Source organism: Stenotrophomonas sp. AG209 (genome assembly GCF_003550055.1).
Classification (GTDB): Bacteria; Pseudomonadota; Gammaproteobacteria; order Xanthomonadales; family Xanthomonadaceae; genus Stenotrophomonas.
The window spans coordinates 228751-340290 of sequence record NZ_QXDB01000002.1 but is presented as its reverse complement, the minus strand read 5'-3'; the positions used below and the strand labels follow the sequence as shown (position 1 = coordinate 340290).

The 111540-nt window shown below is 67.1% G+C and carries 104 protein-coding genes and 1 tRNA gene (2 of these 105 cut by a window edge); 54 read left to right on the top strand and 51 right to left on the bottom strand.

What is annotated here, in order from left to right; all coding sequences use genetic code 11:
* Together DFO63_RS13155 and DFO63_RS13150 are read right to left on the bottom strand one after the other, a co-directional pair.
* On the bottom strand, window positions 1-340 hold the 5' portion of the coding sequence (locus tag DFO63_RS13155) for an EF-hand domain-containing protein (protein WP_049443792.1). 137 nt of this gene lie to the left of the window's left edge; the window shows 340 of its 477 coding nt (coding positions 1-340); the start codon lies at window positions 338-340; its stop codon lies beyond the left edge, outside the window.
* A gap of 100 nt (window positions 341-440) precedes the next feature.
* Window positions 441-1085, bottom strand: coding sequence for a DoxX family protein (locus DFO63_RS13150; RefSeq protein WP_049443790.1), 645 nt, complete (start codon window positions 1083-1085; stop codon window positions 441-443).
* Between the two features lie 341 nt (window positions 1086-1426).
* Here DFO63_RS13150 and DFO63_RS13145 point away from each other — a divergent pair, with 341 nt between their 5' ends.
* The 6 genes from DFO63_RS13145 (at window position 1427) to DFO63_RS13120 (ending at window position 7359) form a co-directional block, all read left to right on the top strand.
* Complete coding sequence (locus DFO63_RS13145; protein WP_049443788.1) at window positions 1427-2221, top strand: alpha/beta hydrolase; 795 nt, start codon at window positions 1427-1429, stop codon at window positions 2219-2221.
* Between the two features lie 3 nt (window positions 2222-2224).
* Window positions 2225-2770, top strand: a complete 546-nt coding sequence (locus DFO63_RS13140; RefSeq protein WP_049443787.1) for a redoxin family protein — start codon at window positions 2225-2227, stop codon at window positions 2768-2770.
* Window positions 2771-2828: 58 nt separating this feature from the next.
* A complete protein-coding gene (locus DFO63_RS13135; RefSeq protein WP_049443785.1) occupies window positions 2829-3569 on the top strand; it encodes a response regulator transcription factor in 741 nt (246 codons plus the stop codon).
* Complete coding sequence (locus DFO63_RS13130; RefSeq protein ID WP_101765097.1) at window positions 3566-4879, top strand: HAMP domain-containing sensor histidine kinase; 1314 nt, start codon at window positions 3566-3568, stop codon at window positions 4877-4879. The genes DFO63_RS13135 and DFO63_RS13130 overlap by 4 nt, the downstream gene beginning before the upstream one ends.
* A gap of 128 nt (window positions 4880-5007) precedes the next feature.
* Window positions 5008-6018, top strand: a complete 1011-nt coding sequence (locus DFO63_RS13125; protein ID WP_049443781.1) for a hypothetical protein — start codon at window positions 5008-5010, stop codon at window positions 6016-6018.
* Between the two features lie 81 nt (window positions 6019-6099).
* Window positions 6100-7359, top strand: a complete 1260-nt coding sequence (locus tag DFO63_RS13120; RefSeq protein ID WP_049443779.1) for an MFS transporter — start codon at window positions 6100-6102, stop codon at window positions 7357-7359.
* Window positions 7360-7363: 4 nt separating this feature from the next.
* On the opposite strand, the gene DFO63_RS13115 is transcribed toward DFO63_RS13120, so the two are convergent.
* Entirely contained in the window at window positions 7364-8311 is a 948-nt protein-coding gene (locus DFO63_RS13115) for a nucleoside hydrolase (protein ID WP_119007264.1), read from the bottom strand.
* 150 nt (window positions 8312-8461) lie between these two features.
* On the opposite strand from DFO63_RS13115, the gene DFO63_RS13110 reads away from it, so the two are divergent.
* A complete protein-coding gene (locus DFO63_RS13110; RefSeq protein WP_049443777.1) occupies window positions 8462-8782 on the top strand; it encodes a hypothetical protein in 321 nt (106 codons plus the stop codon).
* Between the two features lie 92 nt (window positions 8783-8874).
* On the opposite strand, the gene DFO63_RS13105 is transcribed toward DFO63_RS13110, so the two are convergent.
* From DFO63_RS13105 to DFO63_RS13045, 13 genes are all read right to left on the bottom strand, one after another.
* Window positions 8875-9594, bottom strand: coding sequence for a GntR family transcriptional regulator (locus tag DFO63_RS13105; protein WP_012510388.1), 720 nt, complete (start codon window positions 9592-9594; stop codon window positions 8875-8877).
* Between the two features lie 56 nt (window positions 9595-9650).
* Complete coding sequence (locus DFO63_RS13100; RefSeq protein WP_005408510.1) at window positions 9651-11018, bottom strand: SLC13 family permease; 1368 nt, start codon at window positions 11016-11018, stop codon at window positions 9651-9653.
* Window positions 11019-11122: 104 nt separating this feature from the next.
* Window positions 11123-12043: a malonate decarboxylase subunit epsilon gene (mdcH, locus tag DFO63_RS13095; protein ID WP_119007160.1), complete on the bottom strand. Its 921-nt coding sequence runs from the start codon at window positions 12041-12043 to the stop codon at window positions 11123-11125.
* Window positions 12040-12897, bottom strand: a complete 858-nt coding sequence (gene mdcB, locus DFO63_RS13090) for a triphosphoribosyl-dephospho-CoA synthase MdcB (RefSeq protein ID WP_119007159.1) — start codon at window positions 12895-12897, stop codon at window positions 12040-12042. Before mdcB ends, mdcH begins: the two co-directional genes overlap by 4 nt.
* On the bottom strand, window positions 12894-13535 hold the full coding sequence (gene mdcG / locus DFO63_RS13085; RefSeq protein ID WP_119007158.1) for a malonate decarboxylase holo-[acyl-carrier-protein] synthase: 642 nt from the start codon (window positions 13533-13535) through the stop codon (window positions 12894-12896). Before mdcG ends, mdcB begins: the two co-directional genes overlap by 4 nt.
* Window positions 13528-14238, bottom strand: a complete 711-nt coding sequence (gene mdcE, locus DFO63_RS13080; RefSeq protein ID WP_119007157.1) for a biotin-independent malonate decarboxylase subunit gamma — start codon at window positions 14236-14238, stop codon at window positions 13528-13530. The genes mdcG and mdcE overlap by 8 nt, the downstream gene beginning before the upstream one ends.
* Window positions 14235-15143, bottom strand: coding sequence for a biotin-independent malonate decarboxylase subunit beta (locus tag DFO63_RS13075; protein WP_119007156.1), 909 nt, complete (start codon window positions 15141-15143; stop codon window positions 14235-14237). The genes mdcE and DFO63_RS13075 overlap by 4 nt, the downstream gene beginning before the upstream one ends.
* Window positions 15140-15460: a malonate decarboxylase acyl carrier protein gene (gene mdcC, locus DFO63_RS13070; RefSeq protein ID WP_100471609.1), complete on the bottom strand. Its 321-nt coding sequence runs from the start codon at window positions 15458-15460 to the stop codon at window positions 15140-15142. Before mdcC ends, DFO63_RS13075 begins: the two co-directional genes overlap by 4 nt.
* Before the next feature lie 10 nt (window positions 15461-15470).
* Entirely contained in the window at window positions 15471-17114 is a 1644-nt protein-coding gene (gene mdcA / locus DFO63_RS13065) for a malonate decarboxylase subunit alpha (protein ID WP_119007155.1), read from the bottom strand.
* Between the two features lie 216 nt (window positions 17115-17330).
* A complete protein-coding gene (locus DFO63_RS13060; protein WP_119007154.1) occupies window positions 17331-19523 on the bottom strand; it encodes a TonB-dependent siderophore receptor in 2193 nt (730 codons plus the stop codon).
* Between the two features lie 354 nt (window positions 19524-19877).
* Window positions 19878-21578: a malate dehydrogenase (quinone) gene (gene mqo, locus DFO63_RS13055; RefSeq protein WP_119007153.1), complete on the bottom strand. Its 1701-nt coding sequence runs from the start codon at window positions 21576-21578 to the stop codon at window positions 19878-19880.
* 183 nt (window positions 21579-21761) lie between these two features.
* Window positions 21762-22208: a GNAT family N-acetyltransferase gene (locus DFO63_RS13050; RefSeq protein ID WP_049443884.1), complete on the bottom strand. Its 447-nt coding sequence runs from the start codon at window positions 22206-22208 to the stop codon at window positions 21762-21764.
* A gap of 185 nt (window positions 22209-22393) precedes the next feature.
* Window positions 22394-23299 (bottom strand): LysR family transcriptional regulator ArgP, encoded by a 906-nt coding sequence (locus DFO63_RS13045; protein ID WP_014036348.1) that lies wholly within the window; start codon window positions 23297-23299, stop codon window positions 22394-22396.
* Window positions 23300-23436: 137 nt separating this feature from the next.
* Here DFO63_RS13045 and DFO63_RS13040 point away from each other — a divergent pair, with 137 nt between their 5' ends.
* Together DFO63_RS13040 and DFO63_RS13035 are read left to right on the top strand one after the other, a co-directional pair.
* On the top strand, window positions 23437-24072 hold the full coding sequence (locus tag DFO63_RS13040) for a LysE family transporter (RefSeq protein ID WP_005415673.1): 636 nt from the start codon (window positions 23437-23439) through the stop codon (window positions 24070-24072).
* 163 nt (window positions 24073-24235) lie between these two features.
* Window positions 24236-26224 carry a prolyl oligopeptidase family serine peptidase gene (locus DFO63_RS13035; RefSeq protein ID WP_119007152.1) on the top strand — a complete coding sequence of 663 codons (1989 nt, stop codon included), beginning with the start codon at window positions 24236-24238 and terminating at the stop codon, window positions 26222-26224.
* A 55-nt stretch (window positions 26225-26279) separates the two neighbouring features.
* Here the strand turns inward: DFO63_RS13035 and DFO63_RS13030 are convergent, their stop codons facing one another.
* The gene (locus tag DFO63_RS13030) at window positions 26280-28034 is read right to left on the bottom strand and encodes an oligopeptide:H+ symporter (RefSeq protein ID WP_119007151.1); all 1755 of its coding nucleotides are present in this window, start codon (window positions 28032-28034) and stop codon (window positions 26280-26282) included.
* Window positions 28035-28214: 180 nt separating this feature from the next.
* Window positions 28215-29363, bottom strand: a complete 1149-nt coding sequence (locus DFO63_RS13025; protein ID WP_119007263.1) for a heparan-alpha-glucosaminide N-acetyltransferase domain-containing protein — start codon at window positions 29361-29363, stop codon at window positions 28215-28217.
* Between the two features lie 200 nt (window positions 29364-29563).
* On the opposite strand from DFO63_RS13025, the gene DFO63_RS13020 reads away from it, so the two are divergent.
* The 3 genes from DFO63_RS13020 to DFO63_RS13010 all read left to right on the top strand — a co-directional run bounded on the left by DFO63_RS13020 (window position 29564) and on the right by DFO63_RS13010 (window position 35217).
* Window positions 29564-31528 carry an oligopeptide transporter, OPT family gene (locus DFO63_RS13020; RefSeq protein ID WP_049443750.1) on the top strand — a complete coding sequence of 655 codons (1965 nt, stop codon included), beginning with the start codon at window positions 29564-29566 and terminating at the stop codon, window positions 31526-31528.
* 234 nt (window positions 31529-31762) lie between these two features.
* On the top strand, window positions 31763-33841 hold the full coding sequence (locus tag DFO63_RS13015; protein WP_049443748.1) for a S9 family peptidase: 2079 nt from the start codon (window positions 31763-31765) through the stop codon (window positions 33839-33841).
* Window positions 33842-33972: 131 nt separating this feature from the next.
* Complete coding sequence (locus DFO63_RS13010; protein ID WP_049443746.1) at window positions 33973-35217, top strand: DUF819 family protein; 1245 nt, start codon at window positions 33973-33975, stop codon at window positions 35215-35217.
* A gap of 61 nt (window positions 35218-35278) precedes the next feature.
* Here DFO63_RS13010 and DFO63_RS13005 read toward each other — a convergent pair whose 3' ends face one another.
* From DFO63_RS13005 to DFO63_RS12985, 5 genes are read right to left on the bottom strand one after another with little or no spacing between them, the layout of a single operon-like run.
* On the bottom strand, window positions 35279-35758 hold the full coding sequence (locus DFO63_RS13005) for a hypothetical protein (protein ID WP_014646351.1): 480 nt from the start codon (window positions 35756-35758) through the stop codon (window positions 35279-35281).
* A 46-nt stretch (window positions 35759-35804) separates the two neighbouring features.
* Entirely contained in the window at window positions 35805-36065 is a 261-nt protein-coding gene (minE, locus tag DFO63_RS13000) for a cell division topological specificity factor MinE (protein ID WP_005408532.1), read from the bottom strand.
* 2 nt (window positions 36066-36067) lie between these two features.
* Window positions 36068-36877 carry a septum site-determining protein MinD gene (gene minD / locus DFO63_RS12995; protein WP_005415682.1) on the bottom strand — a complete coding sequence of 270 codons (810 nt, stop codon included), beginning with the start codon at window positions 36875-36877 and terminating at the stop codon, window positions 36068-36070.
* A gap of 37 nt (window positions 36878-36914) precedes the next feature.
* On the bottom strand, window positions 36915-37760 hold the full coding sequence (gene minC, locus DFO63_RS12990; protein ID WP_014036356.1) for a septum site-determining protein MinC: 846 nt from the start codon (window positions 37758-37760) through the stop codon (window positions 36915-36917).
* A complete protein-coding gene (locus DFO63_RS12985; protein ID WP_014036357.1) occupies window positions 37706-38302 on the bottom strand; it encodes a GNAT family N-acetyltransferase in 597 nt (198 codons plus the stop codon). Before DFO63_RS12985 ends, minC begins: the two co-directional genes overlap by 55 nt.
* Window positions 38303-38452: 150 nt before the next feature.
* On the opposite strand from DFO63_RS12985, the gene DFO63_RS12980 reads away from it, so the two are divergent.
* From DFO63_RS12980 to DFO63_RS12965, 4 genes are all read left to right on the top strand, one after another.
* The gene (locus DFO63_RS12980) at window positions 38453-39649 is read left to right on the top strand and encodes a sensor histidine kinase (protein WP_014036358.1); all 1197 of its coding nucleotides are present in this window, start codon (window positions 38453-38455) and stop codon (window positions 39647-39649) included.
* Window positions 39649-40290: a response regulator transcription factor gene (locus DFO63_RS12975; RefSeq protein WP_006424175.1), complete on the top strand. Its 642-nt coding sequence runs from the start codon at window positions 39649-39651 to the stop codon at window positions 40288-40290. Before DFO63_RS12980 ends, DFO63_RS12975 begins: the two co-directional genes overlap by 1 nt.
* Window positions 40291-40524: 234 nt before the next feature.
* Entirely contained in the window at window positions 40525-41598 is a 1074-nt protein-coding gene (locus DFO63_RS12970) for an SRPBCC family protein (RefSeq protein WP_014036359.1), read from the top strand.
* Between the two features lie 104 nt (window positions 41599-41702).
* Window positions 41703-42074, top strand: a complete 372-nt coding sequence (locus DFO63_RS12965; protein ID WP_019659313.1) for a DUF423 domain-containing protein — start codon at window positions 41703-41705, stop codon at window positions 42072-42074.
* A gap of 511 nt (window positions 42075-42585) precedes the next feature.
* On the opposite strand, the gene DFO63_RS12960 is transcribed toward DFO63_RS12965, so the two are convergent.
* The 5 genes from DFO63_RS12960 to DFO63_RS12940 are packed head-to-tail and all read right to left on the bottom strand — an operon-like array spanning window position 42586 to window position 45284.
* Complete coding sequence (locus DFO63_RS12960; protein WP_049443741.1) at window positions 42586-43395, bottom strand: M15 family metallopeptidase; 810 nt, start codon at window positions 43393-43395, stop codon at window positions 42586-42588.
* Between the two features lie 9 nt (window positions 43396-43404).
* Window positions 43405-43998: a PH domain-containing protein gene (locus DFO63_RS12955; RefSeq protein WP_049443740.1), complete on the bottom strand. Its 594-nt coding sequence runs from the start codon at window positions 43996-43998 to the stop codon at window positions 43405-43407.
* Window positions 43999-44001: 3 nt separating this feature from the next.
* A complete protein-coding gene (locus tag DFO63_RS12950; RefSeq protein ID WP_005415690.1) occupies window positions 44002-44181 on the bottom strand; it encodes a DUF4177 domain-containing protein in 180 nt (59 codons plus the stop codon).
* Window positions 44178-44357 carry a hypothetical protein gene (locus DFO63_RS12945; RefSeq protein WP_005415691.1) on the bottom strand — a complete coding sequence of 60 codons (180 nt, stop codon included), beginning with the start codon at window positions 44355-44357 and terminating at the stop codon, window positions 44178-44180. Before DFO63_RS12945 ends, DFO63_RS12950 begins: the two co-directional genes overlap by 4 nt.
* Before the next feature lie 45 nt (window positions 44358-44402).
* Window positions 44403-45284: an SPFH domain-containing protein gene (locus DFO63_RS12940; protein ID WP_049443739.1), complete on the bottom strand. Its 882-nt coding sequence runs from the start codon at window positions 45282-45284 to the stop codon at window positions 44403-44405.
* 137 nt (window positions 45285-45421) lie between these two features.
* Here DFO63_RS12940 and purT point away from each other — a divergent pair, with 137 nt between their 5' ends.
* Window positions 45422-46609 carry a formate-dependent phosphoribosylglycinamide formyltransferase gene (gene purT / locus DFO63_RS12935; RefSeq protein ID WP_119007150.1) on the top strand — a complete coding sequence of 396 codons (1188 nt, stop codon included), beginning with the start codon at window positions 45422-45424 and terminating at the stop codon, window positions 46607-46609.
* A gap of 77 nt (window positions 46610-46686) precedes the next feature.
* On the opposite strand, the gene DFO63_RS12930 is transcribed toward purT, so the two are convergent.
* Both DFO63_RS12930 and DFO63_RS12925 read right to left on the bottom strand, forming a co-directional pair.
* On the bottom strand, window positions 46687-47895 hold the full coding sequence (locus tag DFO63_RS12930; RefSeq protein WP_014036367.1) for an endonuclease/exonuclease/phosphatase family protein: 1209 nt from the start codon (window positions 47893-47895) through the stop codon (window positions 46687-46689).
* Between the two features lie 38 nt (window positions 47896-47933).
* Window positions 47934-48689, bottom strand: a complete 756-nt coding sequence (locus DFO63_RS12925; protein WP_014036368.1) for an arginyltransferase — start codon at window positions 48687-48689, stop codon at window positions 47934-47936.
* Window positions 48690-48845: 156 nt separating this feature from the next.
* On the opposite strand from DFO63_RS12925, the gene DFO63_RS12920 reads away from it, so the two are divergent.
* Window positions 48846-49406 carry an EF-hand domain-containing protein gene (locus DFO63_RS12920; RefSeq protein WP_119007149.1) on the top strand — a complete coding sequence of 187 codons (561 nt, stop codon included), beginning with the start codon at window positions 48846-48848 and terminating at the stop codon, window positions 49404-49406.
* A gap of 51 nt (window positions 49407-49457) precedes the next feature.
* On the opposite strand, the gene DFO63_RS12915 is transcribed toward DFO63_RS12920, so the two are convergent.
* The 4 genes from DFO63_RS12915 to DFO63_RS12900 all read right to left on the bottom strand — a co-directional run bounded on the left by DFO63_RS12915 (window position 49458) and on the right by DFO63_RS12900 (window position 53153).
* Window positions 49458-50675 carry a sigma-70 family RNA polymerase sigma factor gene (locus DFO63_RS12915; RefSeq protein ID WP_119007148.1) on the bottom strand — a complete coding sequence of 406 codons (1218 nt, stop codon included), beginning with the start codon at window positions 50673-50675 and terminating at the stop codon, window positions 49458-49460.
* A gap of 138 nt (window positions 50676-50813) precedes the next feature.
* Complete coding sequence (locus DFO63_RS12910) at window positions 50814-51323, bottom strand: pathogenicity-like protein (protein ID WP_119007147.1); 510 nt, start codon at window positions 51321-51323, stop codon at window positions 50814-50816.
* A gap of 4 nt (window positions 51324-51327) precedes the next feature.
* On the bottom strand, window positions 51328-52236 hold the full coding sequence (gene tesB, locus DFO63_RS12905; protein WP_008265305.1) for an acyl-CoA thioesterase II: 909 nt from the start codon (window positions 52234-52236) through the stop codon (window positions 51328-51330).
* A 140-nt stretch (window positions 52237-52376) separates the two neighbouring features.
* Complete coding sequence (locus DFO63_RS12900; protein WP_119007146.1) at window positions 52377-53153, bottom strand: enoyl-CoA hydratase/isomerase family protein; 777 nt, start codon at window positions 53151-53153, stop codon at window positions 52377-52379.
* A 34-nt stretch (window positions 53154-53187) separates the two neighbouring features.
* On the opposite strand from DFO63_RS12900, the gene DFO63_RS12895 reads away from it, so the two are divergent.
* Window positions 53188-53634 (top strand): copper chaperone PCu(A)C, encoded by a 447-nt coding sequence (locus tag DFO63_RS12895; protein WP_088025122.1) that lies wholly within the window; start codon window positions 53188-53190, stop codon window positions 53632-53634.
* A 72-nt stretch (window positions 53635-53706) separates the two neighbouring features.
* Here DFO63_RS12895 and DFO63_RS12890 read toward each other — a convergent pair whose 3' ends face one another.
* From DFO63_RS12890 to uvrA, 3 genes are all read right to left on the bottom strand, one after another.
* The gene (locus DFO63_RS12890) at window positions 53707-54432 is read right to left on the bottom strand and encodes an enolase (protein WP_119007145.1); all 726 of its coding nucleotides are present in this window, start codon (window positions 54430-54432) and stop codon (window positions 53707-53709) included.
* A gap of 97 nt (window positions 54433-54529) precedes the next feature.
* On the bottom strand, window positions 54530-54937 hold the full coding sequence (locus DFO63_RS12885) for a thioesterase family protein (RefSeq protein WP_049443720.1): 408 nt from the start codon (window positions 54935-54937) through the stop codon (window positions 54530-54532).
* On the bottom strand, window positions 54937-57930 hold the full coding sequence (gene uvrA, locus DFO63_RS12880) for an excinuclease ABC subunit UvrA (RefSeq protein WP_119007144.1): 2994 nt from the start codon (window positions 57928-57930) through the stop codon (window positions 54937-54939). The genes DFO63_RS12885 and uvrA overlap by 1 nt, the downstream gene beginning before the upstream one ends.
* Before the next feature lie 328 nt (window positions 57931-58258).
* On the opposite strand from uvrA, the gene rplU reads away from it, so the two are divergent.
* The 3 genes from rplU to cgtA all read left to right on the top strand — a co-directional run bounded on the left by rplU (window position 58259) and on the right by cgtA (window position 60079).
* Window positions 58259-58567 carry a 50S ribosomal protein L21 gene (gene rplU / locus DFO63_RS12875; protein WP_005408557.1) on the top strand — a complete coding sequence of 103 codons (309 nt, stop codon included), beginning with the start codon at window positions 58259-58261 and terminating at the stop codon, window positions 58565-58567.
* 18 nt (window positions 58568-58585) lie between these two features.
* Window positions 58586-58849: a 50S ribosomal protein L27 gene (gene rpmA / locus DFO63_RS12870; RefSeq protein ID WP_005415704.1), complete on the top strand. Its 264-nt coding sequence runs from the start codon at window positions 58586-58588 to the stop codon at window positions 58847-58849.
* A 177-nt stretch (window positions 58850-59026) separates the two neighbouring features.
* On the top strand, window positions 59027-60079 hold the full coding sequence (cgtA, locus tag DFO63_RS12865; RefSeq protein ID WP_014036376.1) for an Obg family GTPase CgtA: 1053 nt from the start codon (window positions 59027-59029) through the stop codon (window positions 60077-60079).
* A 195-nt stretch (window positions 60080-60274) separates the two neighbouring features.
* Here cgtA and rpsT read toward each other — a convergent pair whose 3' ends face one another.
* Window positions 60275-60544 carry a 30S ribosomal protein S20 gene (gene rpsT / locus DFO63_RS12860; protein WP_005408560.1) on the bottom strand — a complete coding sequence of 90 codons (270 nt, stop codon included), beginning with the start codon at window positions 60542-60544 and terminating at the stop codon, window positions 60275-60277.
* Between the two features lie 117 nt (window positions 60545-60661).
* On the opposite strand from rpsT, the gene murJ reads away from it, so the two are divergent.
* The 7 genes from murJ to DFO63_RS12825 all read left to right on the top strand — a co-directional run bounded on the left by murJ (window position 60662) and on the right by DFO63_RS12825 (window position 70409).
* The gene (murJ, locus tag DFO63_RS12855) at window positions 60662-62266 is read left to right on the top strand and encodes a murein biosynthesis integral membrane protein MurJ (protein ID WP_101765116.1); all 1605 of its coding nucleotides are present in this window, start codon (window positions 60662-60664) and stop codon (window positions 62264-62266) included.
* Window positions 62267-62341: 75 nt separating this feature from the next.
* Entirely contained in the window at window positions 62342-63289 is a 948-nt protein-coding gene (locus DFO63_RS12850) for a bifunctional riboflavin kinase/FAD synthetase (protein ID WP_119007143.1), read from the top strand.
* On the top strand, window positions 63286-66117 hold the full coding sequence (ileS, locus tag DFO63_RS12845; RefSeq protein WP_101765118.1) for an isoleucine--tRNA ligase: 2832 nt from the start codon (window positions 63286-63288) through the stop codon (window positions 66115-66117). The genes DFO63_RS12850 and ileS overlap by 4 nt, the downstream gene beginning before the upstream one ends.
* Complete coding sequence (gene lspA, locus DFO63_RS12840) at window positions 66117-66641, top strand: signal peptidase II (RefSeq protein ID WP_101765119.1); 525 nt, start codon at window positions 66117-66119, stop codon at window positions 66639-66641. Before ileS ends, lspA begins: the two co-directional genes overlap by 1 nt.
* Before the next feature lie 27 nt (window positions 66642-66668).
* Window positions 66669-67619: a 4-hydroxy-3-methylbut-2-enyl diphosphate reductase gene (gene ispH, locus DFO63_RS12835; protein WP_101765120.1), complete on the top strand. Its 951-nt coding sequence runs from the start codon at window positions 66669-66671 to the stop codon at window positions 67617-67619.
* A 244-nt stretch (window positions 67620-67863) separates the two neighbouring features.
* Window positions 67864-69747, top strand: a complete 1884-nt coding sequence (locus DFO63_RS12830) for a M61 family metallopeptidase (RefSeq protein WP_119007142.1) — start codon at window positions 67864-67866, stop codon at window positions 69745-69747.
* On the top strand, window positions 69744-70409 hold the full coding sequence (locus tag DFO63_RS12825) for a lysoplasmalogenase (protein ID WP_101765122.1): 666 nt from the start codon (window positions 69744-69746) through the stop codon (window positions 70407-70409). The genes DFO63_RS12830 and DFO63_RS12825 overlap by 4 nt, the downstream gene beginning before the upstream one ends.
* Before the next feature lie 84 nt (window positions 70410-70493).
* Here the strand turns inward: DFO63_RS12825 and DFO63_RS12820 are convergent, their stop codons facing one another.
* From DFO63_RS12820 to DFO63_RS12800, 5 genes are read right to left on the bottom strand one after another with little or no spacing between them, the layout of a single operon-like run.
* Complete coding sequence (locus DFO63_RS12820) at window positions 70494-71213, bottom strand: hypothetical protein (protein WP_119007141.1); 720 nt, start codon at window positions 71211-71213, stop codon at window positions 70494-70496.
* Window positions 71210-72166, bottom strand: a complete 957-nt coding sequence (locus DFO63_RS12815) for a hypothetical protein (protein WP_119007140.1) — start codon at window positions 72164-72166, stop codon at window positions 71210-71212. The genes DFO63_RS12820 and DFO63_RS12815 overlap by 4 nt, the downstream gene beginning before the upstream one ends.
* Window positions 72167-72211: 45 nt before the next feature.
* Window positions 72212-75007: a TonB-dependent receptor gene (locus DFO63_RS12810; RefSeq protein ID WP_119007139.1), complete on the bottom strand. Its 2796-nt coding sequence runs from the start codon at window positions 75005-75007 to the stop codon at window positions 72212-72214.
* A gap of 14 nt (window positions 75008-75021) precedes the next feature.
* Entirely contained in the window at window positions 75022-75990 is a 969-nt protein-coding gene (locus tag DFO63_RS12805) for a FecR domain-containing protein (protein ID WP_119007138.1), read from the bottom strand.
* On the bottom strand, window positions 75987-76514 hold the full coding sequence (locus tag DFO63_RS12800) for a sigma-70 family RNA polymerase sigma factor (RefSeq protein ID WP_119007137.1): 528 nt from the start codon (window positions 76512-76514) through the stop codon (window positions 75987-75989). The genes DFO63_RS12805 and DFO63_RS12800 overlap by 4 nt, the downstream gene beginning before the upstream one ends.
* Window positions 76515-76752: 238 nt before the next feature.
* Between DFO63_RS12800 and DFO63_RS12795 the strand changes: the two genes are divergently transcribed.
* The 4 genes from DFO63_RS12795 (at window position 76753) to DFO63_RS12780 (ending at window position 81483) form a co-directional block, all read left to right on the top strand.
* Window positions 76753-79626 carry an autotransporter domain-containing protein gene (locus tag DFO63_RS12795; protein WP_119007136.1) on the top strand — a complete coding sequence of 958 codons (2874 nt, stop codon included), beginning with the start codon at window positions 76753-76755 and terminating at the stop codon, window positions 79624-79626.
* A gap of 97 nt (window positions 79627-79723) precedes the next feature.
* Entirely contained in the window at window positions 79724-80728 is a 1005-nt protein-coding gene (locus DFO63_RS12790; RefSeq protein WP_119007135.1) for a 2-hydroxyacid dehydrogenase, read from the top strand.
* 50 nt (window positions 80729-80778) lie between these two features.
* A tRNA-Thr gene (locus DFO63_RS12785) sits at window positions 80779-80854 on the top strand.
* 194 nt (window positions 80855-81048) lie between these two features.
* Window positions 81049-81483 carry a hypothetical protein gene (locus tag DFO63_RS12780; protein ID WP_032127569.1) on the top strand — a complete coding sequence of 145 codons (435 nt, stop codon included), beginning with the start codon at window positions 81049-81051 and terminating at the stop codon, window positions 81481-81483.
* Between the two features lie 118 nt (window positions 81484-81601).
* Here the strand turns inward: DFO63_RS12780 and DFO63_RS12775 are convergent, their stop codons facing one another.
* Both DFO63_RS12775 and DFO63_RS12770 read right to left on the bottom strand, forming a co-directional pair.
* On the bottom strand, window positions 81602-81937 hold the full coding sequence (locus DFO63_RS12775) for a hypothetical protein (protein ID WP_049446437.1): 336 nt from the start codon (window positions 81935-81937) through the stop codon (window positions 81602-81604).
* 13 nt (window positions 81938-81950) lie between these two features.
* Complete coding sequence (locus tag DFO63_RS12770) at window positions 81951-82586, bottom strand: GyrI-like domain-containing protein (protein WP_101765132.1); 636 nt, start codon at window positions 82584-82586, stop codon at window positions 81951-81953.
* Window positions 82587-82938: 352 nt separating this feature from the next.
* Here DFO63_RS12770 and cyoA point away from each other — a divergent pair, with 352 nt between their 5' ends.
* Genes cyoA through cyoD form a run of 4 tightly spaced genes read left to right on the top strand, consistent with a single transcriptional unit; the run spans window position 82939 to window position 86955 of the window.
* Window positions 82939-83979, top strand: a complete 1041-nt coding sequence (cyoA, locus tag DFO63_RS12765; protein WP_049446433.1) for a ubiquinol oxidase subunit II — start codon at window positions 82939-82941, stop codon at window positions 83977-83979.
* A 2-nt stretch (window positions 83980-83981) separates the two neighbouring features.
* The gene (cyoB, locus tag DFO63_RS12760; protein ID WP_014036395.1) at window positions 83982-85979 is read left to right on the top strand and encodes a cytochrome o ubiquinol oxidase subunit I; all 1998 of its coding nucleotides are present in this window, start codon (window positions 83982-83984) and stop codon (window positions 85977-85979) included.
* Window positions 85976-86614 (top strand): cytochrome o ubiquinol oxidase subunit III, encoded by a 639-nt coding sequence (cyoC, locus tag DFO63_RS12755; protein ID WP_049446432.1) that lies wholly within the window; start codon window positions 85976-85978, stop codon window positions 86612-86614. The genes cyoB and cyoC overlap by 4 nt, the downstream gene beginning before the upstream one ends.
* A complete protein-coding gene (gene cyoD, locus DFO63_RS12750; protein ID WP_014036396.1) occupies window positions 86614-86955 on the top strand; it encodes a cytochrome o ubiquinol oxidase subunit IV in 342 nt (113 codons plus the stop codon). Before cyoC ends, cyoD begins: the two co-directional genes overlap by 1 nt.
* Before the next feature lie 200 nt (window positions 86956-87155).
* Here cyoD and DFO63_RS12745 read toward each other — a convergent pair whose 3' ends face one another.
* Window positions 87156-89213: a bifunctional diguanylate cyclase/phosphodiesterase gene (locus DFO63_RS12745; protein WP_119007134.1), complete on the bottom strand. Its 2058-nt coding sequence runs from the start codon at window positions 89211-89213 to the stop codon at window positions 87156-87158.
* 149 nt (window positions 89214-89362) lie between these two features.
* Here DFO63_RS12745 and radA point away from each other — a divergent pair, with 149 nt between their 5' ends.
* From radA to DFO63_RS12725, 4 genes are all read left to right on the top strand, one after another.
* Window positions 89363-90739, top strand: a complete 1377-nt coding sequence (gene radA / locus DFO63_RS12740) for a DNA repair protein RadA (protein WP_014646395.1) — start codon at window positions 89363-89365, stop codon at window positions 90737-90739.
* 156 nt (window positions 90740-90895) lie between these two features.
* Window positions 90896-92755: an ATP-binding protein gene (locus DFO63_RS12735; RefSeq protein ID WP_119007133.1), complete on the top strand. Its 1860-nt coding sequence runs from the start codon at window positions 90896-90898 to the stop codon at window positions 92753-92755.
* A 48-nt stretch (window positions 92756-92803) separates the two neighbouring features.
* Window positions 92804-95110, top strand: a complete 2307-nt coding sequence (locus DFO63_RS12730) for a tetratricopeptide repeat protein (protein ID WP_101765136.1) — start codon at window positions 92804-92806, stop codon at window positions 95108-95110.
* A gap of 91 nt (window positions 95111-95201) precedes the next feature.
* On the top strand, window positions 95202-95666 hold the full coding sequence (locus tag DFO63_RS12725; protein ID WP_119007132.1) for a hypothetical protein: 465 nt from the start codon (window positions 95202-95204) through the stop codon (window positions 95664-95666).
* Between the two features lie 91 nt (window positions 95667-95757).
* Here the strand turns inward: DFO63_RS12725 and ccsA are convergent, their stop codons facing one another.
* Window positions 95758-96552: a cytochrome c biogenesis protein CcsA gene (gene ccsA / locus DFO63_RS12720; protein ID WP_010483269.1), complete on the bottom strand. Its 795-nt coding sequence runs from the start codon at window positions 96550-96552 to the stop codon at window positions 95758-95760.
* 122 nt (window positions 96553-96674) lie between these two features.
* Here ccsA and ffh point away from each other — a divergent pair, with 122 nt between their 5' ends.
* From ffh to DFO63_RS12670, 10 genes are all read left to right on the top strand, one after another.
* Entirely contained in the window at window positions 96675-98051 is a 1377-nt protein-coding gene (ffh, locus tag DFO63_RS12715; protein WP_014036403.1) for a signal recognition particle protein, read from the top strand.
* Window positions 98052-98197: 146 nt separating this feature from the next.
* On the top strand, window positions 98198-99274 hold the full coding sequence (locus tag DFO63_RS12710; protein WP_101765138.1) for a nitronate monooxygenase: 1077 nt from the start codon (window positions 98198-98200) through the stop codon (window positions 99272-99274).
* Window positions 99271-100083: an aminotransferase class IV family protein gene (locus tag DFO63_RS12705; protein ID WP_049446420.1), complete on the top strand. Its 813-nt coding sequence runs from the start codon at window positions 99271-99273 to the stop codon at window positions 100081-100083. The genes DFO63_RS12710 and DFO63_RS12705 overlap by 4 nt, the downstream gene beginning before the upstream one ends.
* 97 nt (window positions 100084-100180) lie before the next feature.
* Window positions 100181-100441 carry a 30S ribosomal protein S16 gene (gene rpsP / locus DFO63_RS12700; protein ID WP_119007131.1) on the top strand — a complete coding sequence of 87 codons (261 nt, stop codon included), beginning with the start codon at window positions 100181-100183 and terminating at the stop codon, window positions 100439-100441.
* A gap of 44 nt (window positions 100442-100485) precedes the next feature.
* Entirely contained in the window at window positions 100486-100998 is a 513-nt protein-coding gene (gene rimM, locus DFO63_RS12695) for a ribosome maturation factor RimM (RefSeq protein WP_010483256.1), read from the top strand.
* Window positions 100999-101006: 8 nt separating this feature from the next.
* Window positions 101007-101765: a tRNA (guanosine(37)-N1)-methyltransferase TrmD gene (trmD, locus tag DFO63_RS12690; RefSeq protein ID WP_119007130.1), complete on the top strand. Its 759-nt coding sequence runs from the start codon at window positions 101007-101009 to the stop codon at window positions 101763-101765.
* A 154-nt stretch (window positions 101766-101919) separates the two neighbouring features.
* The gene (rplS, locus tag DFO63_RS12685; RefSeq protein WP_005408597.1) at window positions 101920-102321 is read left to right on the top strand and encodes a 50S ribosomal protein L19; all 402 of its coding nucleotides are present in this window, start codon (window positions 101920-101922) and stop codon (window positions 102319-102321) included.
* 82 nt (window positions 102322-102403) lie between these two features.
* Window positions 102404-102784: a DUF6404 family protein gene (locus DFO63_RS12680; protein WP_119007129.1), complete on the top strand. Its 381-nt coding sequence runs from the start codon at window positions 102404-102406 to the stop codon at window positions 102782-102784.
* Window positions 102785-102863: 79 nt separating this feature from the next.
* Window positions 102864-103298 carry a DUF1801 domain-containing protein gene (locus DFO63_RS12675; protein WP_119007128.1) on the top strand — a complete coding sequence of 145 codons (435 nt, stop codon included), beginning with the start codon at window positions 102864-102866 and terminating at the stop codon, window positions 103296-103298.
* Window positions 103299-103336: 38 nt separating this feature from the next.
* The gene (locus DFO63_RS12670; protein ID WP_119007127.1) at window positions 103337-103744 is read left to right on the top strand and encodes a DUF1801 domain-containing protein; all 408 of its coding nucleotides are present in this window, start codon (window positions 103337-103339) and stop codon (window positions 103742-103744) included.
* Window positions 103745-103891: 147 nt separating this feature from the next.
* Here DFO63_RS12670 and DFO63_RS12665 read toward each other — a convergent pair whose 3' ends face one another.
* Window positions 103892-105364 carry an MATE family efflux transporter gene (locus tag DFO63_RS12665; protein WP_119007126.1) on the bottom strand — a complete coding sequence of 491 codons (1473 nt, stop codon included), beginning with the start codon at window positions 105362-105364 and terminating at the stop codon, window positions 103892-103894.
* 62 nt (window positions 105365-105426) lie between these two features.
* On the opposite strand from DFO63_RS12665, the gene DFO63_RS12660 reads away from it, so the two are divergent.
* A complete protein-coding gene (locus DFO63_RS12660) occupies window positions 105427-105666 on the top strand; it encodes a hypothetical protein (protein WP_049446409.1) in 240 nt (79 codons plus the stop codon).
* A gap of 9 nt (window positions 105667-105675) precedes the next feature.
* A complete protein-coding gene (locus DFO63_RS12655; protein WP_110711637.1) occupies window positions 105676-106083 on the top strand; it encodes an RNA-binding S4 domain-containing protein in 408 nt (135 codons plus the stop codon).
* Between the two features lie 38 nt (window positions 106084-106121).
* Here the strand turns inward: DFO63_RS12655 and DFO63_RS12650 are convergent, their stop codons facing one another.
* The 3 genes from DFO63_RS12650 to mutS form a co-directional block, all read right to left on the bottom strand.
* Complete coding sequence (locus DFO63_RS12650; protein ID WP_014036413.1) at window positions 106122-106721, bottom strand: DUF937 domain-containing protein; 600 nt, start codon at window positions 106719-106721, stop codon at window positions 106122-106124.
* A gap of 108 nt (window positions 106722-106829) precedes the next feature.
* Window positions 106830-108341 carry a catalase gene (locus DFO63_RS12645; protein ID WP_182474429.1) on the bottom strand — a complete coding sequence of 504 codons (1512 nt, stop codon included), beginning with the start codon at window positions 108339-108341 and terminating at the stop codon, window positions 106830-106832.
* Window positions 108342-108667: 326 nt separating this feature from the next.
* A complete protein-coding gene (gene mutS / locus DFO63_RS12640; RefSeq protein WP_259337430.1) occupies window positions 108668-111223 on the bottom strand; it encodes a DNA mismatch repair protein MutS in 2556 nt (851 codons plus the stop codon).
* Between the two features lie 202 nt (window positions 111224-111425).
* On the opposite strand from mutS, the gene DFO63_RS12635 reads away from it, so the two are divergent.
* Window positions 111426-111540 carry the 5' end (the start) of an integrase gene (locus DFO63_RS12635; RefSeq protein ID WP_049434008.1) on the top strand. The gene runs 1781 nt beyond the window's last position, so 115 of the gene's 1896 nt are visible here — the first part of the coding sequence; its start codon is at window positions 111426-111428; the stop codon falls past the right edge of the window.

Sequence of the window (111540 nt, the reverse complement as noted above, 5' to 3'; positions counted from 1 at the left end):
CACGCTTGGCGGCCACGGCGTTGAACTCGGCACGCGAGACCCGGCCATCGTGGTCGCGGTCGGTGCGGGCAAACGAGGCGTCGCCGCACTTGCCTTCGCCACACTGGCCCTCGGCCACCTTGGCCTTGCCGGCGGGCTTGCCGGTGGCGGTCTTGTTGGCCCCGCACTTGCCTTCACCGCACTTGCCTTCGGCGGCAGCGCTCATGGCCACGGCACTGATCGCCAGTGGCTGGATCGCTGCGGCCTGGCCGGCCAGCAGCAGGCCACCGGCCAGGGCGATGCCGATGGCACCGATGCGCGGCAGGCGGGAGGAAGGGGTGTTCTTGGTCGAGACGGACATGGTGGTGACTCCTTGGGAAAGCACGCGGGGCGTGCGGGATGGACGCCGCTTGAAGGCGACGGAAACGAAGGGTAGAAGCGCGGTGAAGGGGCGAAGCGGATCAGGCGTTGCGGCGACGGCGCAGTACGTAACCCACCAGCAGCACACCGCCGAGCAGGGCGCCGCCGAAGCCGATGCCGGGCAGCAGCGAGGCAACCGGCAGCAGCAGGGCGATCAGGCTGACGCCCCAACCCAAGCCGTCATTGCCAACGGGGGCGTGCTGCGAGCCGGCCAGCAGACGGTCGACGCTGAGTGCGCCACCGCCGTTGAGGATCAGTGGCAGCAGCATGGCCAGGAACAGCAGCGGCAGCTTGAAGTTGCCGTAGCCCTGGTCGGTGATCGCATAGCCCTGCCAGAGTTCGCCCAGGCCGTTCCATTGGTCGGGCCAGTGCACGGCGGCGATGGCGACCACGGTCAGCACCCAGAAGACGTAGGCCACTGAGCGCGTGGCCAGGCCGAGCAGCAGCATCACCGCACCCACCAGTTCCAGCCAGGTGGCAAGCTGCCAGTTCAACGACGCGGGCAGGGTGGAGAACGGGAACGGGAAGCGGCCTTCCAGGTCGGCGAACCAGTTCTGGCCGCCCAGCTTCTCGCGGCCGGATTCAAAGAACTCCCAGGCCAGCAGGGTGCGCAGCGCCAATGGCGAGAGCCAGCGGCCGACGGCGTCCAGGCGGGGGGTATACACGGAAGAGGCGGTGCTGATCATGGTGGTGTCCTGCGGGCCAGTGGTCGATGGAGGCCATTTCAGGCGGCGCAGGTATCGGCAACGTGTGCCGTTGCCCGGGGTTTTGTCAGCGACTGTGGCCGCGGCGAGGTTTCGTACAGTCAGATACAAAGACGATGCGTTGACGCACATCGGGGCGTTGCGCGCCCGCGTGCGGGGAGCGATATCCACCCGGTAGCGCCCGGCCGGGCCCGGCGGCCGCATGTATCCCACTGTAGAAACCCGCCTTCGCCCTACACTCCGGTACAACTCCGTGCCGCCGAGAAACAGCGCCGATACACCGGCAGGCGGAAATGGCCACTCCCAACACCGGAGTGCCACCCATGATCCGTACCTCGTTGCTTGCTGCCGCTCTTGCCCTTGCCGGCACCGCGGCTCCCGCCTTCGCTACCCAGGCCGATACCGCTGCACCGCCCACCGTCATCCTGGTGCACGGCGCGTTCGCCGATGGCTCCAGCTGGAGCAAGGTCATCAGCACGCTGCATGACTGGAAGCTGCCTGCGGTGGCCGTGCAGAATCCGCTCACCTCGCTGGCCGACGATGTTGCCGCCACCCGTCGTGCGATTGCCGCTGCACCCGGCAAGGTGGTGCTGGTCGGCCACAGCTGGGGCGGTACGGTCATCACCGAGGCGGGCAATGACCCGAAGGTGCAGGCGCTGGTGTACGTGGCGGCCTTCGCACCGGATGCAGGGCAGTCTTCGGCGCAGCAAGGCGAAGGTTTCCCGGTCGGTCCGGGCCTGGCCCGCCTGCAGGAGAGGGATGGCTACCTGACTTTGCCGGCCGATGCGATCGCCCAGGACTTCGCGCAGGACGTGATGAAGAAGTCGGCTGCGCTGCTGTACAGCACCCAGGTCCCGCTGAAGGCCAGCGCGCTGGGCGAGGTGGTGAACGTTGCGGCGTGGCGCAGCAAGCCGAGCTGGTACGTGCTCAGCCGTGACGATCGCATGCTGTCGCCGCAGCTGCAGGCCGCCACCGCAAAGCGCATTGGCGCGCAGCTGCAATCGATCGGCAGCAGCCATGTGTCGCTGCTTTCGCATCCTGCGCAGGTGGCCGACAGCATCCTGGAAGCGGCAGGCGTGAAGCCCGCCGAACTGCCGCTGGCCGAGCAGGGGGGCTGAGCGATGGCCGCACTGCGAGGGTATGCACTGCTCCTGCTGCTGGGCCTGCTGGGTGGAGCTGCGCTGTTGCTGGCATGGCCCGGCGCGGATGCTGGCGCGCAGCCGCTCGACGCAGCACCGGTGGCGGGGTTCGACGGTGGCGGGCCATGGCACAACAGCCCACCGCTCACACTGAAGCAGTTGCGGGGGCAGGTGGTGCTGGTCGAGTTCTGGACCTACACCTGCAGCAACTGCCTCAACGTGGCGCCGTATGTCCACCAGTGGCATGCACGGTACGCGCCGCAGGGCCTGAAGGTGATCGGCGTGCATACGCCGGAGTTCGCCTATGAAGGGCTGCCCGGCAACGTGCGCAGGGCCATCGCACGGTTGGATATCACCTGGCCGGTGGTGCAGGACAACCAGTACCGGATCTGGAACGCCTGGGGCAACCGTTTCTGGCCCGCGCTGTACCTGCTCGACCGGCAGGGGCGGGTGGTCTACCGCCATTACGGCGAGGGCGACTACGCACGTACCGAAAGCGAGATCCAGCGCCTGCTGGCCACCCCCTGAGCCGCGCTACCATGGCCGCGCCGCGCGGCGCTGTCCCCCTGCCTTCATCGAGAACGCAATGAACCCTGTACCGCACATCCTTGTCGTCGACGATGACAGTGAGATCCGCCAGATGCTGGCCGACTACCTGCAACGCAACGGCCTGCGCGTGAGCCAGGCCGACGGTGGCCGGGCCATGCGCGCACTGATGGATACCCACGCGGTGGACCTGGTGGTGCTGGACGTGATGATGCCCGGCGAAGACGGCCTGAGCCTGTGCCGCAACCTGCGTGCCGGCAAGCATCGTGCGGTGCCGGTGGTGCTGCTGACCGCACGCGACGACGAGACCGACCGCATCATCGGCCTGGAAATGGGCGCCGACGACTACGTGACCAAGCCCTTTTCCTCGCGCGAACTGCTGGCACGCATCAACGCGGTGATCCGTCGCACCCGGATGCTGCCGCCGAACCTGCAGGTGAGCGAAGCCGGTCGCCAACTGGCCTTCGGTGCCTGGCGGCTGGATACCACCGCACGCCATCTGCTGGATGCACAGGACACCGCGTATCCGCTCAGTGGTGCCGAGTTCCGCCTGTTGCGCGTGTTCCTCGATCACGCCAATCGGGTGCTCAGCCGTGACCAGCTGCTCAGCCTCACCCAGGGCCGCGATGCCGAACTGTTCGACCGCTCGATCGATCTGCTGGTCAGCCGCGTGCGCCAACGGCTGGGTGACGACGCACGCGAGCCGACCTACATCAAGACCGTGCGCAGCGAAGGCTATGTGTTCAGCGTGCCGGTGCAGTTGCTGGGGCCGGACGAATGAACACCGGCGCACGCCGTCCACGCTGGCCGCGCACGCTGTCGGCGCGCCTGCTGCTGGTGCTGCTGGGTGGATTGGCGCTGGCCCACGCACTGTCTTTCGGTCTGCTGTTCTTCGAACGCTACCAGTCCACCCGCAGCATGATGCTGCGCAACCTCGATGAAGACGTGGCCGTGAGTGTCGCGTTGCTGGAGCACCTGCCCGCGGACCAGCGCGATGCCTGGGTGCCGCGGCTGGAGCGGCGCACCTACCGTTACCTGCTGCGCCCGGCTGCGGCCGGGCCGGGGCTGCAGACCGATCGTGCACGCCAGGTCACCGCGATCATCGACGACAGCCTGCAGCATCGCTATCCGTTGCAGGCGCGCCAGGTGGCTCGCCTGCCGGAGCGGTTCGAGGTGGAACTGCGCCTGCATGACGGCACACCGTTGACCATTGAAGTCACTCCGTCGGGCCTGCCGCTGGCGCGCTGGCTGCCCGCCGTGCTGCTGGTGCAGCTGGCGCTGTTGCTGGTGTGCGCATGGCTGGCGGTGCGCCTGGCCATGCGCCCGCTGCAGCAGCTGTCGCATGCGGTGGAACAGCTGCAGCCGGGCAAGGACGGGCCGGCACTGCCTGAAGATGGTCCTGCGGAAGTAGGCGGTGCGGCGGCCGCACTCAACGCGCTGCAGGCACGCATTCGTGGCCATGTCAGTGAGCGCCTGCAGATCCTGGCCGCGATCTCGCACGACCTGCAGACCCCCATCACGCGCATGAAGCTCCGGGTGGAGACCCTGCCTGAAGACAGCACCCAGCAGCGGCTGCTGGCCGACCTCGACCACCTGGGTCAACTGGTGCGTGAGGGCGTGGCCTATGCGCGCAGCAGCCACGTCGCCAGTGGCGCGCCGGTGTCGATGGACCTGGGCGCGTTCCTGGCCAGTGTGGTCGGCGATTACGAGGACATGGGCAAGCCGGTCAGTGGTGGTGCGCCCGCTGGACTGGTCGTGCAGACCTGGCCGCAGCCGCTGCGCCGGGTGGTCGGCAATCTGGTCGACAACGCGTTGCGCTACGCCGGTGCCGCCGAGATCGAGGCGGGCCGCGATGAGGCCGGAAGGGTGTGGATCGGAATTTCCGACCGTGGCCCCGGCATTCCCGAGGGCCAGCTGCAGGCAGTGCTGGCGCCGTTCCACCGGCTGGAAAGCTCGCGCAACCGCGATACCGGCGGTACCGGCCTGGGCCTGGCCATCGCGGTACAGCTGGCGCAGTCGCTGGGCGGCTCACTGCGGCTGCACAACCGCGAGGGCGGCGGTTTGCGGGCGGAGCTGCAGCTGCCGGGGTAATTGGCGGGGTCGGATCCCTTTGCGGGAGCAAAGGGCTCTGACCCCGATGTGGGATTTGCGACGTTCCTGCATGGCACCGGGATCGGCGATCATCTCCAGCGAGTGTTGAAACCAGGGAGCACCACGCAATGCAGGGACGCCGTTCTTCAATCTGGCACGCACGCCGTGTCGCGCTGCTTATCAGCGCAGGGTTGCTGGTGGCCTGCCAGCGCTCGCCGGAGGTATCGGCCGAACACGCGCCTGCAGACCCACCGGCGGTGATGCCGACCGCCACCACCGATCTCTCCCCGCTGCTGGATGCCCTGCCGACCTGCGCGCTGGATGGCTGGTACATCGATCAGCAAACCGACCGCCCGGCGCACTCCTGGTTGGCTGCGAACGCACCAAAGCCGTGCAAGGAGGACGAGGAGAACGAGATCGCCACGTTCTGCGTGCAGGGGCAGTGGAAGGGGCTGCCGGTGGAAGAGGTGATCCTGCCGACGATGACGTTCGTCTCGTTCCGTGGGGCCAGGATCGGCCTGCCGTTGGAGAAGGCGCGTTCAATCGCCCGCCAGCACCTGGGGCAGGACTTCCCGGGGGGCGCGGCTTACGAAGCGGGGCGCGAGCCGAAGCTGCTGGCCGACCCGGAGGATGCGCAGCGTTCGTGGCTGCTGTGCAGCACCCCGGAACTGGGCCACGACGTGGACAGCGAGGGAAGCATCAGCTATTCCGGCATGAACCTGCCCTACGACCACGACGGTTGCAGCTACCGCTACAGCCCGGTCGACTTCTGCGATGCGCAGCACCGCGCCGCCATCGAAGATGCCCTCCAGCACCAGAAACCCAATTTCAACCAGCACTATCTGCTGGTGCAGGTTGATGATCGACCCGAGTACTTCCAGCGTACGCTGGTGCTGGTCGATACCCGCACGGGCAGGGCGACGCCACTGCCGTTCGATGCCTTCACCGGGCCGGCAGGGAAAGGCGGAGATGCTACCGGCTACGGGACACTGGAAACGGGCGTGGACCAGCAGCAGTTCTGCCTCGATGGCGCGTTGCTGGTCTACCGCGTGTTCGAGGAAGGGCGCTTCTGTTTCGGCTTTGACGGTGAGCGTTTCACCGGCCATGAAACCCAGTACATGCAGGCAGCGGATAGCTGATGACCGGCATTTCACCCCGTCCATGCCACGCTGCGCGGAACCTGTACATCCGGGATCGAGGCTGTTGAAGGCGAATACGCAATGACCGCGGCGCGGCAGCGCTCGATGTGGGTGGCGGGCCTGTCCACGGTGGTGGAGTGGTACGACTTCACCCTGTACCTGTACTTCGCCACGGTCTTGTCGCGCGTGTTCTTCGGCGGCGGCGAGCAGGCGCTGCTGGTCACCCTGTCCGGCTTCGCGGTGTCCTACCTGATGCGCCCGCTGGGCGCGCTGTGCTTCGGCCACCTGGGTGACCGCCTGGGCCGGCGCTGGATGCTGCTGGCATCGATGGCCTTGATGGCAGCGGCGATGCTGGCCACCGCACTGCTGCCGACAGCGGCCACCGCAGGTACCACGGCGGGCGTGCTGCTGCTGGTACTGCGCTGCGTGATGGCGTTTTCGGTGGGCGGTGAGTACACCGGCGTGGTGGCGTACCTGCTGGAAAGCGCACCGGCGCGGCGACGTGGCCTGGTGACCTCGCTGGCCTCGGCCGCCAGCGAAGTAGGCGCACTGCTGGCGGTGGCGATCTCGGCGCTTACGGTTGCGCTGCTGCCCACCGCACAGCTGGACAGCTGGGGCTGGCGTATTCCGTTCTTCGTCGGTGCGGCATTGGCACTGGTGATCCTGGTCGCGCGCTCGGGCATGCACGAGTCGCCGGAGTTCGAGCGACAGCGCCGCGAGGGCAGCATTCCGGCGACACCGCTTCGCCATGTACTGCGCAACCATCCGCTGGCGGTGGCACGCACCTTCGCGATCTCGGCGCTGGGCTCGATCACTTATTACGTCGGCATCACCTATGTACCGGCATTCCTGCATGCGCAGGGTCATGACGAGGGTGACGCACTGTGGCTGTCGACGATTGCGGCGGTGGCGGTCATCGCGATCACGCCGCTGTGTGGTGCCTTGTCCGACCGCGTCGGGCGGCGGCCGATGCTGCTGGGCCTGACGGTGCTGGCAGCGCTGTTGCCGTTGTCGCTGTTCGCGTGGATGGCGCAGGCGGCGCCGTTGGGCATCGCGCTGGCCGCGGTACTGCTGGCCTGCGTGGCCGGTGGGGTAAGTGCCGTTGCTGCGCCGGCCACGGCCGAACAATTCCCGGGCGAGGGCCGGGTCAGCGGGCTGGCACTGGGGGTGACCATGGCCACCGCCTTCTTCGGCGGCGCAACGCCATGGCTGGCGCAATGGTGGGTGGAGCGCAGCGGCTGGGCAGCGGCGCCGGGCGCGATGATCGCGCTGGTGGCGGTGCTGGTGCTGCCGGTGCTGTGGACCCTGCCCGAGACGGTCCCGGGCAGGGCCAAGCGCTAGACGGTCAGACTTTCAGGGTCTGCTCGATGTCGGCCAGTACCGCGGCCGCATCCACGCCGATGGCAATCGACTGCACCACGTGGCCGTCCCACACGCTGGGGCCGAATGCCAGGCCTTCCGGCTTGGGAATGGTCATGCCGCGGGCGACGCCGTCGGTGGCCACGCGCACGCTGGCGCGCTCGAACTGGAACAGTTCCGGGCGGGTCAGCGCGATGCACGCGCAGCAGTCATGCACGACCATGCCCTTGTGGCCGGCCTGCAGGTAGAAGTCGACGTAGTCCTGCGACAGCGCACGCACCAGCTCGGCATCGACACCGCCGATCGCAGCCAGCGTGTCCAGGCCGTCACGGTCCATTTCCACACGCGTGGTCACGTCCAGGCCGATCGCGGTGACCGGCCAGGTAGCGGTGAACACCACGTCGGCGGCTTCGGCATCGCCCCAGATATTGGCCTCGGCGGCCGGGGTGATGTTGCCGTTGACGTGGAAGGCGCCGCCCATGATCACCACGCCGCGCACCAGGCCGGCGATGTCCGGGGCCTGCTGCAGGGCCAGGGCCAGGTTGGTCATGCGGCCGACCGCGACCAGGGTCACTTCGCCCGGATGGGCGCGGACCAGGTCGATGATCAGCTGATGGGCCGGGCGCGCATCGGCAGCCACGTCCAGGCTGGCCGGCACCGGGTGGTTGCCCAGCCCATTGTGGCCGTGGATGTGCACCGGCCAGGCCTCCGGGGTGGCTTCCGGCTGCAGCGGGCCTTCGGCGCCACGCGCGACCGGGGCGGCAAAGCCCCAGGCCTGCTTCAGGTACAGCGCGTTGTGTGTGGTCGACTCCACCGAAGCATTGCCGAAGGTGGTGGTGACGCCGACCAGGTCGATCTGGGCGTGCTTGTGCAGGTACAGCAGGGCCAGGGCGTCGTCGACGCCCGGGTCGGTATCGAAAATGACTTTCAGCATGTTGTTGTTCTTCTTCTTCCGTGTGGTGCGGGGGGCGCCGGCGGCCACGGGGCAGGCCGGCGCGCCCTACATTGTCCCATCTTCATGACAGGCAGGGCCATTGCCGGGGTGGCAGGCCATAATGCCCCCGTCCAGGCACGGAGCCTCCCTATGCTGATCCTCGCGGTACTGCTGGTCCTGCTGGTGCTGGGCCTGAACGTGGTGGCCACCGTGGTGATCGCGCAGCGCGACGGCCTGTCGACGGGCGGCCGGACGGTGCAGCTGCTGCTGGTCTGGCTGCTGCCGCTGGTCGGCGCGATCCTGTGCATGGCGGTGGCCACGGCCGATGGCTCCGGCAGCCGGGGGGAGGGCGGCGCAAGCTACGACAGCTCAGGTGGCTATTCCGGTGACAACCAAAGCCATCACAGCCACAGCAGCGCCGACTGCAGCAGTGATGGTGGTGGGGGTGACGGCGGCAGCTGCGGCGATTGATGAGACGCTTCTGGATGCCGGCCAGCGGCCGGCACTACCCAGCCGAGGTCGCGCCCTGGTAGTGCCGGCCGCTGGCCGGCAACCTCGACAGCTCAGCCGCCGCCTTCGGTCGGCAACGGCGCCGGCACGTTCAGAAGCCCGCCCGCCGCCACATAGGCGGCCAGCGCCTGGCCCTGGCTCAGCAGATGGCGTTCCATGGTGCGTTCGGCAGCCTGCGCGTCGCGGCGGCGGAAGCATTCCATCAGCTCGCGGTGTTCGGCCAGCGACTGCGCGGTGCGGCCGGGGGTCAGCAGCTGGCGGCCACGGTGCATCTTCAGGATGCGGTGCAGGTCGTGGGTGATGCGGATCAGCCACGGGTTGCCCGCGTAGTGCTGCACGGTTTCGTGGATCAGGTAGTTGTTGCGGTAGTACTCGGCGATGTTGCCCTCGGCCGCCGCCGCTTCCATTGCTGCATGCAGGTCTTCCAGCTGCTGCACGCCGGCATCGTCGATGTGCTTCACCGCCTCATGCGCGCAACGGCCTTCCAGCATCGCCATCACCGGGAACAGCTGGTTGAGGTCTTCCAGCGTCAACCGGGTGACGCGGCTGCCACGACCGGCATCGATCTGCACCAGGCCTTCGGCGGCCAGCAGCTTCAGCGCCTCGCGCAGCGGCGTGCGGCTGATGCCCAGTTCTTCGCACAGCGCGGGCTCGTCGATCCACTCTCCCGGCGGCAGTCGGTAATCGTAGATGCGCTCGCGCACGTGCTCGGCCACCTCTTCATACAGAGGCGCGCGCTTCTTCGGTGACCGCGGGGCAGGGGCAATGGCCATGCGCAGAGTGTAACGCCAGGTCGCGCCGGCCAGCGGCCGGCACGTCCCGATGGCGGTTACATCCAGCCTGGCACCACGAACACCAGCCAGGCCAGCAGCGGTCCGAGCGCAACCACCAGGCCGCTGTAGACCAGGAAGCGGCGGAAGAGGGTCTCGCGCTCTTCCTTCGCTGCCGAGGCCACCACCAGTGCGCCATTGGTCGAGAACGGGCTGACATCGACGATGGTGGATGACACCGCCAGCGCGCAGATCACGCCGGCGGCGCTGAGGTGGCCCTGCATCAGGAACGGCACCGCCAGTGGAATCGTCGCGCCCAGCACCGCTGCCGATGATGCAAATGCGGAAACGATTCCGCCGACGTAGCAGACCAGCAGCGCTCCGAGCAGCGGGATGCCGATGTCGGAGACACCGTTGCCGATGAAGTCCACCGCGCCGGCATGTTCCAGCACGCCGATATACGTCACCACGCCGCAGATCAGCAGCACGGTGGACCAGCTGATGCCATCGACCGCACCCTTCTGGCTCTGCGGGGACAACAATGCCAGTGCCACCGCCACGGTGATCGACACCAGGCCGACGTTGAGGTTGTAGATCAGTGCGGCCACGCCCAGGCCCAGCAGGCCGATCAGGGTGAACAACCGCTCGCGGGTCAGGCTCACCGCATCCAGTGCCGCCGGATCATTGCTGAGCGTGCCGCCGCCTGCTGCGACCAGCGCGCCATGGCCTTCGATCGCGAATTGCCGCGACGACGCCTGCGGGCCACCGGCCATCGCCAGCTCGGCATTGCCGAGCGTTCCTGCTGCGGTGATCGAGCCACGGCGCAGCAGCGCGATGCCACCGAAGGCGAAGAAGCAGATCGTCGCCATCATGAAGTTGAAGCCCAGGCTGGTCAGGAACACCGCCATCTCGGTGACTTCCAGCCCGGCCTTCTGCACCACTCCGTTGGTGATGCTGCCGTACACGCTGATCGGCGAGAAGCCGCCCGCTTGGGCACCATGGATGACCAGCAGGCCCATCATCAGCGGATTGATGTTGTACTGCTTGGCAAAGCGCAGCGCGACCGGGCCGATGATCGCGACCGCTGCCGGGCCCAGCGCACCGAACGCGGTGAGGACCGCGGTGATCACGAACATCACCCACGGAATGGCCACGATATGGCCGCGCACCGCTTTCACCGCCCAGTGCACCAGCAGGTCGATGGTGCCGTTCTTCTGCGCGATGGCGAACAGATAGGTGATGCCGACCAGGGTCAGGAACAGATCGCCGGGAAAGCCGGCCAGGACTTCCTTGCCCCCCATGTCGACCCACAGCCCGCCGATGATGAAGGCCAGCGCGAAGGCGACGGCTCCCATGTTGATCGGCATCGCGGTGGCGACGATGAACATGATCACCAGACCGATGATCGTTGCGATTTGTGGACTCATGCGCCCTCCCAGACACGTGACTCACGTACAGCGCGGATGGAGACCCGCCATCCCGGGGTAAGGCGACGTACGGCGTGTTGCGTGATACGTACTGCTCGAACCCGCTATTGCAGCCGCTCCAGCGCACTGCGGACCCAGCCCGCGGCGCCTTCAAGGCTCTGGAACTCTTCCACCGCGCGCACCTCGCAGCACGGATAGGCCGGCGCGACGATGCGCGCCAAGGCGTTGCCCGGGCCCAGCTGCAGGAACACCCGCGCGCCACGCTCGAAGGCCTGGCGCATCACCTGCGCCCATTCGATGGTCTGTGCCAGCTGCGCCGACAGCGTGTGCACCACTGCGGCGCGGTCCCGTACCGGGCGGGCATCGATGCCGGCCAGCAGGGGCAGCCGCGGCGACTGCACCTGCGCTGCTGCCAGGACGGCGGCGAACGGTGCCACTGCGTCGGCCAGCAGCGGCGTGTGCGCGGGCACATGGACCGGCAACGGGCGGATTTCCGCGCCGCACGCGCGCGCGTCTGCCGCCAACGCGTGCAGCGACCGCCATGCCCCCCCCACGATGAAGTGGTCGTGGCCATTGGCGATCGCGATGAAGGCACCATGCGTATCGCACAAGCGCTGCGCGGCAGTGCGGTCCAGTCCCAGGACTGCCTGGAGCCCGGCATCTTCCGGGATTGCGGCATCCATCAGGCGCGCGCGCTGCGCGGACAGGGCCAGGCAGGTGGTGGCATCGAAGCTGCCGGCGATGGCATGTGCGGCGAGCTCTCCGATGCTGTAGCCCGCGATCACCGTCGGTGTTGGCAAGACGTCGCGCAGGCCCTGCCAGTGAGCCAGGCTGGCTGTGCACAGCAGGGGTTGCGCCCGCACATTGTCGAAGCGGTCGTCGGCCGCGGCGGCGGAAAATACATCGCGACCCAGCAGTTCGCCCGTGGCATCGAGCACCGGCCGCGCGGCAGCAAGGCCGCGTACGCGATCGAACATCGCCGGATGCTGTGCACCCTGTCCGGGGCAGAGCAGGGCAAGGCTCATGTGCCCTCCTGCTGCAACAGGAACAGGCTGCAGGCAAGCAGGTCGGCGCTGCCACCGGGGCTCAGGTGACGCGCAACGAAGGCGTCGGCGATGTGCTGCAGGCGTGGCTGCCAATCGTGTGCGAAGGCACCACCTTCGGCCAGGAAGCGGTGGGCCTGCTGCTGCGCCCAGCCCAGGCCTTCCGCACCACCGCGATGCAGCAGGTTGAGGTCGTCGGTGTGGGCGACCAGCTGCATCAGCGTGTGGCACATCGCGGCCTCGCGCGTCAGCCCATTGGCCAGCACATGGCGCAGGCTGGGCAGCGCCACCTCGCGCAACAGCGGGTAACCGGCGGCGGCCTGTTCGCGCACGCCCGGCACCTTGTGCAGGACGCGCGCACGTTGGCCCGGGCTGCCTGCATCCAGCGGCGCACGTGCGAAATCCGCAGCCCAACGACGTACCTCCAGGCAGACCTGCTCACCGGTGGCGGCATGGCCCAGGCGGGAACGACAGGCCGCGGCGGCCGCCACCAGCAGGCCGAGGCTGAAGATCGCACCGCGATGGGTGTTGATGCCGGCGGTCGCGCGCAGCATCGCCGCTTCGGCGGCAATGCCACACCGGCGCAGCGCATCGAAGCCCGCCCCATCTGCACCGAGGCGGGCCACGGCGGTGAAATAATGGCGCAGCGCGAACAGGCTGCGCAGGAACGTGCCCGCATCCATGTCGTGATGGCTGCCGCGGTCGAACGGTGTGACCAGTCCCGGTTTGGGTGCCAGGGCCAGTTCTGCATGCAGGCTGGCAACGGCGAGGCGCCCCAGGCGCGCGCAGTCCACGGCCGCTGCCGGCCGGACAATCGGTTGCGCGACGGCGTTCATGCGCTCACCCCGGCGGGGGCGAACACGGACTCGCGCAGTTCCAGTGCGGCGCCTTCCGGGCGCTTGACCAGTATCTCGCGGCCGCGTCCCGCGTACTCCCGCCAGTTCACGGCGGCGCCGTCGGCCAGGCACAGCTCGCCATCGACCCGGCGACCGTATCCGGCTTCCCATGCCTGCAGCTTTGCAGCCAGGGCATCGGCCTGCGCGGTGGTGTCGATCCGCCACAGCAGATCGATGTCCGAGCGCGCGTGCACATAGTGCAGTCCAGTGAGGTACTGCCAGGCAAACGCTCCGAATACGCGTGCCTCTGCGATGTCCTGCAGTGCCTGCAGGGGGCGCTGCCAGTCCTGCACAAGGTCGCCTTCCAGCACCGTCTGAAGTGTCGGTGGCGGCGCGGTGCGCATCACATCGTGTGCCGGCACGCGCAGGGCCAGGCGCAGTTTGCCCTCGGCGGGGGGCAGCGGTACGCCGAGGCGCAGGCGGGGATCGGCATCGTCGGCGGCGCGCCGGGCGACGATGGCCGGCAGACCCTGCGCAAACCAGTCGGCCAGGCGCGGCTCATGCGCAGAGATGTCCGCCTGCCAGCCGGCGTGCGCTGACAGCCAGACCAGCGTATGGCGGGGCAGCCGCTCAGGCATCGCCCTGGCTCACGGTTGCAGCCACGCGTGCGGCCAGCATGCGACCGCCACGTTCGGCGCCGCGCACGGCGCGGCGATCGCCATCGGCGGGCGTACGCAGCGCCTGAAGCAGGTGCGTGGCCAGATCGCCATCCCATAGCGATTCCACCGCACCCATCGCCACGTAGTTCTCCACGCCCGGTGCGAACACCGGCGAGGTCTGGCTCAGCGCCTGCAGTTTCTCCAGCGGCTGCTTGGTCACCCGGGCCATCGCGCGCAGGTCCATCACCCGCACCTGGGCGTCGGGCAGGGCGTGGATGTGGTCGGCCATCAGCCCGAACGACAGGAAGCCGCCGCTGACCGACTCGCCATAGACCAGCGTCACCAGCCGTGCACCCCGTCGGCGTGCCAGATCCAGCGTCTGCGCCAGGTGCGCGAAGTAACCGTTGATGCCAAGCAGTTCGTCACGGCGTGCCAGGCGTTGGCCGGCGGTGTCGACCAGCATCACGATCGGACGCTGTGGATGCGCGGCGGTGCTGGCCAGCACGGTTTCGGCCAGTGCCAGTGCGTGGTCCACGCCCACCTCGAGCTTGTCGGCGGTGCCGATCACGGTCACCTCGCCGTCGTCGGTGGTGGCGGTTCCGGTCAGTACCGAGTCCTCCACGGCAACGGCGTGACCACGCGGGAACAGGGCATCGAGCAGCGCGTGCAGCGGAAGGCTCATGGCAGGCTCCGATCGGCAGTGGCGGCGAGGAAATCGTCGGTGTCCAGCAGCGGCAGGCGCTCGGGTTCGGTGATGCCCTGCAGCGACCAGATCTCAAGACCATCGCGGCACCCGCCCCACGCCTGCACGCGCGCCTTCAGTGCGGCATGGCGAGCCTGCAGGGCATTCAATGCAGCCTCGGCATCGGTGCTGGCGGTGTCCGGTTGCAGCGCATCGAATGCCGCCTGCGCAAAGGCCTCGATGGCATCGGGCACGAGCACCTGTGCCTGGTCAATCAGATAGCGGTGCTTGCCTCCCGTTACCCGCCAGACCAGCGCGCGATCGCGGGAATCGAACTCTTCCACGCCGCGTACGGTTTCGATCACCTCCGGCCCGGACAGCGACAGCCGGCCTTCCTCGGACATGATCACCGTGCTGCAGCAGCGGGCCACGATGCCCATGCCACCGAATGCGCCGTTGCCGCTGCCGATCAGCGCCAGCACGGGGACGCCCGCAGCCCGCGCATCCAGGGTGGCGCGCATGATCTCGGAAATGGCGATCAGCCCCGCATTGGCCTCGTGCAGGCGCACGCCGCCGGTATCGAGCAGCAGCAGCACACCGTCAGGTCGGGTTTCCGCTCCACGGTGCAGCAGCCCGGTCAACTTGGCGCCGTGCACCTCGCCCACGCCGCCGCCCATGAATTCACCCTGCTGTGCGGCCAGCAGCACGCGTCGGCCGCGCAGTGTGGCTTCGCCGACAACGATACCGTCGTCGAACGCCGCGGGCTGGTCGAGCTGTGCCAGGTGCGGGCTCATCATCCGCCGCGCCGGGCCGAGGAATTCACGGAACGAGCCGGCGTCGGCCAGGCCGGCGATGCGCTCGCGTGCATCGGCTTCGTAGTAGCTGTGGCGCTGCTTCGGGTTCATCGTGCATCTCCCGCGAGCAGCGTTTCCACCGCCTGGTCCAGGCGCAGGCTGACCACCGCCGGGGTGGCGCCGGCGTCGTTGATCGAGATGCGTACATCGCGCAGCGGATGGCGCTGTGCGAAATCGCCGATCACCGCTTCCCAGACGCGGCCAAAGCCCTGCGCGGCGGTGATGATGCGCACCGTCATCGCGCCATCCAATGCCGCCGGTTCCAGCAGGATTTCCAGGTTGCCCGAGGCCAGTACGCCGACCAGTACCGCATCGCGCGGGAACTGCACCGGGGTGCGTCCTTCGAATCGATAGTCGAGGGTTTCCATGCTCAGCCCCTTACCAGTTGCGGAAGCGCTTGGGCGGGTCGTACAGGCCGCCGGACCAGCGCACCAGGTCCTTCACCGAACGTGCGGCCAGCAGGTCGCGGCTGGCATCGCGCACGGAGATGCCCAGGTCATCCGGGCGTCGGATGACGCCGCGATCGCGCAGGTTCTCCACCATCGCGCGGTCGCGTCCCAGGCCCACGGCGGTATAGCCGGACACGCCGCGGATCGCCTGTTCGCGTTCTTCCGGGCTGCGGCACAACAGCAGGTTGGCGATGCCTTCCTCGGTCAGCACATGGCTGACGTCGTCGCCGTAGATCATCACCGGCGGCAGTGGCATGTCCGCGCGTTCGGCCAGTTCCCAGGCATCCAGGCGTTCGACGAAGGCCGGTGCCATGTGCTCGCGGAAGGTTTCCACCATCTGCACCACCAGCTTGCGGCCACGCGGTATCTCACCGGGGCGCGCGGCCTGCTGGCCGGCCTTGATCCAGGCGTCGCTGGCGTGGCGGCGGCCGCGTGCATCCGAGCCCATGTTCGGCGCGCCACCGAAGCCGGCGATGCGGTCGCGGGTGGCAGTGGAACTGTTGCCCTGCAGGTCGATCTGCAGGGTGGAGCCGATGAACATGTCACACGCATACAGGCCGGCGGTCTGCGAGAACGCGCGGTTGGAGCGCATCGAGCCATCGGCACCGGTGAAGAACACATCGCTGCGCGCGGCGATGTACTTCTCCATGCCCAGTTCGGAACCGAACGAATGCACCGACTTGACGAAGCCCGATTCGATCGCCGGAATCAGTGCCGGGTGTGGGTTGAGCGCCCAGTGCTGGCAGATCTTTCCCTTCAACCCGAGCGATTCGGCGTAGGTCGGCAGCAGCAGTTCGATGGCGGCGGTGTCGAAGCCGATGCCATGGTTGAGGCGGTTCACGCCGTATTCGGCGTAGATGCCCTTGATCGCCATCATCGCCATCAGCACCTGGATCTCGGAGATCTGTGCCGGGTCGCGGGTGAACAGCGGTTCGATGTGGTTCGGCTTCGGCGCCTGCACCACGAAGTTGACCCAGTCGGCGGGGATATCGACGCGGGGGAGGGTGTCGACGATCTCGTTGACCTGGGCAAAGACGATGCCGCCACCAAACGCCGTGGCCTCGACGATCACCGGGGTGTCTTCGGTATTCGGCCCGGTGTACAGGTTGCCGTGCCGATCTGCGGCCTGTGCTGCGACCAGGGCCACGCGCGGGGTCAGGTCGATGAAGTAGCGGCCGAACAGCTCCAGGTAGGTGTGGATGGCACCGATCTGGATGCGGCCCTCGGCCACCAGGTTGGCCAGGCGCACTGATTGCGGGCCGGAGAACGAGAAGTCCAGTTTCGAGGCGATGCCGCGCTCGAACACGTCCAGGTGCGAGGGCAGCGACAGCACCGACTGCACCATGTGCAGGTCATGCACGCGGGCGGGGTCGAGGTCGGCCAGCGCCTGGGCGAGGAAATCGGCCTGCTTCTGGTTGTTGCCCTCCAGGCAGACCTTGTCGCCGGGTTCCAGCAGCGCATGCAGCAGTTCGCCGACGTCGCTGGCAGCCACCTCGCGGCCCCGGGCCCACGGCGCGGCCCGCTGCAGGCGGGCCTGGCGGCTGCGTTCCAACGTATCCCAGCTCGGGTTCATCGACCGGCTTCCGATTGGCGTTGAAATAATTACGACATAATTATGATGGGCGTGCAACCCGCGGTGCAGCAAATGAAAGGGCCCGCACGGAGGCGGGCCCATTCAGATTGAAATGGAGGATGCATCGATCGGGGTAGTGCCGGCCGCTGGCCGGCTCCGCGTGATCGATGCATCGCTTGGAGCCGGCCAGCGGCCGGCACTACCGTTTCAGGTCGCTCAGAACTTCCAGCGCAGGCTGGCCGACACGAAGCGCGGCTCGCCGAAGTTGTTGTAGTCCAGGTTGGCCCAGTAGGTCTTGTCCAGCGCGTTGCGCACGCTCAGGGTCGCGGTCCAGCTGTCGCTGATGCGGTAGTTGGCGTTGAACTGCACCAGTGAGTAGGCCGGCTGGTTCACCGTCACCGTGCCTCCCAGCGGGTAGGCGATGTTGTAGCCCTGCACCTTGCTCTGCCACTGCACGCCACCGCCGATGCTCAGGCGCTTGAGTGCGCCGCGCAGCTGCAGCTGGGTGTTGAGCTGCAGCAGGTCCTCGGGCGGATTGGCGTACAGCAGGTCGGTGGCGGCGCGGGTCACCTTGACGTGGGTGTAGCCGGCATTGACCGTCCAGCCCGGCAGGATCTCTCCGTTGACGTCCATCTCCCAGCCGCGCGCCTTGGTGCCGTTGATGCCGATGTAGGCCGAGCTGCCATCGCTCAGCGTGCCTTCCGGCACGCTCATGTCGCGCACCGCGTAGTTGTCCTGCTTGGCTTCGAACACCGCCGCATTGGCCGTCAGGCGGCCATTGAACCACTGCGTCTTGATGCCCGCTTCCAGGTTCGAACCCTGTACCGGCGCCAGCAGGTTCTCGTTGCGGTCCTTGTAGTTCTGCGGATTGAAGATCTCGGTGTAGCTGGCATAGGCCGACACGTTCGGCGTGATCTCGTAGACCAGGCCCACGTACGGGATGACTTCATCGCTCACCTTGTAGGCACCGCTGGTGCCGGTGTAGACGCCTGCGGCGTTGTACGAGCGGCTGAGCGTTTCCCAGCGGCTCAGGCGTGCACCGGCAATCAGCGACAGCGGATCGGCCAGGCGCAGGCGGGTGGCCAGGTAGACGCCGCTCTGCGTGGTCCTGGCCACGCGGCGCGCACCGGTGCGGGTGTAGGTCACCTCGGAGATGTCGCCGTTCCAGTTGAACACGTTGGGGATGTAGTAGCAGCGCTCACGCCCGCAGGTTGCCCAGTCGCCCGGGAAGTTCAGTGCCAGGGTGTTGGTGGTGCCTTCCAGGTCCGACCATTGCGCGCCGACGGTGAGGTCATGGTCGCGGCCGAACAGCGGGAAGCTGCCGGTCAGGTAGGCATCGACATTGCGGCGGGTGTCCTTCGAATCACCGGCGGCGGCACGCAGGTAGATGCCCGAGCCGGTCACCGGGTCCGGGTTGCCGGTGCCGTACAGGCGCACGTTCTGCACGTTGCCGCGGGTGTAGGCGGTGTTGATCTTCAGCAGCCAGTTGTCGCCGAAACGCTGTTCCAGGTTGGCGAAGGCGGTGCTGCTCTCGCGCTTCCAGTAGCTCCACTTCGGCGACAGGTTGGTCGAGCGCGCCAGATGGGCGAAGTTGCCCTGGTTGTCGAAGAACGCCACGGTGCCCCAGGTCGAACCGGTCGGGTTGTTGTCCTGGGTCTGGTAGCCGACGGTGACCGTGGTGCTGTCGGTGACATCGCCTTCCAGCACCGCCATGCCGGCCATCTTGTTTTCCTTGTAGCGGTCGTAATACAGCCCGCGGTCGGTGTAGGCGGCGACCACGCGGCTGCGGAAGCGGCCGTCATCGGTCAGTGGCGCGGTTACATCGGCCTCCATGCGGCGGTAGTCCCAGCTGCCGGCGCTGACCGCGAACGACGCGTCGAATTCCTTGCCCGGGCGCTTGCGCAGCAGGTTGACCGTGGCCGACGGCACGCCGGCGCCGCTGAGCAGGCCGTTGGCACCGCGGATCACTTCGATGCGGTCGTAGAAGGCAGTGTCGTATTCCTGGTTGGTGGAGCCGCTGTAGGTGGGAATGCCATCGACCTGGAAGTCGGTGATGGCAAAGCCACGCGCGTAGTACAGCGGGCGCTGCGTGTCATAGAAGGACACGCTGACGCCGGTGACGTTGCGCATCACATCGTTGATGCTGAACAGTGATTCGTCCTGCAGGCGCTGCAGGCTGATCGCGGTGGCCGACTGCGGGGTTTCCTGCAGGGTGATCGGCAGGCGCGTGGTACTGGCCGGCGGCGCCGACTGATCGGCACGCACGCTGACCCGGTCCAGGGTCTTGGCGTCGGCCGCGCCATCGGCGGCAGCGAACGCGCTGGGCGTGGCCAGCAGGGCCAGCGACGAAAGCAGGGCGGCCGGCAGCAGCGCGCGGCGGGGCAGGCGGGTACGGAAGGTCAGGGACATGGTGGGCTCGAAACGTGGAGGCGGGGAGGGCGGCAACAGTCGTCCAGCACCCGGGGCGGCGGCTTCGGGCACGGTCAGGTCCATCTGGGGAGAGGCGCGGTCACTGCGCAGGATACAAATGTAAATAATTCTTAACAACATTACAATTCGCGTCATTGTGCATCGGCCTTCCGGCGCAGGGCAGTGGCGGGCCGGGGGCGGATCCCGTTGCTGCAGGCAATGGGCTCTGACCCCATCATCGACGCCCAGGCGCAGGTCAGGGCCCTCCCGTGCGGGGGGGGCGACCCACCTCGCACAAAAACAGACGGCCACCCGAAGGTGGCCGTCCGTCTGCATCGAAAGGAACGCGCGGGCTTACAGCGCCTGCAGTTCCTCGTTGGCGTTGCGCTTTTCCTTGGCCGGTGCCGGAACCGCTGCAGGCACTACCCCCGGGGCAGGAGCCGCCGCATTGGCGTCCACCGGCACCTCCAGGTACGGCAGGTGCAGGGTCTGGCTGGTCAGCGTGCGGATCTCGTTCACCAGCGCGGCGCTGTCGTTGAGCTTGCGCCCGTACGACGGCACGATCTCGCGCAGGCGGGTTTCCCAGCCGGCCTTCATCTGGTCCGGGAAGGCCTTGGCCATCAGGTCCAGCATGATCGGCGGCGAGGTCGACGCACCCGGCGACGCGCCGAGCAGGGCGGCGATGGTGTGGTCCTTGTCGGTCACGATCTCGGTACCGAACTGCAGCACCGGGCCCTTCAGCGGATCACGCTTGATGATCTGCACGCGCTGGCCGGCGGTGACCAGCTTCCAGTCGCCCGGCTTGGCATTGGGGAAGTACTTGACCAGTTCGGCCTGGCGGTCGGCATCGTTCAGGCGTGCCTGGCCCATCAGGTACTGCACCAGGTCCAGGTTGTCCTTGCCCACTTCCAGCATCGGGCCAACGTTGTTGTGGGTGACCGACGAGTACAGGTCCCACCACGAGCCGTGCTTGAGGAACTTGGTGCTGTACAGCGCGAACGGCCCGAACAGGACCACCGGCTTGCCGTCCAGCTTGCGCGCATCCAGGTGCGGCACCGACATCGGCGGGGAACCGGTCTCAGCCATGCCGTAGGCCTTCACGCCATGGCGCGAGGTCACGTCCTGGCCCTGGAAGGCGAGGAACTGGCCACCGACCGGGAAACCGGCGTAGTCCTTCGATTCCGGAATGCCCGACATCTGCAGCAGCTTCAGCGCGGCGCCACCGGCACCGATGAACACGAAGCGGCTGTGGGTGGTGGTCTCGGTGCCGGCCTTGAGGTCCTTCACCGTCACGTTCCAGCTCTTGTCGGCGTTCTGCCGCAGCGCGCTCACTTCGTGGTTCAGGTGCAGGCTGAAGTTCGGGCTGCGCTGCAGGCCGGTGGTCAGCTGGCGGGTGATCACACCGAAGTTGACGTCGGTACCGAGCGGCATCCAGGTCGCGGCGACCTTCTGCTTCGGATCACGGCCCTCCATCAGCAGCGGTGCCCACTGCTTGATCTGTGCCGGATCCTCGGAGTACTGCATGCCGTAGAACAGCGGGTTCTTCACCAGGGCCTGCTGGCGCTTGTGCAGGTAGGCGATGTTGTCATCGCCCCAGACGAAGCTCATGTGCGGGGTCGGGTTGATGAAGTCGCTGGGCTGGCTCAGCCGGCCTTCCTTCACCTGGTGCGACCAGAACTGGCGCGAGACCTCGAACGATTCGGCAATGCCGACCGCGCGCTTGGTCTCGATGCTGCCGTCGGGCAGTTCCGGGGTGTAGTTCAGTTCGGCGAACGCCGAATGGCCGGTGCCGGCGTTGTTCCAGCCGTCGGAGCTTTCGCCGGCGACGCCGTCGAGGCGTTCGTAGACCTGGATGTTCCAGTCCGGCTGCAGTTCCTGCAGGTAGGTGGCCAGGGTGATGCTCATGATGCCGGCGCCGACCAGCACAACATCGACGGGCTTGTCGTTGCTGGCGGCGGGCACCGAACGCTGGGTCAGCGGCCAGTACAGGAACAGCGCGGCGGCCAGCAACAGCAGCACGAGCAGGGCGAGCAGGGCCTTGCCAAATTTCTTCATGGGGGCGGGATCGTTGGCGGAGGGGAGGAGTTCAGGATGCGCATGGGGCAGGGAAAGGGCGTGAAGAAACAACGCCTTGCAGCATCCATCCGCGATTCTAACCGGATCCGGTCCGTTTTTGATGCAACGCAGCATCCGACGTTTCGCGGCACCGTCACGCGAAGCGCCGGGACCACGCCCGGCTCAGACCAGCTCGAGGATCTCGTCACCGGCCTCATCGATCTCGCCGGTCGGACGCCAGCCCAGGCGGCGGTAGAAGCCATGCGAGCGCGAACGCGGGTCGGCCGAGCAGGCCAGGAACAGGCGCCGGTGGCCGGCATCGCGGGTCAGGCTGACCACTTCCTGCAGCAGCTGGCGGCCGATGCCGCGGCCCTCGTACTCCGGCAGCAGCGCCAGCACCAGCACCTCGCCGCTGTCGTGGTCGGCGAAGCAGTAGCCGACCATGCGCTCACCCTCCCAGGCGACGCGGCCGATCGAATCGCCATGGGCGATGCCGGCCGCCCAGCTGTCCACGGTGATGCCCAGTTCCGCCAGCTGCGCCGCATTGAAGGCATTCTCGCGGGTGCGCCCGCGCAGGTCGATGCAGGCGGCGGCATCGTCGGGGCGGGCATCGCGCAGGTACACGGGCATGCCGGACATCCTTGTAATGGTCGGCCCGCCAGTATCCGCATCGCGCATGGACCCGGTGTGTAGACTCGATGGAGATCCGATGGAGCCCCGAAAAAGGGGACGGAGGGGATTAAGCCGTTTAAGGCCAATACGACATCCAAGGCAAATACGACTTAATCCCCTCCGTCCCCTTTTTGCGCCATGCGTCAGCGCTTGCGCCGGATCAGTGCCGAGGAAGCATCCAGCACCGCGCGGGTCAGCAGGGCCATGGTCTGCACGTCGCCCTTCCAGTGCTGCCAGTACAGCGGCACGTCTTCCCACGCGCGCTGCCGCACGTAGACCAGGCGGCCGGCGTCCAGGTGCCGCTTGACCAGCGGCAATGGGTTCATGGTCCAGCCCATGCCGCCCAGGTTGGCCTGCACGAAGGCGCGGGTGGAGGGAATCCACCAGGTCGGCGCGGTGCTGGGCAGGTCGTCGCCGGCCATGCGCCGGGCAAAGCGCGACTGCATTTCGTCCTTGCGGTTGAACACCAGCACCGGGGCCTGCGCCAGCGCCTGCGCGGTCACGCCCTTGGCGAAATGGCGTTCGCGGAATTCGGGGGTACAGGTCGCCGCGTAACGGATGCTGCCCAGCGCGTGGATCTGGCAGCCCTGCACCGGCTCGTCCAGCGTGGTCACCGCACCCAGCACCGTGCCCTGGCGCAGAAGCTCCACGGTGTGGTCCTGGTCCTCCACGCGCAGGTCCAGGGTGGTGCCGGTGCCCTGCGCGAACTGCGCGGCGGCCTGCGGGAACCAGGTTTCCAGGCTGTCGTGGTTCACCGCCACCGGGATGCTGGCCTGGGGCAGGTCTTCGTCGGCCAGGCCCATCCGGTGCAGCGCATCGTGTTCGAGCAGGGCGGTCTGCTCGGCCAGCTGCACCAGCAGCTGGCCCTCGGCGGTGGCGGTGGCCGGGGTGCCGCGCTTGACCAGCAGGCGCCCGATCCGGTCCTCCAGCGCCTTGACCCGCTGCGAGATGGCCGAGGGCGTGACATTCAGTGAGTGTGCGGCGCGGTCGAAGCTGCCTTCGCGGATCACTGCGGCCAGGGCGCGCAGCTGGGCATGGTCGATACGCATCGAATTAAGTTCCGCTAATGTTGGTTTAGGAAGTTTAGCTCGTCTTTTTCATGTTGCGGCGCGACAATGGCGCTCGTTCCGGTGCTGTCCGCCTTCGCGAGGCACCGTCCCCCCAGCAATACAAGGCAGTGAATCCCATGTTCTCGGTCATCTCCGCCAGCACCGGCCTCGGTGCCTGGTTCTCTGGTGCAGCCACCGGCATCGGCCTGTTCGCCGTGGTCGGGGCCCAGAGCGCCTTCATTCTGCGCCAGGGCATCCTGCGCAAGCACATCGTGCCGGTGGTCGCCACCTGTGCGGCCATCGATGCCATCTTCATCTTTGCCAGCGTGGCCGGCCTGCGCACGCTCACTTCGGCGCTGCCGTGGCTGACCACCGCCGTGCTGTGGACCGGCGTCGCGTTCCTGGCCTGGTATGCGATGAAGTCGGCACGCCGTGCGATCGCCGGTGGCGGTGGCATGGGCGAGGCCGACAGCGATGACGGCAGCCGCCGCGCGGTGCTGATGGCCGCGGTCGGCTTCTCGCTGATCAATCCGCACTTCTGGCTGGACATGATGGTGATCGGCTCCATCGCCGAGAACTTCGGCAACGCCCGCATGGCCTTCGCTGCTGGCGTGGTCACTGCCAGCTGCCTGTGGCTGACCGCGCAGGGCCTCGGCGCGCGCCTGCTGGCGCCGCTGTTCACCAAGCCCAGCACCTGGCGCGTGCTCGACGGCACCATCGCCGTGATCCTCAGCATCCTGGCCCTCATGTTGGCGGTGCGCGGGGTCCACTGACCCGGCGCACGCCCCCCGAACCCACGTCCTGACTCTCTCTCCAAGGTAGTGGCAACGACGGCACCGGCAACGGTGCCGTCGTCTTTTCCGGCTCTGGCGGGAAACGCACGGCACTGCCTAGAATCGGCCACCAGGACAAGGTGTCCACAGGAGCAGGGGAAGGATGCACAAGACGATTCTGGCGGCCGCACTGGCCGTCATCGGGGGCGTTGCCGCAGGCAGCGTGGGGGCGGTGGACCTGACGCAGTACCTGCGTCGCGAGACCTTCACCGACATCAAGATTTCGCCGGGGGGCGAATACGTGGCGGCAACGGTGCCGAAGGAAGACAGCACCGCGATCGCGATCCTGCGCTTGAAGGACAAGCAGCTGGTCGGTAGTTTCTGGCCACCCAGCCGCAACCACGCGCAGGAATTCGACTGGGTCAGCAATGAGCGCCTGCTGATCGGCCTGGCCGAGAAGTGGGGGGCGCTCGACCAGCCCAATCCCACCGGCGAACTCTATGCCATCGATGCCAACGGCAACCGTGGCGAACTGCTGGTCGGCTACCGCGTCGAAAGCAAGGGCCCGGGCACCCGCATCCAGCCGAAGAAGGTCGAGGCGGTCGCTGCCTTCCTGGCCGACGACCTGCCGGGCGACGAGCGCAACGTGCTGGTCACTGTGTGGCCGCTGGCCGAGGATCCGTTCACCCGCGTCGATCGCATGGATGTGACCAGTGGCCGTCGCTCGCGGGTGGCGTCCTCACCGGTACGGCGCGGCGAGTTCACCACCGACGGCGCGGGCGAGGTCCGCTTCGTGCACGGCTCGGGCAGCGACAACGTCAACAAGCTGTACTTCCGCGACCGCAGCGGTGACAGCTGGAAGCTGATCAACGACGAGGCGGTCAGCAAGCGCATCGAAACCGCCCTCGGCTTCTCGGCCGACGACAACCTGGCCTATCTCAATGTCGAGCAGACCCAGGGGCCGGATGCGATCGTCAGCTGGAACCCGCAGACCGGCGAACGCGCCACGCTGCTGCGCGACGAGGTGGTCAATCCGTACCGCATCATCCATCGGCCCGGCACCCATGTGCCGGTCGGCGCGCTGTATCTGGGCGATACGCCGCGTACCCGTTTCTTCGACGAGAAGTCGCCGGAGGCACGCCTGTATCGCAGTCTGGAAGCGGCCTTCGGCGGCGCGGTCTACATCACTTCCAGCACCCGCGATGGCCGCGTCGTGCTGGTGGAAACCTGGTCGGGCACCAATCCCGGCGATTTCTACGTGTACGACACGGTGGCGCGCAAGGCTGACCACCTGATCAGCCGCAGCGACTGGATCGACGTGGACCGCAGTGCCAGCGTGAAGCCGATTGCACTGAAGGCCCGCGACGGGCTGCCGCTGCATGGCTTCCTGACCCTGCCGGCCGGCAGCGACGGGCGCAACCTGCCGATGGTGGTGATGCCGCATGGCGGCCCGTTCGACATCTTCGATTCCGGCCAGTACGACCGCGAAACGCAGATGCTGGCCGCCGCCGGTTATGCCGTGCTGCAGGTCAACTTCCGCGGGTCGGGCAACTACGGTCGGGCCCACACCCAGGCCGGTGCGCAGCAGTGGGGCGCGGCGATGCAGGACGACGTCACCGATGCCACCCGCTGGGCGATCAGCGAAGGCATCGCCGATGGCCGTCGCATCTGCATCTATGGCGCCAGCTACGGGGCCTACTCGGCGATGATGGGGGCCGCCCGCGAACCCGGGTTGTACCAGTGCGCGGCCGGTTATGTCGGCGTCTACGACCTGCCGATGATGTATACCCGTGGCGACATCCAGGACCGCGGTTCAGGCGTGACCTACCTGCGCGAATGGTTGGGGGATCCGGCCAAGCTGGGCGCGGTGTCGCCGGTGAACCTGGCCGAGCGGATCAAGGTGCCGGTGTTCCTCGCGGCCGGTGGCGAAGACAAGCGCGCGCCGATCCAGCACACCGAGCGCATGGAAGCGGCGCTCAAGCGTGCCGGCACGCCGGTGGAGAGCCTGTACTACAAGACCGAAGGCCACGGCTTCTACACTGAGGCCCATCGCAGCGAGTACTACGACAAGCTGCTGGCGTTCCTGGCGCGCAGCCTGGGTGGCAAGACCGCCACGATTGCGCCTGCGGCCGGCAAGGACAAGGCGCCCTGAGCCGAAGGGCGGCGGATGATCCTTCCGCCGCCCTGGTTTTCCGCAGGCGCGGGGCTTACTTCACCCCGTGCATCATCTTCTTCAGCAGCGGCGCGGCGATGAAGGCAGCCAGCGCGCAGCCCAGGCCGATCCACATCAGCAGCCAGAACAGGTGCGCATAGGCGCCGGCCGCAGCCACCATGTCCAGCGATTCGCCTTCCGGCACCTCGATCGCGGCCAGCTTGCCGAACAGCGCGGCCAGCGTTTCCGAGAATGCGGTGGCCAGGAACCAGGTGCCCATCATCAGGCTCATCACCCGCGGCACGGCCAGCTGGGTCACCGCCGACAGGCCGACCGGCGACAGGCACATCTCACCGCTGGCCAGCAGGAAGTAGGCCAGCACCAGCCACCACACGCTGGCCATCTCGCCGGTGGCGCCGACCTGCTGCGCCGCCAGCGCCAGCGGCACGAACGACAGCGCGCCGATCACCAGGCCCCAGGCCGACTTCACCGGCTTGCCCGGCTCCCAGCCGCGGCGGTCCATCCACGTCCACAGTGCGGCGAAGGCCGGCGCCAGCAGCACCAGGAACAGGCCGCCGAGGTAGGTCAGCGAACCGGCGGTCTGCGGAATCACCAGGCAGTCGCGCACCAGCAGCACGAGCATCAGCACGACGATGGCGGCGAAGAACGTGCGCGGTGCGGCCGAACCCGGACGCCGTTCGGACAGGCGCGCGCTGACCACGAAGCCCAGCGGTGCCAGCAGCAGCGAGATGATCGACCACGGCAGCGGCGTACCGCCGGTGATCACCAGCGCAGGCACGATGTCCTTGGTCAGCAGGCGGTCGGTGAAGGTCACCCACGAGCCGTACGACTGCTCGTACATCGTGAAGAACACCAGCGCCATGAAGATCAGCACCATCAGCGCGATCATCTGCTGGCGCTGCACCGGCGTGCACTTGCTGCCGGTGAACCAGGCGAACCAGACCAGCACGCCGCCCAGCACCACCAGCATCAGCATCAGCGCCAGGCTGATTTCACCGCCCAGCGCGAATGCGCCGTTGCCGGCGGCCCACATCAGCCACGCCACCGGCAACACGCCGAGCACCGCGCACAGATAGATGAGCCATTCGCGCGGCAGGCCCAGCACCTTCTGCTTCAGCGCGGCCGGCTGCGGCGGTTCGGCATGGCGCTGCAGGTACTTCTGGCCCCACAGGAACATCGCCAGGCCGGCCAGCATGCCGATGCCGGCTGCACCGAAACCGTACTTCCAGCCGTAGGCCTCGCCGAGGAAGCCACACACCAGCGACGAGAACAGCGCGCCAAGGTTGATGCCGGCGTAGAACAGCGAGAAGCCCGAATCACGGCGCGGGTCGTCCTTGGCGTACAGCTTGCCGACGATGGTGGAGATGTTCGGCTTCAGGAAGCCCACGCCCATGATGATCAGGGCCAGCGACAGGTAGGTCACCGCCAGCGCCGAGGTGTCGCGCACCACCTCGCCGTTCACCCGGTACGCCGCCTGGCCTTCGAAGGCCATGCCAAGGTGGCCGAGTACCAGCAGGATGCCGCCGAACAGCACCGCCCGGCGCATGCCCAGCCAGCGGTCGGCCAGCATGCCGCCGAACACCGGGATGCAGTACACCAGGCCGCCGTAGGCGCCAAGCAGGTCCAGGCCGGCCTTGTCGCCGAACAGGTGGTACTTGGTCAGGTACAGCAGCAGCAGCGCCTTCATGCCGTAGAAGGAGAAGCGCTCCCACATTTCGGTGAAGAAGCAGACATAGACGCCCTTGGGGTGGCCCAGGAAGTCGTCGGAAGCGGTAGCGGCAACGGTCATCGACGGCGGGGACAGCGGAAAGGGCGCGATTATAGGCCCCTGGCCCGGGGCGGGCAGCCCGGGAGCGCCGGGCCATGACCGGCGAACAGGCTTTGCGGGATGCCACGCAACGCTGATCTATGCCAGAGGCACTTGTAGTAGATCCACGCCATGCGTGGATGGCCGTCCCGGTGTTGTCGGTTACAGGTACCGCAACCACGCCAGATCACGCCGTCGCGCCTTGAACCGCGCGAACGCCCGCGTCGGCGGGTACATCATCACCGCCAGTGCACAGGCCACCAGCAGCAGGCCGCTGACCGAATCCAGCGCATACAGCTCGCCGTGGGTCGGCCCCCAGACCGCCAGCGCGCCCAGATACAGCCCCTTCAGCACATACAGATGCAGCAGGTAGAAGAACATCGGTGCTGCACCAATGTCGGCCAACGGCCGCAGCGCACGCGCCACTGGCGGCCACTCGTACATGCGCAGCAGCAACAGTCCCACGCCCAGGGTCAACAGCAGGAACTGCAATGACGGCGGATACTTGGTGACGTTGAAGATGCTCAACCACGTGCGCAGCGTGGTGGTCTGGTACGTCCAGGGAGCATCCCCATACTGGTTGGCGAACCGCAGCAGCGCGAACAGGGCCAGCGCGCCGGCGCCTCCCCACAACAGCCAGCGCTGCCGCTGCTCCGGCGCGCGCTTGCGGGCGAACCACGGCCCCATCAGATAACCCAGTGCGATCACCCCGATCCACGGCAGCACCGGGTAGGAGGTGCGCAATCGCAGTGCCCCGGCTTCGATCCAGTCGCGCTGGTGCAGCACCTTCCACAGTACCGCCAGCGCGCCATTGCCCTCGACCCGCACGATATCGAGCAGGTTGTGGCCGGCCACCAGCGCAACTGCCAGTACCAGCAAGGTCGGGCGCGGCAGCCACAGCAGGCCGGCCAGCGCGATCATGCTGAGACCGATAGCCCAGATCACCTGCAGATAGATCGTGTCCGGCGGGAACTGGAAGGTCCAGGCGAAGTTCACCAGGGTCAGTTCCAGCACCACCAGGAACAAGCCGCGCTTGAGCAGGAAGGCGGCGGTGGCCCGGCGCGGGTCTGCCTGGCGCTGGCCGTACAGCCACGCCGACAGGCCTGTGAGCAGCACGAACACCGGGGCGCAGAGATGCGCCAGCAGGCGGCAAGCGAACAGCGCCGGAGAGACCGTGGAGGCATCCATCGGATCGCTCACCTGGTACTGCAGGAAGAAGGTCTCACGCACGTGGTCCAGCAGCATCAGCAGCATGACGGTGCCGCGCAGCTGGTCGATGGAGGCCAGGCGGGGGGAGGGGGAAGGGGGCATGCACTGCAACTGCGACGGGTCGATAGAAGGATATAACATATCATTTGCGCGATACCCAACCCGGCTTTGCCGTATCAGCCTGCTGCGGTCGCACGTGCTGCGCCATCGCACTGCAGCACGTGCCCCCATCCTTTGGCACGCTGGACTTGATCTGCCCCGACAGCTAGCGTGGCAGGGATTTTTTGCCAGCAGGGGCTTCCATGAACCACGACGCTGCGCCCAAGCAGCTCACCTTCCGCGCAGTGGCCCTGGCCATCGTGCTGGCGGTGGTGCTGTCGGCCGCAAACGCCTACCTCGGTCTGTTCGCAGGCCTGACCATCGCCACCGCCATTCCCGCTGCGGTGATTTCCATGGGCGTGCTGCGCCTGCTGGGCGGTGGCTCCATCCTTGAAAACAACATCGTGCAGACCGGCGCCTCGGCCGGTTCGTCGATCGCCGCCGGTGTGATCTTCACCATCCCCGCGCTGGTGATCATGGGCTATTGGCCGGACTTCAAGTACTGGTGGGTGCTGGGCATCGCCGGTCTCGGCGGCCTGCTGGGCGTGCTGTTCTCGGTGCCGCTGCGCCGTTCGATGATCGTCGAAGACCCGCTGCCGTTCCCGGAAGGCAAGGCAGCGGCGGAAGTGCTCAAGGCCGGTGAGAACCCGGGCCCGGGCCTGAAGATCCTCGCCATTTCGGCGGTGATCGGTGCCTTCGTGAAGCTGGCCGCGGAAAGCGGCATGCGCCTGATTCCCGATGCCTGGGCCACCTCGGCCTACGTCGGCAGCTCCAAGGTCACCGCCTTCATCGGCACCAACCTGTCGCCGGCACTGCTGGGCGTGGGCTACATCGTCGGCCTCAACGTCGGCATCGTGGTGGTGTCCGGCTCGATCCTGACCTGGCACATCGCCATCCCGATCTACCAGGCGTTCTTCATGAACACCGATCCGGCACTGGCCGCGTCGGTTGCCGCTGCTTCCTCCACCGAAGCCGCGTTCGCCATCTGGGGCGCGAAGATGCGCTACCTGGGCGTCGGTGCGATGCTGATCGGTGGCATCTGGACCCTGATCTCGCTGCGCAAGTCGCTGCTCAACGGCGTCAAGAGCGGCTTTGCCGCCGCCCGCAAGAGCGGTGGCCCGGTGCTGGCGCACACCGAGCGCGACCTGCCGATGAAGTGGATGCTGGTCGCCCTGGTGGTGTTCGTGCTGCCGCTGCTGGCCCTGTACCAGGCCATCGTCGGCCAGTGGCACGTGTCGATCCCGATGACCCTCATCATGATCGTCGCCGGCTTCCTGTTCGTCTCGGTCTCGGCCTACCTGGCCGGCCTGATCGGTTCGTCCAACAACCCGGTTTCGGGCATCACCATCTCCACCATCCTGTTCGCCTCGGCCGTGCTGGTCGTGCTGCTGGGCAAGGATGGCCTGCAGCCGGTCGGCGCCTTCGGCGCGCCGCTGGGCGCGGTGGCCGCGATCATGATCGGCGCGGTGGTGTGCTGTGCTGCAGCGGTCGGCGGTGACAACCTGCAGGACCTCAAGGCCGGTTACATCGTCGGTGCCACCCCGTGGAAGCAGCAGCTGATGCTGGGCATCGGTGCGTTCTCCTGCGCGCTGATCATGGCGCCGGTGCTGAACCTGCTGGCCACCGCCTACGGCATCGGCGTGAAGTCCGAGCTGCACCCGAACGCGCTGGCTGCTCCGCAGGCCAACCTGATGGCCTCGGTGGCCAAGGGCCTGTTCGGTGGCGAGCTGCCGTGGACCTTCATCGGGATCGGTGCCGTGGTGGGCGCCGCCATCATCGCCTTCGACAGCTGGCTGAAGGCGCGCAACGCCCGCTTCCGCGTGCCGGTGCTGGCCGCCGCCATCGGCATCTACCTGCCGCTGGAACTGATGGTGCCGATCTTCCTCGGCGGCCTGATCGCCTACCTGGTCGAGCGCTTCCACAAGGTGCGTGCCGACGACGAAGAAGGCCGCGACCGCGTGCACAAGCCGGGTGTGCTGTTTGCTGCCGGCCTGATCACCGGCGAGGCACTGATGGGCATCGCCATCGCGATTCCGATCGTGGTCAGCAGCCGCGCCGACGTGCTGGCCGTGCCGTTCCACCTGCCGGGCGCACAGTGGATCGGCCTGGCCGTGCTGTTCGTGGTCGGCTGGCTGATCTACCGCACCGGCAAGCGCGCCGTGGCGTGATGCACGGGGTCGGATCCCTTCCCGCAGGGAAGGGCTCTGACCCGGTAGTGCCGGCCGCTGACCGGCAACCAGACAGATTGCCGGCCAGCGGCCGGCACTACCGCAAACCGCGCTACGGCGCGGTTTGCCTTTTCTGGCGAAGGCATCGACCCGTCCCCGGCCATGACCGATGGCCTTGGCAGCCCCGGCCACCCGGGCCTACCATCGGTTTTTTGCCGTCCTGCGGAGACCCCGATGAAACTGCGTCATGCCCTGCTGCCACTGAGCCTGCTGGCCGCCCTGCCCAGCGTCGCCGCTGCCCGTGGCCTGGAAGTCCGCGACATGGTGGCCATGGACCGCGTCTCCGCGCCGGTACTGACCGCCGATGGCGGCACCGTGGTGTTCGCCAAGCGCAGCGTGGACGCCAACCTGAAGGCCTCCACCGCGCTGTTCGCGCGCAACCTGCGCACGCGTGACGCGGCCCCGCCGAAGCAGATCACCCCGGCTGGCTGGAGCGTCAATTCCGCGTCGCTGTCGGCCGACGGCCAGACCGTGTATTTCCTCAGTGCCAAGAACGGCAGCCAGCAGCTGTACGCGCAGCCGATCAACGGCGGCACCCCGCGCCAGCTGACCGACTTCCCGGTGGACGTGGACAGCTACCACGTGTCGCCGCAGGACGACCGCGTGCTGTTCAGCGCCGGCGTGTTCCAGGCCTGCGCCTCGGACCTGGCCTGCACCGAGAAGAAGCTCAAGGACGTGGCCGGCGCCAAGGCCAGCGGCAAGGTCTTCGATTCGCTGTTCGTGCGCCACTGGGATACCTGGAACGACGGCCGCCGCAACACCCTGTTCGTGGCGCCGCTGCCGGCGGCCAAGGCCGGTGCGGTCAAGGGCGCGTCGGCGCTGAGCGCGACCATCGACGGTGATGCGCCGTCCAAGCCGTTCGGTGGCAATGATGATTTCGCGTGGTCGCCGGATGGCGCCAGCGTGGTGGCCAGCATCCGCGTTGCCGGCAAGCAGGAGCCGTGGTCGACCAACTTCGACCTGTACCGCTTCGACGCCGCCGGCAAGCAGGCGCCGGTCAACCTGACCGCTGCCAACCCGGCCTGGGATGCCGGCCCGGTGTTCAGCGCCGACGGCAAGACCCTGTTCTACCGTGCGATGAAGCGCCCGGGCTTCGAGGCTGACCGCTTCGGCCTGATGGCGATGGACCTGGCCAGCGGCAAGACCCGCGAGATCGCCCCGCAGTGGGATCGTTCGGCCGGTGGCATCACCCTGTCCGCGGATGGTGCCAGCATCTACACCACTGCCGATGACCTCGGCGAACACCCGCTGTTCCAGATCGACGTGGCCAGCGGCAAGGCCACCAAGCTGATCGGCGACGGCAGCGTGACCGCGGTCGACGTGGCCGGCAACAGCGTGGCGATCACCCGCAACAGCCTGAAGAGCAACGACCAGGTGCTGGTCGGCCTGCTGCCGGCCGCGGGTGAAGCCATCGGCGAACTGCGCGCGCTGACCCCGGCTGCCGGCGAGGTGCTCAAGGATGTCAGCTTCGGCGACTACGAGCAGTTCGAGTTCAAGGGCTGGAACAACGACACCGTGCATGGCTATGTGGTCAAGCCGCACAACTACCAGGAAGGCAAGTCGTACCCGGTTGCGTTCCTGATCCATGGCGGCCCGCAGGGCAGCTTCGGCAATGGCTGGAGCTACCGCTGGAACCCGCAGACCTATGCGGGCCAGGGCTACGCCGTGGTGATGATCGACTTCCACGGTTCCACCGGCTATGGCCAGGCCTTCACCGATGCGATCAGCCAGCACTGGGGCGACCGTCCGCTGGAAGACCTGCAGAAGGGCTGGGACGCCGCGCTGAAGAAGTATTCCTTCCTCAACGGTGACAAGGCCTGTGCGCTGGGTGCCAGCTACGGCGGCTTCATGGTCAACTGGATTGCCGGCAACTGGAACAGCCCGTTCAAGTGCCTGGTCAACCATGACGGCGTGTTCGACCAGCGCATGATGGGCTACGCCACCGAAGAGCTGTGGTTTACCGAGTGGGAGCAGGGCGGTACCCCGTACCAGAAGGCCGCGAACTACGAGAAGTTCAACCCGGTCAACCACGTGGCGGACTGGAAGAAGCCGATCCTGGTCATCCATGGCCAGCAGGACTTCCGCATTCCGGTCGAGCAGGGCCTGGCCGCTTTCACCGCCGCCCAGCGCCAGGGCATCGAATCGAAGTTCCTGTACTTCCCGGATGAAAACCACTGGGTGCTGAAGCCGAACAACAGCATCCTGTGGCATGACACCGTCAACGCCTGGCTGAAGCAGCACATCGGCGAATAAGCCGGTTCAGCGCCCAGGGGTCGGATCCCTTTCGCCACGCGGAAGGGCTCCGACCCCGTCATTGACCGCCCCCGGGGTCAGAGCCCTTTCGCGTGGCGAAAGGGATCCGACCCCGCACCCAGAGCGCCTGCATGCCCTCGACCGCCCTGATCCAGAACGACATCGTCGTCTTCGGTTTGATCGCCGCCACGCTCGGCGCCGTGTTCTGGACCGCCTCGCGCGAGCAGGGCCTGTGGAAGCGCTTCTACACCTTCGTGCCGGCACTGCTGCTGTGCTACCTGATTCCCGGCATCTACAACACCGTCGGCCTGATCGACGGCCAGAACACCAGGCTCTACAACCCGATCGCGCGCGACATCCTGTTGCCGGCGGCGCTGATCCTGCTGACCCTGGCAGTGGACATCAAGGGCATCCTGCGGCTCGGCCCGAAGCTGGTGCTGATGTACCTGGGCGCCTCGGCCAGCATCATGCTCGGTGCGGTGGTGGCGTTCCTGGTGATGCGCGCGATCCATCCCGACACCGTGGCCGGTGATACCTGGGCCGGCATGGCGGCACTGGCCGGCAGCTGGATCGGTGGTGGCGCCAACATGCTGGCGATGCGCGAAGTGTTCGACGTCAATGCGACCACCTTCGGCCAGTTCGCCGTGGTCGACGTGGGTGTCGGTTACGTGTGGATGGCTGCGCTGATCTTCCTGGCCGGGCGTGCAGCGAAGATCGACGCGCGCAGCGGTGCTGACACGTCGGCCATCGATGAGCTGAAGGAGCGCATCGCGCGCTTCCAGGCCGAGCACGAACGCATTCCCAGCCTGACCGACCTGATGCTGATCGTGGCGGTGGCTTTCGGTGGTGTCGGCCTGTCGCACGCGATCGGTGCGCCGCTGGCGGCCTGGTTCAAGGCCAACGTCAGCTGGGCCCCGCAGTTCAGCCTGGACGCGCCGTTCGTGTGGGTGGTGGTGCTGTCGACCACGCTGGGCCTGAGCCTGAGCTTCACCCGCGCACGCAATCTGGAAGGCGCAGGCGCGTCGCGGCTGGGCTCGCTGCTGCTGTACTTCCTGATCGCCTGCATCGGCATGCAGATGGATCTGCTGGCGCTGCTGGACCGCCCGTGGCTGTTCCTGCTCGGCCTGATCTGGATTGCCGTGCACATCGTGCTGCTGTGGTGCCTGGGCAAGCTGCTGAAGGTGCCGTTCTTCTATTTCGCCATCGGTTCGCAGTCGAACATCGGTGGCCCGGCCTCAGCGCCGGTGGTGGCGGCCGCGTTCCATCCGGCCCTGGCGCCGGTGGGCGTGCTGCTGGGCACGATGGGCTATGCCACCGGCACCTACCTGGCCTACATCGTCGGCATTACCCTGCGCGCGCTGGCCGGGCAGGGCTGATGGGTGTTGGGGTCAGATCCCTTTTGCGCCGCAAAAGGGATCTGACCCGGTCCACGATGCGTTACGCCACCGGCAAGCCGCGTTCGATCAGCCACGCTTTCGCGTCTTCGGCGTCCTGCTCGAACCACGCCTTCGTAGATCCCAGCCGATACGTATACCCCCAGGCATCCATGTCGGCCATCAGCCGCTGGCTGCCGACACCGGGCAGCTGCCCGGCCAGCACGATCTGCAGGTAGCAGGTCGCGTCTTCCTCGGCCACCGAGTCGGTGGCATCGGTATGCACCTGCGCACGCCGCTCCGGTGGCAGCACGATCAGGTGGCAGGCTTCGTGCAGCATCGAGTGCACCGGGGTGTCATCGCGCACGTACACGTTGCTGGCGATGATGCCCGCCTCGGGTTCGCCCCAGTAGCTGCCGGGAATCGGTTCACCGGCCGCTACGTGGTGCAGCCGAAGGCCGTGCGCGGCGAGCAGGCACTGCGCATCGGCGAAGGCGATGTCGCCCACGCAGGTGATGTCCACGGCGGTTGTCGTATCGGTCATGCGGGTCAGGCAGCCCCGCCCATGCAGGCACGGGCGGGGCGGGGGATCAGGGTTTGTCCGGGCCTTCAGGCAGCGCCACGGAGATGTCCAGCACGTCGTGCTGGCCATCCTTCACCAGGTCGACCTTCACCGCATCGACGTCGATGTTCACGTACTTCTTGATCACTTCCAGCAGCTCGCGCTGCAGCAGCGGCAGGTAGTCCGGGCCACCGCGGTGGCTGCGCTCCTGCGCGATGATGATCTGCAGGCGGTTCTTGGCGGTTTCGGCGGTGGTCTTCTTCGCTTTGAGGAAATCAAACAGGCCCATGCTTACCCTCCGAACAGCTTGCTGAAGAAGCCCTTCTTCTCGACGTTGGTGAAGCGCATCGGGCGTTCTTCGCCAAGGATGCGCGCGACGGCGTCTTCATAGGCCTGGCCGGCAGCGGATTCGACATCCAGGATGACCGGCTCGCCCTTGTTGGAGGCGTTGAGCACGTCGCCCGATTCCGGAATCACGCCGATCGCCTTCAGGCCGAGCACTTCCTCGACGTCGGCGATGCTCAGCATCTCGCCGCTTTCCACGCGCAGCGGGGTGTAGCGGGTCAGCAGCAGGAAGGCCGGCACGTCCTGGCCCGATTCGGCCTTGTGGGTCTTCGAGTCGAGCAGGCCGATGATGCGGTCGGAGTCGCGCACCGACGACACTTCCGGGTTCACCACCACCACCGCGCGGTCGGCGAAGTACATCGCCAGGAAGGCGCCCTTCTCGATGCCGGCCGGGGAGTCGCAGATGATGTAGTCGAAGCCGTCGGCAGCCAGGTCCTTCAGGACCTTGCCCACGCCTTCCTGGGTCAGCGCGTCCTTGTCGCGGGTCTGCGAGGCAGCCAGCACGTACAGGTTGTCGAAACGCTTGTCCTTGATCAGGGCCTGCTTGAGGGTCGCTTCGCCGTGCACGACGTTGACGAAGTCGTACACCACGCGGCGTTCGCAGCCCATGATCAGGTCGAGGTTGCGCAGGCCGACGTCGAAGTCGATCACCGCCACCTTCTTGCCGCGCCGCGCCAGGCCGCAGGCCAGGCTCGCGCTGGAAGTGGTCTTGCCGACGCCGCCCTTGCCGGAGGTGACTACGATGATTTCAGCCAAAGGACTTCTCCTGGTTCTGCATGAGTTTGGTGCTGCGTCAGTCCAGCGCAGCGATCTTGATCTGGTCCTGTTCCAGCCACACCTGGACGGCCTTGCCGCGCAGGTTGTCCGGAACATCGTCCAGTACCTTGTAGTGGCCGGCAATGGCCACCAGTTCCGCATGGAAATCACGGCAGAAGATGCGTGCCGCGGTGTTGCCCTGGGCCCCTGCCAGCGCGCGGCCGCGCAGGGTGCCGTAGATATGGATGCTGCCGTCGGCGATGACTTCGGCGCCGGCGCCGACGGTGGCCATCACGGTCAGGTCGCAGTTTTCCGCGTACAGCTGCTGGCCCGAACGCACGTTGCCCAGCTGCATGCGGCCTGGCTGCGGTGCGGCGGCGTCGGCCACCTTGGCCACCGGCGTTGCCGGGGCCGGCTTCGGTTCGGCACGGGCCGCGCGGCGCGGCTCCGGTGCGGGCGGCGGCGGGGCCGGCTCGGCCTCGGCACGCTCGTACTGCGCGCGGAACTTGGCCAGCAGCGGCAGGCCAAGCTGCTGCGAGAGCAGGTCGATCGCGCTGGTGCCGTAGGCCAGTGCCACCGGCAGCACGCCCGCGCTGCGCAGGCCATCAACCAGCGCCTGCGCGGTGGCCACGTCCGGCACCTGGCTCAGGCCGCCGAAGTCGAGGATCACCGCGGCGCGGCCGAACAGCTTCGGTGCGCGGGTCACGCGCTCGCGCATTTCCTGCACGAGGCGCTCGACATCAAGGGTACGGATGCGCAGGTTGGCGATGCCCACCTGGCCGATCTTCAGTTCACCGGCCTGTTCGTAATCGAAATTCACCGCCACGCTCAGGTCCCCGTCGGCCGCTGTGCCTGCGCCGGCAGCTGCCGGGCGCGTGTCCATGCCACATCCGGCAGCTTGTCGCCGTAGGTCTCCTGGACCCACGGGTAGCTGCACAGTTCCTTGGCCAGCATGCTGGCGCGCACATCGACCTGCGGCATGGTGTTCTGGCCCAGCTCGCGGAAGCCGAAGCTGCCGTGGAAGAGCAGGGCGGCATCGGCGCCATGGTCGAGGAAGACTTCGCAGGTCATCTGCGGGTAGCGCAGCTCGGCGAAGCTCTGCGCGTCGGCATAGAACGCACGGCCGACGCCACCGCCACGACGGCGGCTGGCGACCACGATGCGGTCGATATAGAAGAACGGGGTGTCCAGCTGCTGCTTGAACCAGGCGAAATTGCTGCTGTCGTGCTGGCTGTCGCTGCCGAAGCCGATCAGGAAGCCGGCCAGGTTGCCGTCGCGCTCGGCGACGCGGAAATACTCAGCGGTTTCATAGAACAGGCGCAGGCGGGCCGCATCCAGGGGAAGGATGGCCAGGCCAGCGTTGTTGTTCAAAGCCAGGACGGAATCGAGCTCGTGCTCGCGCACGTCGCGGATGACAATCGACATTGTGACTCCGTGGGGTAACGCGGTTGGTCCATCAAGGGACCCTGCGCACGATTATTGCATGCCCGGGGTGGGCTGCGGCATGAACAGGCGACCGGGCAGGCATGACTTCCGTGGGGTGCGGTGCGCAGGCGCGGCCCGTAGAGTGCTGGCATGTTGGGAGTCCTCAGCCATACCCGCGTCCTCCGCCTGGCCGGCCTGTTCACCTGGGTCATGGTCGGCCTGCCCCTGGCGTACTCGCAGTTCGAGAACCTGCACAGCCGCGGTGACATGGGCGGCTGGGCGATCCTGCTGTTCGTCGCCTACCTGTCCTTCGGCACCGCCTACTACTGGCTGACCCGCATCCTGCGCAGCGACAGCCACACCAGCTGGCTGGACCGCGGCCTGCTGCTGTTGCTGACGGTCTCGGCGCTGGGGGTCAGCTTCCTCAGCGGCTCGGGCCTGGGCAGCATCCTGATGATGGTGGCGGCCGGGGTCATCCCGTGGATGCTATCGGTACGGCTGGGGGTGCTGTGGCTGCTGGTCAGCCAGCTGGCGGTGGCGCCGGTCTACTACATGCTGCTGCGCTTCCCGCTGTTCGAAGCGGTGATGCAGTCGCTGCTGTACGGCGGCTTTTCCATGTTCATCTTCGTGACCAGCCTGGTCGCGCGGCAGCAGACCGAGGCCCGCGACGAGCAGCGCCGGCTCAATTCGGAACTACGGGCCACCCGTGCCCTGCTGGCCGAGAGCGCGCGGGTCAACGAGCGCACCCGCATTTCGCGCGAGCTGCATGATCTGCTGGGCCACCAGCTGACCGCGCTGACCCTGAACCTGGAGGTCGCCGGCCACCTGGCCGAGGGCCAGGCGCTGGATCACGTGAAGCGCTCGCACGCGTTGGCCAAGCTGCTGCTGGGCAACGTGCGCGAGGTGGTCAGCCAGCTGCGCGAGACCGGTGCCATCGATCTGGCCGCGGCGCTGCGCCCGCTGACCGAGAACGTGCCCTCGCTGGACATCCAGCTGGAGATCGAGGATCCGCTGAACGTGGAGGACCCGCAGCGGGCCCACGTGCTGCTGCGCTGTACCCAGGAGATCATCACCAACGCGGTGCGCCACGCCGGCGCCCGCCACCTGTGGATCAGGGTGTACCGTGAAGCCCCCGACCGGGTGGTGGTGGAGGCCCGCGACGACGGCGTCGGCGCGGATATGGTCAATGTGGGCAATGGCTTGCGCGGCATGCGCGAGCGCCTGCAACAATGTGGTGGCCAGCTGCAGATCGAAACCCGTCCCGGTGAAGGCTTCCGGCTGCGGGCGACGGTGCCGGCAACGGTGCTGGTGGCGGCCCTTACAAAGGTTCCTGAAGGAGTGCGTTGATGATTCGCGTCTGCCTGGTCGACGACCAAACCCTGGTGCGGCAGGGAATCCGCTCCCTGCTGGCGCTCGACGACGGCATCGAGGTGGTGGCCGAGGCCGGCGACGGCCGGCAGGCGGTCGAGCTGATACCGCAGGTGCGCCCCGACGTAGTGCTGATGGACATGCGCATGCCGGTGATGTCCGGCCTGGAGGCACTGCAGGTGCTGTCGCGGCAGGAACAGCTGCCGCCGACCATCATCCTCACCACCTTCGACGACGATCAGCTGGTGCTGGCCGGGCTCAAGGCCGGTGCCAAGGGCTACCTGCTCAAGGATGTCACCCTGGCGCAGCTGGTCGGTGCCATCCGCACCGTGGCCGACGGCGGTTCGCTGGTGCAGCCGGCGGTGACCCAGCGCCTGCTGTCCGGCCTGGAGCACATGCGCAACGAGTTCGTCAGCCTGGACCGCCCGGACCCGCTGACCGACCGCGAGACCGAGATCCTGCGGCTGATGGCCAGTGGCTTCTCCAACAAGGAGATCGCCAATTCGCTGGGCGTGGCCGAAGGCACCATCAAGAACCACGTGTCCAACATCCTTTCCAAGCTGGGCGTTCGCGACCGTACGCGTGCCGTACTGAAGGCGTTCGAACTCCAGCTGGTCTGAGGAAAATCGTTCAAGTACAACGACTTGGATGGTGGTCGGGGGTTTCCGCCAAGGTTGCCCCCTACTTGCCGGGTAGCGGTATGCGTTACCCTTCGAATTCTTTGTCCATACAAATACGCAGCCGGCAGGGAAACCGGTGCGCCAATCCCGATAAACAATGCCCGCGAAGCCTGCTAGGATTGGCGCTTCGCTTCAATCAACCCGGCCGTGGGATCGGCCCCGGAGACTCTCTGAATGACCCGTATTATCGAGTTCCTGATCGCCTTGGGGATCGTGGCTGGCCTGTTCGTCATCATTGGCGTATGTCTGCCGGGCGAGCGTCACATCACCGAAAGCATCGAGACCAACCGCAAGATGACGATCGTGTACGACACGGTCAGCAGCCTGCGCCGCTTCAAGGACTGGAACCCGCTGGTACTGCGCGATCCCGCCGTTGAACTGAAGCTGTCCGGCCCGGCCTCCGGTACCGGTGCCACCCTCGACTTCACCTCCAAGGACCTGGGCACCGGTTCCTGGAAGATCACCGAAGCCGAAGAGAACAAGCGTGTTGTGATCGCCATCGAAGACGCCACCAAGGGTCACGACAAGGTCACCACCTTCAGCCTGGAGCCGACCGGCAAGGGCGGTCGCAACGTCAAGATCACCCAGGACTACTCGGTGAAGTACGGCTTCGACCTGTTCGGCCGTTACGCCGGCCTGTATGTCAGCCGCCAGATCGGCGACGACATCAAGATGGGCCTGTCGCGCATGGCCAACATGCTCGCCAGCGTCCCGAACGTCGACTACCGCACGCCGGAAGCCCCGCTGACCGATCTGGCCATCGTTGAAGTGCCGGCCGAGAACCTGCTGGTCGTCAACGCCGGCAACGTGGACCGCGGCCAGGACACCATCACCAAGTCCATCAAGGACAACCAGGAGTGGATCAAGCGCGTGATGGAGGCCAATGGCCTTGAAGCCGCCGGTCCGTTCCGCATCATCACCACCGACTTCGGCCAGGAGAAGTACGCCTTCGATATCGCCCAGCCGGTGAAGAAGAAGGGTGCTGAAGGTGCTGCTGCCGACGAGCTGACCGTCAAGATCGACGGCGGCGCTCCGGTCAAGTACGTGCACGTTGCTCCGCACCGTTCGGCACATGCGGCCTACACCGGCCACATGGCGGGTCTGGACGTGGCCCGCAACGGCCTGCGTGCCTGGGCCGTGACTTCGGGTAACGAAGTCATCGACCGTCCGTACGAAACCTGGAAGGACGGTATCGACAAGTCGTTCACCCCGGAAGCGACCTACGACATCTACTGGGCCGTCAAGTAAGCCTCGGCTGACCCATGTAATGTTGGACACGAAAACGCGCCGCTTATTGCGGCGCGTTTTTTTTCATCTGGCGCCCGGCAAGGGGCGCTGCGCAAGGAGCCTTCATGTTCAATCTGGAACGTCGCGCGCGTAAGCCTTCCCTTCTGGCCTGCCTGGGTGCGCTGCTGGCCGCTGCCTCGATCGGCCTGTCTGCCTACGCGTCGCACGGTGTGGCCGATCCGCTGGCGCAGCAGCACCTGAACATGGCGGCGCTGTATGCGTTCGCGCATGGCGCGGTGCTGGTGGCGCTTGGCCCGCGTGCGCAGGGGGCAATCGCACACCTGGCGCTGTATGTGCTGCTGCTGGGCGTGTTGTTGTTTTCCGGCAGCCTGGTGGGCGGGGCGCTGTGGCAGTGGCCGACGCGGATGGCGCCGATCGGTGGCACCAGCATGATGGCCGGCTGGGTGCTGCTGGCGATCAATGCGTTGAGGCGGTGAGGGTCGCAGGGCTGTCGCTCCGATCCATACCGATGCGATCGTGATGGTTCATGGGCGTTACTTTTCTTTTCGCGCGAAAAGAAAAGTAACCAAAAGAAACGCGCCGCCGGCCGCGAGCCGATGCTGCGCATCGGTACCCTGTGCTCCTCGGCCCGTCGAGGGACGGTGCGGAGAGCAGCCGAGCATGGCTCGGCTCTACAGAATCGCAAGCACCTCTTCGCCCTCGCCGGACCTGCGGTGCTCGGCTCGCTTGAAGGCGGACCCAACAGCCGCGCGCTGACCCGTTATAGAGGCTTCGAGCGAAGCGACCCGCTTTTGTCTTTGCTCTCTTGTTCCATTCCGTGGCGGACGCACACGGAAACTGTCAGAGGCCGGGCGGGTGGGCTGGGCTGGGGTATCCGCGCCATGGATGGCGCGGCTAAGCCTCCAGGGGCGGATTCACGGCGTCCCCTGCCCAGCCTACCCGCCCGGACAGCTCCATGAATTTCGCCGTGCAGCCGCCACGAGGGGCTCAGCCGTTGGCCGGTCTCCAGCACCAGTGCCAGGGTTCGTAGACGATGCCGTGCGGGTTGTCGCGTGGGTAGCTCAGATGGAAGCCGTGCGTGCTGGCATGGGTCTGCAGCCACGCGAAGGCGTCTGTGGCTTCGAACGATTCTTCGGCCGGGGCATCGCCCGGTGTGCCGATGTCCAGTGCATGGCCGCTGTGGTGTTCGCTGAAACCCGGCGCGGCATTGACCTTCAGGATCTCCGTCACGCTCAGCCCGCGTGCAAGCTTCCGTTCGAAGATGCCCAACTGGTAGGCATGGCTGCGGAAACCGGAGATTGCATCCAGTGCGATGCCATCCCGCGCGGCGTGCAGGCGCATCCGTCGCCAGCCCTGTGCGGCACCACGGCGCAGCCATAGCGGGCGGGCGAAGCGGTCGCGGCCAGCGAAGTGCAGCAGGCACGGTTCCGGTTCCAGGGGCAGGCCGCTGTCATCGGCATAGCGCTGCACATCCAGGCCAAGCTGCTGTAGCCGCTGCTGCAGCCCGGCCAGGGGCAGCCAGTGTTCTTCCAGCGCAGCGCCGAAGGGGTGGGCAGCGGTGGCGTCGAGCAGCGCCAGTGCGTCCTCGACCCCGGGCTCGCGCGGCAGGCGCGGCACCATCGAATGCACGCCGTGCGGGAGTACGGCCGCCAGATAGCGGCCATCGCGCTTGCGTCGCAGTACCCAACGCGCCTGCGACAGCAGGCGTGCATCCAGGTTGCTGCGTGCACGCAGCAGGTGGGCCGGCCACAGCTCGATGGCCTCGGTATTGATCAGCAGGGGCGGGCGTCGTTGCATCGCCGCAGCTTACTGCCGTGGCGCCGGCGCGGCCACCTTGCGCAGTGCGTCCAGCAGCACCTGCGGCCGGTCCAGGCTGAGCAGCAGCGTGCTGCCATCGCTGACCGGCAAGGCGAGAACGCGCGTTCGGTCGGTGACCAGCGCAAACCCCTTGCCGCCGCCCTGCAGGCGGAAGTGGCCGGAATAGAAACCCGGCATCGCATAGCCGTTGGTCTTGAAGCGGATGCCATAGCGGGGGTCACGCTGCAGGTCGACCACCTCGGTCTGGTCCAGCCGCAGCTGTGCCACCGGAACGCGGCGGCGGTACATCGTCGAGCGCACATCCAGTACGTCGTCGGCCAACTCCACCCGGCGGCGGAAGAAGGCCGCGCCCAGCCCGATGCCGAGCGCTGCAATCACCAGCAGGCTCCAGGCGGCGCTGCCGCCCATCCGGAACCAGGGCGGCGACAGCGTTACTTCGATCCAGGGCGCCGTCGCCGGTGCCTTGTACAACTGCGCATACAGGCAGGCCACGAACGCGGCGAGCAGGGGCAGCACGATCCACAGCACGCGCAACGGCGAGCTCTCGGCCACCTCGTACTGTTTCGGATCGCTGGCGCCCATGGCTCAGGCCTCCTTCTTGAATACCAGCATCGCCGGGCGCATCGGTGCGGGGATGATGATGTTGACCAGCTCCCAGCCCAGCTGGCCCTGGCGGCTCAGTTCGCTCTGGATGTCCTCGGCCTTGAGCAGGCCCATCATGGACGTCTTGACCTCGATGGTCTGGTAGCTCCAGCGCTTGCTCATTCCTTGTCCTCCGAAGATGGCGTGGGTTTCGGCAGGCGTCCTGCCTTGCGCAGGGCGTCGCGCAGCACGTATTCGATCTGTGCGTTGAGGCTGCGCAGCTCGTCGTCAGCCCAGCGCTGCGCGGCGGCCAGGACGTCGGCGTTGATGCGCAGCGGGTAGGCTTTCTTCTCACTCATGCAAGCTCCTGGCGGGGCGGTGGGGCGCCCCGTTGCGAGGGTGGTTCAGTACAGCGAACCGGCGTTGACGATCGGCTGGGTGCCGCGGTCCGAGCACAGCACGGTCAACAGGTTGCTGACCATGTGCGCCTTGCGTTCCTCGTCCAGCTGCACCACGCCGTTCTTCTGCAGTTCGGCCAGGGCCATTTCGACCATGCCGACCGCACCGGCCACGATGCGCGTGCGTGCGGCGATCACCGCGTTGGCCTGCTGACGCTGCAGCATCGCCTGGGCGATTTCGGCGGCGTAGGCGAGGTGGCTGATGCGCGCGTCGATCACCTGCACGCCGGCATCGGCCAGGCGCTCGGCCAGTTCGTTCTTCAGGTGCTGGGAGATCTCGCTGGCATGGCTGCGCAGGGCCAGCTGGCCATCCTCATGCTGGTCGTACGGATAGCTGGTGGCCATCGCGCGCAACGCCGATTCGGACTGGATGTGCACGAAGCTCTCGTAGTCGTCCACGTTGTAGACCGCTTCGGAGGCATCGACCACCTGCCAGACGATCACCGCGGCGATCTCGATCGGGCTGCCGTCCAGCTCGTTGACCTTCAGCTTGCCGCTCTCGAAGTTGCGCACGCGCTGGCTGACCCGGCGCTTGGCAAAGAAGGGGTTGTTCCAGCGCAGGCCGTTGTCCTTCACGGTACCCACGTACTTGCCGAACAGGCTCAGTACCGCCGCCTGGTTGGGCTGGATGGTGTACAGGCCGGCCAGGATGAACACGCCCAGCGCCACCAGCAGGGCGCCCAGCAGCATCAGCAGCAGGTTGGGCGAGCCGGTGCTGGCCTTGGCTGCCACGCCCAGTACGAACAGGGCTGCGCCGGCGAGGGCGACGAGCAGGGCGCCGGCCAGCGTGCCGAGGCCGTTGAGGGAAGACAGTGACTTCTCTTTCATGGCGGTACGTCCTTGAGGGTTCGGAGAGAAGATATCAAAGTGATATCACTTGTCCACTACCGTTCGTCGGATGCCATGGCCGGGGTGCCCGGCCAGCTAGAATGCCCACCCGCCTTCAGATCGCTGCTGGAACCGCCATGGCCAAGCTTGGAACTCCGTTGTCCCCCTCCGCCACCCGCGTGCTGCTGCTGGGCTCGGGCGAACTCGGCAAGGAGGTGGCCATCGAGCTGCAGCGGCTGGGCGTGGAAGTGATCGCCGCCGACCGCTATGCCGATGCCCCGGCCATGCAGGTCGCGCACCGCTCGCACGTGATCGACATGCTCGATGCGATGGCCCTGCGTGCCCTGATCGCCCAGGAGCAGCCGCACCTGGTGGTGCCGGAGATCGAGGCCATCCATACCGAGACCCTGGTCCAGCTGGAGCAGGAGCAGGGCCTGCGGGTGATCCCGACCGCGCGCGCCGCCCGCCTGACCATGGACCGCGAGGGCATCCGCCGCCTGGCCGCCGAAACCCTCGGCCTGCCGACCTCGCCGTATCGCTTCGTCGATACCGAAGCCGAGTACCGCGCCGCCGTGGCCGCCATCGGCCTGCCGTGCGTGGTCAAGCCGGTGATGTCGTCCTCGGGCAAGGGCCAGAGCACGCTGCGCAGCGAGGCGGACATCGCCCCGGCCTGGGAGTACGCGCAGACCGGTGGCCGCGCCGGAGCCGGTCGCTGCATCGTCGAAGGCTTCATTGATTTCGATTACGAGATCACCCTGCTCACCGTGCGCCATGCCGGTGGCACCTCGTTCTGCGCGCCGATCGGCCATCTGCAGAAGGACGGCGATTACCGCGAAAGCTGGCAGCCGCAGCCGATGTCGAGCAAGGCGCTGGCGCGTGCCGAAGAGATCTCGCGTGCGATCACCGATGACCTCGGTGGCTGGGGCCTGTTCGGCGTCGAGCTGTTCGTGAAGGGCGACGAGGTGTGGTTCAGCGAAGTGTCGCCGCGCCCGCACGACACCGGCCTGGTGACGCTTGTTTCGCAGGAACTGAGCGAGTTCGCGCTGCACGCGCGCGCCATCCTCGGCCTGCCGATCCCGGTGATCCGCCAGAGCGGCCCGTCGGCCTCGTGCGCGCTGCTGGCACACGGCGAGGGCGTGCCGTACTTCAACAACGTCGCCGCCGCCCTGCAGGTGCCGGACACCGCCGTGCGCCTGTTCGGCAAGCCCAGCGTGCATGGCCATCGCCGCGTCGGCGTGACCCTGGCGCGCGCGGAAACCATCGACGAAGCGCGTTCGATCGCACGTGACGCCGCCGACGCCATCGGCGTCGAACTGCGCCCGTAAAGCAAAAAGGGGACGGAGGGGATTAAGTCGCTTTTCCACAAACGACTTAATCCCCTCCGTCCCCTTTTTGTGTGGGGCTACGGCTTCACATCCACCCACACCAGGTGGTGGTCGCTGCCGTCGGCGATCTTCGCTTCCGGGCTTTCATTGGCCGGCCAGAAGATGCCGCTGCCCACGTATTCGAAACCGGTCGAGGGCAGCACGTAGTCCAGGCGCATGGTGCCGGACTTCGGGCCGAAATCGCCGGTGGCGTGGAACGGTGCGCCCTTGCGCTCGATGCCCTTGGCCGCATAGGCCAGGCTGGTCTGCTCGCCACCGACGCTGCGTGGGGTGGGGTAGCGCAGCACGCGGGCGTTCTCGATCAGTTCGACGATCGCCTCATGGCGGCCATCGCCGTCGACCGGGTCGTTGTTGAGGTCGCCGAGGATCACGAAGCGCGCGTCCTGCGCCAGGCCGCCGCACTGGCCCTTGTCGTCGCACAGCCACGGCTTGTCACCCTTGGACAGGTATTCCTGCCACAGGCGCAGTTCGTCGTGGTTGCGCGCCGCGTTGCGCTTTTCCGGGCCGTCGAACACCGGCGGGGTCGGGTGCGAGACCAGCGCGTGCACCACACCGGCCGGGGTCTTCACCGGCACGTCCCAATGCGACTTCGACGACAGCCGCAGCTGCGACCACACGTGGTCGTTGTAGAAGCTCTTGCCGGTGCGCGGGTCGACCGGACGGATCGCCCCCGGCATCGCGCTCCACTTCAGCAGCTGGAAGCTGCGCACCTTGGCTTCATCGATCGGGTAGCGCGACAGCACCAGCATGCCGTACTGGCCCGGGTGCAGGCCGTAGCCCCAGGCGTCGTTGCCGCGGCTGCGGCCTTCGCCGCCGACCACGCCGTTGTTGTCCAGGTCCAGGCCGCTGGGCACGCCGGTATTGACCGGCGCCAGGTAGCGGTAGGCGAAGTGCAGCGGCTTGCCGCCACCGGGCTGGGCGACGTCCAGGTAGCGCTTCTGGAACAGGTCGGCGGCGCGATGCGCATCGTCGAAGTCGAATTCATTCAGCAGCACCAGGTCCGGGCGCACCTGCTGCAGCACCGCGGCGATCTTGCGTGCGTGCTCGCTGTCGCCTTCCAGTTCCTTGATCAGGCCACCGGCGTCATCGGAGTACAGCGAGGTGTTGTAGGTGGCCAGGCGCAGCGCGCCGGACGGCTTTTCGGTCATCGCAGGGGACGTGGCGAAGGCGGGGGCGGTGGCGCCGCAGAGCAGGGCCAGGGCGAGGATCAGGGGTTTGGCGTTCATGGGCCGTATTGTGCACCCGGCCCGGTGTCAGCGGTTTGTCAGCGCCCGTCCAGATCCTTGTCGAAATCGTGCCAGCGGCGGCCATCGTAGGCCTCCAGCGGATGGAAGCGGCGCTTGTAGTCCATCTTCTGGTGGCCGCGGATCCAGTAGCCCAGATACACGTGCGGCAGGCCCTCGCGGCGGGCCCATTCGATCTGCTGCAGGATCGCGAAGGTGCCCAGCCCGCGTGCGGCGTGGTCCGGGTCGAAGAAGGTGTAGACCGCCGACAGGCCATGCTCGGTGACGTCGGTCACCGCCACCCCCAGCAGCTGGCTGGGCTGGCCGTCGTGGCCGGGCAGGCGCATCTCCATGAAACGGGTATGCGACCAGCTGCCGATCAGGAACTGCTCGAACTCGTGCGGGCCGTGGTCGTCCATGCCGCCATTGGCGTGGCGGTGGGTGAGATAGCGGTGGTACAGCGCGAACAGGTCGTCGCGGGCGGTGGCGGCGGTGATCCGCACCTCCAGGTCGTCATTGCGGGCGGCACAACGGCGCTGGCTGCGGTCCGGGGCGAAGCGCGCCACCGGGATGCGCACCGCCACGCAGGCCTGGCAGTGCGCGCAATGCGGCCGGTAGACCAGGTCGCCGCTGCGGCGGAAGCCCCAGCTCAGTGCCAGCGGGTACAGGCCGCCAAGGCGGCGATCGTGCGGGTCCAGCACCAGGTCGCGCGCCACCCGGTCCGACCAGTACCCGCAGGGGTGCTCGCCGGTCTGGAAAAGTCGCAGTTCGTCGTCTCTGTCGCCATGTATCGCCATGGGCACAGCATAGCCCCAGCCTGTCGCAGTGGCGGCGACTGTCCGCCGGATGAATGGAACCGGCAGTGGCGTCAACCGATGTCGCGCCCGGGCGTTGTTGTTCCCCGAGGGTGAAGTGATCACCCCGACGCTGTTCCCATCCCCAGGAGTGACCTCATGATCCGTACCCCCCTGCTGCTGGCCCTGCTGCTCGGCACCTCTGCTTCCGGTATCGCGCTGGCGGCCGACACCCCGACCACGCCGGCGCAGCGCCCGGCCAAGCTGGACACCAACGGCGACGGCGTGATCGACCGCAGCGAGGCCGCTGCCAACCCGCGCCTGGCCGCGAAGTTCGACGAGCTGGACAAGAACAAGGATGGCAAGCTCTCGCGCGATGAGCTGCCGCGCTGGCAGCATGGCCGCCGTGGCCACGGCGGTGAGCGCTGGGCCAAGCTGGACGTCAACAAGGATGGCCGCATCAGCCGCGAGGAAGCCAAGGCCGACCCGCGCCTGGCCGCACGCTTCGACCAGCTCGATCTCAACAAGGACGGCTACCTGGACAAGGCCGACCGCGAGCTGCGCATGAAGCAGCGCCGTGACGCCTGGTTCGCTGCCGCCGACACCAACAAGGATGGCCAGCTGAGCAAGGCCGAGTTCGATGCGGCCAAGGGCCCGATGCACGGTGGCCCGCGCCACGGCGGTCCGCGCGATGGCGCCGCGCGGAAGCCGCAGCGCTGAGTTTCAATGCAGTGATTGATGACAACGCCGGCGCACTGCCGGCGTTGTCCGTTACAGGCGGCCGCTGCGCATCAGTGAGTACACCACCAGCGCGATGACCATCAGGTTCATGGCGATGATGCCGGTGCGGCCATACATGGACTCGTATTTCCAGTTGGTCCCGCTGCGGCCGCGCCGCGCCGAATCACGCGCGATCATCGGCGCCATTACCCGCTGCAGCGGCACCAGGCACTGGTAGTTGACCACGCCCAGGCCGACCGCCAGCACCGCCAGCTGTGCCCAGACCGGCGCCTGCAGCATCACAGCCAGCAGGATCGCCAGGCACCAGAACATGCCGGTGAGGATGTTGAGGTAGAGGAACCGGCGAACATCGGCGCGCTCGGACGCCGTTTCGGTGTACGACATCAGGAAGCGTCCGCCCAGGTAGCTGCCGATCGCACCACCGACCACGCCACCGATCACCGCCCCCCAGCTTTCGGCCGGCAGCACGTGCAGCTGGCCCAGCGTGGCAGTCAGCGAGCCCATCGCAGTGCCTCCGGCAGCGCTGGCACCGCCGAGGCCAAGCTTGCTGCCGCCGATGCCGACGCCGGTGCCGAGCAGGATCGCGGCACTGGCGGTGCCGGGCGCGGCCACCAGCACCATCGACACCACAGCGGTGGCGAATGCGGCGCTCGGCGCGCTGCTGCGCGCGAATTCGCCGAAGCGCTGCAGCAGGCCGTCGCGCACCAGGGCGCGGGCACGCGACAGGCGCTTGCGCACGGCGGCGTCACTGAGCCCGAGCAGGTCGGCCACCTGCTGCGAGCGTTGGCCTTCGCGGTAGTACAGCAACAGCACTTCGCGGCTGTCGGCGGGGAGTGCGGAAATGATGTCCTCGGCGGCGATCTCTTCTTCCACCCGTTGCAGGCGGTCGGCCGCGCCCGGGGCCGGGTCGGCCGCCATGCCCATCGCCACTTCGGCCGCTTCGCCGGTCAGCGGCCGGCCACGTTGTGCACGCAGCCAGTCGCGGGCCAGGTTGCGGGTGATCTGCCGCAGCCAGGGCAGGAAGCTGGTCGAGCTGCGCAGCTGGTGCAGCTGCTGCCAGCCCTTCACGAAGGCCTCCTGGGCGATGTCCTCGCTGGCCTGGCGGTCGCGGGTGATGGCCAGGGCGATGGCGGTGACCGTGTTCTGGCAGGCCAGCACGATGCGGCCGTAGGCATGCTGGCAACCGCTGGCGGCGGCGGGCAGTTCGCGTTCCAGGGTCTGGTCGATCGATGCGGCGAACGTCGTCATGGCGGCGGCTCTCCTGCTGGGATTGTGTCCCATGACGGAGCCGCGCGCCGTTTGTGACCGAAAAAAGGGGACGGAGGGAATTAAGTCGTTTGTGGCACAAACGACTTAATTCCCTCCGTCCCCTTTTTCACCCGCGAATTATTTCGAGGGCTGGATGCGGACCCGGACTTCTTCCTCTTCGGGTGCGGCCTGCGGGGCCGGTTGCGTCTGCTGCGGCTGGGGCTGCGGGGCGGGGTCCGGAGCTGCCGGAGCCGGGGCGCCGCGATGGCGCAGGCCGATCACCAGTGCCACGCCGGCGATCATCACCAGCAGGGCGATGCGGATGCGCCAGGCCCAGCTGCGACCACCGCTGCCCTGTTCCGGTGCGTCGCGGAAGGCGAATTCGGCGGTCGGATGGTCGCGGCGGGTGGTGTCGAGCAGGCGCGCCTCACGCAGGATTTCGCGCGCGCGCGGCTGGTCGTCGGCGCGCACGATCCACACCGCCGGGTAAGCATTGGCATTGCCGAGGTCGGTATAGCTGAACTGGCCGCGGCGGCGGGTCTTGTACGAGCGCCCATTGGTCACCTTGACGTCGATGCCATGCCCGCGCAGGAGCTCGGCCACGCCTTCGACGGTTTCCACGCGCTGGCTGCTGAAGATCTGGCGCATGGGATCAATCCTTCGCCGGTACGGCGGCGGCCGCTGCCTGGTCGGGAACCACGCGGATCAGGCCTTCCTGCGCGGTGCTGGCCACCAGCACGCCATTGCGGGTGAAGAACTGGCCGCGGGCCAGGCCGCGCGAATCCTGCGCGCTGGGGCTGTCCAGCGAGTACAGCAGCCAGTCGTCGGCACGGAACGGGCGGTGGAACCAGATCGCGTGGTCGAGCGAGGCCATCTGCACGTGCGGGTGGTAGTAGCTGATGCCGTGCGGGAACGTGGCAGTGCCCAGCAGGTGGAAGTCGGAGGCGTAGGCCAGCAGCGCCTGGTGCAGCTCCGGCGCATCGCCGACCGGTTCGCTCAGGCGCAGCCACACCTGGTGGTACGGCGGGCGCTTGGGCGGGTTCAGTTCGTCGCGCGGGTAGACGTGGCGGAACTCGAACGGGCCGCCGCGCGACAGCCAGCGCTGCACCTTGATAGGCAGGCGTTCCAGGACTTCGGCCGGCAGCGGCCGGTTCGGTTCGATGTCTTCCGGCTGCGGCACTTCGGGCATCTTGTGCTGGTGCTCGGCGCCGGTCTCGGCCTGCTGGAACGAGGCCGCGCAGAAGAAGATCACCTTGCCGTGCTGGATCGCGGTGACCCGGCGCACCGAGAAGCTGCCGCCGTCACGGGTGCGGTCCACGTCGTAGACGATCGGGTGGTCGATGTTGCCGGCGCGCAGGAAGTAGGCGTGCAGCGAGTGCACGTGGCGGCCGTTGTCGACCGTGGCCTGTGCCGCAGCCAGCGCCTGGCCCAGCACCTGCCCGCCGAACACGTACTTGGTGCCGATGTCGCGGCTCTGCCCGCGGAACAGGTTGTCCTCCAGCCGCTCCAGCGTGAGCAGGTCGATCAGCTCGGAGACGACGGGTTCGGGCGTGTCGTTCAAGGGGGCGGCCACAGCAGTGAAAGTGGGCCTGATTATACCGGTGCAGCCCGGCCCATCATCGGTAGTGCCGGCCGCTGGCCGGCAACCTCATGATCCTCCTGGGGTGCCTGCGGATGCCGGCCAGCGGCCGGCACTACCGTTTACTTGCCCAGCCTGGCCACCAGCGCCTGCAGCGCATTCTGGGCGTCCGGGGCAAACCAGGCCTCGACGAAGCGGTCGAGCTGGATCAGGTCCGGCTGTAGCGCCACGTGCAGGTCTGCACGGGCAATCGCGCGGGTCAGCAGCATCGGCTGGCGCGGCTGCTTGAGCAGGTTCTGCAGCCAGGCCACGGCACGCGCCACCACCAGATCGCCATCGGCCAGCTCATCCACCAGGCCGATCTGCACCGCCTGTTCGGCCGCTACCAGCGAACCGGTGGTCAGCAGGACGCCGGCGCGGTGCACGCCCACGGCACGGCGCAGCAGGCGCTGGATGCCCTCCGGCGCGATCAGGCCCACCTGGACTTCGTTCAGGCCGATGGCATACGGCCGCGACGGATCGGCGCTGCGCGCCATCACCCGGTAGTCGCAGCACAGCGCCAGCACGCAGCCGCCGGCCGGGGCGTGGCCGGTGATCGCCGCGACCACCGGGATGCGGCTCTCGGCCAGTGTGCGCACGGCGCCAAAGAAGGCGTTCCAGGTGTCCAGCAGCTTGTGCTTGTCATCGCCATGCGAGAGCAGGTGCGGCACGTCCATGCCGCCGGTGAAGATCCGCTCGCTGCCCGACAGCACGATGCCGTGCGCGTCTTCGGCCATGGCCAGCTCGATGGCATGGATCAACTGCCGGCACAGTTCGGTGTCCAGTGCGTTGACCGGCGGCCGCGCCAGGCGCAGTTCGCGGATGGGGCCATGGTTGATCACCTCGATGAGCGTCGTCATGCTGCGGTCTCGTTGCGAAGAAGGAACCTGGGCGATGATAACCAAACCATTCGTTGGCGTACTGTGGGTTCTGTGTGCGGCTGCAGCATCGGCCTCGGCGGCGGAACCGGCCTGCGTCACGGTGGAGCAGGGCTGGGCGCGGCTGCCGCCGAATCCGGCGATGCCGATGACCGCCGGCTACGGCGTGATCCACAACGGCTGCAGCAAGGCAGTGGCGATCACCGGCGCGACCAGCAGCAGCTTCGACGATGTGTCGCTGCACGAGACCACGATCACGGATGGGGTCAGCCGGATGCGCGCGATCGAGCGACTGCCGCTGGCGCCGGGCGCACGTGCCGAGCTCAAGCCCGGCGGCCTGCACCTGATGTTGATGCAGGGCAAGGGTGCGCTGAAGGAAGGGCAGGTGGTGCCGCTACGGCTGCAGCTGGAAGGCGGCGGCGAAGCGAGTGCGACGTTGACCGTGCGCAAGGCTGCGAAATGACGATCGGGTAGTGCCGGCCGCTGGCCGGCAGCACAGGAAATGCCGGCCAGCGGCCGGCACGACCATGGGGTCTTACGACCAGTCGTACGAGAACAGCACCGTGCGGCTTTCCGGCTCGTACAGCATCACGATCGCATCGGCGCCGGTCGCGCACCAGTTGTAGCCGGCTACGTCGGCCACGGCGAAGAACTTGTTGCCATTGCGGGTGATGATCACCGTTTCGGCATCGTCCGCAGCATTGGGGTCATCGGCAGCCTCGGTAAAGCCCAGTTCGAAGGCCGCGGGAATTTCTGCGGTTTCGGTCCAGTTGCCGAAACCGATCGGGCCACCCAGCGTATCCAGGTAATCGCGCTCGCTGGCTTCACCCTTGCCGTAGCGCGAGTAGCAGGCGAGGCGGCCATGCGTGGCGTGGTAGTCGCGTGCCCTGGCGTAGCTGTCGCGCATCTGCGCGATGTGTTCCTGCGCGTCCTTGTCCTGCACCGCGTCGCCGATGAAATAGTCCTCGTTGCCGAGGAAGCGCATCTCGTTGCCGGCGGTCAGTTCGAAGGCGATCCAGTTGGTGCCGGTGAAATCGTTGTGGTGTTCTCCGGTGGTCTCGCCGATGCAGCCGTCGTAGGGCTCGATCGGGCACAGCATCGTCGCCACCTGGCCGGCCAGTTCCGGGCGCAGCACACCCAGGTCGATCTTCAGCAGCGGCAGCAGGTGCTGGCCGAGCCAAGCCTGGTCGGCGGGAAAGACGTCGGTGGGGAAGGGGACCATGCCGGGCAGCAGGTCGCTCAGTTCAGTCTGGTGGATCATGTCAGTCCTTTGAATTGGATCGGTAGTGCCGGCCGCTGGCCGGCAAGCTCATTACCGCCGAAGCGTGCCGACCAAGGTCGGCACCTACCAGGGCATTTCAGCTGGAGGCGCTGCGGATCGCCTCCGGCAGCGGTGCGCTCTTGCCGGTCTGGGTATCCATCCACACCACCACCACGTTGCCGTCCGAGTACAGCTTCGACTCGTCCTGCTGGTCGACGATGCGGTGGCCGATGGTCACGCTGCTGTTGCCCAGGCGCTCGACGAACAGTTCGACCAGGATGTCGTTGGGCCACACGATCGGCAGCCGGTAGTTGACGTTGGTCGCGGCCACCACCGGCGCGATGCGGTCGGTCATCGACACGCCGTCCACGCCCAGCATCCAGCGCACGCGCGCTTCTTCCAGGTAGGAGATGTACTTGGCGTTGTTGACGTGTCCCATGCTGTCCATGTCACGCCAGCGCACGCTGATCGGTATGCGGGCCAGGATCTTGTGTTCGCTGCTCATCAGGCGTCCTTCTTCTTCGACGTGCTCTTGCTGGCCTTGCCGGTGCTCTTGGCGGCCACGGCCTTCTTCGCCACCTTGGCAGGCTTTTCAGGCTTCACCTTGCGCGGCGGACGCGCATCGGGCTTGTTGGCCACGGCGGCCGGCTGCTCGGGGCGCGCGCTGGTGGACGGCAGCATGCGGGCCAGGAACTGGCCGGTGTACGACTGCGGGCAGGCCGCCACGTCTTCCGGCGTGCCGGTGACCAGGATGGTGCCACCGCGGTGGCCGCCTTCCGGACCCAGGTCGACGATCCAGTCGGCGGTCTTGATCACGTCCAGGTTGTGCTCGATCACCACCACCGTGTTGCCTTCGTCGCGCAGCTTGTGCAGCACGCCCAGCAGCGCTTCGATGTCGTGGAAGTGCAGGCCGGTGGTCGGCTCGTCGAGGATGTACAGGGTGCGCCCGGTATCGCGGCGCGACAGTTCCTTGGACAGCTTCACGCGCTGTGCCTCACCACCGGACAGCGTGGTCGCGCTCTGGCCCAGCTTGATGTAGCTCAGGCCGACGTCGACCAGTGTTTCCAGCTTGCGTGCGATCGACGGCACCGGCTCGAACAGCCTCAGTGCATCCTCGACGGTCATTTCCAGCACGTCGTTGATGTTGAAGCCCTTGTACAGGATCTCCAGCGTTTCGCGGTTGTAGCGCTTGCCATGGCAGACATCGCACGGCACGTACACGTCCGGCAGGAAGTGCATCTCGACCTTGATCAGGCCGTCGCCCTGGCAGGCTTCGCAGCGGCCACCGCGCACGTTGAAGCTGAAACGGCCCGGCGAATAGCCGCGCGCACGCGCTTCGGGCACCTGTGCGAACAGTTCGCGCAGGGGAGTGAACAGGCCGGTGTAGGTGGCCGGGTTCGAACGCGGGGTGCGGCCGATCGGCGACTGGTCGATGTCCACCACCTTGTCGAACAGGTCCAGGCCATCGATCTCCTTGTACGGGGCGATCGGGTGCGAGGAACCGTTGATCTCGTTGGCGGCCAGCGAGAACAGGGTGTCGTTGATCAGGGTCGACTTGCCGGAGCCGGACACACCGGTCACGCAGGTCAGCAGGCCCGACGGAATCGCCAGGTCCACGCCCTTGAGGTTGTTGCCGCTGGCCCCGCGCAGGTGCAGGGTCATCTTCGGGTTCGGCTTGTGCCGGCGCGCAGGGATCTCGATCGCGCGCTTGCCCGACAGGTACTGGCCGGTCAGCGAACGCGGTGCCTCCAGGATGTCCTGCAGGGTGCCCTGGCCGACGATCTCGCCGCCATGCACGCCCGCGCCCGGGCCGATGTCCAGCACGTAGTCGGCCAGGCGGATCGCATCCTCGTCATGCTCGACCACGATCACCGTGTTGCCGAGGTCGCGCAGGCGGGTGAGGGTGCCGAGCAGGCGTTCGTTGTCGCGCTGGTGCAGGCCGATCGACGGCTCGTCGAGCACGTACATCACGCCGACCAGGCCGGCACCGATCTGGCTGGCCAGGCGGATGCGCTGTGCCTCGCCACCGGACAGGGTGTCGGCCTTGCGCTCCAGGGTCAGGTAATCCAGGCCCACATCGACCAGGAAGCCGAGGCGCTCACCGATCTCCTTGACGATCTTCGAGGCGATCTCGCCACGCCAGCCCGGCAGGCTCAGTTCGCTGAAGAACTTCAGCGCTTCGTCGATCGGCAGCACTACCAGGTCCGGCAGCGGACGGTCGGCCACGAACACGTTACGTGCCGCCTTGTTCAGGCGCGCGCCATGGCATTCCGGGCACGGCTGTTCGCTGATGTACTTGGACAGTTCTTCGCGCACCGCCGGCGATTCGGTTTCCTTGTAGCGGCGCTCGAGGTTGGGAATGATGCCTTCGAAGCGGTGCTTGCGCTGGGTGCGGCCACCGGCTTCGGTGAAGTAGGTGAAGGTGATCGCTTCATCGCCACTGCCGTACAGCACGGCCTGCTGCACGTTCTGCGGCAGCGAGTTCCACGTCGCGTCGACATCGAACTTGTAGTGCTTGGCCAGCGAGGCGATCAGCTGGAAGTAGTAGGCATTGCGGCGATCCCAGCCGCGCACCGCACCGGCGGCCAGCGACAACTCGGGGTGCACCACCACGCGCGACGGATCGAAGAATTCGGCGATGCCCAGGCCATCGCAGCCGGGGCAGGCGCCCATCGGCGCGTTGAACGAGAACAGGCGCGGCTCCAGCTCCGGCAGCGAGTAATCGCAGACCGGGCAGGAGTACTTGGAGGAGAACAGGGTCGGCGCGGTCTCGGCCTTGTCCAGGCTCTGCACCGAGGCCATGCCGTCGCCGAGTTTCAGCGCGGTCTCGAAGCTCTCGGCCAGGCGCTGCTTGATGTCCTCGCGCGGGCGGAAGCGGTCGATCACCGCTTCGATGGTGTGCTTCTGGCGCAGTGCCAGCGGCGGCACCGCGTCGACTTCATGCAGCTCGCCGTCCACGCGCACGCGCACGAAACCCTGCGCGCGCAGCTGGTCGAACACCTGGGCATGCTCGCCCTTGCGATCGCGGATGACCGGGGCCAGCAGCATGTAGCGCTGTTCCGGGTCCAGGGTCAGTACCTGGTCGACCATCTGGCTGACCGTCTGCGCTTCCAGCGGATAGCCGTGGTCCGGGCAGCGCGGGGTGCCGACGCGGGCGTACAGCAGGCGCAGGTAGTCGTAGATCTCGGTGATCGTGCCGACGGTCGAGCGCGGGTTGTGTGAGGTCGATTTCTGCTCGATCGAGATCGCCGGGGACAGGCCCTCGATGTGGTCCAGGTCCGGCTTTTCCATCACGCTCAGGAACTGGCGCGCATAGGCCGACAGCGACTCGACATAGCGGCGCTGGCCTTCTGCATAGATGGTGTCGAACGCCAGCGAGGACTTGCCCGAGCCGGACAGGCCGGTGATCACGATCAGCTTGTCGCGGGGCAGGTCGAGGTCGAGGTTCTTCAGGTTGTGCGTCCGCGCGCCGCGGATGCGGATGAAATCCATCGCCATGGGGGATCCGGTTGTGGGGGCGTTGGCTGGGTGCCGGGCCAGCAGGGAACGGCAATCGGTCAGCCTACCGAGGTGACCAGATGGGGGCAATGGGCGACAATGCCAGCCCCGTGTCTCACCTTGTGAGACGGGCCGTCAGGCAGGGGTCAGATCCCTTTTCACGGGGTGGAATGGGATCTGGCCCCGTCCCGGCGCCCCCCTTTGCGGGGCCCCCCGGCCGTTCAGGGGTTGACTTGACCCGCGCCGGTTGATCTGCGTACAATCCCGCTCCTGTCCGCCCTCGATGGCGGCAGCTCAGACCACAATAACTACAGAGGAAGGCCTGGTCATGTACGCAGTACTGGTCACCGGCGGTAAGCAATACCGCGTGGCGCAGGGCGAAAAGCTCCGCATTGAAAAGCTCGAAGTCGAAGTCGGCAGCGAGATCAAGTTTGACAACATCCTGATGCTGGGTGACAGCGACGGCGTGAAGCTGGGCGATGCGCTGAAGGGCGCTGCCGTCACCGCCAAGGTCCTGTCCCAGGGTCGTGCTGACAAGGTCCGGATCATCAAGTTCCGTCGCCGCAAGCACCACATGAAGCGTCAGGGTCACCGTCAGTACTACACCGAAATCGAGATCACCGGCATCGCCGGCTAAGCATCAGGAGAAGCAGTCATGGCACATAAAAAGGGCGTAGGCTCCTCGCGCAACGGTCGCGACTCCAACCCGAAGTACCTGGGCGTCAAGATCTTCGGCGGCCAGGCCATCGAAGCCGGCAACATCATCGTGCGTCAGCGCGGCACCCAGTTCCACCCGGGTTCGGGCGTTGGCCTGGGTCGTGACCACACCCTGTTCGCCCTCGTGGACGGCAAGGTGGAGTTCTCGGTCAAGGGCGCCAAGAAGCGTCGCACCGTCAGCATCGTCTCGGCCGACGCCTGATCCAGGCATCGCCGGCACCCGTGCCCCGGCATGGGAGTGCTGCATGAAGAGCCCCGCTTCGGCGGGGCTTTTCGTTAGAGTGGACGCAAGACCGGCCAGGCCGGGCTGCCGGCCATCGGCAGGCATAACATTCAAGGCGGCGGCCGGCAGGCCACGCCCATCGCAGGCATCGAAACAATGAAACTGGTAGACGAAGCAGAAATCGAAGTGTTCGCCGGCAACGGCGGCAACGGCTGCATTGGCTTCCGTCGCGAGAAGTTCATTCCGCTCGGCGGCCCGGACGGCGGCGACGGCGGTGCGGGCGGCAGCGTGTACATCCGCGCCGACGAAAACCTGAACACCCTGGTCGACTTCCGCCATGACCGCATCTTCAAGGCGCAGCGCGGCGAGAACGGCATGGGCCGCCAGGCCTATGGCAAGGGCGGCGAAGACCTGACCATCACTGTGCCGGTCGGCACCGTGGTCATCAACGTTGCCACCGATGAAGTCATCGGCGACCTGACCCAGCACAACGACCGTCTGCTGGTGGCCAAGGGGGGCCGTGGCGGCCTGGGCAACATGCACTTCAAGAGCTCGACCAACCGCTCGCCGCGCCAGGCGCTGCCGGGCGAGCCGGGCGAAGAGCGCACGCTGAAGCTGGAGCTGAAGCTGCTGGCCGATGTCGGCCTGCTGGGCTTCCCCAATGCCGGCAAGAGCACCCTGATCCGTGCCGTTTCGGCGGCAACGCCGAAGGTGGCCGATTACCCGTTCACCACGCTGTACCCGAACCTGGGTGTGGTGAAGGTGGAGAACTACCGCAGCTTCGTGATCGCCGACATTCCGGGCCTGATCGAAGGCGCGGCGGACGGCGCCGGCCTTGGTGCGCAGTTCCTGCGCCACCTGCAGCGCACCCGCCTGCTGCTGCACCTGGTGGATATTTCGCCGATGGAAGGTGGCGTGGAAGGCATTTCGCCGGTGGAGCAGGTGCGTGCGATCGAGCGCGAGCTGGAGAAGCACGATCCGGAGCTGCTGAACAAGCCGCGCTGGCTGGTGCTGAACAAGGCCGACCTGATGTTCGAGGACGAGGCGCAGGCGGCAGCCGAGCAGATCGTCGCCGAGCTGGGCTGGAAGGAGCCGTGGTTCCTGGTCTCCGCGCTGGGCCGCGAAGGCACCTTCCCGATCATGAGCCGGATCATGGCCTTCTTCGATCGCCAGAAGGAAGATGAGCTGGAAGCCCGCAACGCGCAGTGATGCTGTTGTGGTTCCATGCGAAAAGCCCGGCTTCGGCCGGGCTTTTTGTTTTCCGGTAGTGCCGGCCGCTGGCCGGCATTCCTCGGGGTTGCCGGCCAGCGGCCGGCACTACCGGATCGCAGGCAACAAAAAACCCGGCCGGGGCCGGGCTTTTGTCTGCAGCCCAACCCCGAAGGGCAGGGCGGCAACGCCGGATCAGGCGGCCTTGAGGGCCTTGATGCGGTCGTTCAGGCGGCTCTTGTGGCGAGCAGCCTTGTTCTTGTGGATCAGGCCACGCGCGCTGAAGCGATCCAGGATCGGCTGGGCAACGGCGAAGGCGGCTTCGGCGCCGGCGGCATCGTTGGCGTCCAGCGCCTTGATCACTTTCTTGACAGCGGTGCGCAGCATCGAGCGCTGAGCCACGTTGCGCGCGTTGCGCACGACGGTCTGCTTGGCGCGCTTCTTGGCGGACTTGATATTGGCCACGGTGGTGGTTTCCTGAAAAAATCGGTGTTATGGGAACAGCAAGCTAGCTAGTATGATGGCGTAAGAAATGCACGTCAAGTCGATTGTCAAGAGGGACGCTGAGTGAGTTCACCCAAGTTGTTGCGGGGCCTGCTGTCGTTCAGCAGCATGACCATGGTCTCGCGCGTTCTCGGACTTGTCCGGGACTTCGTGGTGACCACCACGTTCGGCACCAACGCCATCACTGATGCTTTCTGGGTCGCCTTCAGGGTACCCAATTTCCTGCGCCGGTTGTTCGCCGAAGGGTCTTTTGCCACCGCTTTCGTGCCGGTGTTCACGGAAGTGAAGGAAACCCGCAGCCACGCCGAGCTGCGCGAACTGATGGCCCGCACTGCCGGCACCCTGGGTGGGGTGCTGATGCTGGTCACCGCGTTGGCGCTGATCTTCGCGCCGCAGCTGGCCTCGGTTTTCTCAAGCGGTGTTGATACCGATCCGGTCAAGCAGGGCCTGCTGGTCGACCTGTTCCGCCTGACCTTCCCGTTCCTGCTGTTCGTCTCGCTGACCGCACTGGCCGGCGGCGCGCTCAACAGCTTCCAGCGCTTTGCCATGCCGGCGCTGACCCCGGTCATCCTCAACCTGTGCATGATCGCCGGCGCGCTGTGGCTGGCGCCGCGGCTGGGCGGCACTCCAGAGAAGCAGATCCTGGCGCTGGGCTGGGCGGTACTCGCCGCCGGCCTCCTGCAGCTGCTGTTCCAGCTGCCCTCGCTGAAGGGCATCAACCTGCTGACCCTGCCGCGCTGGGGCTGGAGCCATCCGGGCGTGCGCAAGGTGATGACGCTGATGGTGCCGACCCTGTTCGGTTCGTCGGTGGCGCAGATCAACCTGCTGCTGGATACGGTGATCGCGGCCAAGCTGACCGACGGCTCGCAGTCGTGGCTGTCGCTGGCCGACCGCTTCCTGGAGCTGCCGCTGGGTGTGTTCGGCGTGGCGCTGGGCACGGTGATCCTGCCGGCCCTGGCCCGCCACCACGTCAGTACCGACCGCGAGGGCTTCTCGCGCTCGCTGGACTGGGGCCTGCGCATGACCCTGTTGATCTCGGTGCCGGCCATGCTGGGCCTGCTGCTGCTGGCCGAGCCGCTGATCGCGACCATCTTCCAGCACGGCCAGTTCAGCGCCTTTGATACCCGCATGACCGCGCTGTCGGTGTACGGTCTCAGCTTCGGACTGCCGGCGTTCGCACTGCTCAAAGTGGTGCTGCCGGCCTTCTATGCCCGCCAGGACACCAAGACCCCGGTGCGCGCCGGTGTGGCTGCGCTGGTGGCCAACATGGTGTTCAACTTCATCCTGCTGGCCGTGCTGTACCAGGTGATGGTGCCGGACGCGCTGAAGGCACAGGGCGTGATGGCGGCCATCGGCAAGCAGCCGGGCCTGCACCTGGCACTGGGCATCGCCAGCGCGCTGTCCAGTTACCTGAACCTGGGCCTGCTCTGGTACTGGCTGGGCAAGACCGAGGTCTACCAGCGCCGGCCGGGCTGGGGCGGCTATCTGGTACGCCTGGTGCTGGCCTGTGCGGCCATGGTTGGCGTGTTGCTGGCCCTGCTGCACTGGCTGCCGGGCTTCTCGGCGATGAGCGTGTGGGAGCGGATCGGTGCCCTGGCGCTGCTGGTCGGCGGCGGTGGCGCGACCTATGCGGTGGCCATGCTGGCGATGGGCTTCCGCCCGCGCGACCTGCGCGGGCATTGATCGCGGCCCGTGGCGGCTATACTTCAGGGTTACACCATTGAAGCGGCGGCCCCGGTCGGGCCGGAACGAGAGTTGATGAGCAGGCTGTTCAGAAGCGTCGAGGGCGGGGAGCTGTTCCCGAACGGAAGCGTGGTCTGTATCGGTGCATTCGACGGCCTCCACCTGGGCCATCGTGCGCTGGTCCGCCACGCGGTTGCCCGCGCGCGCGCCTTGGGCGTGGCCGCAGTGGCCGTGGCATTCGAGCCGCTGCCGCGTGAATTCTTCGCCCAGGGCACGCCGCCGCCGCGGCTGACCCTGGCGCGCAGCAAGGTCGAGATCCTGCGCGAGCTTGGCGTCGATGCGATCGGCCTGCTGCGTTTCGATGCGGCGATGGCGGCGATGCCGGCCGAGACTTTCGTGCGCCAGTTGCTGGTGCACCGGCTGGGCGCCCGCGAAGTGTGGATCGGGCCGGAGTTCTGCTTCGGCAACCGCCGCCGCGGCGATCTGTCCCTGCTGCAGAAGATGGGCGCCGAACTCGGCTTCACCGCGGGCGAGATCGAAGCGGTGGACCTGCATGGCGAGCGCATCTCCAGCACCCGCATCCGCCAGTTGCTGCAGGAGGGCGATTTCGCCCGTGCCGGCGACCTGCTCGGCCGTCCGTACGCGATCAGCGGACGGGTGGTGCGCGGGCGCCAGCTCGGCCGCACGCTGGGCTTCCCCACCGCCAACCTGCGCTTCCCGAAGACCCCGGCGCTGTCGGGCATCTACGCGACCTGGGTGCACGGCGTGTTCGACCAGCCGTGGCCCTCGGTGTCCAGCTTCGGTACGCGGCCGACGGTGGAGGGCGTGGAGCCGCTGCTGGAAGCCCACCTGTTCGATTTCCAGGGCGACCTGTACGGGCGCCACATCGACGTGGAGTTCGTCGCCAAGCTGCGCGACGAAGAAAAATTCAATGATCTGGCGGCGCTGACCGACCAGATGCACCGCGACGCCGAACAGGCGCGCGCCATCCTTTCCGAACATAGATTGCGAGCCACTGCGTGAGCCAGGACTACAAGACCACCCTGAACCTGCCAGCCACCGAATTCCCGATGCGCGGCGATCTGCCCAAGCGCGAGCCGGGCATTCTGGCGCGGTGGGAAGAGCAGGGGCTCTACCAGCAGCTGCGCGACAACGCCGCCGGCCGCCCGCTGTTCGTGCTGCATGACGGCCCGCCGTACGCCAACGGCCGCATCCACCTGGGCCACGCGGTCAACAAGATCCTGAAGGACATCATCGTCAAGTCGCGCTACCTGGCCGGCTTCGATGCGCCCTACGTGCCGGGCTGGGACTGCCATGGCCTGCCGATCGAGATCGCGGTCGAGAAGAAGTGGGGCAAGGTCGGCACCAAGCTCGACGCCGTCGAATTCCGCCAGAAGTGCCGCGAGTTCGCCGAAGAGCAGATCAACATCCAGCGCGTGGACTTCAAGCGCCTGGGCGTGACCGGTGACTGGGACAACCCGTACAAGACCCTGAGCTTCGACTTCGAAGCCAACGAGATCCGCGCGCTGGCCAAGGTCGTGGCCAACGGCCACCTGGTCCGCGGCGCCAAGCCGGTGTACTGGTGCTTCGACTGTGGCTCGGCGCTGGCCGAGGCCGAGATCGAATACCAGGAAAAGGAATCGCCGGCGATCGACGTGGCCTACGCCGCGCGCGATGCGCAGGCCATCGGCCAGGCGTTCGGCGTGAGCGTGCCGGCCGACGTTGAAGTGGCCGTGCCGATCTGGACCACCACCCCGTGGACGCTGCCGGCCTCGCTGGCGGTGTCGCTGGGCGCAGAGATCAATTACGTACTGGCCGAGGGCCCGGCGCACAACGGCAAGCGCCGCTGGCTGGTGCTGGCCGCGGCCCTGGCCGAGCGCGCACTGCAGCGCTACGGCGTGGACGAAGTGGTGCTGCACGGTGAAACCACCGGCGCGGCGCTGGAGAACCAGCTGCTGGCGCACCCGTTCTACCCGGAGCGCGAGATCCTGGTCCTCAATGGCGACCATGTGTCCGACGAGGACGGTACCGGTGCGGTGCACACCGCGCCCGGCCACGGCCAGGAAGACTTCGTGGTCAGCCAGAAGTACGGCCTGCTGGACAAGTACAACGCCGGCCAGGTGACTCCGATCGACGGGCGCGGCGTGTACCTGGAATCGACCCCGCCGGCCGGTGACGTGGTGCTGGCCGGCCAGCACCTGTGGAAGGCGCAGGAGGCCATCGTCGGCGTGCTGCGCGACAACGGTTCGCTGCTGGCCTTCCACCCGATCCGCCACAGCTACCCGCACTGCTGGCGCCACAAGACGCCGGTGGTGTTCCGCGCCACCCCGCAGTGGTTCATCTCGATGGACAAGGCCAACCTGCGCAACGATGCGCTGGCCGCCATCGACACCGTCGGCTGGTTCCCGACCTGGGGCAAGGCGCGCATCCAGAGCATGGTCGACGGTCGCCCGGACTGGACGATCTCGCGCCAGCGCACCTGGGGCGTACCGATCGCACTGTTCACCCACCGCCAGACCGGCGAGATCCACCCGCGCTCGGTGGAGCTGATGCAGCAGGTCGCCGACCGCGTCGAAGCCGAGGGCATCGACGTGTGGTACTCGCTGGATGCCGCCGAACTGCTGGGCGCCGAAGCGGCCGACTACGAGAAGGTCACCGACATCCTCGACGTCTGGTTCGATTCGGGCGTGACCCATGAAGGCGTGCTCGCCGCGCGAGGCTTCGGCAAGCCGGCCGACCTGTACCTGGAAGGTTCCGACCAGCACCGCGGCTGGTTCCAGTCCTCGCTGCTGACCGGCGTGGCGATCGACAAGCGCGCGCCATACAAGCAGTGCCTGACCCACGGCTTCACCGTGGACGAGCACGGCCGCAAGATGTCCAAGTCGCTGGGCAACGGCATCGAGCCGCAGGACATCATGAACAAGCTGGGCGCGGACATCCTGCGCCTGTGGATCGCCTCGGCCGACTACAGCAACGAGATGTCGCTGTCGCAGGAGATCCTCAAGCGAAACGCCGACGCCTACCGTCGCCTGCGCAACACCGCGCGCTTCCTGCTCGGCAACCTGGACGGCTTCGATCCGGCCCAGCACCTGCAACCGCTCGAGCAGATGGTCGCGCTGGACCGCTGGATCGTGCATCGCGCGTGGGAGCTGCAGGAGAAGATCAAGGCGGCCTACGACGGCTACAACATGGCCGAGATCGTGCAGCTGCTGCTGAACTTCTGCAGCGTGGACCTGGGCTCGCTGTACCTGGACGTGACCAAGGACCGCCTGTACACGATGCCGACCGATTCGCACGGTCGCCGTTCGGCACAGAGCGCGATGTACCACATCGCCGAAGCGTTCACCCGCTGGGTGGCGCCGATCCTGACCTTCACCGCCGACGAGCTGTGGGGTTACCTGCCGGGCGAGCATGCCGGCCACGTGCTGTTCACCACCTGGTACGACGGCCTGGCGCCGCTGCCGGCCGATGCCCAGCTCAACGCCGCCGACTTCGACCAGCTGCTGGCCGTGCGCGAGCAGGTCGCCAAGGTGCTCGAGCCGATGCGTGCCAACGGCGCCATTGGTGCCGCGCTGGAAGCGGAAATCACCATCGCCGCCAGCGAAGAGCAGGCCGCGCGCTGGCAGCCGCTGGCCGATGAACTGCGCTTCCTGTTCATCAGTGGCGACGTGCAGGTGCGCCCGGCGACCACCGACGAGGTGTTCGTCAGCGCCCAGCCGACCACCAAGGCCAAGTGCGTGCGCTGCTGGCACCACCGCGCCGATGTCGGCAGCAACGCCGACCATCCGGAACTTTGCGGCCGCTGCGTGAGCAACGTCACCGGCGCCGGCGAACTGCGGAGCTGGTTCTGATGAGCGCCGCACGTCCGCATCCGAACGCCCTGGTCTGGCTGCTGCTGTCGGCCGCCATCATCGGCCTGGATCAGTGGTCCAAGGCCTGGGTGCTGTCGAGCCTGCCTGAATTCCAGCCGGTGGTGGTCATCGACGGCTTCTGGAACTGGTACCGCACCTACAACACCGGTGCGGCGTTCAGTTTCCTGAGCGACGCCGGTGGCTGGCAGAAGTACTTCTTCACCGCGCTGGCGATCGCCATCAGCGGCCTGATGGCCTGGTGGCTGCGCGGTACCGCCCGCGGCAACTGGAAGGCCGCGGTGCCGTATGCACTGATCATCGGCGGCGCGATCGGCAACGTGATCGACCGCCAGGTGCACGGCCACGTGGTCGATTTCATCCAGTGGTACGTGGGCAGCTACACCTGGCCCTCGTTCAACATCGCCGACTCGGCCATCGTGGCGGGTGCCATCGGCATCGCCCTGTTTGGCCTGTTCGACGGCAAGTCCGCCAAAAAGGCGGATAATGCCAACCCGAAACCGTAAGCCGGCCGCTGCCGGGAGATTGAACTGATGGATGTGCTGCTCGCCAACCCGCGTGGTTTCTGTGCCGGTGTCGATCGTGCGATCGAGATCGTCAAGCGCGCGATCGAAACGCTGGGCGCGCCCATCTACGTCCGCCATGAAGTGGTGCACAACCGCTTCGTGGTCGACGACCTGAAGCAGCGCGGTGCGATCTTCGTCGAGGAACTCGACGAAGTGCCGGACAACAACACGGTCATCTTCAGCGCCCATGGCGTGTCCCAGGCCGTGCGCCAGGAAGCCGAGCGCCGTGGCCTGAAGGTGTTCGACGCCACCTGTCCGCTGGTGACCAAGGTCCACTTCGAGGTTGCCCGCCACTGCCGTGCCGGCCGTGACGTGGTGCTGATCGGCCATGCCGGCCACCCGGAAGTGGAAGGCACCATGGGCCAGTGGAACCGCGAAGCCGGCACCGGCCAGATCTACCTGGTCGAAGATGTGGAGCAGGTCGCCACGCTGCACATCAACCAGCCGGAAAACTTCGCCTACACCACCCAGACCACGCTGTCGGTGGACGACACGCGCGGCATCATCGATGCGCTGCGCGAGCGTTTCCCGGCGATGCAGGGCCCGAAGAACGACGACATCTGCTACGCCACGCAGAACCGCCAGGACGCCGTGCGCGACCTGGCCAAGCGCTGTGACCTGGTGCTGGTGGTCGGCTCGCCGAACAGCTCCAACTCCAACCGCTTGAGCGAGCTGGCCCGTCGTGAGGGCGTGGAGTCGTACCTGATTGACGGCGCGCACGAGATTGACCCGCAGTGGGTGCAGGGCAAACAGCACATCGGCGTGACCGCCGGTGCATCGGCACCGCAGGTGCTGGTCGATGGCGTGCTGGCGCGCCTGGCCGAGCTGGGCGCGACCGGCGTCGGCGAGCTGGACGGCGAACCGGAATCGATGGTGTTCGCGCTGCCGAAGGAACTGCGTCTGCGCCTGGTCGACTGACCGGGCCTGACTCTGGTGGGTGCGGACCTTGGTCCGCACTGCTTCTCGGTGCATTCCATCCACGCATGGCGTGGATCTACTGAAACCGCTCTGGTGGATGCGAACCTGCACAAGGTGGGTGCGAACCTTGGTTCGCACGCTTTTGGGCATGGGTGGATGGGCGCTCGCCCATGACCTTTGGCCATGGGGCAGGGCAGCGCACAGGCCTAGCATCGGAGGATTCTCCGTTGTTGGAAGTTGCCCGATGAAGACCCGAGCCCTGGCGATGTCATTGCTGTTCGCGCTGGCGGCCACGCCTGCACTGGCGCAGACCTCGCCACCGGCCAATGCGGCGGCTCCCGGCCTGCTGCGCATCGATGTGGACGCGCGCGATCTGGCCCGGCGCATCTTCAAGGTGACTGCCACCGTACCGGTCAAACCCGGACCGATGACCCTGCTGTACCCGCAGTGGATTCCCGGCAACCATTCGCCCACCGGCCCGATCGACAAGCTGGCCGGCCTGCGCGTGACCGCCAACGGCAAGCCGCTGGCCTGGCAGCGTGACCAGTACAACGTCTATGCGTTCAAGGTGGACGTGCCCGAGGGGGTGAGCGAGATCGTCGCCCACTTCGACTTCCTGTCCTCGCAGGGCGGCAGCCAGGGCCGGGTGGTGATGACCCCGGAGATGCTCAACCTGCAGTGGAACGCCAACTCGCTGTACCCGGCCGGGGTGGATGCACGCAACCTGCAGGCGCAGGCCAGCGTGACCCTGCCCAAGGGCTGGTCGTTCGCCACTGCGCTGGAGACCGCGCGCCGCGATGGCGATACCGTGGTGTTCAAGCCGATCTCCTATGACCACCTGGTCGATTCGCCGTTGTTTGCCGGCGAACACTACCAGCGCATCGATCTCGATCCGGGCGCGAAGGTGCCGGTACACCTCAATGTGTTCGCCGACGAGGCCAAGTCGCTGAAGCCGAGCGAGGCACAGATCTCCATGCATCGTGCGCTGGTGCAGCAGGCCGACAAGCTCTACGGTGCGCGTCACTACAACCACTATGAATTCCTGCTGGCGTTGACCGACCGCCTCGGCGGCATCGGCCTGGAGCATCATCGTTCCAGCGAGAACAGCGCCGACCCGGGGTACTTCACCGAGTGGGACAGCAATGCGTGGATGCGCGACCTGCTGCCGCATGAGTACACCCATTCCTGGAACGGCAAGTACCGTCGCGGCGCGGATCTCGCCACCGCCAACTTCAACACGCCGATGGGCGACAGCCTGCTGTGGGTATACGAAGGCCAGACCCAGTTCTGGGGACAGGTGCTGGCGGCGCGTTCGGGCCTGTGGTCGACCGCGCAGGCGCGCGACATGCTGGCCAATGTGGCCGCGACCTATGATCGTGGCCGCCCCGGACTGGCCTGGCGCCCGCTGCAGGACACCACCAACGACCCGACCATCGCGCAGCGCCGCACGCTGCCTTACCGCAACTACCAGATGAGCGAGGACTACTACTCCGGCGGCCAGATGCTGTGGCTGGAAGTGGAGGGCAAGCTGCGCGAACTGAGTGGTAACCGGCGTAGCCTGGATGATTTCGCGCGCGCCTTCTTCGGGGTCGGCAACGGCGACTGGGACGTCAATCCCTACACCTTCGACGACGTGGTCGCGACCTTGAACGGCATCGCGCCGTACGACTGGGCGACGTTCCTGCGCGGTCGCCTGGATGGCCATGGTTCGTTGACCGGTGGCCTGGAACTGGCTGGCTGGAAGCTGGTCTACCGCGATACTCCGAACGACGCCTACAAGGCGCAGGAAAAGCGCGCGAAGGCGGCGCTGCTCGCCTATTCGCTGGGCGCGACCGTGCTCGACAGCGGCGTGGTCGGCGACGTGATCTGGGACAGCCCGGCGTTCAATGCCGGCCTGGCGCCGGGCATGAAGGTGATTGCCGTTGGCGGCCGCGAGTACAGCAGCCAGCGCTTGAAGGATGCAGTAGCCACGGCGGCGAAGGACAGGGCGCCGATCGTGCTGCTGGTGAAGCAGTTCGACCGCATCGAAACGATGAACATCGACTATCACGGTGGCCTGCAGTATCCGGTGCTGGAGCGCATCGCCGGCAAACCTGACCGCCTTGCGGATCTGTGGAAGGCACGATGAAGCCGCGCGCCCGCGATGGTCTGATCCTGCTGATGGCGATCCTGGCCATCATCGGCGCGTTCCTGCACGGTGACGGGCGCTGGCTGCATTGGCTGGCCAAGCCGACCACCACGCTGCTGATCGCCGCCATCGCCTGGCGGGTGCGTGATCCCGCGCAGCCGTTCTACCGTCGCGCGGTGCTGGCCGGCATGCTGCTGTCGTGTGTGGGTGACATCGCGCTGATGCTGCCGATGGACGCGTTCGTACCGGGGCTGGTGGCGTTCCTGCTGGCGCACCTCTGCTACATCGTCGCCTTCCGCGATGGCCTGCGTGCCGGGCGCGGCCTGCTCGCCGCCAGCGTCCTGCTCGGCGCATTCGCTGTACTCAATGTACTTGGCCTGTGGCCGCACCTGCCTGCACCGATGCGTATTCCGGTGCTGGCGTACGTGGTGGTGCTGGCCTCGATGGCGGTGCTGGCACTGGCACGCCAGTGGCGCCGGCCACAGCCCGCTACCGTTGAAGCCAGCAGCGCGCGCTGGGCTGCCGCCGGTGCGCTGCTGTTCGTCGCCAGCGATTCACTGCTGGCCTGGGATCGATTCGCAGGAGGCCTGCCGCTGGCCAGCCTGCTGGTGTTGTCCACCTACTACGGCGCGCAGTACGCCATCGCCCGCTCGGTGAAATAGCAAAAAAGGGGACGGAGGGGATTAAGTCGCAGACGGCACCAAGGCACAAACGACTTAATCCCCTCCGTCCCCTTTTTGCGTCGACTATCGGTGGCTTGTGCTGCGCAGGGCACCCTGTGCGTCGAAGGAGAGGCGTGCGGACTGGCGATCACCGGCGACCTCGTCCGGCAGCCAGACCAGAGTGCCCCCCTTGCGCACGATCACATAGACGTGACCGACTTCACCCGGTGTGCCCATCAAGGCGTTGCGCTGTGCCTGCAGCGCCTGGGCGACGCGTGGCACCGCCTCGAAATCGATGTTGGCCAGCGCTGTGCTGCTGCGGCGCAGGGTGATGGTGGGGGCGAAGCGTTGCGGATCGACCGGGGCGCCCTTGCGCCACTGGCCGCGCTCGAAATGGTAGCTGTCCACGCGCGAGGGGTGCTGCGGATCGACCAGGTCCAAGTTGATGCGGCCGTCATCATAGAAGTGGATGCTGTGGAACACCGTCAATCGATGCCCGGCCAGTGCCGGCAGTTCTTCGAGTGCCTGGCGAGCCGCCAGCAGATGGTCGGCATCGAACAGGCGATTGCTGCGCGCGGGAATCGGCGCAGGCTGCGGTCCGGCAGGCACGGTAACGCCGGGCGCAAGCGATGCAGGCTGTTCGCGCGGCGCCTGCGACGAAACGAATGGCGGCAACCGATCGGCCTGCACCGAATGGCCCAGCGTTTCGCCCAGCGTCTGCAGCGCACCCCCTGCGATGGCAACGCCGGCCAGCACCAGCAGTACCACGGAGAACACCAGGCGGGTCGAGGGCGGCTGCTTCATATACCCTCCAGGCGCACGTTACCGCGATCTTCCGGGTCGTACAGCAGCGTGACCTGCTCGCGGGGAAGGTTGGCCAGCTCGATCAACGGGATGAAACGGCGCACGCTCACCTGCTGTACGCCGCCTTCGCGGTCGATGTACTCCAGCTGGAATTCCACCTGCGGCTGTTCGTTGAGGTAGGTGCCGGTCTGGCGCAGCTTCAGCACCTTCGCCTCCACGCCGATGCCGCGATACTTCAGCGCGTCACCGCGGGCATCGGCCTGCAGCACGCGACCCAGCAGGCGCAGGCCCAGCGCATAGCCGCACAACACCAGCGGACACACCAGCAGCGGATGGCCGAACGACAGGAAGGTCCAGCCCAGGCCTTCGCTCTGCAGGCGATAGGCGAACACGTAGGCACTGGCAACTGCGACGATGCCGATGGCCGCGCCGATGCCGCGACGCCAGAGGCTGCCGACATCCAGTTCGGGCTCGGCGCCCTCCAGCACCACGTTGGGGAACTCGCCCGGCGCACTGCTCACGCGTGCCTCGATGCGCTTGCCGGCGATGAAGCGTTGCAGTTGTGGCTTGCTGTCGACCACCAGCATCTGTTCGCTGATCGGTGTGCCGGACAGGTTCTGGAAGCGCAACTGCAGCTTCCACTGTGCGAAGCCACGTACATGCGCGCCGGTCTGCCCGGCCTGTTCGATCAGGGCATCACGCAGCTCACCGTCGGCCAGGATCGAGCGCACCCGATGCAGGGCGCGCGGTGGGCCCAGCAGCAGGTAGTGCAGGAAGGCGAGCAGCAACGCCAGCCACAGGGCCAGCGACAGGGCGAGCAGCAGCAGTGCCAGCCAGGGTGCGCTGCGGTCGGCCAGCTGCACCGGCCACGACGTGCCGAAGTAGAGAATGCACGGGAAGGGCAACGCGAAGAACAGCAGGAACGCGCCCCAGAACCAGAGATAGGCCTTCATGGGGTGGTGGGGGACCGATGGAACAGGGCGCGTAGGGTACTACGCTCAGCGGATCTGCAGGGTCAGCAGGAAGTAGCGGCCGAGTGGGTCGTCCAGCCCCGGCATCTGCCCGCCATTGCCGACCAGATAGTTCACCGGTTGCGTGTCGAGCACGTTGTGCACGTCCAGCGCAGCGACCACGCGCGGCCCCAGGCGTCGCGCGAGATGCAGGTTCCAGCGCAGCTGGCGGGGGTTCATGCAATGCTTCTGCCCGCGCTGCTCCTCCGGGCATTCCGCACCGGGCAGCCAGGCGCGCGTGCGCCCCACCTGGTTGCCGCGCAGGGCGATGTCCCAGTTGCTGTTCTGCCACTGTACGTTGAGCACGGCAGCCATCGTCGGCGTGACATGGCCGCGCAGGTCCACCGTTGCATCATGGCCACGTTCGCGGCGCAGTTCCTGCTGTTTCAGCGCATCGAGCGAGAACAGCCACTGGCCGGTGCTGCCGGTGTCGATGTGGTACTCCCCGCGCAGTACCCAGTTGCGCGAGGTGGTGCGGCCGATGTTGTCGAAGGACAGGCGCAGGCTGCTCAGGTGGCCGTCCTCGTCCAGCTCCCAGGTGCCGCGGTTCCACACTGCGTCGGTCGGTTGCAGGGCCAGGATCTCGTTGCGCAGTTCGACGATGTTGTGCGTGAGTGACAGCGAGAACGTGTCGGTCGGCGTCCAGGTCGCGGCCAGGGAATGACTGAGCGACCGCTCGGCCTTCAACGCATCGTTCTCCACCACGTCCACGGTGACGCTGCAGCGTCCGTTGCCGGTGCTCTGCGCGCAGTCGGGCAGTGCGCTGGAGGCGGGCAGTTCGATCGCGCCGAAGTAGCCCGGTGGTCGCCGCTGTTCGAACAGGCTGGGCGCACGGTAGCCGCGCCCGCTGGCAAGCAGGAATGACCACTGCGGCGTGGGGCTCCAGCGCAAGCCCACACGGGGCGAGAAGGCCTGGTAGTCGCCATCGCGGTCCCAGCGTGCTGCCAGGTCCATGCGCAGCGTGTGCGCCAGGGGCAGGCCGAGTTCGGCGTAGGCGCCGCCACTGCGGCGCGCCAGGTGGCGCTGCTCCTGCGGCAGGCCCAGCGCCAGGTCACCCTGGCTCAGCAGTGCGTCGGGATGCGAGGTCCAGCGTTCCTGGCGCAGGTCGATACCGGTGGCCAGCTGTGCGTGGCCGCCGGCCAGCGGCATCAACTCGCGCTGCATGCCCCACCAGCCCTGCCATTGTTCAGTGCGGCCACGGTTGCGGATCGACGGGAACAACTGCTCGGCCGCGCCTGCCGGCAGCGACGTGAAGCCGGGCAGGAAGTCCAGCGTCTCCGCCGCACGCAGCAGCGGCTCGGCGCGCACGGTGCCCGACGTGGACAGGGTGACATCGCTGCGTTGTGCACTGATGCCGGTGTCCCAGCTGCGCCGGCCCTGGTCACGGCCGATGCCGAAGGTGACGTCGGCGTCGGTGGCGCGTACATGCGGGCGCACGTTGCCGGCTTCGCGCAGCACGCTGTTGAAGGTGAACCCATACAGGCCGATGGCAACGGCGGTCGGGCCAAGGTCGAAGCGCTGCCGGTTGTGGCTGGCACGCGCCTCGGCGTAGGCATAGCGACCTTCGCCGCGTTCATGCCGGTAGCGCAGGTAGGCCGAGGCGGTGTCCGAGGCCGGTTGCAGCGAGCGCGGGCGCGCGCTGTCGAACCAGCAGGCACCATTGCGCCGCTTCAAGGGCCCTTCGCAGCGTTTTGCCGGCCAGTAGCGCCCATCGCGGAACGCGCCGATCAGGTACTGCGAGGTTTCCGCATGCCATTGGCGGCGATCACCGGCCACATGGTCGATGCGGTGCAGGTCGATGCCGGCGAACCAGCGGTCCCCTCCGTCGCGCACGCCACCGGTGGCCGCCTGCACGCGATACTGGCCGGCGTCACCGCGCCCGCTCAGGCCGGTCTGCAGCATGGCTTCAGGGCCGTCGGCCTGGTCGCGCAGGATGATGTTGACCACGCCGGACATCGCGTCGGCACCATAGATGGCGGAGGCGCCGCCACGCACCAGTTCGATGCGTTCGACGAAGCTGAGCGGGATTCCCCCAAGATCGGTGAGCCCACCCTGTTCCAGCGACACCATGGGATAGCGTGGCAGGCGCCGGCCATTGACCAGGAACAAGGTCGCACGCGGGCCCATGCCGTCCAGGCTGGTGGTGGTGGCCGCACCCACCGGCAGGTACTGCGAATCGCCGCTGCGCGAGGTGCTCATCGCCGGGTGGCCGTTCATGCCCGGCAAGTGCCGCAGCAGGTCGAACAGGCTGCCGTAGCCGCTGCGCAGGATGTCATCGCGGTCGATGATGGTGACCGGCAGCGTGGTCTGCACCGAGGTGCGCGGCAGCCGGCTGCCGGTGACATGGATCGGTGCCAGTTCCACCTGTGGTGGAGCGTCTGCGGCCTTGTGTGGCGGAGGTGCCGCGGGCGTGGCGCGTGCCGCGACCGACGGTGGCGATGGCGGCGTGGGGTGGGTGCGGCGGACGACGAATCCGCCAGCAGGCGTACGCAGGATGTTCACCGGCATGCCGGCGACCAGTTCCTTCAGGGCCGCGGCCGCATCGCGGTGGCCATGGGTGCCGGCCGTGCGCAGGCCATCCAGCTCACGTGCATCGAACAGCAGGGCAATGCCGCTCTGTCGCGCCCATTGCTGCAGGGCCGGTGCCAGCGGGCCCGAACCAACATCGACCTCCAGGGTGCCCGCCTGCTCGGCGGCACCGGCAGACGGCAGCGCGGGGATGCTCAGCGCGAGGCAGAACAGGGTGCGGAGCAGCCCCCTCCGCAGCGCGCCCGGTACTGCCATCACCGCAGGCCTCCTCAGTACGTGCGGCGCAGTTCCAGCGCGCCATCCGGTCGCGTCTGGCCAGCCACCGACCAACCCAGTTCCAGTGCCGACAGCAGTTCCTGTGCGTCGCCGGCACGGAAGGTGCCACTCACCGCCAGGTTGGCGATCTCCGGATCGGCGATCACCAGCGGCGTGCGGCCGTAGCGGTTCATGCGTTCGACCACGATCGACAGCGGCGTGGCATCGAACACCAGCTGTCCCTGCAGCCAGCCTTCAGCGGCGGTATTGGACGACAGCGCCGGGCCGGGCTGGATGCGGCCCGACGGCAGCACCTGCAGCTGCTGGCCGGGTGCCAGGGTGTGCTGGGTCCCGCCATTGCAGACCTCGACCGCGCCCTCCAGCAGCGCGACTTCGACCAGGCCGTCGTGCAGGCGTTCCACCTGGAAGGTGGTGCCGATGTCGCGGATGGTGCTGTCGCCGGCGCGCAGCTGCAGCGCCTTGCCCGACGGCGCAACCTGCAGCTGCACGCGCCCGCGCTCCAGTACCAGGTTGCGGTGGCGCCAACCGAAACGGGCGTGCAGGGTGGTGCCGGCATCCAGCGTCGCTACGCTGCCATCGGCCAGCGTCTGTTGCCGGGGCTGGTGGGAATCGTTGGCATAACGCAGCGGCGCAGGGTTGCCGTCGACCGCCACCATCCAGCCGATCCCGACGGCCAGGCAGACGCCTGCGGCAGCGGCCAGCGCCGGCAGCCAGCGGCGCCGCACCGGCCGCGCCACGCGTGCCGCGGCAGTGCGAAGCCACGGGTCGGCGGCCAGTTCCTCGCCCTGCTGGAATAGCGTCTCGGCCTGGATCCAGGCCGAGACATGCGCCGGGTCTTCGGCCAGCCAGTCCTCGAACGTCTCGCGCTCGGCCGGCGTACAGTCCGCAGCTTCCAGCCGCGCCACCCAGGTGCTGGCGCGTTCGAACAGCTGGGTGTCTTCCCTGGGCCTGGCGTGACTCATCCGTTGTCCCTGTCGTTGTGCAGCGGATCCGATCCGAGTTCCTGGCGCAGGCCCTGCAGGGCGCGGGCGATATGTTTTTCCACGGTCTTGGCAGTAATTCCACAGTGCCGCGCGATCTGCGTATAGCTCATGCCGGTGATCCGGTTGAGCAGGTACACCTCGCGCGCGCGCTCGGGCAGCTTGAACAGGGCCTGCCGCAGCAGGGACAGCATCTGCCCGGACTCGGCCTGGCGCAATGGATCGGGCGACGTGCTGGAAGGCTCGTTGCCGCCATCATGTTCGGCGAGGGACAGATGCGGCCGCGACTGCGACGAACGGCCGCGGTCTGCCAGGCGGTTGCGGGCGATACGATACAGCAGCAACCGCAGCTCTTCGGCACTGTGCGCGCGATAGCGGATCAACCGCTCCATGCAGTCCTGCGCGATGTCCTCGGCATCCTCCGGCCCAACACCGCGCGTGCGCAGGAACGCGCACAACGGCGCGCGTTCTTCCCGCACGAACGCAATGAACGCGTCCGTCGGCACGGACAGGTCCGGCGCGCGATGGATCAGAGGAGAGGGGGTGGACAGGGCTGGCCTCGTGCTTCGGTGGCAGGTGCGTCTTCGAGTTTTACGCGACGATGACCGGATGGGGAAGAGTGTGCAGGGCCCCTGATTCCATTGTGAATGCATTCATGTTTCGGGGGGCGGTGCGCTGGGGGAGATCGCACCGCCCGGACGTTGAACTCTTGACCCGTGTGTTGCGGGTGGAGAGAGAGAACATATGAAGCATTCGAAGTTGAGCCTGGCCCTGGCAGGGCTGATGGGTATCACCGTCATCGCGGCGGCTGATGACGTCATGGCGATGAATTATCACGTGCAGGATGATCGCGTCTTCCTCAGCGGCGGCGTAACCGTTGCCGATGTGGTGGCGCTGCCCGCGCTGCTGGCCAAGGCGCAGGCCGAAGGCCGCCCTATCCGCGAAGTCGTGCTGCGCACCTCCAATGGTGGCGCGCTGATCGCCGGTGAGTGGCTGCAGGCGATGATCCGCACCCAGGGCCTGGACACCATCGTGTCGGGCCACTGCATTTCGTCCTGCTCGATCATGCAGTCCGGTGGCGTCAACCGCTACCTCGGCGGCGATCTCCCGCTGGTCGACTCGGTGCAGATCCATGCCGCCAGCAGTGGTGGCAGGATCACCTACGCACCGTCGCCGCGCATGACCCAGATCTACACCGGCAACTATGGCGGCGGCATGGATGCCGGCCTGTTGCACAAGGCCATGTACGAAGTGGTGGCGCCCAATGGCCTGCTGGTGTTCCGCGACCCGGCGCGCACCACGGGTACCTCGGTCACCTTCGATCCGGATGGCAGCGGCAGCAAGCTGGAGTCATTCCCGGGCCAGGACATCCGCAGCAACAACATCATCAACACGGCAGGCTACCGCGATCCAGGCGACACCCTTCGTGTCACCAGCAACGTCAGCGGCGACATCAACCCGGGCTACCTGCGCACCGCGCGCCAGCTGCAGGCCTTCGTCGACGACGATTTCGCGCGCTGGAACACCGACTGGGCCAGCACCTACATCAACTATGCGGTGAGTCTGTACAACGCCTCCACGCGGGGGCCGAACGGCATCGGCGCACAGTCGCTGCAGCAGATGCTCGCCGACCCCGACCTCCAGGAGGAACTGCGCGGCCAGCTGCGGCTGGCCGATCTGGATGCCTCGACCCTGGCCAGTTCGGCGGGCGTGATCCGTGTCAGCAATGGCGCCACCTGGCGCACCGCCGAAACCACCGGCGCCGATTTCATGCTGGTCGACAACGGCACCATCGCACTGGAGGGTGGCGCGCTGCGCACCCCCGAGCTGCGGGTGATGCCGGGCAGCATCGTGGTTGGGCATGGCGACATTGCATCGGTTGGCACGGACAGCGATGCATTGCTGGATGGCACCGGCCCGTCCTACCGCGAAGACGGCTTCAACCGCCTGCGCGTGTTCGGCACGCTGATGCCACGAGGCGGCGATCTGGTGACCCACGGCTACGTCAACATCATGCCCGGCGGGCAGGTGCTGTTCGATGTTACCGAGGCCGGTGGCACCGGCAGTGGTCGCCTGCGCGTCGGCAGCTTCTACGATGGCGGTGCCGAAGAGGGGGCGCTGGTGATCGCGCAGGGCGCACACCTGGCCTTGAACGTCGCCCAGGGCTTCTACGCCGGCGCCTACCGCCGCGACCTGGTGGAAGGGCCGATCTACCAGGGCGGTTTCCAGGATGTCGTGCGACTGGGCGACACCGGCTACAGCGCCAGCATCACTGCGGGCGAAGTATTCCGCCCGCGCCACAATTCGCTGCTCAGCTTCAACGTCAACCAGACGGCCGACGGCCTGTGGCTGACCGCCAACCCGGGCTTCGACCAGCTGGGGCTGTTTGCCAACGGCACCTCCGGCGATGGACTGGGGCGCGCGCTGGCAGCCGCATCGGATCGCCAGGACAGCGGCCTGAAGTCGCTGCTCGGCGCGCTGCAGTTCACCGACCGCGATGTGATCGCACAGCAGGCCGGCGCCCTGCGCGGTGATGCCCATGCCAGCCTGCGCCTGGCCGACAACGCACTGCTGGGCAGCATCGGCAACGTGGTGCAGCAGCACCAGGCGGCGATGCGCAGTGGCGGCGATGCCGATGGCCTGGCCTCCCAAGCGGCGCAGTCGGTCTCGACGCAGCCGGGCATGCGCCATGGCAGCCTGTTCAACCAGCTGGCCATGCATCTGGTCGAACCGGCCGGCGAAGTGACTGGCGGTGGCGGTGCGACGGGACGCAGCCATGGCCTGTGGGCGCGCGGTTTCGCCAGCCATGGCCGCATCGACGCCGACGGTGGCGTGGCCGGCATGAGCCACAACATCGGTGGCATCGTGGTCGGTGCCGATACCCGTCTGGCCGATGACCGCGTCACCCTGGGTGTCAGCGTGGCCGCGGCCGACATGTCGACCAAGGCCAGCGACGGCTCCGGCTTCAGTGGTGACGTGCGCGCGCTGGACGTGGGCGGGTACATGGATGCGACCTATTCGCGTGGCTACCTGTCGGCGGCCGTGCGCTACACCGATCTGCGCCATGACACCCGCCGCAACCTCTCCGCCATCGAGGGCCTGCAGCAGCCGCTGCGTGCCCGATACAGCAACGATGCGGTCTCGGCGCGGGTCGAACATGCGTTCTCCTTCACCACCGGCAAGGGACTGGTGATCCAGCCGCTGTTGCCGGTGGTGGATTACGCGCGGACCTCGGCCACCCGTTTCAACGAAGGGCAGGGCGCCGGTGCGCTGGTGGGGCGTGGCGGCAGCCTGGAGAGCATCCGCGTTGGTGCCGGCCTGCAGTTGTTCAAGACCTTCGAGGGCAACAACGGCGAGCGCATCACCCCGCGTGCCCGCGTGGTCTGGCAGAAGGAGCTGGGCGATTCACAGGCGCGCTACAGCACTGGTTTCGCTGCGGCCCCGGACCTGGTGTTTGGTGCCAGCAGCCAGGCCGTGGGCGAGCAGGTGCTGGCCTGGAACGTGGGCGTGACCAGTCGCGCCAGCGAGCGCCTGTCGATCATGGCCGACTACGTGGGTGAGCGCCGCGACGGGCAGATCCAGAACGGCGTGATGCTGGGCCTGGGCTATCGGTTCTAAGTGGTACTCGGCCCCGGCGATATCCGTATCGCCGGGGCCATCCCATCAGGGCAGGTGCTGCGGTATGGTCGGCAGGGAACTCCAGCCAGGCCCGTCCATGCAGATCGCCGTTTTCAGTGCCCGCCCCTACGATCGTCGCTTCCTGGACGAGGCCAACCAGCGCGATGCGGCCGGGCAGGGCTTCGCGTTCGTGTACTTCGATGCCGCGCTGGACGTGCATACCGCCGCGCTTGCGCAGGACTGCGCCGCCGTCTGCGTGTTCGTCAACGACCGTCTCGACGCGCCGGTTCTGCATGCCCTGCATGCGTTGGGCGTGCGCGCCGTTCTGCTGCGCTGCGCCGGCTTCAACAATGTGGACCTGGCAGCCGCGAAAGCGCTGGACCTGTTCGTCGCACGGGTACCGGCCTATTCCCCCGAAGCCGTGGCCGAGCATGCGCTGGCGCTGGTGATGACGCTCAACCGGCAGACCCATCGCGCCTACAACCGCGTGCGCGAGGGCAACTTCATGCTCGATGGCCTGCTCGGACGCACCCTGCATGGGCGCACGGTCGGCATCGTCGGCACCGGCAAGATCGGCCTGGCCACCGCGCGCATCTTCAACGGCATGGGCTGCACCGTGCTGGGGCATGACCCGTATCCGTCGCCAGCCTTCGCCGGCGTGGGCGACAGGGTGGGCCTGGATGAACTGCTGGCGCGCGCCGACATCGTCTCGCTGCATTGCCCGCTGACGCCCGATACCCAGCACCTGATCAACGACGCCTCGCTGGCGCGGATGAAGACCGGCGCGATGCTGGTCAACACCTCGCGCGGCGCACTGGTGGATACCCATGCGGTGATCCGCGCGCTGAAGTCGCGGCGGCTCGGCCATCTGGCCATCGATGTCTACGAGCAGGAAAGCGCACTGTTCTTCCAGGACCTCTCGGGCGAGATCATCGACGACGAGGCCTTCCAGCGCCTGATGACCTTCCCCAACGTGCTGGTGACCGGCCACCAGGGCTTCTTCACCGTGGAGGCGCTGCAGGAGATCTCGTCGATCACGCTGGGGAACCTGCAGGACTTCGCCGAGGGGCGGGTGTGTGCGAACCGGGTGGAGGCGGGCTGAGCCGGGTGGATTGACCGCCGGGGCGCCCAGCCCGTAAAATCGCGGGCTCCGCCGGAATAGCTCAGTTGGTAGAGCGGCGCATTCGTAATGCGTAGGTCGCAGGTTCGACTCCTGTTTCCGGCACCAGTTGTAATGAAAAGCCCCGGCCTTGGTCGGGGCTTTTTGTTTGGATTGTGCTGCCGGGCGCGGGCCCAAGGCCGGCGGAAACGTCTGATGGAACTGCGGGCATGTACCTGCTCGGTCGAGGTCATTACCATTGCCGATGTGGATTGCTTGCGGCGCTGGACGGGGCAAGTCAGTTTCAATCAACAGGGGATGTCATGAAGAAGATCGTGGTGAGCCTGATGGCGTGCGTCGTTCTCGCCGGCTGTGCGACCCGTCAGATCAGCTCCGAACAGGCGCAGCCGGTGCCTGCCGAGCGGATTTTCGCCTTCAATGGGATGGGGGACAGTGCTTCCGGGCAGGTAATCGTCACGCGCGACGTCGGCGCGGTTGGTGGGGCGTGCCCACTTGCACTGTATATCGACGGCACCCTGGCAGCCCATCTGCAGCGGGGAGAGTCTGTCTCGCTGTCTGTGCCTGCCGGCAATCGCATTGTCAGCGCAAGTTTCGCGGGCAAAGGGCTCTGTTCGTGGGGGGATGAATCGGCGCACAGGCGCGAAATTTCCCACGTGGTCACGGCGGGTGGCAGAACCAAGATCCGTCTCGCATTGACCCATGATGGTGTGATTCAAATCGGTCCGACCGCGTTCTAGACGCACTCCACGCAAGACGAGCAGTTACATCAACAGGAAGCCCTGGCCGTTGCCGGGGCTTTCTGTTTGTGCCCGAAGGGAAAGGTCGGTCGGCAACGTCACCGATGCAAACACAGCTTCATTCACGTCCAACGATCACTGCACCCCGAGCCAGCCACCCCCCGAGCTGCCGGAGATAGCCACCTGCTGCTCCCGCCGATGCGCCGATCAGCAGGCGTGCAAGCACTCTGGTCCCGCGCGCGGCCCGCTCCCGCATCCAAGGCAGTACCGCCACCATCTGCGCACCCAGCAACAGCACCAGCACGTCCAGCCCGAGCGCGTCCACCACCGGCAGCAACGGCGACAGCGCCGGATTGCAGGCCAGCACGATCACCAGCGCAGCACCCAGCACGGCCATCAGGCGGCGCCCGGCGGGCAGGGTGGTCCAGTGCAGCAGTCGGCTGATCAGGCGCATGGCGTTCCTTGTGTCACGTGCAGGAGTCCTCATCAGGCTCAATCGGGCGCACCGGCTGCCGCAGCACGGTTTTCAGCCGCGCGGCGTCGGTCCTGCGCGGGTCGCTCAGGTAGATCTCATGATGGGGGCCGGCAAAGGTGTATCCCAGTGCGGGCATCAATTCGTCATGCAGATGCGCCAGGGTGGGGCCTTCGTCGTCGTAGGCGCCCACGTGCAAGGTCTGCAGGCTGGGCCCCTCGGCAAGGATTTCATGGCGAAGGCTGGGCGGAGCCTCTCCCAGCTTGGTGCGCGCCTTGCTGATCGCGGCCTGCCACTGTGCAGGGGCGATGCCCTCGGGTGTGCGGATCATTACGGTCCAGGCCCACTCATCCTTCCGCCGCGCGACGAAGCTGGCCGGATCCTCGGCGCTCCACAGTGCTTCCAGCGGTGGCACCACGTAGTCCTGGCCCATGGCCTTCAGTGCGAACTTCAGTGCATAGCTCACCGAGTACAGCCACTGCACGGCCTGCAGGTAGGCGGGGGCCGTGTTCGGATCACCGTGGCCGTCGACCATCACGTAGGGCAGGGGCGGTACATCGACCCGTACGAACCTGCCGGCGGGCGGTTGATAGAGCGCCCGGTCGCGCTTCCTGAAGTCGATCTTGTCCACGGGTCTTCCTCCTGCGCCGAGCATCCCATGCCGGGCACCCGCCCGCACGCCTGAACATGTTCAGATGACTTTGCCGAACGAGGGCGGACCGCCGGCCAGCAGCTGATGCTAGGATGCCGCCCCCGGGCGTCCTGCCCGCCGCGCCTGCGCGGTGCGACAACGTGTCGCAGCCAGAATCGGGCCTTTCCTGCGCTCGATCATTGTCAATGCCTTTCTTAAATGGTGGGTGACGGCCTAAAATTGAAAGGCTGACTCGACCCCACCTCCCTGCCTGTCTTCCGGACCGGTGGGACCGGCTTTGGCCGGAACAGGCAGGACGGGGAACGGCATTCCCTCGCAATTGGATCGACCGATGATTCCGTTGAAAACCCTTGGGCGCTGGTTGCGCCCGGGCCTGCTGCTGTCGTTGCTGGTGATGCTCACCGGTTGCGATGCGGTGGCCATCCTCAGTCCGAAGGGCCAGATCGGCCAGGATGAGAAGACCCTGCTGATCACGGCCACCGTGCTCATGCTGCTGGTCGTCATCCCGGTCATCATCATGACCCTGACCTTCGCGTGGAAGTATCGCGCCTCCAACACCAAGGCCCGCTACGAGCCGAAGTGGTCCCACTCGACGGCGATCGAGGTGGTGGTGTGGTCCATTCCCTGCATGATCGTGCTGGTTCTGGCGGTCCTGACCTGGCGCTCGTCGCACGCACTGGACCCGTATCGTCCGCTGGATTCGGACGTCAAGCCGGTCACCATCGAGGCGATCTCGCTGGACTGGAAGTGGCTGTTCATCTATCCGGAAGAGAAGGTGGCGGTCGTCAACGAAATCAAGTTCCCGGTCAACACGCCGCTGAACTTCAAGATCACGTCCGATTCGGTGATGAATGCGTTCTTCATCCCGCACCTGGGCAGCATGATCTACTCGATGGCTGCGATGGAGACCAAGCTCCACCTGATCGCCAACGAGACCGGTGAATTCCCGGGCATGTCCTCGCACTACAGCGGCGCGGGCTTCGCCAAGATGCACTTCACCGCCTACTCGGTCACCGATGCCGAATACCGCCAGTGGCTGGACCAGGTCCGCGCCGGCGAGCAGACCCTGGACAAGGCCTCGTTCAAGGCGCTGGGTGAAGCACGCAACGCCGAGTGGTACCCGGTCACCTACTTCGGCAAGACCGAAGAAGGCCTGTTCGACTGGGTCATCGCCAAGCACATGGGCGACAACAAGCATTACGGCATGAAGCACTCGCACGCTGGTGCCGCCGCTGCCGATGCCGCCAGCCATGAAGCGCACGAGGGCCATGCCCCCAGTGACGCGCATGATTCCAAGGAATCGGGTGAAAACCTGGATGCCAACGAACACGAACACGCAGGCCATGCCGGCCACGCGGGTTCGGGAGAATGAACATGTTGGGAAAACTCTCTCTTGAGTCGATCCCCCACGATCCGATCGTGCTGACCACCCTGGTCGGCGCGGTGCTGGGTGGCCTGGGCGTCATGGCCCTGATCACCAAGTTCAAGCTGTGGGGCTATCTGTGGAAGGAGTGGTTCACCTCGGTGGACCACAAGAAGATCGGCGTGATGTACCTCATCGTCGCCTTCGTCATGCTGCTGCGCGGTTTCTCCGACGCCATCATGATGCGTACCCAGCAGGCCATCGCCGTCGGTGGTTCCGAGGGTTACCTGCCGCCGCACCACTACGACCAGATCTTCACCGCCCACGGCGTGATCATGATCTTCTTCGTGGCGATGCCGCTGATCACCGGCCTGATGAACCTGGCCGTGCCGCTGCAGATCGGTGCGCGCGACGTCGCGTTCCCGTTCGTCAACTCGCTCAGCTTCTGGCTGTTCGTGTCCGGCGCGGTGCTGATCATGCTGTCGCTGTGGATCGGTGAGTTTGCTGCCACCGGCTGGCTGGCGTTCCCGCCACTGTCGGGCATCGAATACAGTCCAAGCGTCGGCATGGACTACTACATCTGGGGTCTACAGGTCGCAGGCCTGGGTACCACGCTGAGCGGTATCAACTTCTTCATCACCATCCTGAAGATGCGTACCCCCAGCATGAAGCTGATGCAGATGCCGGTGTTCACCTGGACCGCCCTGGTGACCAACGTGCTGATCGTCGCTGCCTTCCCGGTGCTGACCATCACCCTGGTGCTGCTGACCCTGGACCGTTACCTGGGTACGCACTTCTTCACCAATGACGGTGGCGGCAACGCCATGCTGTACATCAACCTGATCTGGATCTGGGGTCACCCGGAGGTGTACATCCTGGTCCTGCCGGCATTCGGTGTGTTCTCCGAAGTCATCGCGACCTTCTCGCGCAAGGCGCTGTTCGGCTACAAGGGCATGGTCTACGCCACCGCCTGCATCGGCGTGCTGTCGTTCATCGTGTGGCTGCACCACTTCTTCACCATGGGTTCGGGTGCCAACGTCAATGCCTTCTTCGGCATCACGACGATGATCATCTCGATCCCGACCGGCGTGAAGATCTTCAACTGGCTGTTCACCATGTTCCGCGGTCGCGTGCACTTCACCACCCCGGTGCTGTGGACCATCGGCTTCATGGTCACCTTCGTCATCGGCGGCATGACCGGCGTGATGCTGGCGATTCCGGCCATCGACTTCGTGCTGCACAACAGCCTGTTCCTGATCGCCCACTTCCACAACGTCATCATCGGCGGCGTGGTGTTCGGCATGTTCGCCGGCATCACCTACTGGTGGCCGAAGATGTTCGGCTTCCGCCTCAACGAGTTCTGGGGCAAGTGCGCGTTCTGGTGCTGGTTCATCGGCTTCTACGTGACCTTCATGCCGATGTACGTGCTGGGCTTCATGGGCATGACCCGTCGCCTGCAGAGCACGGTCAACCCGGCCTACGAGCCGCTGCTGCTGATCGCCGCCGCAGGTGCCTTCATCGTTGGCGCCGGCATCCTGTGCCAGATCATCCAGGTGGCCGTGTCGATCCGCGACCGCAAGAAGACCGTCGACCTGACCGGCGACCCGTGGGACGCCCGTACGCTGGAGTGGGAAACCTCTTCGCCGCCGGCCTTCTACAACTTCGGCACGCTGCCGGAAGTCACCGAGCTGGACGATTTCTGGGAGCGCAAGCAGCGCGGTGAAGCCTGGCCGAAGCCGGCCAAGTACACCGACATCCACATGCCGCGCAACACCGGCACGGGCGTTGTCATCGGTGCCTTCAGCCTGGTGTTCGGCTTCGCGATGATCTGGCACATCTGGTGGCTGGCCATCGTCGGCTTCGTCGGCATGATCGCCACGTTCATCTACCGCACCTTCGACCAGGACGTGGACTACTGGGTCCCGGCCGCCGAGGTGGAACGCATCGAGAACGAACACCGCAAGCACCTGGAAGCCCAGGGCCTGGTGAAGTCGGAGCTGAAGGCATGAGCACCAATACCTCGACCCTGAGCCACGGGCACGCCGCGCACGCGGCGGCCCATGGCCATGACGACCACGAGCACCACGACACCGGCGGCAATACCGTCTTCGGTTTCTGGGTGTACCTGATGAGCGACTGCCTCATCTTCGCCTCGCTGTTCGCCACCTACGTGGTGCTGTCCGGCGGTACCGATGGTGGTCCCACCGCGAAGGACCTGTTCGAGCTGCCGTTCGTGGCGTGGGAAACCGCGCTGCTGCTGACCTCGTCGCTGACCTTCGGCCTGGGCATGATCGCCATGCACCGCAAGCAGGTCGGCCAGATGTTCCTGTGGCTGGCGGTCACCTGGCTGCTGGGCTTCGGCTTCATGTGCATGGAAGTCTATGAATTCCAGCACCTGATCCATCAGGGCTACGGTCCGGACCGCAGTGCCTTCCTGTCGGCGTTCTTCGCCCTGGTCGGTACCCACGGCCTGCACGTCAGCGCTGGCCTGCTGTGGCTGCTGGTGATGTTCGTGCAGCTGAAGAAGTACGGCCTGACCCCGACCAACAAGACCCGCATGGCGTGCCTGAGCCTGTTCTGGCACTTCCTGGACCTGATCTGGATCGGCGTGTTCTCCGTCGTCTACCTCAATGGAGCGCTGTAATGGCACATGACAACCATGCACACGACCACGCCGCCGGCGGCGAGAGCCACGGCAGCGTCAAGTCCTACCTGATCGGCTTCGTGCTGGCGGTGGTGCTGACCGTCATCCCGTTCTGGATGGTGATGTCGGGCGACTTCTCGCGCACCGTCAACGGTGTGGTGATCGCGGTCACCGCGGTGCTGCAGATGCTGGTCCACCTGGTGTTCTTCCTGCACCTGGACCGCTCTTCGGAAAGCCGCTGGAACGTCAACGCTGCGGCCTTCACCGTTGTGGTGATCGGCATCATCGTGATCGGCACCCTGTGGGTCATGCACAACATGAACGTGCACATGATGCACTGACGTCCTCGCGACGTTGCTACGCAGAAAGGCCGCCCTCGGGCGGCCTTTTTGTTGGCGGCTGGATGGGGTCGGATCCCTGGCCGCAGGCCAGGGCTCTGACCCCGGGGCCCCGGTAGATCCAGGCCACGCGTGGATGGGGTTGCGTGGATGGGGTCAGAGCCCTGGCCTGCGGCAAGGGATCCGACCCCAAAGCCGGTGACTCACCCCACCCGGCGCAGGAACTCTTCGGCGTCCATCGGCCGCCCCAGGTGATAACCCTGCAACTGATCGCAGCCCAGCTCGCTCAGGTATTCGCGCTGCGCCTGGGTCTCCACGCCTTCGGCAACCACCTGCAGCTGCAGGGTGCGGCCCAGCGCGATGATCGACGAGACGATGGCGGCGTCCTCGTCATTGCGCTCCAGGTCGTGCACGAACGCACGGTCGATCTTCAGTTCGGTGGCGGGCATGCGCTTGAGGTACAGCAGGCTGGAGTAGCCGGTGCCGAAATCATCGATGGCAATGTGCACGCCCATCGCGGTCAGGTCGTTGAGGATCGCCAGGCTGGCATCGACATCCTTCATCGCCGTGGTCTCGGTGATCTCCAGGGTCAGCCGCGCGGGTTCGATCCGGTGCCGCTGCAGCACCTCGCGCACACTGTCCAGCAGCGCCGGCGAGGCGAACTGCAACGGCGACAGGTTCACCGCCATCGACCATTCGGCATGCCCGGCATCGTGCCATGCACGCAGCTGCGCGCAGGCGCGGTCCAGTACCCAGTCACCGATCGGCAGGATCAGGCCGCTGCGCTCGGCGATGGGAATGAACACATCCGGCGCCAGCTGGCCCAGCTCCGGGTGCTGCCAGCGCAGCAGCGCTTCGGCGCCGGTGGCCGGTGCGCCGGCGGCAGGGAACTTGGGCTGGTAGTGCAGGATCAGTTCGTTGCGGGCGATGGCCTTGCGCAGGTCCTGCAGCAGGCGCAGTTGGCGGTTGGCGCTCAGCTGCATCGAGGGGGTGAAGAAGGTATAGCCGTTCCGCCCGGTTTCCTTGGTGTGGTACATCGCCGCGTCGGCGTGAGCCATCAGCTCGCGTTCGTTGCTGGCATCGTCCGGGTACAGGGCGATGCCCAGGCTGGCGCTGACCTGCAGTTCGGCCGCATCCAGCGTGAACGGTTCGCCGGCAGCGGCGATGATGCGCTCGGCCACCACCACCGCATCGTCGGGAATATCGATGGCCAGCACGATCACGAACTCGTCGCCGCCGAGACGGGCAAACGTATCCTGCGGCCGCAGCAGCCCGCCGATGCGCTGCGCCACCGCCACCAGCAGGCGGTCGCCGAGCTGGTGGCCATAGGCATCATTGACCGCCTTGAAACCATCCAGGTCGCAGAACATCACCGCCACCGCATGATTGCGACGCCGCGCCTTCTCGATCGCCTGCTCGATGCGGTCCTGCAGCAGCATGCGGTTGGGCAGCTGGGTCAACGGGTCGTGCAGTGCGGCCTGGATCAGCTTGTTGTTGGCGTGCGCCAGCGAGTCGGCCAGCAGCCCGGTGCGCACGCGCATCTGCCGGTCGAACAGCGAGGCCACCAGGGCGATGCCCAGCGTGGCCACGGTGGTGACGATGACCAGCACCGCCAGCCAGCGCGTGTCGATGCCACCACTGCCGACGGCGCCACAGATGCTGCCTTCGGGGAAGCGCGCCGCGGCCATGCCGGTGTAATGCATGCCGACGATGGCCAGGCCCATCACCAGCGATGCGAGCGCGCGCAGGAGCAGGGTGTGGCGATGCTCGGCGCGCAGGCGGAAGGCGATCCACAGGGCGGCGCCAGCGGCACCGATGGCTACCGCGATGGAGGCGGCAAACCAGCCCGGGTGGTAGTCGATGCCCGGCTGCATGCGCATCGCCGCCATGCCCAGGTAATGCATGGTGGCGATGCCCAGGCCCATCAGCACGGCACCGGCCAGCAGCCGGCGCCAAGGCAGGCTGGGGCGTGACACCAGCCACAGCGCATAGGCCGAGGCGCCGATCGAGACCGCCAGCGAGTACAGGGTAATGCCGAGGTCGTAGCCGACCGGGATCGGCAGATCGAAGGCGAGCATGCCGATGAAGTGCATCGACCAGATGCCCAGGCCCATGGCCGCCGCCCCCCCGGCCAGCCACCAGCGGGCCACGCGGCCCTCGGCCGTGGCCAGGCGCCCGGCCATGTCCAGCGCCGTGTACGAAGCAAGAATGGCCACCAGCAGGGAGATGATGACCAGGCTCTGACTGTAACTGCCAGTCATGTTGAATCCAGTGGGAGAGGGAGGGGCGCCCGCAAGGCGCACGCCCGCGACCCCTATCGGCGCGGGTGGGCAGGACTTGAGCGGTCGCAGCACCTGCGACCCGGCTCGGCTATCCTGCCACGCCTGTTCCCGTTGCTGGAAATCATCCGATGGCAAAAGCCCGCACCGCCTACGTCTGCAATGAATGCGGCGCCGAATTCAGCAAGTGGCAGGGCCAATGCACCGAGTGCAACGCCTGGAACTCGCTGTCGGAAATCGTGCTGGAAAGCGCGGCGGCGGCCAAGGCGCCGGCCTCGCGCCGGGCCGGCTGGGCCGGCAAGATCGACCCGCCGAAGATCACCGCCCTGAAGGACGTGGAGCAGACCGAGCATCGCCGGGTCTCCACCGGCATCGGCGAGTTCGACCGGGTGCTGGGCGGTGGCCTGGTCGAGGGCGCAGTGGTGCTGGTCGGTGGCGATCCGGGCATCGGCAAGTCGACGCTGCTGCTGCAGGCGGTGGCGAAGATGGCAGCCGAGCTGCCGGTGCTGTACGTCACCGGCGAAGAGTCGCTGGCGCAGGTCGCCGGCCGCGCGCACCGGCTGGAGCTGCCGCTGGACGGGGTCAATGCGCTGGCCGAGACCGGGGTCGAATCGATCCTGCAGCATGCATCCAAGGCCGGCCCGCGGCTGATCGTGGCCGACTCCGTGCAGACCCTGTGGACCGAGAGCCTGACCGCTGCGCCGGGATCGGTCAGCCAGGTGCGCGAGAGCGCGGCGCGGCTGGTGCGGTTCGCCAAGGAGACCGGTACCGCCGTGTTCCTGGTCGGCCACGTGACCAAGGAGGGCGGCATCGCGGGTCCGCGCGTGCTCGAGCACATGGTCGACGCGGTGCTGTACTTCGAGGGTGAGAGTGGCAGCCGCTTCCGCCTGCTGCGCGCGTTCAAGAACCGCTTCGGTGCGGTCAACGAACTGGGCGTGTTCGCGATGGGCGACAAGGGCTTGAAGGAGGTCTCCAACCCATCGGCGATCTTCCTGTCCGGCGGCAGCACCCATCAACCGGGCAGCTGCGTGATGGTCACCCGCGAGGGCACCCGGCCGCTGCTGGTGGAAGTGCAGGCACTGGTCGATGCGTCGCCGCTGTCGAATCCACGCCGTGTCGCGGTCGGCCTGGAGCAGAACCGCCTGGCCATGCTGCTGGCGGTGTTGCATCGCCACGGCGGCGTGCTGGTCGGCGACCAGGACGTGTTCGTCAATGTCGTTGGCGGCATCCGCGTGCAGGAGACCGCCGCCGACCTGCCGGTGCTGCTGGCGGTGCTGTCCTCGCTGCAGGATCGGCCGCTGGCGGAAAAGACCATCGCCTTCGGCGAGGTGGGCCTGTCCGGCGAGATCCGCCCGGTGCCCAATGGCGAGGACCGCCTGCGCGAGGCCGCCACCCATGGCTTCAAGCGCGCCATCGTGCCCAAGGCCAATGCGCCCAAAGGCGGTTCGGTGAAGGGTATGGAAGTGATTGCGGTGGAGCGTCTGTCCGAGGCTATCGACGCGGCGTGATGCCTGCCGCGCACCCGCCGGGCATCACCCGGCGTCACCACCGCGCACGTGGAATACGGCGACCGACACGGCAACGGTCAGCTTCCCTGTGCTAGTTTTTCCCGCTCGACGAAGTCGCCCTCTGGCGTCTTTCCGTGCCCAGGAGTAAACGATTACATGCAGGACACCGCGCTCATTGCCCCCAACGCCGAGATCCGTCGTGCCGGGGTCGATCTCAATGGATTGATGACGGTGCTGGGCAAGCACCTGTATTCCACCCCGGTGGTGGCGCTGCGTGAGCTGGTGCAGAACGCGCACGACTCGATCATCCGCCGCCGCATCGAGCAGCCCGGCGTCGAGGTACCTTCGCGCATTTCGGTGCAGGTCGATGCCGGTGCCGGCGTGCTGCGCATCATCGATACCGGTGCCGGCCTGACCCGCCAGGAAATCCACGACTACCTGGCCACCGTCGGCGTCGGCTATACCCGTGGCCTGCGCCAGGGCGGCGAGGACGATGATGGCCTGATCGGCATGTTCGGCCTCGGCTTCCTGTCGGCCTTCGTGCTCGCGCGCCGGGTCAGCGTGCGCACGACCTCGTACCAGACGCCGGAGCTGGGCCATCTGTACGTGTCCAGCAACGCCGAGCAGTACACCGTCAGCGAAGTGCCGGCACGCGCGGTCGGCACCGAGGTCGAACTGGAGCTGCATCCGGACTTCCTGCCGCTGGCCAACGAGGCGCGCCTGCATGAGGTGCTGGGCCGCTACTGCGCGTTGTTGTCCGAGCCGATCTTCATCGGCGCTGCGGGCGAGGCGCTCAATCCCGAGCCACCGCCGTGGCGCGGCCAGGGGGATGTCGCCGTGCATCCGGTGCAGGCGCGCCGCCAGGCGCTGCAGTTCGCTGCGCGCTTCGAGCACGATTTCGAGCCGATCGTCACCGTGCCGCTGCGTGCCGATGGCAACAGCGATGCCACCGGCCTGCTGTGGGTGCAGGACGGCGCCACCTATGGCACCAGTGACAACCGCAACCTGTCGGTGTTCGTGCGCGGCATGCTGCTGGATGACGACGCCCGCGACCTGCTGCCGCCGTGGGCCGGTTTCATCGGCGGGGTGATCGAATCCTCGCGGCTGACGCCCACCGCCAGCCGCGAAGACCTGCAGCGCGATGACCAGTACCGCGCTGTGCAACATGCCTTGCTGGAGGCGCTGATTGATGGCCTGGCCGACGTTGCACGGCAGCAGCCAGAGGCGTGGCGACGCGTATTGAGCCGCCACAACGAGGCGCTGCTGGGCGCGGCGCTGTGCGATGACCGCTTGTTCGACCTGCTGCTGGAACACGTGCGCGTGCCGACTTCGCAGGGTGACCTGCCGGCCAGTGCGCTGCCCGCACGCGGTGCCGTGCACGTGATCCTCGACAACGGCGGTGGCTTCGAGGAAATGCTGTTCCGTGCGATGGGCGTGCCGGTCGCGCATGGCCATCGCTATGCCGTGGTGCCATTCCTGCGGCGCTGGGCCCAGGCCAAGGGCCTGCGCCTGGTTGAACTCGGCACCGAGCAGGGCAATCGCGCATTGTTCCGCACCGATGACAGCCTCGACGAGGCGCAGTTGGCCTGGCTGCGCGAGCAGCTGGGCGATGGCGAGCAGCTGCTGCCGGCGCGCTTCAGCCCGGAGGCATTGCCGGTGGTGGTGGTGCCCGACCGCGAAGCCGAACTGAAGCAACGCCTGGAGGACGACGAGAACGACAAGCGCGTTTCGATGGCGGCGCTGCGCCTGGCGCGGCAGTTCACCGCACGCATCGAATCGCGTGCACCCTCGCGGCTGTACCTCAACCTCGACAACCCGGCGGTGCAGGCGCTGTTGCGCGCCCAGCGCGAGGGCCACCCGCAGGCCGAAGCAGCGGCACGCCTGCTGCGCTCGCTGAAGATCATCGTCGCTGCGCAGGGCCGTCCCCTGGCCCGGGCAGCGACCGCCACGCCAGGCCCGGATCTCAACGGCGCCTTTACCGATATCGCCGGTGCCCTGCAGCAGATGCTGCGCTGAGCACTGCACCCTCTCATCCAGCCTTCGCTAGACAGGAGCACTTACCCCATGGACATCTGGAACTGGGTCGAAAAACTGCAGGGAGACCTGCGCCAGGCCGGCCAGGCGCAGAACGCGCACCTGCTGAACCGCCTCGCCGACGAGGTCAGCGAGCTGCAGATCGACCGCGTCGATGCACTGCTGCCCGAAGCGCGTGCGCTGGGCAAGGCGCTGGACAACCCCTGGGTCGACGTCTACGTCGGCCACTGGGCGCTGCGCAACCGCGTCGGCAACAGGGTTGAAGGCGAGAGCGCACTTGGCGAAGCCGTTGCGCTGTTCGAGCGCGCACACCGCGAAGACACCCTGGAATGCCCGCAGTCGATCTGCGTGACCCAGGATCTGGCCGCCTGCTACGGCAACATCGATGGCCCGGGCTGGGTGCCCGAGCGCATCGAGGTGTGCGACGAGACCCTCGGCCGCATCGATCCCAGCTGGGCCTGCTTCCAGTGCCTGAGCTGCGAGAAAGCCGATGCGCTGCTCGACGACGGCCGTGGCCAGGAGGCGCTGGATTACCTGCAGGTGCAGTCCGATGCGATCGAGGCCTGCGGCAAGGAGGTGTTCGACAGCTTCCCGGAGATGCAGATCAAGATCCTGCTCGCCGTGGGCCGGGCCGAAGAGGCACTGGTGCTGATCGAAAAGCGCGAGGCTGAAGTGGCGGCTTCCGGTGAGTACGAGCCGGCCAACTGCACGGTGCCGCGCCGCCTGTCCAAGGCGTGGGCGCTGGCCCAGCTGGGCCGCGACGAAGAGGCGCTGCAGCAGCTGGTGCCGTGGCGCGAGCTGACCCCGAACTACTGGCGGCTGTGGGCGAACACCGCCGCTGCGCTGTGCCAGCGCGACCCCGCGCGCAATACGTGGGACCTGGGCACGCGCTTCAACACGATCATCGAGCACTTCGCCCGGGTCGGTTCGCATCGCCTGCTGATCGAAGTCGCGGCGCTGAGCCTGGAGCTGGCGCTGCAGCGGGGAGCGCGCTGGGTGGCGCTGCGCCAGCTGGAGCTGGCGCGTACCCATCTGGCACAGCTGCGCCAGGACCGGGGCGCGGCTGCGCTGGTGGCCGGCCTGGCGGCACGCATCGATGCATTGCCGGAGATGGCGCCGCTGCCGGCACCGGCCGGCGAATTGCTGGCGTGGCTGGACGCGCAGGGCGAGCAGAACCAGGCGCGCGATCCGGAGCGTGAGGCGCAGTGGCTGCTGCAGGCACAGGCGCAGCTGCCCGATGACGAGGCCTTGGCCGAGATGGCCGCCTCCGCGCTGAGCGCCTGTGGTGCACAGACCGAAGCGCGCGCATTGCTGTGGCGCTTCGTGCGCGCGCACGCGCAGGATGATGGCCCGGCCGCTTATACGTTGATGCGCTGGCTGGCCGAGCAGGGTGACGATGATGGCCTGCGCCAGCTTGCCGACCTCTATCGCGGCAGCGTGCCGGTGTTCGCGCACTGGTGCGACGTGCAGCGCGCCCGCCGCGTGTCCGACTGGCCGGCGCTGGAGCGGGCCGCGCAGGCCTTGCTGGCGGCATCGCCCGGTTCGCACGGTGCGCGCGGCACGCTGGCGCGGATGTACATGGAAACCGGCCGTTTCAGCGAGGCGCAGGCCTGCTATGCGCAGCTGGTGGAGCTGCTGGAAGAGCCGAGCGCCGCGCATTGGGACCACATGAGTGCAGCCAGCGCGGCACGTGACTGGGACGCGGTGCGCCGCTCGGCGGCGGCGATCGGCATGGAGCTGTCCAGCCAGGACGGCGTGGTTGAAGAGCCGTGGGGCTGGGTGATCATCCGCAGCGAAGAGAACGGCGAGCCGATGGAGTACTACGCCCGTCGCAGCGGCCCGGTGACCGCACGCATCGTCGAGAACGCACCGGCCAACCGCGCGCAGCAGGTGGGCGACTGGGTGGTGTTCGATGCCGCGCTGGTGCATCCGGCACCGGAGGAGGAGGAAGCGCGCGAGCACTTCATCCCGACCTATGCGCAGGTGCACGTGCTGGAGCGCGGTGGCTTCGCCCGCAGCTGGTTGATCGACGGTGCGCATCCGGGCGAAGAAGCCTGGAACGCCTTCGTTGCTGCGGCCGAAGCGCAGGGCTGGCAGGTGTGGTCGCACAGCCGCCCGGACTACACCGTGACCGATCCCGACGCGGAAGAGGGCACGCTGCCGGGCCTGCTGTTCACGGTCGCCCAGCCGCAGGACCATGCGCCTCTGGCGCTGCACCGCTTCCTGCAGCAGGAAACCGTGAAGTGGCCGCATCCGCACTGCTGGCTGCGCCTGGCCGAAGCCTGCGACCAGGATCGCCAGCCGCATCTGGATGTGATCGAGCGTTACGGGTTGTAAGCCGGGTATCGGTAGTGCCGGCCACTGGCCGGCAGCGCCGGGATATCCTGTATTGCCGGCCAGCGGCCGGCACTACCTCAAGGAGAAATACATGCGAAAGACAGGGATGTTCGTGATCGCCGGGCTGCTGCTGGCCCCCACCGTGCAGGCCGGGCCGGCCTGCCAGGAACCCGTGGCTGTGGCCCGCGCCTTCTACGAGGCAACGACGGGCGATGGCGACCTGCTGGAGCCACCACCGGCGCTGGTCAGCCCCGCTTTCGGCAAGGCGCTGCGCGGCGAGCGCGCCTGCCAGCAGCGCGAAGAGGGCATCTGCACGATCGATTCCGATCCGTGGCTGGATGCGCAGGACGGCGACATCGAAACGCCGGTGCGTTACAGCTGGAAAGAGGCGTCGGCCACCGCCGGCCAGGTCGAGATGCGCTATTCGGTGTGGAAGAAGGCCTACGTGACCCGTCTGCCGATGGTGCGCCAGGGGCAGTGCTGCTGGCAGGTTGATGACATCCTCACCAACAGCGGCCGCTCGGTGCGGAAGATCCTGGCCCAGCCGGTGCCTTGACCCGCTTACGGCATCCACGCATGGCGTGGTCCAGTTGCCGGCCAGCGGCCGGCACTACCGGGGTGGGTGTCGACCGTTGGTCGGCACGCCTCTATCGCGAATGCCCGAACACCAGTTCGATCACGAACTGGCTGCCGAAGAACGCCAGCAGCAGCAACAGCATCGCCGCCAGTGTCCAGTGCACCGCCTTCATGCCGCGCCAGCCGTAGCGCCGGCGGCCGATCAGCAGCACGCCAAACACGATCCACGACAGCACGCTGAGCACGGTCTTGTGCACCAGCTTCTGCGCCAGCAGGTCGTCGACGAACAGCACGCCGGTGACCAGGGTCAGGGTCAGCAGCGCGAAGCCGACGGTGATCACCCGGAACAGCAGCGATTCCAGATCGGCCAGCGGCGGCAGCGCGCGCAGCCACGGGCGGAACTCGCGGCGGCGCAGGGCGCGTTCCTGCAGCCAGAGCATGATCGCCAGCAGCGCGGCGATGCTCAGCGTGGCGTAGGCCAGCAGCGCCAGCCAGGCGTGGCTGGCCAGGCGCCAGCCCAGCACCTTGCTCGGTTCGTGGCCGTAGCCGTGGTAGGCCAGCAGCAGGACCGCGGCCAGCGGAAATACCACCACGCCCAGCGCCGACATCCGCCCACGCGCGCCGACCAGCGAGGTCAGCCAGGCCATGCCCAGGCCGACCAGCGACAGCGCGGCGAAGAAGTGCATGTCCGGCCCGCCGTTGGTACGCATCGCCACCATCACGTGGTAGCCGCCATGCAGCAGCATCGCCGGCAGGGCGGGCCACAGCCAGGTGGGAGAGCCGGTGCTTTCATCGCGGCCGAGCGCGCGCACCAGCAGGGCGCTGGCAGCCAGGTAGAGCAGGACGGCGATGAGAACGATTGTCATCGTTGCAGTTTCGCATACCCCCGGGATGCTGGCGACGGCCCGGTGGTCGCAGTCCGGGCGGACAGCCGGACCCGTTATACTGTCTGCCTTATTGTCCCCCGCTTTCAGACAGGTTGCGCCGCATGTTCGAGTCCCTGACCCAGCGCCTTTCCGGCACCATCGAGCGCCTGCGTGGCCGCGGCCGCCTGACCGAGGAGAACATCCGCGAGGCGACCCGCGAAGTGCGCATCGCGCTGCTCGAAGCCGACGTTGCGCTGCCGGTGGTGCAGGCCCTGATCGAGCGCATCAAGGTGCGCGCGGTCGGCCAGGAAGTGCTGAAGTCGCTGACCCCGGGCCAGGCCCTGATCAAGGTCGTCCGCGACGAGCTGACCGCGGTGATGGGCGCCGAAGCCAGCGACCTGAATCTCAACGTACCCGCCCCGGCCATCATCCTGATGGCGGGCCTGCAGGGCGCCGGCAAGACCACCACGGTGGGCAAGCTGGCCAAGCACCTGAAGGAAAAGCGCAAGAAGAAGGTGATGGTGGTTTCGGCCGACGTCTACCGCCCGGCCGCGATCGAGCAGCTGAAGACCCTGGCCGAGCAGGTCGGCGTGCTGTTCTTCCCGTCCAGCGCCGACCAGAAGCCGGAAGCCATCGTCCGCGCCGCAATCGACGATGCGCGCAAGTCGTTCGTCGACGTGCTGCTGGTCGATACCGCCGGCCGCCTGGCCATCGACGAAGCGATGATGGCCGAGATCAAGGCCCTGCACGCTGCCGTGAACCCGGCCGAAACCCTGTTCGTGGTCGACGCCATGACCGGCCAGGACGCGGCCAACACCGCCAAGGCCTTCGGTGATGCGTTGCCGCTGACCGGCGTGGTACTGACCAAGACCGACGGTGACGCCCGCGGCGGTGCCGCGCTGAGCGTGCGCTACATCACCGGCAAGCCGATCAAGTTCGTCGGTGTCAGCGAAAAGCCGGAAGGCCTGGACGTGTTCCACCCGGACCGCATCGCCAGCCGCATCCTGGACATGGGCGACGTGCTGTCGCTGGTCGAGCAGGTCGAGCAGCAGGTCGACAAGGACAAGGCCGCCAAGCTGGCCGAGAAGGTCGCCAAGGGCAAGAAGTTCGACCTGAACGACATGCGCGACCAGCTCGAGCAGATGCAGAACATGGGCGGCATCGGCGGCCTGATGGACAAGCTGCCGGGCCTGGGCAACATCCCCGACCATCTGAAGCAGCAGGTCAGCCAGGGCAAGGAAGTGCCGCGCATGATCGCCATCATCGGCTCGATGACCAAGAAGGAACGGCGCAACCCGAACCTGCTCAATGGCTCGCGCCGCGCGCGCATCGCCAAGGGCTCGGGCGTGACCCCGGCCGACGTCAACAAGCTGATGAAGCAGTACATGCAGATGGAAAAGATGATGAGCAAGATGGCCGGCGGCGGCATGAAGGGCATGTTGCGCAGCATGAAGGGCATGATGGGCGCCATGGGCGGCCGCGGCATGCCGTTCCGTTGATGCGTTGAACACCGGCTTTTTTTGTAGAGTCGAGCCATGCTCGACTGCTTTTCTGTCGGTGCCCCGGTCGAGGTAGAGTCGAGCAAGCTCGACTCTACCCCCGTCCTGCGCGCACCATGGGGGCCTGTCCGAAACGATGGGCCGTCATGCAGAGTTCCGCTGTATCTTCCCGCGTCGAGGCGTTCTGCCGGCGCTTTGGCGTTTCCGTTCCGATCCTGCTGGCCCCGATGGCCGGCGCCTGCCCGGTGCCGTTGTCGGCTGCGCTGGCCAATGCCGGCAGCATGGGGGCGATGGGCGCGGTGCTGTCGTCATCGGCCGATATCGGCCACTGGATGGATGACTTCCGCGCTGCCTCGACGGGCCCCGCACAGGTGAACCTATGGGTGCCGGACCCGGCACCGACCCGTGATGTCGCCGCTGAAGCCGCCAGCCGCACCTTCCTCGCGCAGTGGGGTCCGGACGTGCCGGCCAGCGCCGCCGATGCCACGCCCGCCGACTTCGAAGAACAGTTCGCCGCACTGCTGGCAGCGCGCCCGGCGGTGGCCTCGACCATCATGGGCGTGCTGCTGCCGCGCCACGTACAGCAGTTGAAGGATGCCGGCATTGCCTGGATCGCCTGTGCGACCACCTTGTCCGAAGCGCGTGCGGCACAGGACGCCGGTGCCGACGCGGTGGTCGCACAGGGCGTGGAGGCCGGTGGCCATCGCGGTGCGTTCGATCCGGCGATGGCCGAGCGCCAGCTGGTCGGCCTGTTTGCGTTGTTGCCACGCCTGGCCGATCACCTGCAGATTCCGGTGATCGCCGCCGGCGGTATCGCCGACGGCCGTGGCATTGCTGCCGCACTCACCTTGGGGGCCAGCGCCGTGCAGATCGGCACTGCCTTCCTGCGCACGCCCGAAGCGGCGATCGCTTCAGCGTGGGCCGATGGATTGGCGGCCAGCGAACCCGAAGATACCTGGCCGACCCGCGCCTTCAGCGGCCGCCTGGGCCGCGGCCTGGCGACACCCTATGTACGCGCCGCCGCTGCGGAAGGCGCCCCGGCGCCGCGTCCGTATCCGGTGCAGCGCGGGCTGACCGCGCCGATGCGCAGGCAGGCCGCGCAGGAAAACCGCCTGGCGGCGATGCAGGCCTGGGCCGGGCAGTCGGCGTGGATGGCGCCGGCACGGCCGGCCGCCGACGTGCTGCGCGGCATGTGGGAACAGGCGCAGGCACTGCTGCGATGACGCTGACCTGCAACGGCCTGCCGGCGCAGGTGGAGGATCTGCTGCCGGCGCTGGTGAACTACGGTCACTTCACCTCGCTGCAGGTACGCGACCACGCCGTACAGGGACTGGACCTGCATCTGGCGCGGCTGTCGCATGCCACGCGCGAACTGTTCGGCAGCGAACTGGATACGGCGCAGGTGCGGGGCTGGATGGCGCAGGCGCTGCGGCAGGCCGGCCTGGCCGATGCCTCACTGCGGGTGACGGTGTACTCGCGCCGCTTCGATTTCCGCAACCCGCTGGCGGCGGTGCCGGTGGACGTGCTGGTGGCGGTGTCCGCGCCGGTGACGCTGACCGCCTCCAAGCGCGTGCGCAGTGTGGCATGGCAGCGTGAACTGCCACAGATCAAGCATGTGGGCACGTTTGGTCTGTTCGCCGAACGTCGCGCGGCGATGGCGGAAGGATTCGACGATGTGCTGTTCGTGACCGCCGATGGCGACGTGAGTGAAGGCAGCACCTGGAACGTGGCCGTTCACGATGGTGAACGGCTGCTCTGGCCGCAGGCGCCGGCCCTGCGCGGTACCGCCGAGGCGCTGCTGAAGCAGCATTGGCCGGGGGGACAGCAGACGCGGCCGCTGGCACTGGCTGAACTGGACAGTGTGAAGGCCGCTTTTGCCTGCAACGCCAGCGGCCTGTGGGCGCTGGAGGCCATCGACGGGCATGTCCTGCCCGGCTCGCAGGCACTGGCTGAACAGGGCAGGGCGGTGCTGGCGGGCGTGGCTTGGCAGGGGCTGGGGTCAGATCCCTTTTGCGTCGCAAAAGGGATCTGACCCCGGGCGAGCCCCCGGGGTTGGCTCGGCCGGGCTCTGCCGCTATAATCGCCCGCTTACCTCGCCATCCTGGCGACTGGGCAATAGGAAAAACACCATGGTCAAGATTCGACTGACCCGCGGCGGCGCCAAGAAGCGTCCGTTCTACCACATCATCGTGACCGACGTGCGCAGCGCGCGCGACGGCCGCAACATCGAGCGCGTTGGCTTCTACAACCCGGTCGCCCAGGGCGCCGAGAAGCGCATCGAGCTGGACCTGGCCCGCGTTGAGCATTGGGTCAAGAACGGCGCCCAGCCGACCGACAAGGTCCGCAACCTGATCAAGGAAGCGACCAAGTCCCAGGCCGCTGCGGCCTGATCCTGACGGGCCACGCTTCGGCGTGGCCCTCTTGGTTGAAGCAGATGAAAGATATCGAGCGCCGCATCCTGCTGGGCAGGGTTGTCGGCGCTTTTGGTGTGCGCGGCGAGATCAAGCTCGAGTCCTGGACCGAGCCACGTTCCGCCATTTTCCGTTACCAGCCGTGGATCGTGCGCAGCCCGTCCGGCGTGGAAACCACGATTGAAGGTGTACGCGGCCGCGACAGCGGCAAGCACCTGGTCGCCCGTTTCCCCGGCGTCGAGGACCGCGATACCGTTGAAGCGATGCACGGCACCGAGATCTACGTGGCCCGCAGTGCGTTGCCGCCGCCGAAGCCCGATGAGTATTACTGGGTGGACCTGGAAGGCCTGGATGTGAAGACCACCGAGGGCGTTGCCCTGGGCCAGGTCTCGCACCTGTTCAGCACCGGCGCCAACGACGTGGTGGTGGTCCGGGGTGACCGCGAGCGGATGATTCCGTTCGTGCAGCCGGACTTCGTCAAGTCGGTCGACTTCGAGGCCAACCTGGTCGTGGTCGACTGGGATCCCGAGTTCTGAGTGTGAGCATGCGTTTCGACGTCATCACCCTGTTCCCCGAGTTCCTCGCCCAGTCCGCTGGATTGGGCGTGGTCGGGCGCGCGCAGGAGAAGGGGTTGTTCAGCCTGCATGGCTGGACCCCCCGTGATTACGCCGAAGGCAACTACCGCCGGGTGGACGACCGTCCGTTCGGTGGTGGCCCCGGCATGGTGATGCTGATCGAGCCACTGCAGGCCTGCCTGCAGGCGATCCGTGATGCCGATCCGACCCCGGCGCGGGTGATCCATCTCAGCCCGCAGGGTGCGCCGTTGACCCAGGCCAAGGTGCGGGAACTGGCGGCGCTGCCGCGCATGGTCCTGCTCTGTGGCCGCTACGAGGGCATCGACGAGCGTTTCCTGGAGGCCAATGTCGACGAGGAAATCTCCCTCGGCGACTACGTACTGTCCGGTGGCGAGCTGGGCGCGGCGGTGATCATCGACGCCGTGGCCCGCCTGCAGGACGGTGCCCTGAACGACGCGGAATCGGCGGCGCAGGACAGCTTCGAGGGCGACCTCGGCCTGCTCGACTGCCCGCACTACAGCCAGCCGGCCCAGCACCCGCTGGGTGACGTGCCGGACGTGCTGCGCTCGGGCAACCACGCGGCCATCGCGGCCTGGCGCCGCCAGCAGTCGCTGCTCCGGACCGCCGAGCGGCGCCCGGACCTGCTGGATGAACAGGCACTGGGCAAGGCCGACCGCAAACTGCTGGAGCAGGGCCGCCAGGCCCGCAACCAGAAGGCCAGCCCCTAGCGCAGGGCTGGCGTTATCGGCTATCATGGCCAATTCCCGTCGGCCCCGGCCGGCGCGCGCAGTACCCAAAACAAACGTGCAGCACAGTCCGGTGACTGCATGAGCCTACGTTGTCGATACGACACGCCCACCCGAACAAGAATCGGTGTAACCCATGAGCAAGCTGAACAAGTCCATCGTCGCGGAATTCGAATCCGCCCAGATCACCCGTGAACTGCCGAAGTTCAGCCAGGGCGACACCGTTGTCGTCAACGTGAAGGTGAAGGAAGGCAGCCGCGAGCGCGTGCAGGCCTACGAAGGCGTCGTCATCGCCACCAAGAACGCCGGCCTGAACTCCTCGTTCACCGTCCGCAAGATCTCGCACGGCTACGGCGTCGAGCGCGTTTTCCAGACCCACAGCGCCATCATCGACTCGGTCGAAGTGAAGCGTCGTGGTAAGGTCCGCGCCGGCAAGCTGTACTACCTGCGTGGCCTGGAAGGCAAGGCTGCCCGCATCAAGGAAGACCTGGCTGCCGCTGCTGCCGCCAAGGCTGCCCGTCTGGCCGAAAAGGCCTGATAAACAACTTCGGTTGTTGCCGCGACGGCCACCTTCGGGTGGCCGTTTGCGTTTCCGGCACCGCATCGGCCACGATCGGGTGATGAACGACATCAACCGGCACTATCCCGCTGTCATCCAGTCGGCGCTGCGCTTCCTGGACGACAAGGGGCTGGCGCGCGTGCAGTCGGCGCCGCTGCTGCATCGTGTGCTGTGGCGCATGGGCATCGCGCTGCCACCGCCGATCCTGGCCGGCTTCGGCACCAATGCGCTGGTGCAGGGTCTGCTGTTCGGGCTGTTCTGGACCGCGCTGATGTGGCTGATGCTGTGGCAGGGCAGCGAGCGCCCGTTGGCCTTGCTGCTGGCGGCCGGACTGTTTGCCGGTGCCCTGTTCGGCGTGGTGATGGCGGCGCTGATGCGCTCGCTGCGCCGCCACCGCAAGTTGCCGGACTGGCGGCAGTTCCGGGCGCGACAGGCGGACTGAGCCGATGGCGCACCGCGCCGTGACCGGCAGGCACGCGCCGCGCTAGGCTGCGGCTTCATCCCGATGGACGTGCCGTGCGATGCCTGCCAAGCGAACCGCACCTTCCGCCGCGCCCACGCTGTTGTCCGGCGGCAATCCGCAGATTGCCAAGGGCGAGGGCGATGCCCCGGTGCAGGCCTATATCGCGGCAATGACGGACTGGAAGCGGCCGATCGGCGAACAGCTGGATGCGCTGATCGCGCAGGCAGTGCCTGGCGTGCACAAGGCCGTGAAGTGGAATTCGCCGATGTATGCGGTGGCGCCGGGCGCAGGCTGGTTTCTCAGCTTCCATTGCTTCACCCGCTACATCAAGGTGGCGTTCTTCCGCGGCGCTGCATTGACGCCGGTGCCGCCCGAGCCGTCCAGGAGTGCCGATACGCGCTACCTGCACATTGCACAGGATGGGGTGCTGGATGAAGTACAGTTCCTCGACTGGGTGCGCCAGGCCGCCGCGTTGCCCGGCGAGCGCATGTAACCCCGACGTTCCGATTCCCTTGCCGACGAGAGCCGCTGATGGCCACGCATGCACCGAACCCTGCCGATGCCGGAACCCCGGCCGCTGAACTGATCGATGCACGCATCGCCGAGCTGGGCGACTGGCGTGGCGAAGCGCTGGCACACGTGCGCGCCTTGATCCATGAAGCGCTGCCGGACGTGCAGGAAACCTGGAAGTGGCGCGGTACACCGGTGTGGGAGCACAACGGCATCCTGTGCACCGGCGAGACCTACAAGCAGGCGGTGAAGCTGACCTTCGCCAACGGTGCGGCGCTGGCGGACCCGAAGGGCCTGTTCAACGCCAGCCTCGAGGGCAACACGCGGCGTGCGATCGACATCCATGAAGGCGCGATGCCCAATGCCGCGGCCTTGAAGGCGTTGCTGCGCGCGGCGGCGACGTTCAACGCTGCGAAGAAGAAGCGGTAGAGCCGGCCGCTGGCCGGCTGTTTTGCGATGCTTCCGGAGAGGTGTGAAGTTGCCGGCCAGCGGCCGGCACTACCACAGGCCCATGAGGTTGCCGGCCAGCGGCCGGCACTACCACCGGTCCATGAGGTTGCCGGCCAGCGGCCGGCACTACCGTGGCGGGGCTGACTCCAGCGCGGCATCCGGGTCGGCCACCGGCGAGGGCGGGCAGGCCGGAATCTCCGACGGCGTGGCCAGTTCTTCGGCGTGCGAGGGCTTGCCCATCATCTTCGCCTTGCGCCAGCCACCCCAGCGGTAATACGCCAGTGACAGCAGCATCGACACCAGCGAGCTGACCGGGAAGCTCCACCAGATCGCATCGGCACCCCAGTACGGCTGCAGCAGTTCGGCGAACGGCACGCGCACGCCCCACAGCGAGCCGGCCAGGATCAGCAGCGGCGGAATCACCGCGCCGGTGGAGCGCACCACGCCGGAGATCACGAAGCTGACGCCGAAGAACAGGAACGAGCCGATCACCACGTGGTTGAGGTGGCGGGCGATGTCCAGCGCCTGGCTGGCCGGTGGCAGGAACAGCGCCAGCAGCTGGCGATCGAACACCACCAGCGGCAGGATCAGCGCGCCGGTCAGCAGGAAGTTGAACAGCACGCCCTGGCGCGCGGTGCCGCGTACGCGGTCCCAGCGCTGCGCACCGACGTTCTGTGCGGCCATCGACGAGCACGCCGCGCCGATCGCCATCGCCGGCATCTGCAGGTAGTTCCACAGCTGCAGGGCAGCACCGTAACCGGCGCCGGTGTCGGTGCCGTACTGGTTGACCATGGTCATCAGCAGGATCACCGACAGCGAGATCAGCACCATCTGCAGGCCCATCGGCACGCCCTTGACCACCAGCGCCTTGAGGATGGTCATGTCGAGCTTGAACAGGCGCATGTCGGCGCGGCCCAGCCACAGGGTGTGGCGCTTGTGCCGCATGTACAGCAGCAGGCCGGCCAGCGACAGCGTCTGCGCGACCAGCGTGGCCCAGGCCGAGCCGGCGATACCCAGCGCGGGGAATGGCCCCATGCCGAAGATCAGGACCGGGTTCAGCACGATGTCCAGCGCCACCGACACCATCAGGAAACGGAACGGCGTGCGCGAGTCACCGGCACCGCGCAGTGCGGCGGTGAGGAAGGCGAACGCGTACAGCGTCGGCATCGCCAGGAAGATGATCTGCAGGTAGGCCTCGGCCAATGGCAGCGAGGCGGCCGGCGTGCCCATCGCCGCCAGCAGCGGATGGGCCATGAACCAGCCGGCGATGGCGATGATCACCGACAGGCCGATGAAGAAGGTGGCACTGGTGCCGACCACGCGCCGCGCCTGCGCGATGTCGCGCGCGCCGATCGCCTGGCCGATCAGGATGGTCGAGGCCATGCCGAAGCCGAACACCGAGCCGATCAGGAAGAACATGATGTTGTTGGCGTTCGCAGTGGCGGTCAGTGCCGCCTCGCCGAGGAAGCGCCCGACCCAGACCGCATTCACCGAACCGTTCAGCGATTGCGCGATGTTGCCCGCCAGGATCGGCAGGGAAAACAGCAGGAGATTGCGGCCGATCGGGCCGGAGGTCAGGTCAAGCGGCGCTTTGGCCATGGAGTGGTGATCGAATCCCGGGAGGCGCACACTAGCACCAAGCCGGTTTGCGGGATGTGGCAATGCATCAACGACTGCAGGTGAAGCGGAGCGTGGCGCTGGCCTTGATCAGCGCTGTACTGGCCGCATGTTCGATGGACGACCGGCTGGGCGATACCCAGATCCGGCCGACCGACCGGCCCGAGTGCCTGGTCGGCAGCCAGCGCCAGGACCTGGCCTCCGGCGTGCGGCCGCTGATCGGCGGCACCGGCTGCCGGGCCGATCCGGACAACCCGCGTCCTCTCAACAAGCCACCGGAGTAGTAGCGAACAATGCCCGAGCTTTCCCCGTTGTCGCCCAGTGTCCGCCTGGACATCTGGCTGTGGGCGGCCCGTTTCTTCAAGACCCGCAGCCTGGCCAAGCAGGCCATCGAAACCGGCAAGGTCAGCGTTGCGGGGCAGCGCCCGAAATCCTCACGCGCGGTGCGCGTCGGCGAGCAGCTGCAGGTCGACCGTGGCGAGGAGCATTTCGAGATCCAGGTGCTGGGGCTGAGCGATCAGCGCGGGCCGGCGCCGGCGGCGCAGCAGCTGTATGCCGAGAGCGAGGCCTCCAAGGCCCGTCGTGCCGAGCAGCGTGCGCTGCGCATCGCCGCACGCGATGGGTTCCAGCCGCCGGAGCACAAGCCGGACAAGCGCGCACGGCGGTTGATCCGCGCGCTGGGCGATATCGACGCGCTGTAGGCAACAGGGCGCCGGACCGGGTCCGGCGCCTGCAAACCTCAGCGCTTGCCGCCGAGCAGGTTGCCACCGAGCTTGAGCAGGTCGCTCATGCCGAACTGGCCGTCGCCGTCCTGGTCCAGCACGCTGCCGAGCAGGCCGCCGGCGATGCCGCCCTGCTGCTGCACCTGCTGCTTTTCCTGGCCGAGGGCCTGGCTGAGCGAGCCGGCATCGGCCTGGCCGCCGCCGAGACGCTGGGCCAGGAAGGCCATCACGATCGGCGCGAGGATCTGCAGCAGCTGGCTGGTACGGCCGCTGTCGAGCTGGGTGGCCTGGGCCAGGCCGGTTTCCACCTTCTGCTGGCTGCCGCCGAAGATGTGGCCGAGGATGCCGGCGCCGTCGCTGGCGGCACCGCCGCCGCCACCCAGCACCGAGCCGAGCACGCTGCCCAGGTCCAGTCCACTGTGGTTGTTCTGCAAGGCGCCGAGCAGTGCCTGCGCGCCCTGCGGCTGCGAGGCGTTGTTGCCCAGCGCGCCCATCAGCACCGGCAGCGCGGCACTGATCGCGCCGGAGGCCTGGGTATCGCTGATGCCGAGCTGCTGCGACACCTGCTGCAGCGGGGCGCCCTGCAATTTGGCGAGAAGTTCGTCGGTCAGGCTCATCTGCGGAATCCTTGATTGGGGTTGGGCGTGCAGAAGGTACGCCGCGGACCGTTAAAACGGCGACGCCGCCTCACGGGGAGGCGGCGTGCCGTTCACGGGGGAGGGCGGTCAGAGCTCGATGTCTTCGGCGCCCGGGGTGGCGGTGGGGAAGTCCGCTTCCGGCTGGGCCGGCTTGAACGGATCCGACGGCTGGCTGGCCAGCGCCTTCAGCGCCGCGGCAACACCGGCACCGTAGGCCGGGTCGGCCTTGCTGCAGTTGTCGATGTGGCGCTGCTTGATGAAGTCCGGCGCATCGCCCAGGGCACGGGCGGTGTTGGCGAACAGGCGGTCCTTCTGGGCCTGGTTGTAGCTGCGGAACAGCGCACCGGGCTGGCTGAAGTAGTCGGCGTCGTCCTCACGGAAGTTCCAGAAGTCGGCGTCGCCGCGGATCTTCATCGGCGGTTCGCGGTACTGCGGCTGTTCCTGCCACTGGCCGTAGCTGTTCGGTTCGTAGTGCGGCAGGCCGCCGTAGTTGCCGTCCACGCGCATCGCACCATCGCGGTGGTTGCTGTGCACCGGGCAGCGCGCTGCGTTCACCGGAATCTGGTGGTGGTTCACACCCAGGCGATAGCGCTGCGCATCGGAATAGGCGAACAGGCGCGCCTGCAGCATCTTGTCTGGCGATGGGCCGATGCCCGGCACCAGGTTGCTCGGTGCGAACGCTGACTGCTCCACGTCCTGGTACCAGTTGACCGGGTTGCGGTTCAGTTCGAACTGGCCCACTTCGATCAGCGGGTAGTCGCTCTTCGGCCACACCTTGGTCAGGTCGAACGGATGCACGCGGTAGGTTTCCGCGTCCAGCTCCGGCATGACCTGGATGAACAGCTTCCACTTCGGGAAGTCGCCCTTCTCGATCGCGGCGAACAGGTCGCGGCCGTGGCTTTCGCGGTCATGACCGACCAGGATCTGCGCCTGTGCGTCGGTCAGCGATTCGATGCCCTGCTGGCTGACGAAGTGGAACTTCACCCAGAAGCGTTCGCTGTCGGCGTTGGTGAAGCTGTAGGTGTGCGAGCCGAAACCGTGCATGTGGCGGAAGCTGCGCGGAATGCCGCGGTCGCTCATCACCACGGTCACCTGCAGCAGGGCTTCGGGCAGCAGCGTCCAGAAGTCCCAGTTGTTGCGCGCGCTGCGCAGGTTGGTGTGCGGGTCGCGCTTGACCGCCTTGTTGAGGTCGGCGAACTTGCGCGGATCGCGCAGGAAGAACACCGGGGTGTTGTTGCCGACCAGGTCCCAGTTGCCTTCTTCGGTGTAGAACTTCAGCGCGAAGCCGCGGATGTCACGCTCGGCGTCGGCGGCGCCACGCTCGCCGGCCACCGTGGTGAAGCGGGCGAACATCTCGGTCTGCTTGCCGACCTTCTCGAACAGCTTGGCGCGGGTGTACTTGCTGATGTCGTGGGTGACGGTGAAGGTGCCGAACGCGCCCGAGCCCTTGGCGTGCATGCGGCGCTCGGGAATGATCTCGCGGTTGAGGTTGGCCAGCTTTTCCAGCAGCCAGACGTCTTCCATCAGCAGCGGGCCACGCGGGCCGGCGGTCTTGCTGTTCTGGTTGTCCACCACCGGTGCGCCGAAGGCCGTGGTCATCGGCGTGACCGGGTCATCGCCGTGCTTCTGCTTTGGCGTGGTGCTCAGCTCGCGCTGCTGCTGGGCGCCTTCCTCGGGCGACGGTGCGCTGTGATACGGGCACTTGGCGTTGTTGTTGTCGGACTGGCTCATCGGCTGGCTCCTGGTGGCGGTGAAGACGTGGGTAAACATCTTCACTCGACTTTAGCTATGGCCGGATGAAATGAATAATCGAATGATTCGTTCAGGTTGATAGATTCTGTCAATTGAAACGCAGAATCGGATCTGCAGAGCCTTTCGATAGGCCTCCCGCAAGGCAGGCGGGAGGCCTTGGGCGTGCGCTGCGGTTACAGCAGCGCCTTCAACCGGTACAGGGCTTCCAGCGCCTGCTTCGGCGTCAGTTCGTCCGGGTCGATTGCTGCCAGTGCTTCCTGCGCCTTGCTGGCCGGCGCACTGAACAGGCCGAACTGCTGCGGCGCATCCAGTGCCTGCGGCGCCAGCTCGGCGGCATGGCTCTCACCGCCGCGCTGCTCCAGCTCGGCCAGGCGACGACGTGCCTGTGCCACGGTGGCGCGCGGCAGGCCGGCCAGTGCGGCCACCTGCAGGCCGAAGCTGCGGTTGGCGGGGCCGTCCTTCACCGCGTGCATGAACACCAGCGCTTCACCGTGCTCGACGGCATCCAGGTGCACGTTGGCGATGCCGCTGCGGCCGCCCTCGTGCTGCTCGTCGGCCAGCGCGGTCAGCTCGAAGTAGTGGGTCGCGAACAGCGTGTAGCAGCGGTTCTGGTAGGCCAGGTGGCGGGCCACTGCGTCGGCCAGGGCCAGGCCATCGTAGGTGGATGTGCCGCGGCCGATCTCGTCCATCAGCACCAGCGAATGGGCAGTGGCGTGATGCAGGATGTAGCTGGTCTCGGCCATCTCGACCATGAAGGTCGACTGCCCGCGGGCGAGGTCGTCACCGGCGCCGATGCGGGTCAGGATGCGGTCGATCGGGCCGATCAGCGCACGGCTGGCCGGCACGAAGCTGCCGATGTGGGCCAGCAGCACGATCAGCGCGTTCTGCCGCATGTAGGTCGATTTACCGCCCATGTTCGGGCCGGTGATGACCAGCATGCGCCGGTCCGGATGCAGGTCCAGGTCGTTCGGTTCGAACGGCTGCTCGCGCACCGCCTCGACCACCGGATGGCGACCGCGCTCGATCTTCAGGCACGGCTCGGCCTGCAGTTCCGGGCGCGCCCAGTCCAGCGCCTGCGCGCGTTCGGCGAAGGCTGCCAGCACATCCAGTTCGCTCAGTGCGGCGGCGCACTGCTTCAGCGGTTCCAGCTGCGCGCCAAGGGTATCCAGCAGCTGCTCGTACAGGTACTTCTCGCGCGACAGCGAACGGTCGCGCGCGGACAGCACCTTGTCCTCGAACGCCTTCAGTTCTTCGGTGATATAGCGCTCGGCATTGGTCAGCGTCTGGCGGCGGGTGTAGTGCACCGGCGCGCGGTCGGACTGGCCCTTGCTGATTTCGATGTAGTAGCCGTGCACGCGGTTGTAGCCCACCTTCAGGGTGGGAATGCCGCTGCTCTCGCGCTCGCGCAGTTCCAGGTCGACCAGGAACTGGTCGGCATGGGTGGACAGGCGGCGCAGCTCGTCCAGCTCTTCATCGAAGCCGTCGGCCAGCACGCCGCCATCGCTCAGCTTCAGCGGCGGCATCTCGGCAATGGCGCTGGCCAGCAGTTGTGCGCATTCGTCATGTTCACCCAGCGCGGCATGCAGCGCCTGCAGGCGCGGTGAATCCAGCGGCGCCAGCACCTCGCGCACCGCCGGCAGCAGGTTCAGGCCATCGCGCAGAGTGGAGAAATCGCGTGGTCGCGCCGAACGCAGCGCGACACGGGTGAGAATGCGTTCCAGGTCGCCGAGGCGGCGGAACTGCTCGCGGATGTCGGCGTCGCTGCCACGGTCGATCAGGGTTTCCACCGCATGGTGGCGTTGTATCAGCACCTCGCGCAGGCGCAGCGGGCGGTGCAGCCAGCGGCGCAGCAGGCGCCCGCCCATCGGCGTCACGGTGCTGTCGAGCACGCCCAGCAGGGTGTTGCGGGTATCGCCGTCGACGCGCGTATCGAGTTCCAGGTGGCGGCGGGTGGCGGCGTTCATCGCAATCGCCTCGCCAGCGGTTTCCATCGCGATCGAGGTCAGGTGCGGCAGGCGCTGCTTCTGGGTTTCCTCGACATAACCGAGCAGGGCACCGGCGGCAGCGGTGGCGCGCGGCTTGTCATCGATGCCGAAGCCGCTCAGGTCATGCAGCTTGAAGAAGTTCAGCAGCTGGCGGCGGCCGCTGTCGGCGTCGAACAGCCACGGCGCACGGCGGCGCACGCCGGTGCGCTGGCGCAGGAACTCCGGCCAGTTCTCCTCGTCGGGTACCAGCAGCTCGGCCGGTTCCAGTCGGGCCAGTTCGGCTTCCAGCGCGTCGTCGGTTTCCACTTCGTTGACCAGGAAGCGGCCACCGGCCAGGTCGGCCCAGGCCAGGCCGTAGCCCTGCTTCGTGCGCGACAGCGCCATCAGCAGGGTATCGCGGCGCTCGTCCAGCAGCGCTTCGTCGGTGACGGTGCCGGGGGTGACGATACGTACCACCTTGCGTTCGACCAGGCCCTTGGCCAGCGCCGGGTCGCCGATCTGCTCGCAGATCGCCACCGATTCGCCCAGCGCCACCAGCCGTGCCAGGTAGCCTTCGTAGGCGTGCACCGGCACGCCGGCCATCGGGATCGGCGCGCCGCCGGAGCTGCCGCGCTGGGTCAGGGTGATGTCGAGCAGGCGCGCGGCCTTGCGCGCATCGTCGTAGAACAGCTCGTAGAAGTCGCCCATGCGGAAGAACAGCAGCAGGTCCGGGTAGTCGGACTTGGCTGCGAAGAACTGCTTCATGAGGGGCGTGTGCTCTGCACTGGCCTTCGATGCAGACGGTTTCGCTTTTGAATCAGTGGTTTGCAAGAGAACTTCCTACGGTTTGTAGCGGTCGATCCCGGCAGCTGACGGCAAGTAACGGGGTTCTTCGTTGCGCCGCAGTTGCGGTGATCACTCAAAGAGGATCAAATCGATGTTGCGACGGACAGACGGCGGATCGACCATGGATACGGTTGTTGCGACGCAGGCAGAGGCCCCGCGTCGCCGAGGCACCAAGTTTAAGCTGAGCTACCGCCAAATCTGCGAACTGAGCGTGGCCAAAGGCCCGGTCGAAGGCA

Excerpts from the sequence above, each read along its gene's own strand:
- DFO63_RS12805 (WP_119007138.1), bottom strand. The coding sequence starts at position 75,990 with ATGAGTCACGCCAGGCCCAGGGAAGACACCCAGCTGTTCGAACGCGCC.
- cyoD (WP_014036396.1), top strand. The coding sequence starts at position 86,614 with ATGGCACATGACAACCATGCACACGACCACGCCGCCGGCGGCGAGAGC.
- purT (WP_119007150.1), top strand. The coding sequence starts at position 45,422 with ATGGCCAAGCTTGGAACTCCGTTGTCCCCCTCCGCCACCCGCGTGCTG.
- DFO63_RS12910 (WP_119007147.1), bottom strand. The coding sequence starts at position 51,323 with ATGCGCCAGATCTTCAGCAGCCAGCGCGTGGAAACCGTCGAAGGCGTG.
- mdcH (WP_119007160.1), bottom strand. The coding sequence starts at position 12,043 with ATGAGCCTTGCCCTGCTCTGCCCCGGACAGGGTGCACAGCATCCGGCG.
- radA (WP_014646395.1), top strand. The coding sequence starts at position 89,363 with ATGGCAAAAGCCCGCACCGCCTACGTCTGCAATGAATGCGGCGCCGAA.
- DFO63_RS12985 (WP_014036357.1), bottom strand. The coding sequence starts at position 38,302 with ATGTCGATTGTCATCCGCGACGTGCGCGAGCACGAGCTCGATTCCGTC.
- mdcA (WP_119007155.1), bottom strand. The coding sequence starts at position 17,114 with ATGAACCCGAGCTGGGATACGTTGGAACGCAGCCGCCAGGCCCGCCTG.
- DFO63_RS12645 (WP_182474429.1), bottom strand. The coding sequence starts at position 108,341 with ATGACCACGGCCTTCGGCGCACCGGTGGTGGACAACCAGAACAGCAAG.
- DFO63_RS12745 (WP_119007134.1), bottom strand. The coding sequence starts at position 89,213 with ATGACTGGCAGTTACAGTCAGAGCCTGGTCATCATCTCCCTGCTGGTG.
- rpmA (WP_005415704.1), top strand. The coding sequence starts at position 58,586 with ATGGCACATAAAAAGGGCGTAGGCTCCTCGCGCAACGGTCGCGACTCC.
- DFO63_RS12810 (WP_119007139.1), bottom strand. The coding sequence starts at position 75,007 with ATGGCAGTACCGGGCGCGCTGCGGAGGGGGCTGCTCCGCACCCTGTTC.
- DFO63_RS12980 (WP_014036358.1), top strand. The coding sequence starts at position 38,453 with ATGTTGGGAGTCCTCAGCCATACCCGCGTCCTCCGCCTGGCCGGCCTG.
- DFO63_RS12925 (WP_014036368.1), bottom strand. The coding sequence starts at position 48,689 with ATGGCGATACATGGCGACAGAGACGACGAACTGCGACTTTTCCAGACC.
- DFO63_RS12725 (WP_119007132.1), top strand. The coding sequence starts at position 95,202 with ATGCGAAAGACAGGGATGTTCGTGATCGCCGGGCTGCTGCTGGCCCCC.
- DFO63_RS12940 (WP_049443739.1), bottom strand. The coding sequence starts at position 45,284 with ATGAAAGAGAAGTCACTGTCTTCCCTCAACGGCCTCGGCACGCTGGCC.
- mutS (WP_259337430.1), bottom strand. The coding sequence starts at position 111,223 with ATGAAGCAGTTCTTCGCAGCCAAGTCCGACTACCCGGACCTGCTGCTG.
- DFO63_RS13110 (WP_049443777.1), top strand. The coding sequence starts at position 8,462 with ATGCTGATCCTCGCGGTACTGCTGGTCCTGCTGGTGCTGGGCCTGAAC.
- mdcB (WP_119007159.1), bottom strand. The coding sequence starts at position 12,897 with ATGAACGCCGTCGCGCAACCGATTGTCCGGCCGGCAGCGGCCGTGGAC.
- DFO63_RS12975 (WP_006424175.1), top strand. The coding sequence starts at position 39,649 with ATGATTCGCGTCTGCCTGGTCGACGACCAAACCCTGGTGCGGCAGGGA.
- DFO63_RS12795 (WP_119007136.1), top strand. The coding sequence starts at position 76,753 with ATGAAGCATTCGAAGTTGAGCCTGGCCCTGGCAGGGCTGATGGGTATC.
- DFO63_RS12895 (WP_088025122.1), top strand. The coding sequence starts at position 53,188 with ATGATAACCAAACCATTCGTTGGCGTACTGTGGGTTCTGTGTGCGGCT.
- DFO63_RS13075 (WP_119007156.1), bottom strand. The coding sequence starts at position 15,143 with ATGAACCCGAAGCAGCGCCACAGCTACTACGAAGCCGATGCACGCGAG.
- DFO63_RS12920 (WP_119007149.1), top strand. The coding sequence starts at position 48,846 with ATGATCCGTACCCCCCTGCTGCTGGCCCTGCTGCTCGGCACCTCTGCT.
- DFO63_RS13035 (WP_119007152.1), top strand. The coding sequence starts at position 24,236 with ATGCACAAGACGATTCTGGCGGCCGCACTGGCCGTCATCGGGGGCGTT.
- cyoB (WP_014036395.1), top strand. The coding sequence starts at position 83,982 with ATGTTGGGAAAACTCTCTCTTGAGTCGATCCCCCACGATCCGATCGTG.
- DFO63_RS12955 (WP_049443740.1), bottom strand. The coding sequence starts at position 43,998 with ATGGGCGCCAGCGATCCGAAACAGTACGAGGTGGCCGAGAGCTCGCCG.
- DFO63_RS12915 (WP_119007148.1), bottom strand. The coding sequence starts at position 50,675 with ATGACGACGTTCGCCGCATCGATCGACCAGACCCTGGAACGCGAACTG.
- DFO63_RS12900 (WP_119007146.1), bottom strand. The coding sequence starts at position 53,153 with ATGACGACGCTCATCGAGGTGATCAACCATGGCCCCATCCGCGAACTG.
- minC (WP_014036356.1), bottom strand. The coding sequence starts at position 37,760 with ATGGACACGCGCCCGGCAGCTGCCGGCGCAGGCACAGCGGCCGACGGG.
- DFO63_RS13105 (WP_012510388.1), bottom strand. The coding sequence starts at position 9,594 with ATGGCCATTGCCCCTGCCCCGCGGTCACCGAAGAAGCGCGCGCCTCTG.
- DFO63_RS12775 (WP_049446437.1), bottom strand. The coding sequence starts at position 81,937 with ATGCGCCTGATCAGCCGACTGCTGCACTGGACCACCCTGCCCGCCGGG.
- DFO63_RS13100 (WP_005408510.1), bottom strand. The coding sequence starts at position 11,018 with ATGAGTCCACAAATCGCAACGATCATCGGTCTGGTGATCATGTTCATC.
- minE (WP_005408532.1), bottom strand. The coding sequence starts at position 36,065 with ATGGGCCTGTTTGATTTCCTCAAAGCGAAGAAGACCACCGCCGAAACC.
- mqo (WP_119007153.1), bottom strand. The coding sequence starts at position 21,578 with ATGAAGAAATTTGGCAAGGCCCTGCTCGCCCTGCTCGTGCTGCTGTTG.
- DFO63_RS13130 (WP_101765097.1), top strand. The coding sequence starts at position 3,566 with ATGAACACCGGCGCACGCCGTCCACGCTGGCCGCGCACGCTGTCGGCG.
- DFO63_RS12675 (WP_119007128.1), top strand. The coding sequence starts at position 102,864 with ATGCCTGCCAAGCGAACCGCACCTTCCGCCGCGCCCACGCTGTTGTCC.
- DFO63_RS12960 (WP_049443741.1), bottom strand. The coding sequence starts at position 43,395 with ATGCAACGACGCCCGCCCCTGCTGATCAATACCGAGGCCATCGAGCTG.
- DFO63_RS13120 (WP_049443779.1), top strand. The coding sequence starts at position 6,100 with ATGACCGCGGCGCGGCAGCGCTCGATGTGGGTGGCGGGCCTGTCCACG.
- DFO63_RS13060 (WP_119007154.1), bottom strand. The coding sequence starts at position 19,523 with ATGTCCCTGACCTTCCGTACCCGCCTGCCCCGCCGCGCGCTGCTGCCG.
- ffh (WP_014036403.1), top strand. The coding sequence starts at position 96,675 with ATGTTCGAGTCCCTGACCCAGCGCCTTTCCGGCACCATCGAGCGCCTG.
- DFO63_RS13015 (WP_049443748.1), top strand. The coding sequence starts at position 31,763 with ATGAAACTGCGTCATGCCCTGCTGCCACTGAGCCTGCTGGCCGCCCTG.
- DFO63_RS13125 (WP_049443781.1), top strand. The coding sequence starts at position 5,008 with ATGCAGGGACGCCGTTCTTCAATCTGGCACGCACGCCGTGTCGCGCTG.
- DFO63_RS12735 (WP_119007133.1), top strand. The coding sequence starts at position 90,896 with ATGCAGGACACCGCGCTCATTGCCCCCAACGCCGAGATCCGTCGTGCC.
- DFO63_RS12705 (WP_049446420.1), top strand. The coding sequence starts at position 99,271 with ATGACGCTGACCTGCAACGGCCTGCCGGCGCAGGTGGAGGATCTGCTG.
- ispH (WP_101765120.1), top strand. The coding sequence starts at position 66,669 with ATGGATGTGCTGCTCGCCAACCCGCGTGGTTTCTGTGCCGGTGTCGAT.
- DFO63_RS12650 (WP_014036413.1), bottom strand. The coding sequence starts at position 106,721 with ATGAGCCTGACCGACGAACTTCTCGCCAAATTGCAGGGCGCCCCGCTG.
- DFO63_RS12930 (WP_014036367.1), bottom strand. The coding sequence starts at position 47,895 with ATGAACGCCAAACCCCTGATCCTCGCCCTGGCCCTGCTCTGCGGCGCC.
- DFO63_RS12730 (WP_101765136.1), top strand. The coding sequence starts at position 92,804 with ATGGACATCTGGAACTGGGTCGAAAAACTGCAGGGAGACCTGCGCCAG.
- DFO63_RS13135 (WP_049443785.1), top strand. The coding sequence starts at position 2,829 with ATGAACCCTGTACCGCACATCCTTGTCGTCGACGATGACAGTGAGATC.
- mdcE (WP_119007157.1), bottom strand. The coding sequence starts at position 14,238 with ATGAGCCTTCCGCTGCACGCGCTGCTCGATGCCCTGTTCCCGCGTGGT.
- DFO63_RS13050 (WP_049443884.1), bottom strand. The coding sequence starts at position 22,208 with ATGCCCGTGTACCTGCGCGATGCCCGCCCCGACGATGCCGCCGCCTGC.
- DFO63_RS13140 (WP_049443787.1), top strand. The coding sequence starts at position 2,225 with ATGGCCGCACTGCGAGGGTATGCACTGCTCCTGCTGCTGGGCCTGCTG.
- rimM (WP_010483256.1), top strand. The coding sequence starts at position 100,486 with ATGAAAGATATCGAGCGCCGCATCCTGCTGGGCAGGGTTGTCGGCGCT.
- rplU (WP_005408557.1), top strand. The coding sequence starts at position 58,259 with ATGTACGCAGTACTGGTCACCGGCGGTAAGCAATACCGCGTGGCGCAG.
- uvrA (WP_119007144.1), bottom strand. The coding sequence starts at position 57,930 with ATGGCGATGGATTTCATCCGCATCCGCGGCGCGCGGACGCACAACCTG.
- trmD (WP_119007130.1), top strand. The coding sequence starts at position 101,007 with ATGCGTTTCGACGTCATCACCCTGTTCCCCGAGTTCCTCGCCCAGTCC.
- DFO63_RS12945 (WP_005415691.1), bottom strand. The coding sequence starts at position 44,357 with ATGAGTGAGAAGAAAGCCTACCCGCTGCGCATCAACGCCGACGTCCTG.
- DFO63_RS12665 (WP_119007126.1), bottom strand. The coding sequence starts at position 105,364 with ATGGCCAAAGCGCCGCTTGACCTGACCTCCGGCCCGATCGGCCGCAAT.
- DFO63_RS12655 (WP_110711637.1), top strand. The coding sequence starts at position 105,676 with ATGCCCGAGCTTTCCCCGTTGTCGCCCAGTGTCCGCCTGGACATCTGG.
- DFO63_RS12780 (WP_032127569.1), top strand. The coding sequence starts at position 81,049 with ATGAAGAAGATCGTGGTGAGCCTGATGGCGTGCGTCGTTCTCGCCGGC.
- cyoA (WP_049446433.1), top strand. The coding sequence starts at position 82,939 with ATGATTCCGTTGAAAACCCTTGGGCGCTGGTTGCGCCCGGGCCTGCTG.
- DFO63_RS13045 (WP_014036348.1), bottom strand. The coding sequence starts at position 23,299 with ATGCGTATCGACCATGCCCAGCTGCGCGCCCTGGCCGCAGTGATCCGC.
- DFO63_RS12790 (WP_119007135.1), top strand. The coding sequence starts at position 79,724 with ATGCAGATCGCCGTTTTCAGTGCCCGCCCCTACGATCGTCGCTTCCTG.
- DFO63_RS13040 (WP_005415673.1), top strand. The coding sequence starts at position 23,437 with ATGTTCTCGGTCATCTCCGCCAGCACCGGCCTCGGTGCCTGGTTCTCT.
- DFO63_RS12660 (WP_049446409.1), top strand. The coding sequence starts at position 105,427 with ATGCATCAACGACTGCAGGTGAAGCGGAGCGTGGCGCTGGCCTTGATC.
- mdcG (WP_119007158.1), bottom strand. The coding sequence starts at position 13,535 with ATGCCTGAGCGGCTGCCCCGCCATACGCTGGTCTGGCTGTCAGCGCAC.
- DFO63_RS12970 (WP_014036359.1), top strand. The coding sequence starts at position 40,525 with ATGACCCGTATTATCGAGTTCCTGATCGCCTTGGGGATCGTGGCTGGC.
- DFO63_RS12890 (WP_119007145.1), bottom strand. The coding sequence starts at position 54,432 with ATGATCCACCAGACTGAACTGAGCGACCTGCTGCCCGGCATGGTCCCC.
- DFO63_RS12825 (WP_101765122.1), top strand. The coding sequence starts at position 69,744 with ATGAAGCCGCGCGCCCGCGATGGTCTGATCCTGCTGATGGCGATCCTG.
- DFO63_RS13115 (WP_119007264.1), bottom strand. The coding sequence starts at position 8,311 with ATGCTGAAAGTCATTTTCGATACCGACCCGGGCGTCGACGACGCCCTG.
- DFO63_RS12830 (WP_119007142.1), top strand. The coding sequence starts at position 67,864 with ATGAAGACCCGAGCCCTGGCGATGTCATTGCTGTTCGCGCTGGCGGCC.
- DFO63_RS12950 (WP_005415690.1), bottom strand. The coding sequence starts at position 44,181 with ATGAGCAAGCGCTGGAGCTACCAGACCATCGAGGTCAAGACGTCCATG.
- DFO63_RS12820 (WP_119007141.1), bottom strand. The coding sequence starts at position 71,213 with ATGAAGCAGCCGCCCTCGACCCGCCTGGTGTTCTCCGTGGTACTGCTG.
- DFO63_RS13005 (WP_014646351.1), bottom strand. The coding sequence starts at position 35,758 with ATGACCGATACGACAACCGCCGTGGACATCACCTGCGTGGGCGACATC.
- DFO63_RS12710 (WP_101765138.1), top strand. The coding sequence starts at position 98,198 with ATGCAGAGTTCCGCTGTATCTTCCCGCGTCGAGGCGTTCTGCCGGCGC.
- DFO63_RS12885 (WP_049443720.1), bottom strand. The coding sequence starts at position 54,937 with ATGAGCAGCGAACACAAGATCCTGGCCCGCATACCGATCAGCGTGCGC.
- DFO63_RS13010 (WP_049443746.1), top strand. The coding sequence starts at position 33,973 with ATGCCCTCGACCGCCCTGATCCAGAACGACATCGTCGTCTTCGGTTTG.
- rplS (WP_005408597.1), top strand. The coding sequence starts at position 101,920 with ATGAGCAAGCTGAACAAGTCCATCGTCGCGGAATTCGAATCCGCCCAG.
- mdcC (WP_100471609.1), bottom strand. The coding sequence starts at position 15,460 with ATGGAAACCCTCGACTATCGATTCGAAGGACGCACCCCGGTGCAGTTC.
- rpsP (WP_119007131.1), top strand. The coding sequence starts at position 100,181 with ATGGTCAAGATTCGACTGACCCGCGGCGGCGCCAAGAAGCGTCCGTTC.
- DFO63_RS13145 (WP_049443788.1), top strand. The coding sequence starts at position 1,427 with ATGATCCGTACCTCGTTGCTTGCTGCCGCTCTTGCCCTTGCCGGCACC.
- DFO63_RS12680 (WP_119007129.1), top strand. The coding sequence starts at position 102,404 with ATGAACGACATCAACCGGCACTATCCCGCTGTCATCCAGTCGGCGCTG.
- cgtA (WP_014036376.1), top strand. The coding sequence starts at position 59,027 with ATGAAACTGGTAGACGAAGCAGAAATCGAAGTGTTCGCCGGCAACGGC.
- lspA (WP_101765119.1), top strand. The coding sequence starts at position 66,117 with ATGAGCGCCGCACGTCCGCATCCGAACGCCCTGGTCTGGCTGCTGCTG.
- DFO63_RS13150 (WP_049443790.1), bottom strand. The coding sequence starts at position 1,085 with ATGATCAGCACCGCCTCTTCCGTGTATACCCCCCGCCTGGACGCCGTC.
- cyoC (WP_049446432.1), top strand. The coding sequence starts at position 85,976 with ATGAGCACCAATACCTCGACCCTGAGCCACGGGCACGCCGCGCACGCG.
- DFO63_RS13020 (WP_049443750.1), top strand. The coding sequence starts at position 29,564 with ATGAACCACGACGCTGCGCCCAAGCAGCTCACCTTCCGCGCAGTGGCC.
- DFO63_RS12815 (WP_119007140.1), bottom strand. The coding sequence starts at position 72,166 with ATGAAGGCCTATCTCTGGTTCTGGGGCGCGTTCCTGCTGTTCTTCGCG.
- DFO63_RS13025 (WP_119007263.1), bottom strand. The coding sequence starts at position 29,363 with ATGCCCCCTTCCCCCTCCCCCCGCCTGGCCTCCATCGACCAGCTGCGC.
- ccsA (WP_010483269.1), bottom strand. The coding sequence starts at position 96,552 with ATGACAATCGTTCTCATCGCCGTCCTGCTCTACCTGGCTGCCAGCGCC.
- DFO63_RS12850 (WP_119007143.1), top strand. The coding sequence starts at position 62,342 with ATGAGCAGGCTGTTCAGAAGCGTCGAGGGCGGGGAGCTGTTCCCGAAC.
- DFO63_RS13030 (WP_119007151.1), bottom strand. The coding sequence starts at position 28,034 with ATGACCGTTGCCGCTACCGCTTCCGACGACTTCCTGGGCCACCCCAAG.
- DFO63_RS12670 (WP_119007127.1), top strand. The coding sequence starts at position 103,337 with ATGGCCACGCATGCACCGAACCCTGCCGATGCCGGAACCCCGGCCGCT.
- DFO63_RS12965 (WP_019659313.1), top strand. The coding sequence starts at position 41,703 with ATGTTCAATCTGGAACGTCGCGCGCGTAAGCCTTCCCTTCTGGCCTGC.